Below are 88,642 nucleotides of genomic sequence, written 5' to 3'. Positions count from 1 at the left end.
GCTCGGCGGCGGGGGATTTTTGTGCTCGAAACCGTCAAAACCCTGAAAAGCCACGACCAGGGTAAAACGTTCCGCATCATCATGCAGACGCTGGACGAACTGGGCTATGACGTCGCCGATGCAGAAGATAACGGCCCGGACGATCCGAAAATCATCGATGGCAAACATTTTCTACCGCAGCACCGTGAGCGCATCGTGCTGGTGGGCTTTCGTCGCGATCTTAATCTGAAAGAAGATTTCACCCTGCGTGACATTAGCGATTGTTTCCCGGCGCAGCGAGTGACGCTGGCGCAGTTGCTGGACCCGATGGTCGAAGCGAAATATATCCTGACGCCGGTGCTATGGAAGTATCTCTATCGCTATGCGAAAAAACATCAGGCGCGCGGTAACGGCTTCGGTTATGGGATGGTTTATCCGAACAATCCGCAAAGTGTCACGCGCACGCTTTCTGCCCGTTATTATAAAGACGGCGCGGAAATTTTAATCGATCGTGGCTGGGATATGGCGACAGGTGAGAAAGACTTTGACGATCCGCAGAATCAGCAACATCGCCCACGAAGATTAACGCCTCGCGAATGCGCGCGCCTGATGGGCTTTGAAGCGCCGGGAGAGGCGAAATTCCGTATACCGGTTTCCGATACGCAGGCCTATCGTCAGTTCGGTAATTCGGTGGTCGTACCGGTCTTTGCCGCGGTGGCAAAACTGCTCGAACCAAAAATCCGACAGGCGGTGGCGTTGCGTCAGCGAGAAACACAACATGGCCGACGTTCACGATAAGGCCACGCGCAGCAAAAATATGCGCGCGATTGCCACGCGCGATACGGCAATCGAGAAACGTCTTGCCAGCCTGTTAACTGAGCAGGGGCTGGCGTTTCGTGTTCAGGAGGCCAATCTTCCCGGACGTCCGGATTTTGTCCTTGATGAATATCGCTGTGTGATATTTGCCCACGGTTGCTTCTGGCACCATCACCATTGCTATCTGTTTAAAGTGCCTGCCACGAGAACAGATTTTTGGCTGGAGAAGATAGGTAAAAATGTCGAGCGCGATCGGCGTGATATCAGCCGTTTGCAGGAACTCGGCTGGCGCGTATTGATTGTCTGGGAATGTGCGTTACGCGGACGGGAGAAATTAACGGACGCGGCACTTACCGAGCGTCTGGAAGAGTGGATCTGCGGCGAGGGCGCCAGCGCGCAGATCGACACTCAGGGGATGCATTTACTCGCTTGATGTATCCTGAATGACTGGATTGACAACGGGTTTAGCCGGAAAGAGATATTTCCCCAACGTAACCAGCACCACTGCGAAGACAATCACCCCCAGCGCCAGCCATTCAATCTTCGACAGCGTTTCGCCACCCAGCCCCGTCCCCAGCAATACCGCGACCACGGGATTGACATAAGCGTAGCTGGTGGCCAGAGCCGGACTGACATTGCGGATTAAATACATATAAGCGTTGATGGCGATAATCGAGCCAAACAGCGTCAAATATCCAACAGCCAGAAAACCTGAAAGCGAAGGGACAGCTGTCAGTTTTTCACCCGCAATCATCGACGCGATCATTAACACTACGCCTGCCGCCAGCATCTCAATCGCGCCTGCCATCATCCCCACCGGCAAGGTAATGCGCGAGCCATAAACCGAGCCAAACGCCCAGCTAATTGAGCCGATTAAAATCAGCATTGCACCCCACGGGTTACCGCTTAAATTGCCGCCACTATTGAGCATGATGATTCCGGCAAGCCCGATGGCGATACCTACCCATTCCAGTTTGCGCGTTTTAATACCAAACAGGCGGCTGAAGCACAGGGTAAAGAGGGGCACCGTTGCCACCACCACGGCGGCAATGCCGGAAGGGACGTTTTGATGTTCGGCAACCGTTACCATACCGTTACCGACAGCCAGCAGTAACAGGCCAATCAGCGCGGCGTTGAGCAGGGGACGTAGCGGTGGCAATTTGTGCCCACGCAGCAGTAAAAATGCCATCAATAAAATACCTGCTGCCAAAAATCGCACTCCCGCCATCATTAACGGTGGCCAGCTTTCCACGCCAATCCGAATGACAAAATAGGTCGAGCCCCAAATGATATACAACGCAAACAGCGCGCCAAAAAGCGGTAACAACTGGCGGAAACGCATAATCCCTCACGGTGGAAATAAAAAGGTGGTTCATAGTAAACGTGAAAATCATTCTGCTGGCGAGAGATATAATTGTGCTTAATTGTTAAAAAAATGTTGACCTATCAAGTAAGTATCAGGCAAGCCGATTTTGCTTCATACTTAGCGCGTCAACGAAAAAATGAGAGGGAATGCTTTTGGCCGGGAGTAGTTTACTGACGTTGCTCGATGATATCGCCACTTTGCTGGACGATATCTCCGTGATGGGCAAGCTGGCGGCGAAGAAAACCGCCGGTGTATTAGGAGATGACTTGTCGCTCAATGCGCAACAAGTTTCAGGTGTGCGTGCCAACCGGGAACTTCCTGTGGTCTGGGGCGTGGCGAAGGGATCGCTAATCAACAAAGTGATTCTGGTGCCGCTGGCGCTGATCATCAGTGCATTTATCCCGTGGGCAATTACGCCACTGTTGATGATTGGTGGTGCGTTTCTCTGCTTTGAAGGGGTAGAGAAAGTGCTACATATGCTGGAGGCGCGTAAGCACAAAGATGACCCGGCGCAGAGTCAGCAGCGTCTGGAAAAACTGGCGGCGCAAGACCCGCTCAAGTTTGAAAAGGACAAAATAAAAGGGGCCATTCGCACCGATTTTATTTTGTCTGCGGAAATTGTCGCCATCACGCTGGGCATTGTGGCGGAAGCGCCGCTGATTAATCAGGTGCTGGTGCTCTCAGGGATTGCTCTGGTGGTAACGATTGGCGTGTATGGCCTGGTGGGGATTATCGTTAAGATTGATGACCTGGGCTACTGGCTGGCAGAAAAGTCCAGTACGTTGATGCAGGCGTTGGGTAAGGGGCTGTTGATTATCGCGCCCTGGCTGATGAAAGCGTTATCGGTTGTCGGCACGCTGGCGATGTTCCTGGTTGGTGGCGGCATTGTGGTGCATGGCATCGCGCCGCTGCATCATGCCATTGAACATTTTGCCGAACAGCAGAACGCGCTGGTGGCGATGATATTACCGACTGTTTTAAATCTGATTCTTGGATTTATCATCGGTGGCATCGTGGTGCTGGGAGTGAAAGTGGTAGCGAAAATGCGCGGCCAGGCACATTAAAATTCACATCGGCTGTTATGCAAAATTCGCCATCCTCGACTAAGGTGAACAAGTTTCACTCGAAAAAAGGAGGCGAGTATGAGCTTTATGGTTAGTGAGGAAGTCACGGTAAAAGAGGGCGGCCCGCGGATGATTGTCACCGGGTATTCCAGCGGTATGGTTGAGTGCCGGTGGTATGACGGTTATGGGGTCAAGCGGGAAGCTTTTCATGAAACCGAGCTTGTTCCGGGGGAGGGGAGTAGTTCGTCGGAAGAAGTTTGAAAGTGTGCAATTAACACCAGGCCGGATGTGGCGTTCACGCCGCATCCGGCAGTTGTGCCAGCGTCTGCATGGAATGCCTGATGCGACGCTGTCGCGTCTTATCATGCCTACGTTATAAAAATAACGATGTCTGGCAGTAGAATCAAAAGTAGGCCGGATAAGGCATTCACGCCGCATCCGGCAGTTGCGCCAGCGTCAGTATCGAATGCCTGATGCCTCGTATCATGCCAACATTATAAAATTATCGCTGTTTTGCGGTACGCTATCGCCAGGTTATGCCAGAATCATAAAAAAGCAGGTTGGGAGTCGTTAGGGTGCAGCACGAGACAAAAATGGAAAACCAGAGCTGGCTAAAAAAACTCGCGCGCCGCCTGGGGCCTGGTCATGTCGTTAATCTGTGCTTTATCGTGGTGTTGATCTTCTCCACTTTGCTCACCTGGCGTGAAGTCGTGGTGCTGGAAGACGCCTATATCTCCAGCCAACGTAATCATCTGGAAAACGTTGCCAACGCGCTCGACAAGCAGTTGCAATATAACGTCGATAAACTGATTTTTTTACGTAATGGAATGCGTGAAGCCCTTGTTGCGCCGCTGGATTTCACCTCTATGCGAAACGCTGTTGTCGAGTTTGAACAACATCGCGACGAGCACGCCTGGCAAATCGAACTTAACAGACGACGCACCCTGTCGGTAAACGGTGTCTCGGATGCGTTAGTGAGCAAGGGAAATCAGCTTTCTCGCGAAAATAAATCACTCGACAATGAAATTACTGCCGCACTGGAAGTCGGCTACTTACTGCGACTGGCGCACAACTCTTCTTCGATGGTTGAACAGGCGATGTATGTCTCGCGTGCCGGATTCTACGTTTCGACGCAGCCGACGTTGTTTACCCGAAATGTCCCTACGCGTTACTACGAATTTGTCACGCAACCCTGGTTTATCGGCCAATCAGAACGAGAAAATCGTCAACGTGGCGTACGTTGGTTTACCTCTCAGCATGACCATAACAATGTTACTGAACCGCAGGTCACCGTAAGCGTACCGGTCGACAGTGATAATTACTGGTATGGCGTGTTGGGGATGAGTATCCCTGTGCGCTCGATGCAGCAATTTCTAAAAAACGCTATTGATAAAAAACTGGATGGCGAATATCAACTCTACGACAGTAAACTGAAGTTATTGACCTCCTCTAATCCAGAACATTCGTCGGAGGAGCTATTTGATCCTCGAGAGCTGGCATCTCTGGCGCAGGATATGGAACACGATACGCGCGGTGGCATCAGGATGAACAGTCGCTACATTAGCTGGGAGCGGCTGGACCATTTTGACGGCGCATTGGTGCGTATTCATACACTTAGTGAAGGTGTGCGTGGTGATTTCGGCAGCATCAGCATTGCGTTAACCCTTCTGTGGGCGCTCTTTACGACGATGTTACTTATCTCCTGGTATGTAATTCGCCAGATGGTCAGCAATATGTATGTCCTGCAAAACTCGTTGCAGTGGCAGGCGTGGCATGACACCTTAACGCGCTTGTATAACCGCGGTGCATTGTTCGAAAAAGCGCGTCCGCTTGCCGAATTGTGTCAGGTACACCAACATCCGTTTTCTGTCATACAGGTCGACCTTGACCATTTTAAAGCGATTAATGACCGCTTTGGTCATCAGGCGGGCGATCGTGTGCTGTCGCATGCTGCCGGATTAATCAGTCGTTCATTGCGTTCACAGGACGTTGCGGGACGCGTGGGCGGCGAGGAGTTTTGCGTGATTCTGCCTGGCGCTAACCTGGCGCAGGCAACGGAAGTTGCCGAACGTATTCGCCTGAAGCTGAATGAAAAAGAAATGTTGATCGCCAAAAGCACGACCCTACGCATCAGTGCCTCGCTGGGGGTGAGTAGCAGCGAGGAAACCGGCGATTATGATTTTGAACAATTACAGTCTCTGGCCGACCGGCGGTTGTATCTTGCAAAACAAGCGGGGCGCAATCGGGTCTGCGCGAGCGATAGCCCTTAACCGGCCGTGAAAAAGTGATCCAGCCCTTCGCGCCAGCCTTCTGGACCTTCTTGCTGTGTCCGCCAGACACGGTCCGGGTCCTCATGTTGCAAATGCACGCCTTCCCGGTTTAGCCCTTTTACGATCACCGCGTAATCCATCACTTCCAGTAATGGTGCGTCATTTGGGCCATCGCCTAAGCCGAGCGTGGTCGGACGCTTTCCACTGGATTGTTGATATGCCGCAATGATCCAGTTGGCGGCCTGATCTTTCCCTGCAGAGGCATCCAGCACATGCCAGAAACGCGCGCCATGCACAAACTGCAAGCCCAGTTCATTCAGGCGAGCGGTAAATTGTGCCATTCGCTCGTCACTGTCGCGCCAGATAAGCGTGACCGAAGCCTCATGCAACTGCGTCAGCGCTGCCTGGCTACGGCTTAAGCCAGTCCATTCAGCGATGGTTGTATCATCGACGTCATCAAAGGTGGTGAATTTGAAGTGTTCTTTCTCACGCAGCGTGTTTAATACCTGGCTGATCTCACTATGAGCAATACCCGAGATGATGCGCGGAAAGCCGTCCAAATCCTGCCATTGTTGATCCAGTTGGATCACCGCGCCGTTCTCTGCAATGAGTGACAACCCTTGCAGACCTAACATCTTTTGCAGGTACAGCATCTCAGCCGAGGTTTTACTACTACACAAGATCACGGGGATATCCGCTTCCCGCAGGCGGATTAACCAGGAGGCGGCAGGTTGCCAGTCATAGCTATGACTGTCCAACAGGGTGCCATCAAGATCGGTGAAAATCAGCAGTGGTTGATGAGTTGAAAGCATGATCGTGCAGTACTCCCCTTGCCTGGATGTTTCTTAAAAAGCACGAATAATAAAAAATAGTTTTTCGGGAGCGAGCCCGTGAACGCCTGAGCCCCCAGGGGGTGACGCGGATCACACTTCCATTCATTAGTGGCGCTAATCATTCATATCAAGAATATTTTCTTGTCAGCCTAAAAAATTGCGGATAAGGTGGTCATCGCATCAGATTTCCTGGTGTAACGAATTTTTTAAGTGCTTCTTGCTTAAGCAAGTTTGATCCCGACCCCCACAAGGGCCGGGATTTTTTTATGATGCATTTAGCGATTCACTTCAGAGACACTAAAGTCATGAATATCAAGTTCAAAGGCATCGGCTAATTCACGCCATGTATGATATTCACGGCCATCGACGCTGACGTGTTCCGAATCGTTCTGGCTGCGATGAACTTCGCTTTCGCTAATTTCATTGATCGCCGCCAGCAGGGCATCGACATCGACTCTGACCTCACGTTTTGCGGTATCGCTGTACTCTTTTGCGGTTTTCATCATCTATCCTCGCAACCGTTGCTTATATGTTGCTGCCGACACGTCATGTCAGCCAGGCATTTCTTAAGTATAGACCGTTGAGAAAATCAGCACTCGCACGCGCCCGGCGCTGTCAGAAAAACGAAATTGTTCTAAACTGGCACAAAGCCACAGGAGGAAAACGATGAAGGTGAATGATCGGGTAACAGTCAAAACGGATGGCGGTCCGCGTCGTCCTGGCGTGGTACTGGCAGTTGAGGAGTTTAGTGAAGGCACAATGTACCTGGTTTCGCTGGAAGACTACCCGCTCGGCATCTGGTTCTTTAATGAAGCAGGGCATCAGGATGGTATCTTTGTGGAGAAAGCAAAGTAATTTCTGTCAGCCTGACTGGTGGAATACCACCAGTCAGTATGCCCTAGCGCATGTTGACAAAAATACCATTTGTCACATTATCCGTCAGTCGGACGACATGGTAGATAACCTGCTTATTATGCGTTTTGATCTTACGTTTAATATTGCCTTTATGCGATGAAACGGTCTTGGCTTTAATATTCATTTGATCGGATATTTGAATCGTTCCCTGGCCAGCCATCCACATTCGCAACATACTCGATTCGGTTCGGCTTAATGATAACGTTGGCATATTTAAAATGCTGGCCATCGTTGTCTCTTTTTTCAGAATATCGCCAAGGATATCATCAAGAGATTCCGGCTTAATCGATTTGGAACTGATCAATAAATTTTTTCTGACCAATAGATATTCATCAAAATGAACATTGGCAATTGCCATAAAAACGATAAATAACGTATTGGGATGTTGATTAATGATGTGCTTGATACGTTGACTGTTAGAAGCATCGTGGATAAAACAGTCCTCATTAATAAACACCACTGAAGGGTGCTGTGAATCACAAGCGATGGCAAGGTCATCAACGGCTTCAATGTCGTTGATTTCTCTTCTTTTCACCCCTCTACTCAACAGATACCCGGTCAAACCCAGCCGGGTGTAACTACATAAATCCATAATAATCGTTGACATGGCATACCCTCACTCAATGCGTAACGATAATTCCCCTAACCTGAATATTTCATCATGACTAAACGGAACAACATGGGTCACCTAATGCGCCACTCTCGCGATTTTTCAGGCGGACTTACTATCCCGTAAAGTGTTGTATAATTTGCCTGGAATTGTCTTAAAGTAAAGTAAATGTTGCGATATGTGAGTGAGATTAAAATAAATATATCGCCACGGGAGTATCCTGGAAGATGTTTGCTGGTATTATTTTTCGGATAATCCTTAGGATAACAAGATAAACATTAGGGAATCATATTACAGGCAATTCGCTGATAATATCTGCCAGCAAATTAAAAATTTCACTAAATAAATGTTCGCAAAAAGGAGCAATTAACGGCATTAATGCCGCCATTAATGAGATGCCGACAGTCAGTGTTAATGGAAAACCAATAACAAAAATTGATAATTGCGGAGCCATACGATTCAGTAAACCTAACGCGAGATTCAGCGTCAGCAACAGGGTAATGAGCGGTAACGCCAGCATCAGTCCGTTGAGGAAAATCAAACTCCCTGCTTTGGTGAGTGCCAGAAACGCATTGCTGTTCAACGGTTCACCACCAATTGGCAGAGTGTGAAAGGTATCGATCAGCAGTGAAATCAACCATAAATGACCGTTAAATGTCAGGAACAACAGTAGCGCCAGCATATCGATAATGCGCGCTAAGACGGGCATATTGAGATGGCTGCCAGGATCGACAAACGTCGCAAATGACAGCCCCATTTGCAGACCGATAATTTCGCCAGCGGTTCGCACAGCGGCAAAGGCAAATTGCATGGTAAAACCGAGAGCAATGCCAATCAGGATTTGCTGCACCGCCAGCCATAGGGCATAGAACGAAAAAACGGCAACATCGTTGGCGGGTATTGCCGGAGCAATAGCGAATGTGATCATCATTGCGAGGCCCAGTTTTACCCGTTTCGGCACGCTGCGTTCGCTCAAAATAGGCGCGGTAGAAATGAGCGCCAGCACGCGCAGCAACGGCCAGAAATACAGGCTTAACCAGGAAACCCATTGATCGCTTGTTACCTGCAACATTGCATCGATTACCCAATGATATACGGCAGGTTAGTGAACAAGGTACGAACGTAATCCAGTAACAGATTGAGCATCCACGGTCCGGCAATAATAATGGCGATAAACACGGCGATGATTTTCGGAATAAACGACAGCGTCATTTCGTTAATCTGTGTGGCAGCCTGCAAAATGCTGATGATAAGACCGGTGACCAGTGCCACCAGTAGCAGCGGGGCAGCCAGTGCCAGCGCGACTTTCATCGCTTCTGTCCCCATCATCATGACCGATTCTGGTGTCATTTCGCCTCTCTAGCTGTAAAAGCTTTGCGCCAGCGAACCGACCAGCAATTGCCAGCCATCCACCAGTACAAACAGCATCAGTTTAAACGGCAGCGCAATGGTCGCAGGGGGAACCATCATCATCCCCAATGCCATCAACACGCTGGCAATCACCAGGTCGATAATCAAAAAAGGAATGAAAATCGTGAAGCCTATCTGGAAGGCAGTTTTCAGCTCGCTGGTCACGTAGGCTGGTAACAAAATACGCATCGGTACGGCTTCCGGTCCCTGCAACGGGCCTGTATTCGCCAGTCTGGCAAACAACCCTAAATCCGCCTCGCGGGTCTGACGTAACATAAACTCACGCAGTGGCTGCGCCCCTTTTTCCAGCGCCTCCTGCATTGAGATTTTCTCTTCGCTGAATGGCTGGTACGCATCGACATAAATTTTGTCGATTACCGGAGACATAATAAAAAAGGTCAAAAACAGCGCCAGCCCCAGCAATACCTGGTTGGGCGGCGCAGAGGGCGTTCCCAGTGCGTTACGCAATAAACCAAACACAATGATGATGCGAGTGAAGCTGGTCATCATCAGTAAAATTGCCGGAATAAAAGTCAGCGAGGTGATGAACACCAGCGTCTGCACCGGGAGCGACCAGCTTTGTCCACCGCCAGGCAGCGGCTGGCTGGTGATGCCAGGCAGTTGAGCAAAGGCGAGGGGAGTCAGCAGCCAGAGGAGGACCGGTGCGACAGACAACAGACGACGCATCAGGCTCTCCCGCTACGCTTAAGCAAATTTTTCATTACCGACTGAAAATCGGCCTGAGGTAACTCTTCCGTTGGTGCAGAAGGGGGAAGTTTATGCAGCAGATTAATTTGCCCGGCAGTAACACCGAGCACCAGTCGCGCATCTTCCACATCGACCACCACGACCCGTTCACGCGCCCCCAACGAGGCACTTGCGCTAACTTTCAGCCCGTTCGTACCATTACGTTTGGGAGCAAATCCCAGCCTTTTTACCAGCCAGGCCGCAGCGAGAATCAGAACAATAATGGCAATTAGCGCGCCGCTCACCTGAAGAAGCGGCGCAGCAGAAACTGGCGCGGAAGGTTGTACCGTGGCGTGGTTATTCATCACTAGCGGCTCAGGCGGCGCATCCGCTCGGACGGGGTAATGATATCGGTGATCCGCACGCCATATTTATCGGCGACAACCACAACTTCACCCTGAGCAATTAAATAACCGTTGATCAGAATATCCAACGGTTCGCCTGCCAGACCGTCCAGTGCCACCACTGATCCTTGCGTCAGGCGCAACAGCTCTTTGATGGTCATCCGCGTACGGCCCAGCTCGACGGTCAGCTTGACCGGAATATCCATAATAAGATCGATATCCTGCAACGTTCCGCTGACGTCACCGCCGCCAAGCTGTTGGAACACCGCTTCGGCAGCGCTCTTGCCGCTTACCGATTTTTGTTCGCCTAACGCTTCAGCCCACAGATCGTCCATTGCGCCGTTGTTGTCATCGGCCGGATTATTCAAGTCACTCATTTGGGCTGTTCCTCGTTCAGAGAATTCAAAATCGGGTTAATCAAATGTTCTATCCGTAACGCATACTGGCCGTTGATGGTGCCGTACTGGCTGGTCAGCACCGGAACGCCATCAACATGGGCGATAATGCGATCGGGTTTTTCTATCGGCAGGACGTCGCCAGGTTTCAGCTTTAAAATCTGCGACAGGCGCAGTGAAATATCGGCAAAGTTGGCGACCAGTTCCAGTTGTGAGTGCTGCACCTGGCGTACGAGATTATCGCGCCAGTTCTGATCTTCATTGCGCGAGTTTTCCAGCGGTGGGTTAACCAACAATTCCCGTAGCGGCTCGATCATGCTGAATGGCAGGCAGATATTAAATTCGCCGGTCAGGTTGCCAATCTCGACATGGAATGGCGTGTTAACCACAATGTCGTTCGGAGATGTGGTGATATTGGTAAATTTCACCTGCATTTCAGAACGCACGTACTCCACATCCAGTGGATTAATCGCCTTCCACGCGTCGCTGTAGCCTTCGAGTGCCAGCTTCAACATGCGGTTGATGACGCGCTGTTCAGTATGGGTAAACTCGCGACCTTCTACTTTGGTAGGGAACCGGCCGTCACCACCAAACAGGTTATCCACGGCGATAAATACCAGACTCGGCGAGAACACCACCAGCCCTGTGCCGCGCAGCGGTTTCAGGTGGATAAGGTTAAGATTGGTCGGCACCGGCAGGTTGCGGGCAAATTCATGATACGGCTGAATACGGATCGCTCCGACGGTAATGTCCGGACTACGACGTAACAGGTTAAACAGCCCCATGCGAAAATGACGAGCAAAACGTTCATTGATGATTTCCAGCGCCTGTAAGCGTTCGCGAACAACCCGGCGTTGCGTGTTGGGATCGTATGGACGAATATCACTTTCGCCGGTCCCCCCGGAAGTCGGTTCATCTTTGACTTCGCTGTCACCATTCAACAGTGCATCAATTTCAGCTTGAGAAAGAATACTATCGCCCATGTGGTTATCGCAGAATAAAAGCGGTATACAGCACGTCGGTGACATCCTGTTTCGGTTGCCCGGCAACAAGCGGGAGAGAAAGTGTGGCTTTAATCGCAGCAATCAGTTTTTGCTTGCCTTCTTCCGTTGCCAGCACGGCGGCATCCTGACGCGAAAACAGTAACAGCAAGCGACTACGGACTTCCGGCAAATACTCACTCAGGCGCGAACGGGTGGCTTCATCTTTGAGTCGCAGAGTAATACCGATATACAGCACACGGTCCGCATCACCCAGATTCACCGTGAAAGTGTCCAGCGCATAAAAGACAGGTGAAGGCATGACATGTTGTTGCGCTTTGTCACCAGCGGCCACTTGTTGCGAATGCCAGTAGCTGTAACCCGCGCTGGCGCAGGCCGCGAGAGTGATGAATACCAGAATCGGGAGCCAAAGCGATCGCCTGCTTTTCTTGCTTATCGCGTAATCAGTCATGTGTTGCGGTCTTCCTGTGTCGCTACTGCTTATCGGCTAATTATCCTGCGTCTTAAGTACGGCAAAGCGGGGAAAAGACGCGGATTAAGGTGCTACATCTGACGTTAGGCGAAAATATCGACGCCGCTATGGCCAGATGAAACTCTCTGGAGAGTTGCGGGAACCGGCAATGCATCGTCATCCTCGGTTGTCAGATGTTCATGGCCAGATGTGCGTGGGCTTTGTTGTTGCTGGGAAGCAGGCTGCTGCTGACCGCTAAAACTTTCGCCGCTGATATTGCTCTGTCCCAACTGAATTCCGCTTTCTGCCAGTTGTGTGCGCAGTACCGGCAAAGCCGCTTCCAGAGCGGCGCGCACGTGCTGATGCGGTGAAACCATCTGAATTTGCGCCTGGTTGTCATCCACTTTGAGAGATATTTGTACTTCGCCTAAATCCTGTGGATGCAAACGCAGCTCGGCACTTTGCTGCCCCTGACGAGTAAACAGTGAAATATGTTGGCTTAATGACTGTTGCCATTCGTGAGAACCCAGCGGGGCGCTCAAAACAGGCGCGGCGACGCTGGGCAATGGCTGCGTCTGATGCGCAGTGATTAGCGGGCTGACGACGGTCGTAACAGGTGACGGCGTGCTGATGACTTCCGCTTTACTCTGGGCTTCAGCGACCAGCGGTGTTAATGACTGATCTGGCGCGCCAGGGGCGTCGTCAGGTTGTGCTGTCGCGAGTTGCGCGGTAGTCAGTTTTGTTGAGAGTGTTTGCTTCTGCGTCGGTAATGCTGTTGCAGGCGCATCAGTCACTTTGGGGGTATTGTCAAAACCGGGCAACATAGCAAAAAGGGCGCTCAGGCTGGCGACAGCATCTTCATTAAGGTCATCCGTTTTTTCGTCGGCGACCGTCTCCTTTTCTGGCATGGCGGCCAGCGTATTAATCAGAGCCGTCGCCAGCGGCGTTGTATCGGGTAGTACTGCGGTTATTTCAGTCAGCGTTTCGTCAGTAGCGATGAGTAAATCAGACGGCTGTACCCCGGGCAGAATTTCGTTGACGCGTTCTTTACCTTGCGCGTGTGGGGTATCCACTGCAACCTGAAGCAATGGCGAAGCTTTGCCTGGTGCTGCATCTCCTGCTAATGCTCCACTCAACAACGCAAGAAAATCCTGTGCCGTGTCGGTGGAGCTACTTCCGGACAGTGTGATGGTGTCAACGTCAGCGGTAATCAAGGGCGCTAAACGAATCATTCAGTTTTCCTCATGGCGGCGCGCTGGGCGAACTCGTCCATCTTTTTCTGATCGAGGCGGTTTTCTGCTAACAGGGCCGCCGTGGATTGCCGTTCCTGAAGGGTCTGCCAGGCTTGCAAACGTTGTTTTTTTTCTCGCCAGCTGTTCAGGGCAATGTCAACTTTCTGCGTCCACTGATTAAGCTGCTGGCGGTGCTGGGTAATGGCTTTTTCCAGCGTTTGAATGAACTGCTGATAGTTGATCCAGCGATTACTGGTCATTCCTGCACTCATGTCGTTGCTCAGGTTGCTGCGATATTCGTTTTGATAATCGATCAGCATTTTGAGTTGTTCTTCCGCCTGCTGACATCCGCGACGCATTTCACCCAGCAGGCGGGCCGCATTATCCACCTCTTTTTCTGCCAGATCTTTCAGGGTCGCCAGGGCGCCATGTTCTGCCATCTGTTGCTATCTCCTGCGTAATCACACCGTCGGGAAAATGCGCTCCAGCCCCTGGAGAGAATCTTCCCAGTCTGCGCGTTCGAAAATACCTTGTTGCAAATAGCCTTCCAGCTGTGGCCACAGGGCGATGGCTTTATCGAGCATCGGATCGCTGCCTTTGGCATACGCGCCGACGCTGACCAGATCGCGGTTACGCTGAAAACTCGACAACAGCTGTTTGAACGTACGTACCCGTGTGTAATGTTGCTCGCTGATTAACGCCGTCATTGCACGGCTGATTGAGGCTTCAATATCAATCGCCGGATAATGCCCGGCTTCCGCCAGGCGGCGAGACAGCACGATGTGACCGTCGAGGATTGCACGTGCGGAGTCAGCAATTGGATCTTGCTGGTCATCGCCTTCGGTGAGCACGGTATAAAACGCGGTAATCGAACCGCCGCCGCTAATGCCGTTACCGGCACGCTCGACCAGTGCTGGTAATTTGGCGAATACCGACGGCGGATAGCCTTTGGTGGCAGGCGGTTCGCCAATGGCTAGTGCAATCTCACGCTGGGCCATCGCGTAGCGGGTGAGGGAGTCCATAATCAGCAACACATGCTGGCCACGATCGCGAAAATCCTCGGCAATGCGCGTGGCATAGGCGGCACCTTGCATTCGCAGGAGCGGAGAAACATCAGCCGGAGCGGCTATCACTACTGAGCGCGCACGCCCTTCGGCGCCGAGAATATTTTCAATAAAATCTTTTACTTCTCGCCCACGTTCACCAATCAAACCAACGACAATCACATCGGCACGGGTGTAGCGTGCCATCATCCCCAGCAACACACTTTTACCGACGCCGGAACCGGCAAATAGCCCCATACGCTGCCCGCGCCCAACGGTAAGCAGGGCATTAATCGGACGCACGCCCGTATCCAGCACATGCTCGATCGGTGTACGTTGCAACGGGTTAAACGGCGGGGTAATCAGGGCGCCAGTTTCAGTCGTGTCGGGGGAGGGCAGACCATCGAGCGGTTTACCACTGCCGTCCAGAACACGGCCTAACAGCGCCGGACCGAGCGGTAACTGCTTACCGCTTTGTAGCCCGTCGCCGGAGATATTTTTGGCGTAAACGCGCGCGCCGGGCAGTACGCCTTCCACTTCCTCCAGCGGCATCAAAAACAGCCGTTGACCGTTAAAGCCAACCACTTCGCTTTCTACTTCGTGCGTTTCAGTGCCGTTATGGCGTTCAATGACACAGGTTGCGCCGAGCGGCAGTTGCAATCCGGTGGCTTCCAGCACCAGCCCGGTGGCGCGGGTTAATCGCCCGTAGCGGCGCACCGCGGGCAGTTGCGCCATTTTGGCTTCAAAATTATCCAGCGAGGTTAGCCAACGTGTCAGGCGAGTGGTCATCACACCACTCCTGGTGCTGCCAGACGGCAGAGTTCTTGCCAGCGGGTGGCGACGCTGGCGTCGAGATCACCTTCATCGGCGGAGACTTTACAGCCGCCGGGATGCAGGGTCGGGTCGCCGCGCAAGCGCCAGCCATGCAAACTTAACGTTGCGCCAAGCATCTCATCAACACGTTGTAGATCATCGGGATGCACGCGTAGCTGCGGTTTGCCGCTGAATAACGGTTCTTGCTGCAACAACTGTTGGATCTGTTTAATCAGCGCCGAGTTGTCCACCGTTGGCGTCTGGCCGATCACCTGGCGCGCCGCCTCCAGCGCCATCTGCATCAGGCGTGAAGCAATCACGCTATCCAGCGCGTCAAGGGTGGTCTGAAACTCGCTGACCAGTTGCTGCATCCGGGCATAAATCGGCGCTTGCTGAGATTTTGCCTGTGCCAGTCCTTGTTCCAGTCCCTGGGCCAGACCTTCCTGATAGCCTTGTTCATGGCCTTGCTGGCGACCTTCGGCAATGCCCGCCTGATAACCTTGCTCGTGGGCCTGCATTCGCAATTGCGCCAGTTGTTGCTCAAGGCTGGGTTCGGCCTCTTCAGTGACGGCTTCTTCTGGCTCCATTAGCGGCACAAACTCCGCCTGTGGTGGCGCAAGATCGTCTGGTGTCCAGGTTTTCCACGGCAGATTATCAGACATAGGTATCCTCGCCGCTGCCAATCACCATCTCGCCGGTTTCGGCAAGACGGCGCACAATCAGCAGAATCGCTTTCTGCTCGTTCTCCACCTGCGACAGACGTACCGGACCACGGTTGGCGAGATCGTCGCGCAGAATATCTGCGGCACGTTGCGACATATTGCGCAGGAATTTCTCGCGCAGTGGTTGTTCGGCACCTTTCAGCGCGATCAGCAGCGATTCGGAATCCACTTCCTGCAACAGCCGCTGGATGCTGCGATCGTCGACATCCACCAGATTTTCGAACAGGAACATCTCGTCGATAATTTTCTGCGCCAGCTCGCCGTCAAATTCACGCACGGCGGTAATAACCGCTTCTTCCTGCTGAGTTTTCATCAGGTTGATAATTTCGGCCGCCGTTCTCACGCCGCCCATTTTGCTGCGTTTGAGATTCTGGCCATCAAGCAGTCCATTCAGCACTTCTGTCAGTTCAGCCAGCGCGGCAGGCTGTACGCCGCCAAAGGTAGCGATACGCAACATCACGTCGTGGCGCAGACGTTCATCGAACAACGCCAGAATATCGGCGGCCTGGGCGCGCTTCAGATGCACCAGAATGGTGGCGATAATCTGCGGATGCTCATCGCGAATCAGATCGGCGGCGCTCTGCGGCTCCATAAAGTTGAGCGTTTCAATACCGCTGGCGGTATCGCGGGTTTCGAGAATATCTTCCAGCAGGCTGGCGGCACGCTCTTCGCCCAGCGCTTTGACCAGCACTGAACGCAGATAATCATTGGCGTTGATATTCAGCGCAGCAAACTGTTCGGCTTCTTGTTCAAACTCTGCCAGTACTTCAGTTAACTGCTTGTTGGAGATCTGCGAGACGTTCGCCATTGCCGCGCTCAAGGTTTGCACTTCTCGTTGGGACAGGTGCTTGAATACCTCTGCCGCCCGGTCTTCGCCAATGGTCATCAACAGAATGACGCTTTTATCGGTGCCTGTCAGGTTACTCATGATCGTTATTTATCCACTGGCGAATGACCAGCGCCACTACGCGCGGATCGTTATCAGACATGTCGCGGATGCGCTGGCTCATTACCTCAGCCCCCAGACGTTGGTTAGCGCGACGTTGTTGCAGTTGTTCGTCTTTACTCAGGCGTACTTCCACTGCATCTTCCGTCTCCTGACGAGTTTGTGTCTGTTGCTGAACGGCTTTCACCGCCTCGGCGCGGCGGGTTAATTGCGGACGCACCGCTTTACGCCACAGCAGCCACGCCACCAGTATCACCAGCAACCAGCGCCCGGCAGCCAGTAACTGATCGATAAACGCTTGTTGTTGCCAGAACGGCAGTTCTCCACCGCTTTCATCACCACTAGTAAACGACGAGTTGACGACATTGAGCGAATCACCGCGTTTTTCCGAAAAACCCATTGCCTCGCGGGTCAGATCTTCAATTTGTTTCATCTGTTCGGCGCTCAGTGGCAACGGTTTGCCATCCGGCAGCGTTTTGTAATTCACCACTACCGCGACAGACAGACGTTGCACGTCGCCGACGTTCATTTTGGTATGACGAATGGTGCGATCGACTTCGTAGTTGCTGGTTTCATTACGCTGTGTGCTGCGCGGCCCACTATTGCTGGTGGTGCTCGTCTGTTGTTGGCGGTTGTTTTGATTTGCCGGAGGCGTACTAATCGGCGCGTTGTTTGCTGGCGCGGGCTGATTAGACAATGCGCCCGGCACGCCGCCCGGATAACCGGAACCGTTCTGCTCGCTTTCATTCAGTTGACGGGAACGAAGCGCCGCCTGTGATTCATTGCCATTAGGACGATACTGCTCTTCTGTTTGCTCTTTACTGGCGAAATCCAGCTGCGCCGTGACTTGCGCATGAATATTACCGTTGCCGACAATAGGCGACAGAATTGCTTCAATACGACGCTGAATCCGGCCTTCAACATCGCTGGTATATTTCAACTGAACATCATTGAGATCACGCCCGCTGGTGTTGGACTGGGTTAACAGATGTCCCCCCTGATCCACCAGAGTGACGTTTCCTGGCGGTAGACCGGCAACCGCACTGGAAACCAGATGCACAATGGCGCTAATCTGCCCTTCATCCAGCGCACGTCCTGGCAATAAATTCACTGTCACCGACGCGGAAGGGGATTTTTGTTCACGGACAAATAAAGACGGTTTCGGCATCGCCAGATGCACGCGCGCCCCTTTTACCGGGCCGATGGTTTCGATAGTACGAGAAAGTTCGCCTTCCAGCGCTCGCTGATAATTCACCTGTTCGCTGAACTGGCTGATACCAAACTTTTCCTGATCGAGCAGCTCAAAGCCGACCGCTCCGCCTTTAGGCAAGCCTTGCTGCGCCAGACGCAAACGCAATTCGTGAACCTTATCCGCCGGAACTTCAATCGCGCCACTGGCTTCACTAAAGCGGTAAGGGATATTCATCTGCGTCAGTTGGCTGACGATCGCGCCGCCATCCTGATCGGAAAGGTTGCTGAACAACGTGCGGTAATCGGGGGCTTTTGCCCATAGAATTAACGCGACGAGCACTGCCACCGCAGCGGAACCAGCAACAATCAAAGGGATTCTCGGATTCGCGCGTAGGCGATTAAGCCACTCAAGAGATTTTGTCTGGGCTGCAGTCGTATTCATCGCGCACCTCGCGGCAGATGAAAGACGGCGTTATTGGCAAAGTGGAACAAGACGCACTCCCGGGTCAGCACACTCGAAAAATTAACGGCCTCATTATTTGTGGTTTTGTTTTTTTCTATGCGCCAATTAACCCGGTTTTTTATCGTTATTTAACGCCTTTATCTTATTGACTTGCTGTTAATCTCTGCTACCAGAAATGATCCAGGAGATGAATATGTCAGCCATACAGGGGATTGAAGGGGTTATCAGCCAGTTACAGGCTACGGTGATGAGTGCCCGTGCACAGGAATCACTACCACAACCTGGCATCAGTTTTGCCGGACAACTTCATGCCGCGCTCGATCGTATAAGTGATACGCAAACCGCCGCCCGCACCCAGGCAGAAAAATTCACCCTCGGCGAACCCGGCGTGGCGCTAAACGATGTGATGACCGATATGCAAAAAGCTTCAGTTTCAATGCAAATGGGGATTCAGGTGCGTAATAAGCTGGTGGCGGCGTACCAGGAAATGATGTCCATGCAGGTGTAGGTTTTGTAGCCTGTTGACTATGCTCATTCCGTGACGAACTCCCGTATAAACAGCCAACAACCATTTATTCCTAAACTTCATACACATAGCGAATAAAAATGAAAACCACCGCTAAACGGGTGGTTTTGCTTACGTGAAATTTGACAATTTCAGTGAATGTTTACTCTGCAATAATGCAAATGACAGTGGGCAAAAAAGCTCTAACGACCGAGGGATTCACCGTAGAATGCAACTGCCTGAGCGTTAAGTAAGTGAGTCATAATCTGTACGAATCCAAAATTATCCAGCCAATAATAAAGATTATTTTCTTTATCAAAAGTGTAAATACAACAATCATCGTGGATCGTTGTATTTACTTTCCATCCACCATGACCCACGTTGCCCCATTCCTGGTAAAGCCCTGCGTTAACTTCTCGATTGATAATATGTGTTTCATCAATACAATAAGCGCCACTATCGACATCAAGCGGTGCCGGAAATTCTCCGCCCATGCTTTCAATCCACGGTGAAATGTCTTTAACTGAATTATAAATCTCAGCGCTGTATTTAAAAAAACGTTTCACAATAAAAACATAAATGCCAGCAGGTTTATTCGTTATTATATCAGTGGCGAAAATAACAAAAATTTTCCCAATGCACGTTTCATCTACGTCAGGAAAGGTTACTGTGCCATCTTGACTAATAGCCAGGATATCATCATCTGCATTAGTGCTACAGCTCCATTTCACCTTGTCATTATTTGCTGGGTCATAATCAATGACCATCTTGAAGGTAGCGCCAGGGAACAAGCTGTTAGGAAAGCAGTAACTACTCTCCATGTCATTTTTAATATCGTAGATATGGTCATCAACTAAAACACCTGTAATTTTGCTCATCATTAAATCCTTGTTATTAATTGAATAAATGGTTTTATTCCTGTGCAAATGAATATGAGGATGTTAATGCAATGAATGAATGGTTGTTATTATTTGGGTGTTATATAGTGGCATGAAAATGATTATGTGATATCTCTGAGTAGTGGAACCCAATCATGCGCCAAAACAGCGTTTGAAAGCGTGAAGGCAAAGTTCGTAGGTTAGCGATGGACTAGATAGTAAAAAGAAACGCGGCTGTCGGATTGGAGCCGCGGGACAAGGTCAAAAATTTCCATGATTTGTTGAATTTCCAAGTTTTTTGGAAGCAGATGTATCTTACTAACAACTAAAAAAGGTTTAAACTATAAAATTAATCGTATTTTTAGGTAATTCTTACCGACATATCCTCACGGCATTCACGATTAAAGCAGTACTGACAATCATCTTCAGATACTGGAAAGTAATGACGGGGATAGCCCCGTCGCTCTCTGTTTACTTAATCTGTATGTTGACGCTGTATTTTTTAGCCTTGTTTTTACGAGCGTCATTACGAGTTTGAAGTACTCTTAGCTCATATTTACCGGAAGCGGGAAGGATGTACTGACCATTGTCATCAAGTTCGGGAGAGTATCTGGAGAGATCAACCGAATTGCTGATTCCAGGCCCGAAGAGGACAATATCAGCACCCTCATTGGAGATGCTGACGTGTACTTTCTGGTCTTTTTTGGCATAGAAATTATATGTGTCGTAATCGTATCCCGTTATCTCTCCTGAGTACTGTGCACTACTATGATCCTTCCTGAACTCAACATTAACGTCCTTGCCAGCAGCAGATGCCGTTGAGGTTAGCAGTGCAAAAAGAAAAATGGCTTTACCTATACCATTGATTTTCATGTGTGTTTTCCTCAGTCATGGTAAAACTGTTCGTTGTTATAATATAACAATTTTTGGCAGGCATTTTCCATGAACCTCCCGCAGGAGGCTCATGGAACGGGAGTGGCGTCAGGGAAGAGTAAATCAAGCCAGAGATAATCTGACAGATACCTGTATAAATAACAGATAACTGTCAGATCTAAGATGAGCTAATACATCTAAATTAAGGGCTTATTGTTTTCAACATCTTCAATATATAAGAGTGTGTTATCGATAGAATAGTAACGCCGCTTATTATCACAAACGTCAGTAACCCACCGAAAAACGCCAGCATTTGCAAGCGTTATACAATATTCCCGAAATGTTGACTGTCTTGAAATGTGAGTTCGGGCTGCTTTTTTGACTTGCTCAGGATCCTTGGTGGTACTGACTTTTAATAGACTTCTGCTTCCTCTTATTAACAAAACATTGTCATCGTGTGTGACGATTCTGATGTTATCTGTGGCAAGATAGTAAATATAATGTGCAATATGATGACGTTTTAACTCAGTATAAAACCAGGAAAAATTTAGCTCCGTTCTCACTTGCTCAAACATCTTTTGAAAAATAGCAACCTGATCCATCAGGGAAATAATCTCTCGTCAGTTGTGAGGGATAGTAGTTTGCATGATCGGCGTTATTCCTTCAATCTGGTCCGATCACTTAATGCTGTCTCTGTGTGAATCAATGATAATCCAACTGTGGTACAGAAAATAGACAACGGAGTATTCGTAGCAAGTGACTCCCGCTGCCTGAAACAGCGGGAGAAAAGATTACTTCTGAATTAAATAACGAATGGTCGGCCCGTCTTGTTGAATGTCCAGTACCGTGTAGCCGTGATTACGCGCATCCAGTGGAATATTGTTAATCGACTGTGGACAATCGCTGACCACTTCGAGGATCTCGCCTTTTTTTAACTGAGGCATCGCCTCAAGGGTAGCGACCGCCGGGTAAGGGCAGGGTTCACCCACCATATCAAGGCGGTAATCAGGAACGATATTTTTCATGCGATCTCCTTAACTGTCTGCAGCGCGGCACGGCGGAAGAAGCGTTTCTCCCAGCCGATAATCAACATTAATGCAGCGAACAGCAGCAAATATGTCACCAGCAGCCCGCCCATTGGGCCAAAGGTTTTCAGCAGGTTGATTTTGTCCCAGTCGGTGGCCAGTGCCGGGGCGAAATCATCCCAGTAATACGCCAGAATCGTGGAGCCGATAACATTGCCCAGGCCGACCCACCAGTAGTGTACCTGGCCTTCCACCGCGCGGTACATCCAGCCCGTTTCGCAGCCGCCCGCCAGCACAATACCAAAACCAAACAATAATCCGCCAATTACTGCGTTCGGACCCGCCCACATGATTTTAGGTTCTACGCCCAACTGTACGTAACTGAAAATCCCGATGGCGCTTACCGCCATACCGATAATGATCGCTTTCGCCATGTGAGTACGTCCTGTGATCCACATGTCGCGGAACGCGGAAGTGAAGCAGATTTGCGCGCGTTCAATAAGTAAGCCAAAGCCGACGCCAAATAACATTGCCAGCCCCAGTTTCGGTTGGTTCATCGCCGTCAGCAGCGCCCAGCCCAGCATGCCGAAAAAGACCAGCATCCCGAGACGAAAACGGCGTCGCGCCTGATCCGGTTTTTGCGTCAGCGGTGAGGCGGCAGAGACTTTCTGCATTTTTACGGGGATACGAAAGACAGGCAGCAGGGTAAAGCGCGCGCCAAACCATGAGCCGATGGCGGTGGCGATGGCAAAGAACCAGGCGTGCAGCGAGAACTGAGGAATGCCGGTAAAGAAGGCCGCCAGGTTACAGCCCATCGCCAGACGCGCTCCAAAACCAGCAATAATCCCGCCAATAATGGCCTGCATAATGCGGATACGGCTACGCGGCATGCGCAGTTTGACGTTGTTGGCCCATAATGCTGCGGCAAAACAGCCGCCGAACATACCGAGAATCATCATCCCGTCAATGCGGGTTAATGGCGATCCTTCCAGATGGATAATTTTAAAATACCCCCACTCTTCAGCATGGACGCCAAACAGTTGCAGGAGCTGACCGCCCCAGCGGGTAAATTCACCCGTAACTGCCCAAAAGGTGCCGGTAATGCCAAAATAGTAAGTGGAGAGAATACCCGCCGCGATGACCGCAGGGATTGGCGCCCAGAATTTAATCAACCAGGCTTGTTTGAATTGCTGCCATGACATGTATGTAGCCTCTGAACTCAGAAGGTTTAAACAAGAGTCGCGAATCATACATCAGGAGAATTTAATTGCGTGGCAATAATTCACAAAAATAATAGTTAGATCAAATTTCTCTTTGGGCCTGGAAAGGCTGGCAGCGTCAGGGCTTTAATGCCACAATCCACTTTTCTTCTCATGCAGGACGAATGATGAAAAAACTCGCAATTGCAGGCGCACTCATGTTGCTGGCGGGCTGTGCCGAAGTCGAAAACTATAATAATGTTGTAAAAACCCCTGCGCCAGACTGGCTGGCAGGGTACTGGCAGACCAAAGGGCCGCAACGTGCGCTGGTCAGTCCGGAAGCGATTGGTAGCCTGATAGTCACTAAAGAGGGTGATACCCTGGATTGCCGCCAATGGCAGCGAGTGATTGCGTTGCCGGGTAAGCTGACGCTGATGTCTGACTCTCTCACTAACGTTACTGTGAAACGTGAGTTGTACGAGATTGAACGTGACGGTAACACCATTGAGTATGATGGCATGACGATGGAACGCGTGGCTCGCCCCACGGCAGAGTGTGCAGCTGCGCTGGAAAAAGCGCCGCTACCTACGCCGTTGCCGTAATGAAATCCCCCTGGAGTTGGGGGATTTGTATGTCAAAAAAAGTGCCCGATGCGCACGCTTATCGGGCCTGGAACTGTAACGAACCCGCAATAACGATGAGTGTATTGTCAGCAATCGGTTTTAAATCACCTCTTCGATAACCCAAACGCTGACGCTGCCGCCGTCGCAAAAGAAAGTCGCTTCGCCATTTTCATCGGTCACTACGCTCTCTTGTCGATTACCGAGGAAATCGCGCCAGGTTTTATTGCCGTAGTTCTCCCCCAGATTAATGGTCTTTTCGCCATCGTCGCCGTTCGACATAACCACAACGCAGCCAGGATATTCATCGGTGCCACTGCGACTAAAGGCAATGCAGTTCGGATGATCGAAAAATAACGTCTGTACACCGTGGGCAAAACGCTGGCGGGCGAGGATTAACTCATCAAGCTGTTCGATTATTGGCATATCTATAGGATAGGTTTGTCCGTCACCGCCGACATCTTCGTAATGAGCCCCGTACAGATCAGGGTAAAACACCGAAGGCACGCCATTTTCCCGTAGCAAAATAAGGGCATATGCCAGCGGCTTAAACCACGGCTCCACTGGGGCTTCAAGGGCTTGTAACGGTTGGGTGTCGTGGTTGGCGACCAGCGTCACGGCGTGGAAAGGATCGACTTCAACCAATGTGCCGCTAAAAATCTCAGTCATATCATAATCACGCCCCATACGAGACGCTTCGTGGAATTTCATCTGCAGCGGTGCATCAAACAGCATGGTTTTACCTTCCACCTGATCAATATACGTTTGCAGTTTCTCGACCTCGCGCGACCAGTATTCCGCCACAATAAATAGTGGTTTCGGCGCAACTTCTTGTACATGCTCGATCCACTCTTTGTAAAACCACGCCGGAATATGTTTTACCGCATCGAGACGAAAGCCATCGCACTGAGTTTGTTCCATTACCCAGCGCGCCCAGTATTTGAGTTCTTCGGTGACGGCATGGTTACGAAAATCGATATTTTCGCCCATCAGATAATCGAAATTGCCTAATTCATCATCAACCTGATCATTCCAGCCTTCGCCAGTGTAATCGTTGACGATTTTAAAGATGCCATCTTCATGCGGGTTTTCGATATGGTCGATACCGCTAAAGCATTTGAAATCCCAGATAAACTGCGAGTATTGCCCGGCACGAGCGGGAAAGGTGTAACGCGTCCAGCCTTCGCACTCAATGATTTCATCATCAATTTGCGTACGATCGTCAGCATTGACGCGCTGGACGCGAATGGCTTCTTTTTCATCTGCGCCCATTTTGTGGTTGACGACCACGTCCAGCAGTACCGCAATGTCATTGCGTTTAAGCGCGTCGATGGCCGCCAGCAATTGCGCCTTATCACCATATTTCGTAGCGACAGTGCCTTTTTGATCAAACTCGCCTAAATCAAATAAATCATAGGAGTCGTAGCCGACAGAATACCCGCCCGATGCGCCTTTATAGGCAGGCGGTAGCCAGACCATATTGATACCAATATCATTTAAACCGTCGGCGCGCTCGGCAAGCTCGGGCCAGAGCTTGCCGCCTTCAGGGTAATACCAGTGAAAGCATTGCAATAGCGTGGGATTACGCATTCTTCGACTCCACTCAAGGGGAACATTAGAAGCGTAGCCGTAATCAGGCTATTCGCGAGTAATCCAACCTTTATGCTTTGCCAAAATTCAGATGGGTAGAAAAATTGATGATATTCTCCTGCGGCGCCAGTACGTAGCCGCCCTGGTCACCGTAAGCACTTAATACGGATTTTTGCATCGATGACTGACCAACCAGCTTCGCAAGCTCATCCATCCTGACCTGCAATAACTGCTTAACGTTGCTTTCGTTGTCCAGGATGAGGCGCAGCATCGGTTTGAGTTGTTCCTGCATCCTGGCAGAAGGTGCCATCTCTTCCGTCAGGTGTGCGATTTGTTGCACCGCATTCACATAATCCATTTCGCTGGCGATGAGTTCATCCCATTGTCCTTCTGTCGCCAGGCGTAACATGAGCTGGCTTTTTTCGACAAGTTGTTGCCAGGCAAAATACAAGTGCGGTGCATGGTTCATCAGACAGGGTCCTGAATCAAAGAAGGGGAGAGTAAAGTCTCTTTCCAGGCATCGGCAATATTGCGCATCAATGTTTCCACTTCTTCGACTGCGGAGACATCGTTACGCAAATTCGCTTGCAGCAAACGCCTGACCATATAGCTATAGAGCGCAATTAAATTCTGAGTTAATTCATCCTGGCTTTCTTCTTCGAGGCTCACCTTCAGCCCATTTTCAATAATGTTGATGGCTTTCGATAAAGAAATGCCTTTGCCTTCCAGGTTGTTGTCCTGCATAAACAGGCGTGCTCTTACCAGCGCACTCAACACGCCGTCAAATAGCATGGTAACCAGTTGCTGTTGACTGGCGCTCATCACGGCGCTCTCAACGCCAATTTGTGCATAGGCCTGCGTGCCTTTTGCGCTGTACATAGTCTCTCCTGAAAATTATTTCGAGCTGCTATTTGAGGTGTCGAATTGCTGTGTCAGATAGCTACTGGTGGAGTTAAGCGAGTTCATTAACACATCCAGTTGGGTGAATTGGGCTTTGTAGCGCGCCATTAATGTATCGATACGTTCACTGGCTGCGTTGTACTGATCGGTCAAATTGTTCAGTGTTTTGCTTACGCCATCTTTTGCAGCCTGGATTATCCCGGTGGAGGAGAGCCAACTGGTCAGGTTGCTGCTAATGCTGGTGGTTACGCCAGTGCTTTTACCGTCACCAATAAACATTTCACCTACGCCAGCGGCATCTTTCTTCAGGGCCGTTTGCAGTTTGTCGGTCGCTATTTCCAGTTTTCCGGTACTGGCGTCGGTGGTAATACCGATCTGTGCCAATGTTTTATAGGCCGAACTGCTGTGGGTATTGGCGAGCAAGGTTTTGAGCTGAGTCTGGATGGTACGCAGCGTGGAGTCACCGAGTAATGCGCCGTTGCTGGAGTCCTGACTTTCTGCTCCGGCATCGACTGCTGTGTATTTGGTTAAGCTGCTGAACGTATCCTGTAACGTGTTATAGGCATCCACCCACGCTTTAACCGCATTTTCAGCTTTGGATGTGTCTTTGCTGATGGTGAGGGTCTGATTACCGGTGGTGACGTCATTCAGGTTGAGAGTGATATCTTCCAGCGCGTCACTGATAGTGTTGCTGCTGTTTTCAATCTCAACGTTATTAACCGTAAGTTTGGCGTTCTGCGCGGTGACGCTTTCAATCATGCCATTACTGCTATCACCCGACGTTCCGTTGTAACCCATAAAACTTTGCAGAGCGCTGTCGCCGCTGACGCTTAGTTTCATGGCGTTATCGCTACCGGTATCATTGGCGGTGATAGACAAACGATACTCGCCGTTACCCACATTGATGATACTGGCGCTGACACCGGCTTTGGCGTTGTTAATTGCATCGCGGATGCCAGAGAGTGACGAGTTAGCCGCGCTGATGTCAATCGTGACGGGATCTTTTCCGCCGCCTTGCTGGATGGTCAGTACGCTATCGCTGGTGGCGATGGCGGCTTTGTTGTCTTTTTGGCTGTTTTGGGTAGTAAGCGTTTGAGCCTGTGCCAGTTGGCTGACACTAATGGTGTATTTTCCGGCAATCGCGCTGCCCGTAGTGGTGGCGCTAAAAGCCGAGGAACTACTGGTGGTTGATGTAGCGGTAAATAAGTCGGCTTTATTCAGTGCTGTGTTGGCGGTCTGAAAACTCTCCAGAGCGCTTTTCAGCGTCCCGTAGGCGCTCAGTTTCGCGGTGTACGAGCTTTGCTGTTTTGATATCGGCGTTAGGGTAGATTTTTCTGCCGCCTCAAGACTGTCGAGGATGCTGCTGAGATCCAGCCCCGACCCAACCCCGAGCGTTGAAATACTAGCCATATATATTCCTTAATCATGCGACATGTAGAACGAATACCGGGGTTATCGGCGAAAGCGGGGCAAAGTTTACGATTTATTTTTTTGCTTAATGACAAGAACAGCAACGAGGAAGGGGAGTATTTCGACGGCTAGAAAAAAATTCTAAAGGTTGTGAGTGACCAGACGATAACAGGGTTGACGGCGACGAAGCCGAAGGGTGGAAGCCCAATACTTAAACCGTAGAGCTAAAAAACAGGAATAAAAATTATGGCACAAGTCATTAACACCAACAGCCTCTCGCTGATCACTCAGAACAACATCAACAAAAACCAGTCAGCGCTGTCGACGTCTATCGAACGCCTGTCTTCTGGTCTGCGTATTAACAGCGCGAAAGATGACGCCGCTGGTCAGGCGATTGCTAACCGTTTCACTTCTAACATTAAAGGGCTGACTCAGGCCGCGCGTAACGCCAATGACGGTATTTCTCTGGCGCAGACCGCAGAAGGCGCACTGTCTGAAATCAACAACAACTTGCAGCGTGTGCGTGAGTTGACCGTTCAGGCGACGACCGGGACTAACTCTGATTCTGACCTGTCTTCTATTCAGGACGAAATCAAATCCCGTCTGGATGAAATTGACCGTGTATCCGGTCAGACTCAGTTCAACGGCGTGAATGTGCTGGCGAAAGACGGTTCGATGAAGATTCAGGTTGGCGCGAATGATGGGCAGACCATCTCTATCGATTTGCAGAAAATTGATTCTTCAACGCTGGGGCTGAATGGCTTCTCCGTTTCCAAAAATGCGCTGAATGTCGGTTCTTCAATTACTGAACTGACTGCGGCTAAAGGCGACGTAGTGGTGAATGTTGACCTGAAGACGGCAGCATCCACGCTGTCAGCCTCTCTAGGGACAACAGTTAATGCAGCCGATCTTTCCTTCCATAACGTACTGGATAAGGACGGCGTGCCGACTGCACAGTTCGTTGTTCAGTATGGTAGTGACAGTTATGCGGCATCCATTGACCACTCGAACGGCGAAGTATCGCTGAACAAAACGGATGTAAGCTACACGGATACTGATAATGGGCTGACCACGGCGGCTAAACAGGCTGACCAGTTAATTAAAGTCGCCACCGATGATATGGGTAATCCAGCCGCGTACGTCACCTTCCAGGGCAAGAATTTTGCAGTGACGGCAGCTGGTGCGTTAACGGATGATTCAACGAAAACCGCAGGGGCAAACAACGCGACGACCGTTGCGCTCTCCGGGGGCGCGAAGACCGATGAGTTTGTCGGCGCTTCTACCTCTGACCCACTGGCGCTGCTGGACAAAGCGATTGCTTCTGTCGACAAATTCCGCTCCTCCCTCGGTGCCGTACAAAACCGTCTGGATTCTGCGGTCACTAACCTGAACAACACTACCACCAACTTGTCTGAAGCGCAGTCCCGTATTCAGGACGCCGACTATGCGACCGAAGTGTCCAACATGTCGAAAGCGCAGATCATCCAGCAGGCGGGTAACTCCGTGTTGTCTAAAGCTAACCAGGTGCCGCAGCAAGTTCTGTCTCTGCTGCAGGGGTAATCGCCAAAACTGGACTAACCGATAATGACAGCCAACGCCAAATTGCCTGATGCGCTACGCTTATCAGGCCTACAAGGTGAATCGCAATTAATTAAATTTGCATATTCGTCCAGGCCGGAGAAGGCGTTTACGCCGTATCCGGCAAGATAAAGCGTACGTTGTCAGCTCCCTTAACCCCGCTCCCGCGGGGTTATTCTGCTCGTTATTTACCGATCACCCCAAATAACCACTTATTTCACCCATTAATCGTCCGATTAAAAAACCTGCAGAAACGGATAATTATGCCGATTACTTATATAACGCAGGGTTGTTTATCGTGAAATCACTCTATACCGCTGAAGGTGTAATGGATAAATACTCGCTGTGGCAGCGTTATATCCCGCTGGTGCGTCACGAAGCATTGCGCCTGCAGGTCCGACTGCCCGCGAGTGTAGAACTTGATGATCTGCTACAGGCAGGCGGCATTGGATTACTTAATGCCGTTGAACGTTATGACGCCCTGCAAGGAACGGCATTTACAACTTACGCAGTGCAGCGAATCCGTGGTGCTATGCTGGATGAACTTCGCAGCCGTGACTGGGTGCCACGTAGCGTGCGACGCAATGCGCGTGAAGTGGCGCAGGCAATGGGGCAACTGGAGCAGGAACTTGGCCGTAACGCCACAGAAACTGAAGTGGCAGAACGTTTAGGGATCGAAATCGCCGATTACCGACAAATGTTGCTTGATACTAATAACAGCCAACTCTTTTCCTACGATGAGTGGCGCGAAGAGCACGGCGATAGTATTGAACTGGTAAGTGACGATCATCAGCGGGAAAACCCGTTACAAAAATTACTGGAAAGTAATCTGCGTCAACGGGTGATGGAAGCCATCGAAATGTTGCCGGAGCGTGAACAGTTAGTATTAACGCTCTATTACCAGGAAGAGCTTAATCTCAAAGAGATTGGCGCGGTGCTGGAAGTTGGTGAATCGCGGGTCAGTCAGTTACACAGTCAGGCCATTAAACGGTTACGCACCAAGCTGGGTAAGTTATAACTTAGGTAAATGCCGCACATTAATTTTGAATACCAGGAGTTCTTAATAATGATGCAGCACCAGAAAAGGCGGCCATTGAGTCGCTATCTTAAAGACTTTAAACACAGTCAGACCCATTGCGCATTTTGCCGTAAACTACTTGATCGCATTACGCTGGTTCGCGACGGCAAAATAGTGAATAAAATCGAGATTTCCCGTCTCGACACACTGCTTGATGAAAATGGCTGGCAGGAAGAACAAAAATCATGGTCCGCGTTGTGTCGTTTTTGCGGCGATTTACACTGCAAAACGCAGAGTGATTTTTTTGATATTATCGGCTTTAAGCAGTTTCTCTTTGATCATACTGAAATGAGCCCCGGTACTGTGCGCGAGTATGTGGTACGTCTGCGTCGTTTGGGTAATTATTTAAGCGAGCAAGATATTTCCACCGACCTGCTGCAGGATGGTTTTCTTGATGAAAACCTGGCGCCCTGGCTACCCACCACAAGCACCAATAATTACCGCATCGCATTACGTAAGTATCAGTGTTACCAGACGCAAACCCGCGGTGATATTGCGCAGAATTCCCCCTGCCTGTCAGCTTCTGATATATATTAAATAAGAATAAGATGTAGCAGAGTTGTTTTTGTTTTTACAAACAATGGCTCTACACTGCAAACCAACAAAACAACATTCGGGGTGAATATGAAACTAGCACATCTGGGACATCAGGCGTTGATGGGTGTTATGGCCGTGGCGCTGGTTGCGGGTATGAGCGTGAAAAGTTTTGCCAACGAAGGTCTGCTCAATAAAGTGAAAGAGCGTGGCACGTTGCTGGTGGGACTGGAAGGGACTTACCCGCCGTTCAGCTTTCAGGGCGATGACGGCAAGTTGACTGGTTTTGAAGTGGAATTTGCCCAACAACTGGCAAAACATCTGGGCGTTGATGCCGAATTAAAACCGACCAAATGGGATGGGATGCTGGCGTCACTGGATTCTAAACGCATCGATGTGGTGATTAACCAGGTCACCATTTCTGATGAACGCAAGAAAAAATACGATTTTTCTACCCCTTACACCATTTCCGGTATTCAGGCGCTGGTGAAAAAAGGGAATGAAGGCACAATTAAAACCGCAGACGATCTGAAAGGTAAAAAAGTTGGCGTTGGTTTAGGCACTAACTATGAAGAGTGGCTGCGTCAGAATGTTCAGGGTGTTGATGTGCGCACCTATGATGATGACCCGACCAAGTACCAGGATCTGCGCGTAGGCCGTATTAATGCCATCCTGGTTGACCGTCTGGCGGCGCTGGATTTGGTGAAGAAAACCAATGATACACTGGCAGTAACTGGCGAAGCCTTCTCCCGCCAGGAGTCAGGTGTAGCGCTGCGTAAAGGTAACGAAGACTTGCTGAAAGCAGTCAACGATGCCATTGCGGAAATGCAAAAAGATGGAACCTTGCAAGCCCTTTCGGAAAAATGGTTTGGTGCTGATGTGACCAAATAATCAACGTATTGACGGGGCCTGCTATAAGTTGACAGTTTTCTGTCTGTAAAACGCCTGATGAACTTCATCGGGCGTTTTGTATTTCAGTGCCAGGTGTGGCCGCTCATGGTTATAAATGGCCTCGGTTTTTTTACTATTTCCCGGGCCAGCAGGACGCGAGAGTAAAAGCTCATTTTTCAGGAGCCCGTTTATTCGTTCAGCCAGCGCATTCTGGTCGCAGTCATAACCATCGGTTATTGCACAGTTATCCCGTTTCTCTCATGCACTGACTGATAAAGAGCTGGCTACTCCACTACCCGGTTCAGAATGTATACTTCACACCCAGCATGGCAGAGGCGTCGCTGTATCCCTCGTCACCGATCTGTACACCTACATTGCCCCACAGGTTCAGATGGTCATTTATCTGCCCCTCAACACCGGTTTTTACTTCTCCGATATTGCTGGCGCCGTCCTGATGTACCGTCACACCGTTCATGCGAGTGCCAAAATCACGGGTGTTGTGCAGCCAGTTCACCTCAACGAACGGACGGAACTCATGGGATTTGCCGCCGTTCATTGTGTTGTGTCCCTTAATCCAGGTTTTCACGCCCAGACGGGTACGGACGTTGCCGTCACCGGTGCTTTCAACATGGGTACCATTGCGTTCGCGGTGCTCATCAGCTTTTACGCCCATCCAGATAACCTGAGCCTGAGGCTGGACATACCATTCGTTCAGACTGCCATGGCTGCCGGTAAACTCACCGGCTTTCCAGGCATAACCGGTTTCTAGTGAGGCTGTCAGACCTTTTGATTTCCAGGATTCCCCCGGCAGGCCGTCACCTTTCACATCGTTATCGAACCAACTGTACTGTGCCCAGCTATCCAGATAAGCCCCGCTATGTGTCTCATCATTAGCATACCAGGTGGCATACAGACCTGTGTTGTATCCGTTCACACTGCCTTTTGAACTGTATCCGGTACGTACAGAATCTGTATTGTTATGGTCATTACCGTAACCAGCCATAACACCCAGATGCCAGCGGTCAGAGCTGTTCTGGCTCCACAGAGCCAGGTCACCGCCCATCTGCAGGACGTAACGGTTACCCTGTGTTTTCAGTTGACCTGTACCGTCATGCCAGCGGTTGTGTTCCCCTTCATGGTGCATCCACATGCTGGTTTTTTTCTGCTCGCCGGTAATCACATCGGTGTAATGCATCGGCCCCAGGCGTTCATGAAGACGGGATACGAACATGGTGTTTGCTGCAGCCATGTTCGCCGTATAGGAGCCAGCTTCCGGACGCAAGTCGTTGTCATTACCACCCGGAGCAGGTTCAGGGGCAGGGGGTTGCATTGCTTTCAGAGCGCGCAGCAGGAACGGCGTGTTTTTACCACTGGTCAGATACCAGTTATCACTGTTGCTTCCCCGACCACGTCCCAGCGTGTAGTCATAAGCCCCGGCAGCAATACGCCCGGCCTGAATAAATGCAGCACTGTCAGCATTTCCGTCGACATGAATCAACTCAATACCGTTCAGTGTCTGTGCTCCGGTACCACCTGCATTTATAACAACCACTCGGGTCTGACTGGAAGCATTGCCTTTAATAACCAGTTTGTCTGTTGCGGAGCTGTCATTTCCCAGAGCGGTGTTCATGAGCAGTATGCCATTGTTACCGGTATAGTTACCTCCGATCGTCAGTACGTTACCCGGAGCATCGGCTCTCAGGTCAAGAGTACCGCTGTTGGTTACGTTCCCGGCGACACCACCAGAGCCGGAGAGTGTCCCCTGCTGAGCGATGGTGACCTGGCTGTTAGCAAGCATGACAGGTGCATCAGCCTTGCCCAGAATCAGTGTGCCGACAGTGTTAACCGAGCCTGCTCCCAGTCCGTCAGTATTAAGCACCTTCACCATTGCCTTATCTGCGATAGCAATGGTGGCATTCAGGGCGCGGGTGGCACCAGTAATATCGAACACGCCACCGCTGATGTTCAGGGAGCCAGAGCCGATGAGGGTACCTGCAGACAGGCCTCCACCTGCGAGGGTCAGATTACCGCCATTAATGTTCAGTATGGAACCTGCTGCGCTGTTCAGTTTGCCTGCGGTCTGGCTGTGACCGTTCATATCCAGCATGGTGTCAGCTGCCAGGCGAATCTCGCTGGTCTGCCCCAGAGCACTGTTGCTGTTCATGCGGACATTGCCGCCGCGGATGTCTGTTACACCCGTGTAAGTGTTTTGGGAAGACAGAATCAGTGTTCCTTCGCCGGCTTTGGTCAGCGTTTTTCCATCCCAGCCATGAGATAACTGAGCCGCATTGTTATCTGCAAGTCGTACCTTCAGCTCTAACACCGCGCCATATCTCAGGTCAAACGTGCCATATCCATTTCCTGAAGGGTCATTCCACTTCAGGGAAGAACTAACCTCGTTTACTGTCTGCCCGTTACCACTAAGTGATGTTAAAACATAGTCTTCAGCACCATCACTCAGTAGATTATTATGCTGATAAATATTATTTTCAGAGAGCCCTGTTATGCCCTTGGAGGTCGTCAACAAGCCGTACTCATTTTGCTTCCATATTGTCATGGCAGTATCAACATTAAGCACTGCACCGTTATTGAACTGAATACTGTTGGCAGTTAAATGACTGGAACCTGTGCTCATATTCAGCGATGAATCTGTGTCAAATATCGAAAGTCCGCTAAAGGAAACATCAGCTCCCGAAACGGAAACATGTGTACCTGTACCCGCTCTCAGATTGCCTTTTATTTCAGAGCTGGCGGAGTCTTTATTTGTAATGGACAGAGAATTACCATCAGCATTATTTTCAACATTATTCAAAACAATATCACCTTGAATGGTAGAACCGGCGTAGAGATTCAACGAGTTAGTTCCACCATTCAGAGATATTGCGGTATCACAATCTTGCCCTCTGTTGCCATTTATCCCCCCCGGGAAATTCACCTTGACCTTCATTTCCGCCACTACCAGGCAATATCCTGCCATGATTATTTATCGTAATATCACTCCCGGATATAGCAGTGCCACCAGTGCCGCCAATAATATTTCCATAATTATTTATTTCCATATTATTCCCAGATATGGCAATCCCCCCGGTGCCACCAATACCACCACTACCACCGGTACTCCCATTAATATTTTGATCGGTAGTAAATTCGACACTACCTTCACCACCGCGAGCACCATCCCCCCCCTGGCCACCTGTAATGTGATTATTATTTGTTATCTCCATATTATTTCCGGATATTGCCGTGCCTCCATTCCCTCCGTTGCCGGCAGAAGACCCCCATACCGCCCACCAGGCACCACTACTACCTTGCCCGGCAGTGATATTTCCGTTATTGCTTATTTGAAGATTATTGCCAGATATGGCAGTCCCACCAACAGCAGGAGTCCCAGTTAAACCACTGCTCTCATCGCCATAACCACTGGCTCCAGGCATACCGCCATCGCCACCTGTAATGCTTCCGTTGTTCGTAATGGTAAGATCATCTCCGGAAATAGCGGTACCTGCTTCACCTCCATCGCCCCCGCCATTACCATCACCTCCCCAACCACCCTTACCACCGGAAATATCACCAGAATTAACAAGAGTAAAATTATTTCCAGTAATAGCTGTGCCGCCCTGGCCTCCTGCAGATCCCATCTTCGTATTATCATCATCACCAGCACATCCGCCTTCACCGCCACTAATGCGACTACCGCTGTTAATTGTCAGGATATTTTCATCCTGTAATGAACCTGGTACAACATTAACAATGAGAGCATCTTCACCGGCTTCCCCATCATCATTATTATCTGGCCTGTGATGCGAGGCATCAGCACCAATGATATTTTCAGATATTTCTGCAGGGTTTCCTTCAGAAAGAGTGACTTCCATTTTGGCTCCCAAAGCAGGCTGAATGGTCAGAGTGGCAGATATAAGACTGCAAAGTAATGTAGTCTTCATTCCCTCTTGCGTTACGCCGAATGTTTTTCTGTTGTTTATATATACATTAAACCTTTCTTTTTTATTAATTTTGATTTTCACAAAAGCTCCAATTTTTTTTGTTTAAGAATGGTGAGTTAAATGTTTTGACTGTGTAAATGTCATTGGGAAGTAATATGTATTATCTAATCATCATACAAATGATCGATGCGAGCATTATTGCAAATAAACAGAAAAAATCCATCTCAAGCAATCAGGTTGATTTTTTTTGACGAGTAATTTGAAATTGTAATGTTTTCTGGATGTTAGTTTGTTTATTGATTGGCGTAATTTTAGATAGTGACTGTTTTTCTGCTTTTTTTATAAGAAAAGTGCCTGAAAGTATCGTCATGGAATATAATATTTTTATCCTAAAAACAGACCTGGATATAAATAATAATTAATGCAGAGATAATGATTACCATATTAATGAACGGGTATGGATAACCATGCTTGATCAACCTAAGATGCCAGGAGAAGTTATCCCCGTAACCAGGGGACATCAGATTTTCTGCTTTATGGACATAAGCAGCCTTTACACCGTTACGTTCCTGATGACCCATCGGACATTCAACAGTATCACGCGACCACAAATCTGATTCTATTAACACACTATCTGCTATCGCCCGGTATCCATGGGTACTACAGTTGCCATATGCTCAACGAAAGACTGAGAAAAACGCTAAACTATGAATCATCCGCAGATCGGTTTAACCAGTGTGTTGCATCCCTCGGTTGAACTCACAGCCAGGAACGTGTCAACGCTACTCTGGGCGGGGCAAAATGACAAAAAAGGGCGCTTTAATCGGCGCATTTTTTATTTATACGTTTCCTGCGTGCATAATAACAAGATCACAACAACACACATCGGAGGCTTTTATGCCACTGCATAATTTAACTCGTTTTCCACGGCTGGAGTTTATCGGCGCACCGACACCGCTCGAATATCTGCCACGTTTTTCTGATTATCTCGGGCGGGACATTTTCATCAAACGGGATGACGTCACCCCGTTGGCTATGGGCGGAAATAAGTTACGCAAACTGGAATTTCTCGCAGCAGACGCCTTGCGCGAAGGTGCCGACACACTGATTACAGCCGGAGCGATTCAGTCTAACCATGTGCGCCAGACAGCCGCAGTGGCTGCAAAACTCGGTTTGCATTGCGTGGCGCTGCTGGAAAATCCCATTGGTACTACCGCAGAAAACTATTTAACTAACGGCAACCGCTTGTTGCTGGATCTGTTCAATACCCAGATTGAAATGTGCGATGCGCTGACCGATCCTGATGCCCAACTGGAAGAGTTAGCGACTCGCGTCGAAGCGCAAGGCTTTCGCCCATACGTCATTCCGGTTGGCGGTTCCAATGCTTTAGGCGCGTTGGGCTATGTGGAGAGTGCGCTGGAAATCGCCCAGCAGTGTGAAGGGGCGGTTAACATATCGTCGGTGGTGGTGGCATCAGGCAGTGCCGGAACTCACGCCGGGCTTGCAGTAGGGCTGGAACAACTGATGCCTGAAACAGAACTGATTGGCGTGACTGTTTCACGTTCTGTTGCTGACCAGTTACCGAAAGTGGTTAGCCTACAACAGGCGATCGCGAAAGAACTGGAGCTGACTGCATCAGCGGAAATTTTACTCTGGGATGACTATTTTGCGCCTGGCTACGGTGTGCCGAATGACGAAGGCATGGAGGCGGTGAAACTGCTGGCGCGTCTGGAAGGCATTCTGCTTGATCCCGTGTATACCGGAAAAGCGATGGCGGGGCTGATTGATGGTATAAGTCAGAAACGCTTCAAAGATGAAGGACCGATTCTGTTTATTCATACCGGGGGCGCGCCTGCACTGTTCGCCTATCATCCCCACGTTTAGCGCCGGAAATGCTCATGCAAGAAAGTATACAACTGGTTATTGATTCTCTGCCGTTCCTGTTGAAAGGGGCAGGGTATACGCTGCAACTCAGCATCGGCGGCATGTTTTTTGGCTTACTGCTGGGATTTATTCTCGCGCTGATGCGCTTGTCGCCCGTCTGGCCTGTGCGCTGGCTGGCGCGTTTTTATATCTCCATCTTCCGTGGTACGCCACTCATCGCACAGCTGTTTATGATCTACTACGGTTTACCGCAGTTTGGTATTGAATTAGACCCGATTCCGTCAGCGATGATTGGCCTGTCACTGAACACCGCCGCCTATGCAGCCGAAACGCTGCGGGCAGCGATTTCATCTATTGATAAAGGTCAGTGGGAGGCGGCTGCCAGTATCGGCATGACGCCGTGGCAAACTATGCGTCGTGCTATTTTGCCACAGGCTGCGCGGGTAGCACTGCCGCCGCTGTCGAACAGTTTTATTAGCCTGGTAAAAGATACTTCTCTGGCTGCGACGATTCAGGTGCCAGAGCTGTTCCGTCAGGCGCAGCTGATTACTTCGCGCACACTGGAAGTTTTCACCATGTATCTGGCGGCTTCGCTCATCTACTGGATTATGGCGACGGTGTTATCGACGTTGCAGAACCATTTTGAGAATCAACTTAATCGCCAGGAGAGGGAGCCAAAATGAGTGCCATTGACGTTAAAAACCTGGTGAAAAAATTCCACGGTCAGACGGTGCTGCATGGCATAGATCTGGAGGTTAAAACCGGCGAAGTAGTGGCGATTATAGGCCCAAGCGGCTCCGGGAAAACCACGTTGCTACGCAGTATAAATTTGCTGGAACAACCAGAAGCGGGGACGATTACCGTCGGGGATATCACCATTGATACCGCGCGTTCGTTAAGTCAGCAAAAATCCCTGATTCGTCAGTTGCGCCAGCACGTTGGTTTTGTTTTCCAGAACTTTAATTTGTTTCCGCATCGTACGGTGCTGGAAAACATTATTGAAGGGCCGGTGATTGTCAAAGGTGAACCTAAAGAGGATGCCACGGCGCGCGCACGTGAATTGTTGGCGAAAGTTGGCCTTGCAGGCAAAGAAACCAGCTATCCACGTCGTTTATCTGGCGGTCAACAGCAGCGTGTGGCGATTGCCCGAGCGCTGGCGATGCGCCCCGAGGTGATTTTGTTTGATGAGCCAACGTCGGCCCTGGACCCAGAGTTGGTGGGCGAAGTTCTGAATACTATCCGCCAGCTGGCGCAGGAAAAACGCACAATGGTCATTGTCACGCACGAAATGAGTTTTGCCCGCGACGTTGCTGACCGCGCGATCTTTATGGACCAGGGGCGGATAGTAGAGCAGGGATCGGCGAAAGCGTTATTTGCCAATCCACAGCAGCCCCGCACCCGCCAGTTTCTCGAGAAATTTCTACTGCAATAATAAGAAAAAATCAGCCCCGGTGGGTTAATGACCGGGGCGATCCACTCTTCTGAAGGCTGAATAAACGGTCAATAAATCAGCATAACTCATTAATAACATAAGAGAATGCGATGTCTTGCAAAAGTAATTCATTATCTGAATAATATAAATTATATATAAATCTTATTTATGTGATAGCTTGAGTTTTCAGTATAAATGATACTCACTCTCAGGGGCATTGCGGTTTACTATGCAGGATACGGATTTTTTTAGCTGGCGTCGCACAATGCTGTCACGCTTTCAGAGGATGGAGGCCGCAGAAGAGGTCTACCATGAAATAGAGCTTCAGGCTCACCAACTTGAGTACGATTTCTATTCATTATGTGTGCGTCACCCAGTACCGTTTACTCGGCCAAAAGTGGCGTTTTACACCAACTACCCCGAGTCATGGGTCAGTTATTACCAGGCAAAAAACTTTCTCGCTATTGATCCCGTGCTCAACCCTGAAAACTTCAGTCAGGGCCATTTATTGTGGAATGATGACTTATTCAGTGAAGCCCAGCCATTATGGGAGGCTGCGCGTGCACATGGTTTACGCAGGGGAGTCACTCAGTATTTAATGCTACCGAACCGGGCGTTGGGATTTTTGTCATTTTCTCGTAGCAGCACGCGCGAAATACCCGTTCTTAGTGATGAGTTGCAATTAAAAATGCAGCTACTGGTGCGCGAAAGTTTGATGGCGCTGATGCGTTTAAATGATCAAATAGTGATGACGCCGGAGATGAATTTCAGTAAGCGGGAAAAGGAAATTTTGAAATGGACCGCGGAAGGTAAGACATCGGCAGAGATAGCGATGATCTTGTCAATCTCCGAGAACACGGTTAATTTTCATCAGAAAAACATGCAGAAAAAAATCAACGCGCCGAATAAGACCCAGGTTGCCTGTTACGCTGCCGCAACTGGCTTAATATGATCTCTATTACATTCTGCGTGCCAGATGCAAAACCGGCTGAAAGGGGGGCTTTCAGCCGGTTTTATATTACTGACGATAGGCCTGTTTAATTTGCTTAACCGTTTTGGAAAATACCGCAGCCTGGGTTTCGTCTTCGATCAGCGCAAGCTGTTTTTCCATCTTTAACATCACGCGGCCCGCGTCAGCTTGTCCCATCGCCTGCAGCATCAGCGTCAGCATCGCTTTCAGGCAGGAGACTTCATTTGCCAGTTCTTGATTATTCTCGGCAGTAGAAAAATCAGGCGTACTCATTTATTTTCCTCGTCATGTTGCAATGAAAATTTGCAGTAAAAAATGTTAAGGCGGCGGAGTATACCATAAGCTTTGCTAAAAATAGCAGTGGTTGTTTTTTGGTCGCTGACGCCTCATTGATATTAAATGAGTTAATATAGTGGTTAATAAATATTTATATCATGAATGTTTTTTGTGCGTATTTATTGAGTTAATTAATGTTACATATTCATGCCGATGATTTTTCATTTATGCTGAATAAAGTCAATTTTTGTCACATTTCAGTCTAACAGACAGCTTACAACGCTCCGATAGCTTTTTTGTGACGGACGTGACCATAACTGTGGACAATCGAATTATCAAAAATGAGAGAAAAATCGAATACCCACCATTTTTAACGTTTCAAAGTTGCAATAAAACCCGCTAATATACGGACGACTAACTATCAGTAGCGTTATCCCTATTTCTGGAGATATTCCTTTGATCAACGTTCTACTTGTTGATGACCACGAACTGGTGCGCGCAGGGATACGACGCATTCTGGAAGATATAAAGGGTATTAAAGTCGTTGGTGAGGCTTCCTGTGGTGAGGATGCCGTTAAGTGGTGCCGGGCAAATTCCGTCGACGTGGTGCTAATGGACATGAGTATGCCTGGCATTGGCGGCCTTGAGGCGACGCGTAAAATCGCCCGTTCAACCGCAGATGTCAAAATCATCATGCTTACGGTTCACACCGAAAATCCTTTACCAGCAAAAGTCATGCAGGCCGGCGCTGCGGGCTATCTCAGCAAAGGTGCGGCCCCGCAGGAGGTGGTGAGCGCGATTCGTTCTGTCTATTCTGGGCAGCGTTACATTGCTTCTGACATTGCGCAACAAATGGCGTTAAGTCAGATCGAACCAGAAAAAACAGAAAGCCCATTTGCCAGTTTGTCTGAACGCGAATTGCAGATTATGCTGATGATTACCAAAGGCCAGAAGGTCAATGAGATTTCAGAACAGCTTAATCTCAGCCCGAAAACGGTGAACAGCTATCGCTACCGTATGTTCAGTAAATTAAACATTCATGGCGATGTTGAGCTAACTCACCTGGCAATTCGCCACGGTCTGTGTAATGCGGAGACGTTAACAAGTCAGTGAGTGTTCAGTTTGACGCAAAAGCGTTTTTAAAAACCGTCACCAGCCAGCCAGGCGTTTATCGCATGTATGATGCTGGTGGTACGGTAATTTATGTCGGCAAAGCGAAAGACCTGAAAAAACGGCTTTCCAGCTATTTCCGTAGCAATCTCGCTTCGCGCAAAACGGAAGCGTTGGTCGCCCAGATCCAGCAAATCGATGTCACGGTGACTCATACTGAAACCGAAGCATTATTGCTGGAACACAACTACATCAAACTCTATCAACCGCGTTACAACGTTTTGTTACGCGATGATAAATCTTACCCCTTTATTTTCCTCAGTGGCGATACCCATCCACGTCTGGCGATGCATCGCGGTGCGAAGCACGCTAAGGGTGAGTATTTCGGCCCGTTCCCGAATGGTTATGCGGTGCGTGAAACTCTGGCGTTGCTGCAAAAGATTTTCCCCATTCGCCAGTGCGAAAATAGCGTTTATCGCAACCGCTCGCGTCCGTGTTTGCAATATCAGATAGGGCGCTGCCTTGGGCCGTGCGTGGCCGGGTTGGTTAGCGAAGACGAGTATGCCCAGCAGGTTGAATATGTGCGCCTGTTTTTATCGGGTAAAGACGATCAGGTGCTTAAGCAACTGATTAGCCGCATGGAAACAGCCAGCCAGAATCTGGAGTTTGAAGAAGCGGCACGTATTCGCGACCAAATTCAGGCGGTGCGACGCGTCACCGAAAAACAATTTGTCTCTAACACTGGCGACGACCTTGATGTTATTGGCGTTGCGTTCGATGCGGGCATGGCATGCGTCCACGTTTTGTTTATTCGTCAGGGCAAAGTGCTTGGTAGCCGTAGCTATTTCCCGAAGGTGCCGGGCGGTACGGAACTGGGTGAAGTAGTGGAAACTTTTGTTGGTCAGTTCTATTTACAGGGCAGCCAGATGCGCACTCTCCCGGGTGAGATCCTGCTCGACTTTAACCTTAGCGATAAAACACTGCTCGCCGATTCATTATCAGAACTGGCGGGGCGCAAGATAAACATTCAGACCAAACCGCGTGGCGACAGGGCGCGTTACCTGAAACTGGCGCGGACGAATGCAGCAACAGCGTTAACCACCAAACTTTCGCAGCAATCAACCGTTCATCAGCGACTGACAGCGCTTGCCAGCGTGTTGAAATTGCCGGAAGTGAAGCGGATGGAGTGTTTCGATATCAGCCATACGATGGGCGAACAAACTGTCGCCTCGTGTGTGGTGTTTGATGCTAATGGCCCACTGCGTGCGGAATATCGGCGCTATAACATCAATGGCATTACGCCGGGCGATGATTATGCTGCGATGAATCAGGTGTTGCGTCGGCGTTATGGTAAAGCCATCGATGAAAGTAAGATTCCGGACGTGATCCTGATTGATGGCGGCAAAGGACAACTTGCGCAGGCGAAAAATGTCTTCGCCGAGCTGGACGTCCCATGGGATAAAAACCATCCACTGTTACTTGGCGTTGCCAAAGGGGCCGACCGTAAGGCTGGGCTGGAAACATTGTTCTTCGAGCCGGAAGGAGAGGGCTTTAGCTTACCGCCAGATTCGCCTGCGTTGCACGTCATCCAGCATATTCGCGATGAATCACACGATCATGCGATTGGCGGGCATCGCAAAAAACGGGCGAAGGTCAAAAATACCAGCACTCTGGAAACCATTGAAGGTGTCGGGCCAAAACGTCGGCAAATGTTGTTGAAATATATGGGCGGTTTGCAAGGTTTACGTAACGCCAGCGTCGAAGAAATTGCAAAAGTGCCGGGTATTTCGCAAGGTCTGGCAGAAAAGATCTTCTGGTCGTTGAAACATTGATGTCTCTGTAGCAACATAGGGGTAATCTTACTGACAACAGATAGTTACCCGTCATTATGCAATTTAATATCCCTACGTTGCTCACACTGTTCCGTGTCATCCTTATCCCATTCTTTGTATTGGTTTTTTATCTACCTGTTACCTGGTCACCGTTTGCTGCCGCGCTCATTTTCTGCGTCGCAGCGGTGACTGACTGGTTCGATGGTTTTCTGGCGCGTCGCTGGAATCAGAGTACCCGTTTTGGTGCCTTCCTTGATCCAGTAGCAGATAAAGTGCTGGTTGCCATTGCTATGGTGCTGGTAACTGAGCATTACCATAGCTGGTGGGTCACTTTGCCAGCGGCAACGATGATCGCTCGTGAAATTATTATTTCTGCTCTGCGCGAGTGGATGGCTGAACTCGGTAAACGCAGCAGTGTGGCCGTGTCCTGGATTGGTAAAGTGAAAACGACTGCCCAGATGGTGGCGCTGGCCTGGCTGTTATGGCGTCCGAACATTTGGGTTGAGTACGCCGGTATTGCCCTTTTCTTTGTGGCTGCGGTACTGACTCTGTGGTCTATGTTGCAATATTTGAGCGCAGCTCGCGCAGATTTGCTTGATCAGTGATCGTTTCGGCGCAAAATTCAGCAAACGATCAAAAGTGATGAAAAATATCGTTGACTCATCGCGTCAGGTAAGTAGAATGCAACGCATCGAACGGCGGCACTGATTGCCAGACGATAATAAAATCAAGTGATTAGCTGATTGCTTGATGATTGCGGGAATAGCTCAGTTGGTAGAGCACGACCTTGCCAAGGTCGGGGTCGCGAGTTCGAGTCTCGTTTCCCGCTCCAGTTTAAAAGGCATCGGCGTTAAGCGGGTGTCCGGCTGAAAAGCATGAAGAATTCGGCGCGTTAACAAAGCGGTTATGTAGCGGATTGCAAATCCGTCTAGTCCGGTTCGACTCCGGAACGCGCCTCCAATTTTTCCCGAGCCCGGATGGTGGAATCGGTAGACACAAGGGATTTAAAATCCCTCGGCGTTCGCGCTGTGCGGGTTCAAGTCCCGCTCCGGGTACCATGGGAAAGATAAGAATAAAATCAAAGCAATAAGCAGTGTCGTGAAACCACCTTCGGGTGGTTTTTTTGTATCTTCTTTTTCATTTCCGAAGATGCGTCCGAAGATCTCTGGACGCATCATTATTCATTTTCTCTGGCCACCAACTACGGGCACTACTTTAACTTTTCGGTCATAGGCAGCTGTCTGTCGTGGGTTCTTATGCCCGGAAATTGCTTGCTTCTCTTCCAGGCTGCCTTCCAGATCAGAGATACCTTTTGCTTTCAGATCATGAAATGTGAAGTCTATTTGCAGATGAGGATATTTTTCCTGTGCTGCCGCTTTGACATCACGCCAACGAGAATTAAAACCATCACGGGTGTACTTGCCTCCGGTAGTTTGATGAATCACAAACAGGCTACTGATTCCCGGTTTTAATGGCAGAGAACGAGCCAGAGCTATCGCTTTCTGCAGTCGAGGCGACCAGGCTTTGATTTGCTTAACGCCGGTTTTTCCCTGACGAATGTAGATCCCGGAATCGAACAGCTGGTCTTTCTGCAATGAAAGTACATCACTCTGTCTGGCCACGCATAAGTAGGCAATCTCCATTGCTACGCGAACAACATCAGGAGACACTTCATAAACGGCCTGATATTCTTCATCCGTAATATAACGTTCGCGAGCTTTCTCTTTAAACTGTTTAACTCCCTGACAAGGATTCCTCTGAACATAACCTCGTTCATAACCCCAACGGAATACCCGGGACATAAAGCTTTTTTCCCTGTTTGCCTGAGTTCGGCTTGATAAACCGCGTTGATCCATATAGCGCCGAATATGTTCAGGTTTGATTTTATCCGGGTCGATCTTCCCGAAGACAGGCAGAACTTTTCCGGAATATTTTGTGTAGTCTTTCCTGGTTTCGACTGCCAAATCCATAAAATCAGGGGAGGTCATGAATTGTTCCGTGAGCGCCTGAAAAGTATTTCTTTCTTTTTCGTCACCGACCGCTTTTTCATATGCCAGCCATACGGCTGATCGTGGTGCATCCAATGCGCACAGGCGTATCGCTTTGTTATCTTTATTCCTGAATTCGTAGGCCGCTTTGCCCTGGTAAACACGAGGCGGCATCCAGTTATCTGCTGGGTTCTTTCTCTTTCCGGCCATTAAATATTGCTCCAAAATCAGGTTCATCATCTTTTCGCGTCGTCACCTCCTGTAAATTGCGAAATTTTATTGGGTTCATGAAATGGCCCCAGGTTGTTTTTGGGTGTCCGTCAGCCCTTTCCATGAAGAAAATTCCAGCCCGGCGAAGAACCTCACATTGCTTTGATTTAAGTGGGCTTCCCGTCAGCTCGACCATTTCTTCTCTGGTGATTATGTCGTGATCGCTTTTCATGGTCTTTCCTCATTATGTAGCTTATTGCGTCATCTGCCACATGGCAGGCACGGGCAATATCAGACTCGGTCAAAGTCTGTTTCCTGACGCTGGCCGAGAGTCGGCCAATTTTGATATCAAATGCGGAGAGCAGAGTTGCTCCCGGTTGCCATCGCAGCATTGTGATCCTCCGGTGTCTGGTGAATCGCAATGCTAGCGATGGTGAGTTTTTATTTCTGATTAGGCGTAATCAGTTCTGGTGGGGTGAATGCCGATTTCTCCCGCGTGACCTTAATGTTTTCTGGCAGGTGTAGCCCAAGTTCGCAGCGGCTCCGTGCTTCAATAATGCCATTAGTACCATCGGCAAGTACCAGGTGAACCGCGTCACCACGCTTTAATGTGAGTTTAAGCATTAGCGTATCCTCAGTGACCGTTCGCCGCGTTCCAGATGTGCGCCTGGTACCGGGTTTAATAACTCGGCTGGTGGTGTTTCTCCACGCGCCAGTATTTCGGCGGCAACCGCCTCCGCAGATTCAATCACTTCTTTAATGGCTCGCTTGTTTGGTGTAATAACCGTTTCTACATCAACAAGTGACACACCCTCATACTCGTCCGGGATCTTATCTTTGTTATCAATAATTACCCGGATAGCCCCCTGTGCATCAGTAAATGTGTTTTTTGCGGTTTTCAGTTTATCCAGGCCAGCAGCTTGCAGGCAGGCGAGCATATGCTTTCGAATTGCTTTTTCCTTGCCTTCAAAGGACGTCTTACGGGTAGCCAGGCGAGACATTTCTTCAGCGCAGGTACTGGCATTGCCCTGTAAATTGCGGCAGATGACCATCATGGCGTCCAGTTTGTCTCCCAGTTCTCCTTCCATACCTTCAAGCGTGTCGGCGATCATCTCTGGCGTCAGTTCGTCGGAGGTTTCCAGCAGGTCAATCAGGCTGGCATATTCTTTTGCAATAGCGATAGCGGTGCTCATGCTGTTTGCTCCTGTGCGGCGGTGAGGGCGGCGAGGCGTTCTGTTTTGATGTCGGTGATACGGCGCAGGCGCGATCCCAGATACGATGAATATTCTTTATCGCCTTTGGCCTCCGCTGCTTTCCTGTGTATATCCACTTCGCGGGCGATGAGGCCAAATACCTTGTTTACTTCGTTGGTGGTTACCGCGGCGGCCAGCGTATTGGCAACGTTGATAAGCTTCTCATCCAGTTCCTTACGAAGACGGGTAGCATCTTCCGCATTCTCGCTGGCATTCTTGATATCAAACTCAGCTTTATTCCTCTGGCGGTATTCCGGATTGTCGTACAGGCCCATGAAAATATCAGCGCTGAAGCCGAGAGGGGATAGCGCTTTCTTAACAGCATCCGTCCAGGATTTCTTCGGCGCTTCGCCGTCGCTTGTTGGTCCGTATTTAGTGTCGTAGATATAAGGTGTGCATCCGTAAGCCTCGGATTCACCGCGCACCCCATTCAACATGTACCAGACTCTAACTTTCATGGTGTGGTGCATTTCACATAGGTATCCGCCAACACCGTCTTGAATCAGATCCCATTCTATTTTTTCACCAACCTGTTTTTTGCGAACTATCGGTGCGCCTTTATCAAAACGCTCTTCCACCACCTCTACACCCCAGCCAATACCAAACGGCCCAAATTCGCGAGTCGCTTTCATCGCTATATAAGTGCCGTTGATGGATGTGCCGCCGCCGTTCTGAGAGAAAGCTTTGGTGAAGCGCTCATCGGTTTTGAATACGTTCTTCCACAATGCCAGGTTATCCGTGTCGCCGGAGTCCTTTAACTCCGTTTCGATAGCTGAGATTGCATTCTGCCACTTGTGCTCTTCGGTATGGAGCCGCTCAACCAGCGCGTCAACGTTCTGCATCGGCTCCTTTACCTGCTCGCTAATTTTTTCTTGTGGAGGAGTCTCTTCTGCCAGGGTAATAGCTGCAGGTTCCTGCTGTGGTGAGGCATTATTTTTACAAGTGGGCAAATGGCGAGGCGTGACAAACTGCTCACGCAACTGCTGCAAACTACGTTCTCCAGCATTTGCTGCTTCGCTTTTTTCGCCCTGATTTGAGGGTGTTTCTGACATTATCCCATCAATTGAGAATCGTCCGTCGCCGTGGTTGGTGACTTTTACATCATCCTTCGGTACTGCTTCCTTTGGTTTCTCTTCAACAGCATTTGCATCATGCTTCCCGTTAGCTTGCAGCCAGTTGTCGATGTGACTGCGCAGGGATTGCGGGAAGTGGTACGAGTCTTTTGCGGGGGCGCTCTGAATAACACCGAATACTGATGCGCGGTCATAGGCAAGGATCTGATCCGTTGTGCGCAAGGCCATTGACCAGCGTTTAAAATCCTCCCGATCCTGGCTGATTATTTCGTCTGCCGCTTTCAGGACGCTGGGGGTGATTTTTTCCGGGCCAACAGGTAACAGGGCGCAGGCAATTTCACGATCCAGAGTGGCGTGAGTCTGTTTGTAAGGACGTGCGGATGCCGTTTCTGGTTTTACCTCCGGCAGCATTTCATCGCGTTTACCAGGGTTCTCAACCCATTTTTTTATAAATTTGGAGATAGTCCAACTGGTCGGGTTTTGTTCCTGGGTATCGCAACTTGCCAAAATTGCATGTACCAGATTATTCAATCCAGCAATATGCATGTACTCGATGGGCTTACACGCTACCATGGCATCGAGGACGATGCGGTTAAACGCGTCAACCTCATCCTCACTGTCAGTATCACTGTTGTCGAGCATCTCCAGGTATTCACGCGTCTGTGCAAGCAATTCACTGTCGACTTCATTGGTATCGTGGCTGAACAGCAGGACGGCGGCGAAGCGTTCACGAGCAGGCAGTTTCATCAGGTCGCTAACCTGTGAGATATCTGCTGAACTGCAACCTGAATCAACAGGAGTGTTAACTACCCATCTCTCGCCATCAAAACTGTGTTCTGTGGCAAACGTCTCATCAAACTCACCGACGCCTGGGCGCGGTTGGCCCGGGGCATCTTCCCAGATTTTAGGTTTGAAATAGTTGTCGCCGTGGTCAGGGTAGGCTTCCCACAATTTGCCGATGATGATGTTCTCGGCAACTTTTTTGTTAGGGGCGTCGATGGCGATGGCCAGCGCCGGGATCGCGCCGTTTTTGAGCGCGCCTTTTTTCGCTTCTAACAAGCCGTTAAAAATGGTCATTGGTCTTTCCTCATTACAGGTCAGTGGTCTTTAGTAGGGGATTTCATCAGTATCTGGCGTGTATTCGATGCAAAGTAACTGCTGGATTTTGTCATCGATAGCAGCAATACGCTGTTGGGCGTCGGCGACTGTTTTCTGTTTTTGTTCACGCAGTTGCTCGACCTGTAAACCGATGATGTCGATTGGCTGGGGCTGGTTGACGGTAATTTCAATTTCGCGGCTTTCCAGAAGGATGTACCTGTCTGGAAAATTTTTTGACATATCAACCGTCGCAACAAGCAGCTTTTCGTGGCTGAAAGTTGAAGTTGCATAATTAATAAAGAGTGTTACTGGGATGGTGCGCGCTTCCATAGCGACTCCTTGGTGGGGTATACTCAGAACCGATCAGCGGCTCTGTCGTTGGTCTTTCCTCGGTGTAAGGTTGGTCCCTTGCACCATATCCGAATGGTTTGGTCGCCGTTCGGGGTAACTGGCCCGCCTTGTGCGGGTCTTTTGCCATCTAAAGGGTGCCGTCTTTCCGGCTGTCAGGGCTGGTCATGCCCGGTCTTTCCTCGTTGCGCCTCTCTGCGAGAGGCTCTGGTTTTCACCAGAGGGCCCCAATAATTACGGTGTAGCGCCCGGAATCGAACCGGGTAACGGGCAGGGAGTTCCCGTCAAACACCTGTTCACCACAACCGGGAGCGCACTCCGCCATTTCAAAATTTAACGACAAAGCTCAAAGTTGAGTCGATGAAGTGCGCTCTCGTGTTGTAGCCAGGACTCTTCCCTGGTGGTCACACCGTATCGCCTTGATGGTGAATCAATCGCTCATACCTGGCTGTGGCTTGCACATTCCGGCTACCTGCTATGGAGACAACGCGTTAAGGCTCCGCTTCCATCCAGACCGCTTCGACACATGTGCCATATGCCGGTGAAGTCTTTCCCTCTGTCATCGTGTTGGCGCCGACGCGCAAAATTTGGTGCCGTCTTTCCGGCTGTCAGAACTTGTTTCTGAACAACTGCCGCTGGGTAAGCTTTGTTGATGAAAGAAATATAACTAAAGGTAATTTATCGCGCAAGATCTTTTATAACAAAAGTTAGTGTTTTTGATAAAAATAAAGGCAATGCATTGAAAACATTGCCTTTATTTTATTTTTTGGCGGGGGTTAGTTTCTTTCTGGTAACCAGTAACTCTTCAAATAAACGATTAAAGTTTTCAACTTTATCTTCTAATTCAATTAGTTGCTTTTCTTTTTCTGACTCTGGTAATGAATCAAATAACTCTAACAATCTTTTTTGACGTGAATCCAACTCTGTTGGTAATTCATCTACCGGAGTTGGTGCCTGGTCTTCGTCACCAAAAAGCAGCCATGTGGCAGAACACTTAAGTGCATTGGCCAAAGCCAGCAAGTTCTGACCCTTTGGTTCATTTTGTCCGCTTTCCCATTTAAAAACGCTCACACTCGATCTTCCAACCATATCAGCAAGCTGTTGTTGGGTTAGACCAAGCTGTTTGCGTCTTTGAGATAAACGGTCGCTAAGCATCAAATTCTTCATCCTCATAATATAAGTTAACTTGACATAACTTTCGTTAGTATTTATGTTGCTAACAAAAGTTACGTGGAGGGATTATGAAAACAGAGACGGTTATTAGTTTTTTTGGTTCAAAGACAGCCACAGCAAAGGTGCTGGGTATATCTCAAGTGGCGGTTACTCGTTGGGGGGCAACAGTACCTGAAAAACGAGCAGCTCGACTCGACCGTATCACTAATGGAGCACTGAAATATGACCCGACTTTTTACGATGTTCCAAAACATGAAAAAGCGTAGCAAAGGGCGGCTTATTACATCTGATTAAGCGTAATCAATTTTTAGCGACAGGAGACGCTATGGAAAACCCAGAGGAATTACAAAAAGAGATTTTGACCTGGGCGGCAAGGGCAGGGCAGGAACTCGTCACGATTGAAATCTGCCGGGCCTGGTTCAGTCAGGGACGCAATGATGAGTTGAGACTACATGAATTTGAGGACGCGGACGGCAACGTGGACTGGAGAGCCATCAACAACAACCGGCAGAAAATCTTTCGCTGGTTACGTGGCGAGACAACGGCAGCGCGCCGAAAAACTCAGGTGCTGGCCAGTGTGATGAAAGCAGTGCTACCCGCAGAACGGCGGGCGCGTCTGGAGTCGCCGGGCGATCCCGTTTTGCTGGCAACGCTGGCGGCAAAAGAAGGGGTGGAAGCGATTAACGCTGTGCATCTCCACTTCGCGCCAGAGTTAACTATCCAGGAAATTGACGAAGCAATAGCGGCGCTGGTAGCGACGCGAGGGGCAGTGATACGCACTGCGCAAGACCACCATGCATGAGCGCCTGACCAGCGTTTAACTTATACCGAGGAAAGACCGATGTTAAGACATATTGACCGTATTACCTGGCGTAACGGCTGGCACCTGAATGGGCGCCCGGCACATGTTGCAGAGATCCGCCCCATATTCGATGGCCGCGTCGCAGCTGCACGTTCTGTATGGGAAAAGTACGAAGAAGAAAAAGCGAAACTGCGTGAGCAAAATCTCTCTGGCGCTGCCTATGAGGCTGGCTGCCGCGTTCTCTCAGAGGCTTTGGGCATATGAACATCCTCCCGTTACTTGATAGACCCATAGCCTTCCAGAGAAGTTTTATCCGTCTTGAAATTGGCGTGACTGCCGCATTGTTTCTGTCGCAGTTGACGTACTGGACAAACAGAACAACTGACGACGGCTGGGTATATAAAACCCAGGATGAGTGGGAAGAGGAAACAGGGCTTTCACGATACGAGCAGGAGGGCGCCCGCAAAAAACTACGTGGTCTCGGCGTCTTGCTGGAACGTAAACAGGGCTTGCCTGCCAGGCTGTACTACAAAATCGATAATGATGTGTTGTGCCAGCTACTTACGTCCGCATACAAGGATGCGGAAAAACCACATACAGGTGAGGGGAAAACCACCAGGCCTGTACGTGGAAAACCAACAAACATTCTTACAGAGAATACTACAGAGATTACTACAGAGATTATTACTGATGGTGAATCGGCTGACGCCGACACCCAACAACCTGCCGACCAGAAAATAAATTATCAGGTGATACTCGATACCTATCACGAGATTTTGCCAGAGATGCCACCAGTGAAAATCCTCACTGACGGCAGAAAAAAACACCTTCGCACTTTCTGGAAAAAATTCAATTTCAATGAGTCCCGTTGGCGAGCCTATCTGGAATTTATCGGTGGCAATTGTCGCTGGATGCTGGAGGACAGGCCAAATGGCAGGGGAGGATTCTGGCGGCGTAAAAATCTTGATTATCTGATTACCGAACGCTGCTACGTTTCGGTCAAGGAAGAACGCGCAAATGATAAATAACGCGATTGCGCTGTACAGCGTTGACGCAGAACAGGCTGTTCTGGGCTGTCTGATGCTGAATACCGACCACGACAGAACCAATGCGGTATTTGCGTTACTGAAACCGGAAACGTTTTATATCAATGCGCATCAGGTTATCTACCGGGAGATCAAAGGATTATTTCAGGCCGATAAACCAACTGACCTGATAACACTGACCGAACTGATGGAATCGAAGGGGCTGTATGAGCGCGTGGGGGGATTCGCATACCTGGCTGAAATGAGTAAGGCGGCGATACCGGCCTCAATGGTCAACTACGCGAAAATTGTGCGTGAAAAAGCCATTCTTCGTTACGCCGTGGAAAAGTTGAATTCTTGTCTGGAGATTATGACCCAGCCTGCAGATATGACTGCTACTGACAGGATCAGCACCGTTCAGCAAGTGATTGGACAGGTAGCTGAACATGCCCGTACCGGGCATAAGGGCGGTTTGCGTCCGGCAAGCGAAGTCGTCGATGACTGGATAGATGATCTTGATCGCCGTTTCAATGATCCAGCACATGCAGCCGGACTAACGCTCGGAATCGAAAGCCTTGATCGCTTAATGGCACCAAAGCAGGCGCTAAGAGGTTCGTTGGTCGTTATTGGTGCCCGGCCAAAAATGGGCAAGACAGCCACATTTAATAAAATTGCGGTGCATTTTGCTCTGAATCATCGTTTGCCGACGCTGGTATTTAGCCTGGAAATGACTGACCGAAGTCTCATTGAACGCATGGTTGCGCAGGAAGCAAAGGTCAATTCGGAGATTTTTTATCTTGGCCCTAACGATGAATCCGAATTGAGTCTCGCAATAGCAAAGGCGGGGGAGATTGCCGAATCCAACATGATGATTGACAGCACGGCAGGCGTAACCCTTGCGCATATTGTCGCTGAATGTCGAAAAGTTAAGCGGATGCGTGGCTCGGTTGGTCTGGTGGCAATTGACTATTTGACGCTGATGAAAACCGAAGCGGCAGAACGTCGGGATATTGCGTATGGCGATATCACAACCGGTTTGAAGAACCTGGCAAAAGAGCTGGATTGTGTTGTGGTCCTGCTGACGCAACTCAACCGAAAACTTGAAGAACGAGCAGATAAGCGGCCTAACCCGAGCGACAGTAAAGATACCGGGCAGATCGAACAAGATTGCGATGTCTGGATTGGCCTCTATCGTGATGCTGTTTATAACGAAAATGCCGACCCAAATCTCATGGAAATGTTGCTACGTCTGAACCGCGAAGGACCATCGGGAACAGCCTACGCCCTGATGAAAAATGGCTCAGTTATTGATATCAGCGATGAGGAGGTATATCGCCGTACCAACGACCGCTCAGAAAAAAATAAACGTTATTCCCGTAGCGATAATTCTCGCACAAATGAATTTTAACCACGCCTGACCAGCGTGAAATAACCGAGGAAAGACCAATGACCACCACTTCAGGCAAATTAGAGTACCCGTCGGACAAAGGACACATAGACGACGGTAAAAACTATCTCGACGTCATTTTGTGGAATATGAACGCCGGGCCGCGTGCGCGCACTCGTGCGGTTTTTGTACCAAGACCCAAAGCAGGCAATTTTTCAACACCAGCTCAGCCTGCCCGTCAGGCATCCGTAGCCACAGCGCCAGCAGTGAAACGTAAGGGGAAAACGCACACCGGGATCGCGATCCGCAGAAATGGTGAGCGGCAAGTGAAACTCCACGAAACAGCGACAACCTGGTGTGCTTCACCGCATGAAACTTACGACAAGATAACCGGGCAGCGCATTGGCGCGCCTGGTCGCTGTCGCCTGCTGCTGAGTTCCATCACTCCGATAGCAAAGAAAGGGGCGTGATATGGCCGGGCAATCAGATTACCTGCCGCCCGGCTTACCACTCAACCGCGCCAAATGGCCCCAGGAATACCAGCTTAAAGAGCACTACGACATGCGAGCGGCGGCGCTGATCCGCCAGCTCTTTGAGAAACGTATTCCGAGGGGAAGCGTGATTGAGCAAATCGGTATGACGCCGGATACATACCGGGAATTTTTCAGAGAGCGTCTGAACTACTGGAGAGGGGTGATGGAACAATGAAATACAAACGGTGGGTGCGTGCGGAAGTCGTAATCATCAAACAATGTGCAGGCAGCATGACAGTTGAACGTATAGGGCAGCTTATTGGCAGAACCGGTGCGTCGGTACGTACAAAAGCGCGGGAGCTGAAAATCTGTATGTATCTGCGGGGTAATTATCACCAGTCAGCGAAATACCTCCAGGAAGATGTCGAGCTGGCAAGGGAATTACATCAGTCGGGTATTAATCGCCAGGATATCGCGGAAAAACTCGAAATGCCGATCGGTGCGGTGAATCAGTTTGTTTATTCTGAGCGGAGGATTTCATGAAAGAACTTTTTCTGGCATTTGTGCCCCGGTTTATTAATGACCAGATCGCACTGACTGATAACGGTGAACAATATGAAATTGCCTGCAGCATGGTGGATGTGAATCCGGGTGAACGGTATGACGCGATATGTGACCTGAAAATATTTACCTGGCTGGGTTGGGCCATTCCGTGTGGAGAACCAACAAATATTCGCCCGTTTGAGAGCAGGGAGGCTGTATGAGTGAAATTTTACCCTTTGCTATAGTGCTGATCGCCTTGGTGACATAGGGTTTGTTGGCTAATATGAAAAGAATCTCATAAAAAAGGTATCTAAAATGAGCAATAAAATTATAGATGCAAGAATTGATGATTATTTCACCGTGTTAAAAGAAAAAAGCAGGCCTCCAAGTAAGGGAGGAAATACAAAGGCTCGGCATGTCCACTGCATTAAGATTGATGGAATAATATACAGCTTTTTCGCCTTCGGATCTAAACAATGGGTTTATAAGACAGACCGGGTATCATTTGAATATGAAATGAATGGCCCATACAGGAATATTATTCCCGAATCTATTAGCACAACTGATCGCGATGGGAAGCTTGTAATCAGAGGATTACGAGGCTTTAGCAAGAAGTTACGAACTGCAGATACGCGTTTGCCAGGATCCAGAAGGGAGTGCAGAGACTAAATTTTTACTTATCTTGGATATGAGAGTGCCATATCACGCATTTTGTTGCCCACTGCAGATCATCTCGTAAATTTGAGAGTTTCTATAAGAGACTCTCAAACCGGGCTGTTTGAAGTTGATTGAATTGACTTAGAAAAAGTCCGGGGCTATAGTTTTCGCGCAGCCGCAAAATCGGTTGCCGGGATTGGCGTCCCGGATATCTAAGTGACGCATAGCCGCGTTAGCGGTTTTTTTATGTGTTAGGCACGGCCACATTCGCATTATGGTGGGCTGTGTGGGGGCTTCTGCGGAAGCGCCGGGTTCACTTAGCCGGTTACGCCAACCCTGCACAGTTCACCACCAGATGATTGGCGTCGCTGGTGGTGATGAAAAAAACACTAAGTGAGGCCACTGCGATGACAGTCCAAATATCTGCGGAATCCCTTTATCCGCTACATCATAACCAACTTCCCGTCCTCACCACCGAATTGCTTGCCAGTTTGTATGGCACGGAAGTAAATGGTATCCAGCAAAACTTCAAGCGCAACATCGCCAGATTTGTCGTAGGAAAGCATTTTTTTAAGCTGGAAGGTAATGAATTACGCGACTTCAAAAACAGACTGACAGATAGTCAGTCAGTTGCTAAACATACCCGATCCCTCATTCTCTGGACAGAACGCGGCGCAGCTCGCCATGCCAAAATGCTGGAAACAGAACAGGCCTGGGAAGTTTTCGAAAAGCTGGAAGATTGTTATTTTAGCCAGCGTCCAGAGAGGCGGAGTACAACTACCGATGACCGTACTCCCTTACGTGATGCCGTTAATATGCTGGTCGGTAAGAAAGGCATGATGTATCCCGATGCCTACACCATGATTCATCAACGCTTCGCCGTCTCTCACATAGAACAACTGTCACAGACGCAAATGTTAGAGGCGATTGAATACATCCACTGCCTGCTGCTCGATGAAAATCAGCCAACTATTCCGGATTTTTCTTTTATCACCACTATCAAAAATGGAAAAGTGACCAGGATGCGCCATGTTGCCAAAGGCGAACATCTGATGACTTTTGACGCTTTCAAAGAGATCGCTGAGCGGGCAGGGTATCTGGTGATCCACAGCGACAACCTGCGAAGTATGACGCTGGTTGACATCCTCCGCGCCCTGAAGGACGTGGATTCCTGCTACGTTCAGGCTGTTGTCTGAATCATTTCGGTGGGTTCCTGCTTCAACGAGCGGCCTGACTGCACCATCTCTCCACAGACAAGAACGTCGTGCCCCGCCGCTAAAATGTTACGAGCGCCGTTTTCATCGGCGTTCGCTATATATCCACAGACCAGGCATCTGAATTTACTTTGTGACAGGCGATGCACCATATGTTGATGCCTTTCATTTTAAAGATTATTATCTAATATTGTTCGATTTAACGCATTGTTCCAAAATAAAATGAGAGTACTTTAATGTTCAGAACAATAGCAATACGTAATTTCAAATCGTTGGTTGATGTCTCGATCAACCTACAAAAATTTAATTGTTTTGTAGGCATGAACAGTGCGGGTAAAAGTAGCATATTGCAGGCTATCGACTTCATATCGCAGCAAATGCATGGACACCTCTACCTCTGGTTAGAAGATCGTGGCTGGGAGTCGAAGGATCTGTACTCTCGAACGAGCAATACTAAAGCGTTTTCTCAGCCACTGTTCATAGAAGTTATTTATGATCTGGACGGAAAATGCCTCGTCTGGCAAGGTCATTTCAATCGTAGCCTTATGCGAATGACCCGAGAAAGTATCCATATAGACGGAGAAATGTACCTTGAGGTTATTGATGGGAAGTACAGGACACATGGAAGAAGCTATGACTCAATACCTTTTGAGTATAGTGGTTCAATTTTGGCAACATTAAAAGATAACGTCATTTCTTCTGATGTTATTCATTTTCGTGATGCGCTGAAAAATATCCGCTCTCTCGAGTTACTGTCTCCTCATTTATTGCGAAAGCGCTCCCGTTCGGAAATTAAACCCTCCGGAGTCGGCATTGGTGGAGAAAAACTTTCGGGATACATTGATACGTTAACTCACGATGATAAAAAGATACTTCAACAGATACTCATAAAATTCTACCCACAGATAGTTGGTCTGAGAACGTCGACGTTGAAAGGTGGTTGGAAACGACTGATTATTCAGGAGCGCTTTGTCGATGCAAACGGTGATGAGGCTATTTGCGAGACCGAAGCCGGACAACTCAATGACGGATTGTTGCGTATTTTGGCCGTAATTGCTCAGCTAGAGTCCAAAGACGGGTCATTGCTTCTCTTGGATGAGATCGAAAACGGGATTAATCCGCAAGTTATTGAGCTGCTGGTAGATACTTTGGTTAATGCAAAAACGCAAGTCATTGTGACAACGCATAGCCCAATGATCCTCAATTATCTTGAAGATGATGTTGCGCGTAAGGGCATCCAGTTTGTTTATAAATCGCCACAAGGGCAAACGCGTGTCCGACCTTTCTTTGAAATGCAGCGTATAAATGAAAAACTTCAGGTCATGGGGCCTGGTGAAGCATTCATTGATACCGACCTTCAACGGCTGGCGCGTGAAAATATAGAGCTTGATGACATGCGACAAGACCTTATTAAGGATTGATGATGATTGTTGTATTGAGTGGAGAGGGGCCGTCTGATCTCGGCAGTTGTGTAAACGGGCAGGGAGAATGTCTGATAAATGATTTCAACCATGGCCCGATGACATATTTTATAGATAAAGAGCTGGAAACATTGCTTGGGTTCTCTCTTCTTGAAATAACGCCAGATCGTTACATTTTTGTCTCAAAATCTGAGCTGATCAGACTGACTTCAGCGAAGCGACAAAACCGAGCTAGTATGAGTCTGTTAGGGAAGAAACGGCCTGAAAAAGAGACAGGTTACTTTTATCTCAATGCTTTAATACTGGGGAATAGAGCTGCTGAGCTTGCAATTGAGCATGAAGATCCCGCAGTGATCGCAGTACTTTTTAGGGACTCTGATGGCACACGTTCTGCGAATTTATCGCTATGGCAGGATAAAGTAAACTCGATACGTCATGGATTTGATAATTCAGCTATAGGCGAACGCGGTGTTGCCATGGTTCCTAAGCCTAAGTCTGAGAGTTGGATGCTATGTGTGCTGAGAGATGGTTATGAACACTGCGCAAGGCTGGAAGATTTATCCGGGAATGATAATGTCCCCGACTCAGCTAAAAGGCAGCTGGAAGAGGCTTTAGGAAGTAATGCTTCGACATCTGCACAGATTCATCACCTCAAGCAAAGTGGCATTGATACGGCAAGACTTGCTGCACAGATGCCGAGTTATGAAGCGTTCCAACTAAGTTTGGCTGCTGCATGCCGCTTGGCTGCACAGGTATAGAGTCTGTACATAATTCGGTGCAAATGCCTTTATCTGACGTGACCGCTCAAGCGGTCACAGACCTCGATAATAAGCAACTCATAATCATTCGCCAGCCACACCGTATGCTCTCCTGCAAACGAACCATCTATTTTAAGAAAGTCTCTGGTACTCGAACTTCCGCTTATGGCACAGAGCGGACTGTCATATTAGGTTTGGCTCCACGCCATAGATGTCTCAGTTCATATCTTATCTAATACACACAATAACTTTCTCATTCTTAGAGAATTATTCTTTTAAGGGTAGGTGTTGACGTTAGAGCAAAAGAATGGTGATTTTTTTGATGTGTATTACGTTGGAACTAATGGGAATAACTATCTGTTTTCAACGCACTGCTAATTTATCAAGGCCCTTTGATCAGGACCTTCGAAAGACTGTTGGACCGAGAGAGTTACTTGCGTTTAAAAAGGTATTTAGTCACAACCAGCACGAGGCCGAATACTCTGTCAAAGTACCGCCCATGTAAAACGGTAACGTATGCACTTGATGACTAAGCTGGCACCAGGTTAACACCAGGCGCCAGCTTGAAGGAGGCTTCAGTTATTGGTTTCTGAAGAAAGCGAGCCTTGAAAGGGTCATTTGCGTCTGGCAGTCGACCATTTTCTTGACTTCAGCATCTGTTCCCTGCATTGAAACTTTACCGCACATTGCATCCTTAGTTTTGATCCACTGACGCTGAGAAGGCAGCAAATCTTTTTTCTTCGCCGGGGTTAACTTGCTCCAGACGGTACTCAAATCAGAGTCGGCATTCGCAAATGCCATTCGGGACTGATCAAGGCTGTCAGCTTTTTGTGGCTGAAGTTGTGCCTGTCTCTCTATTTGCTTCTCCGCCTCATACTTAGCCTGTTCCTGCGCCCTGAGTTGCACCTGTTGTTCCGCTTCAATTTGACTCTGTTGGGCATCCTTAGCCTGCTGGATTTTCTGCTGCTCAACGATCGGGGTGATAATGGAAAGCGATGTCAGTAAAGCGGCGCCCACTGATATCGGATTATCAGTAGAGGTTTTTACAAAAACGTTTTTCTGATCGTCGGTCGCCTGCACGGTGTAGGTGATACGTTTTGAAAAGGCGTTTGCGTTGTTCTCCAAAAACAGGTTTTCCATTTGCTTGTCGAGATTACGGTTAAAGTTCTTTCTGTAAGCATCAGAAAGCTGGACGTACTCGTTCGCAGGTAGAGTCATCGTCACGGTCCCTTCACAAGTTTTCATTGTGCTGCCCGTGTCACTTGATGTTGTGGAGATTTCAGAGACGGCTAGTTTGATCTTGTCCAATGTGCTTCGTTTGGTCTGATTGGTGACATCAGGGTATTTATCGACCTGTTCAGAGAGTCCTTCATAAGCAGATTTTTTTAATAAATCCATAAGCGCTGACTGGGTTATTTCCGAAGAACAACCGATCACATCTTTTTTGTTATCACAGCCTGTAATGGCAACGGCGAGTAAGAGTACTGAGTATTTTAATCTCATGAATTCCCTTTAGAGTAAGGATTGGTTTTTAAGACGCGGTCTGTAATCAGTCCCGAGAGCTACAGTAAACAACGCTGAGCACTGAACGCATCACAGGCAAGGTAAAAGGTGTTATCGGCAAAGGCTGTGAAACCTTTAATTCAACGGATGGGAACGGTATGCGCAGGATCCTGTAACGACGCTCCCAAAACCGGAAACCTGTAAGGCATGTTTTCGCTGCTGAACTTAATATACGAACCTGCACTCTCATGAACATACTGTATATCGTTATATCCGAGTGATTGTGTCAGGCAATAGATAGTGTCTAGGAGGAATTATTTCGAATGTAAAAGAAAGATATTTAATTTCGGTGTGGGATTATTCCCTGTTGTTAATAACCATGGCTGTATATGGCACCGAGCGGACTAGTTAACTTGCCTGAAAGCCGCTATGAGTGAGGAGCGAATATTGGCACGAGAGGATACCTGAACCATTTTTTGGACATGCGCTAAAAGCGAATGATTAGTTTTATCGGAATATTTACAGTATACTTACAAGGCAAGCTTGGCGTGCCGTCTTGGGCGAGATTGCTTAAATTATTTTGTGGATATATCATTCAAATAAAAGATAATAAAATGAGGTTGCTATGTCATATATTTGCGTAGAGAAAGATGGCCTTCAGTATGAAGCAGAATACTTCCGTGAAGAGGATATGGTCACAGTCTTTGGGGTTAGAGGAGGGCATTCCAGCGTGGTTCTAAATGGAATGACAGAAGTCGCGGCTGCTCGTACTGCGTTACGAAATCTTATTAGAGAAAATCAGGTTGATCCTCTAACTGATTAAAAATAAGCCATCTTAACTGAGAGCATATTTTGATATAATTTAGATTAAATCTATTTTGAAGGTTAGTTTGGGATGAGAAGATTACATCAAAACCGTTATTACTAGCAATAAGTTGTGTAAATCAAATAATACATAATCAGGTGGTAACATATACTAAGCGTAGTAAAGTTTTTATATATTCCTGTAACTTTGTGAGAAACTTCCATGAAAGCCGACAACTTAAGAATTATAGAGAATGGCAAATATGTTTTCGATATGTTCCTGGATACTGGTGAATTTTACTATACAAGTCATGTCTTTGACACGAGAGAAGATGCAAAAAGCTGGATGGAAGAATGGCAGATTTGGGCAAATAATGTATCGAGTGGGAAAGTAAGTAGTATTTATTATATTTTACAAGTGCCTGATACTTGGGCCGGTTCTTCAGATAAAAATAACCCTTACTCGGGACTTTATGTGAAAATAGGGCGTTCCAATAATGTGCTAAAAAGGTTGTCTAACCTGCAGACAGGTGCATTTGGTCAATTAATATTACACGCTTTGGAACCTGGTGGTTCAGAAAAAGAAAACTATCTTCATGAAAAATTTAGCAACGAAAGACGTCAAGGTGAATGGTTTGTTTGTACTAAGGAACTTACCAAGCATATATTTACAACATGGTTTAAAAACAAAATGCTCCCACCAGAACATCAAATAAAAATAATGCAGCTCGCAGAAAGAATAGGTATTTATTCGCATGTTCATACACTAATGGGGGGGAAGCCAGACTTAGTAAACCCATCTATTAGTGAACCTTGGGAATGCGAAAAATATGTTTTGGTTGATATGATTTATAGCTCTTTAGCAAAGCAAGTTAATCATAAAAAATAAAGTGTTACATTTTAACTATACAATTATTGATTCACTAATGAAGAGGTAATTTAGACGTATGAAGTTTTAATAAGCTCCAAGAATATTTTGTCATACATGGGTTAAAGAGTTATATAATAATATCTGCTTCTGGAACACAGCAGACAAGCACCTGCAGATAAAGGTCTGCTGAGAGCGAGAAGCGGATCATACGTTGGAAGTTGTTTAGGCAAATACGTTATAAACGTATTTGATTAAATTTACTTGGATCATAGTCTTCAATAACGCTTTATTATATTGTTTTTCATGCAGCAAACAGGTTCACAGGTAGGTAATAAGCTATGAGTGGGTGGAAAGAGTCTTTTACATTAGCAGAACAGATACAATTAGCATTAAATTTAGGTTATGAGGCTGTACCAGATGAAGAGGCATATACTGGGGCATACTTCATTAAAGGTGGTAAGAAGTGGATCTTTAACATCATCGGTCTCAAAAAGACATTGAATATATCTTCAGATGATGAACTAAGAGGGCAGGATTATGATGTTGATATGTATTTCGAAATTCGCCAAAATTGGGCACAATACCAAGATATGATCTTTGGAAGCGAAGATATCACTCCTTCACCTAAAAATGAACTTACTTCAATTTACCATGACCTGCAGGTAACGGATGAACCCAGGGAAATGGTGTATCTTTCTGATGGGATGTGGCTGGATCCCAACGGACGAATTGTACAACGATAGCACTCGAACACACTCAGTAATCGTCTATAAGGCCAGCACTTGTTACTTGGTCATTTGGGGTTGCTGGTCTTCTCCATTAAATCGACCAAAGTCTGTTCCATAGAGAGAGTTACTTGCGTTTAAAAAGGTATTTTGTCACGACCAGCACGAGGCCGAATACCTCTGTCAAAGTACCGCCCATGTACAACTGGAGCGTTAAGTCTTTAAATACAAGCCATTCAGCACCAGTGGCAAAAAATACACCATTCATTATCAAAAGCTGGCAAGCAAGGATAATAAGGAACCATTTGCCATAGCGTTTTTTTAGATCGATTTCAGCTTCAAAATCTTTGTTGTTGAGTTGTTTGCGCTCATGCTCAGTATCAAGTGAATTCACCTGTTTCACAGATGTGAACTCGGTCAAGATTTTACTCTCAGTACGGGTGACTTGTTGAGAGGGGGTAGGAATTGGAATTCTTTTGATTGACGCAGCTACAGCCATTTTGCGAGCTTCGGCAGCTCTTTTTCTGGCTATTCCGTGAATACGGGCAGACGGTTTTTTTGGAGCGTGCGAAACCTTTGTCTGAGGTGAAGTTTCGTCAGGAGACTGAACCGGAGTTTCATCCTCCTCCGGCTCAACCTCTTCTGCTAACTGACGGTGTAGGTTGAGGGAATCCTTCAGTCGGCGTGCAACTTCCTGTTTGAAACGGCTGTTAAAATCGTCATCCGATGGCATTCTAAAGCGTTACCCCAACCTCAAGTTCTTTAAACGATAAGTCATCGCATCGTCAGATACGCCAAAATGATGCGCCATTATATAACTTGGTTGGCCGTCAGCGTGCAGTTTTCTGACCTCATCTACCGGCATCAGAAGTTCTGCTGCGAACTTGTTCGCAAAAATTTCATCAGGATGCGTTCCGGCGCTTGCGGTTTCGCCACGTAAATCAACGTACTCATATTCATCGCTATGCGATGCTTGCCGGGCGATGTAATGTCCCAACTCATGCCCACATGAAAAACGTTGACGAACTTTGTTGTCATCACTGTTTAGAAAGATCGCTGGATCTTGATCTTTTTGTTTAATCAGTGCGCCAGAAACTTTCCCAGGAAGATCGGTAATAAAAACATCTAATCCCATGTCGTGAGCAATTTTCGCTGGATCAACAGGGAAACCACGCCCGCACCAGAACGTGTCCAGCACTCGCCGGGCGTGCTCTCTTGGGTTGGTAGCCATAGCTCCTCCAGTTACTGCATTACGATTATTGGTCGAAATATAGACAACATGTTCCGTACCACATTCCTGTAAAAGTGCAAATTCTGCACTTCTGGTACGATATTAACTGTTAGTAGTAAAGTCTTCCAGATAAATCACTTTAAAATCGTGTGAATTGCTTGCTTTTTACGCTGCATTGTGGATGGCTCAATGTTTCCAGTAAAAACATACATGCTAATCATGTGGTTAGTGATTTTTTGGGAGTCCATATGTTTCTGGAAAAATGGAATCCACAAGTGCCCGAATCAGAACGGGAAAGGGAAGGTTATTACATGTGTGGTTTATTACATCTGTGAAAAAATACAGATCTAACCTGATCTTTTCATTGAAGTTTTTCTTAGTCCTGGATAGGATCTGGAGGTTGCGAAGTTTTTAGAGTCGCATCAAAGGGAAAGCCCTGACAGCGCCAACTGTCAGGGCCATACAAAAACATCGGTAAATGCTTTCGTTGAGATCTCGATTTGGGAGATTACCTCAACCGGGATCCCGTGTAAAGCATTCATTGCCGAAAATGATATAGGTCAATGAATGAAACACATCTGTAAAAAGTCACATCGTCACGACAGTATGTTTGATGTTCTTTCTGCAAATCAGGGTAACGTTGGGCGGCACAAATGTTGTGGATGTGCCTATGATAAAGGTATGTGGCACGCATTAATTGGCGTTCCGCGTGCGGTTGATGACTCTGTTTTAGGTGATTTGCCCGAAAGCCAGGCCGGGCATGTACGTCATAAAGATGCTTTTGAAGCATATAACATGGGATATGACCATGGAATGCATAAAAAGGCCTACGGTATGGCCTCATAACCTGGTGTAAGTTATTAACTAACCCGCTTCGGCGGGTTTTCTTTTTTATAGAACCCTGCGTTGTGAAAACGAATAATAAATTGTGCAAATAATGCAGTTTTTATTATTCGAGGTAATTATGAAAACCTTCTATGAGGACTGGCCTGAAACTTTCGTTAGCCGGTTAGATATGTTACGGGCGTTGGATGATCGCGGCTCGACCCGGAGGCTCTATCTTGAGCGGACCGGGGTAATATTGACGCTCTGGCAGAAGAGATACGTACAGTCGTTGCCGGGTATCCTGAAATCGACGCGAGTGAACTTGATATCGGGCCGCTGTATCGCTATTACAAACGTGGAGAAAAGGGGAATCCGCTGGCTGACTTACTTATTGAGTTGGCTCCACCAACTTGTGAACGGGTTCGTATATCTCCTGAAGTGTACACAATCCCGTATCTGTTTTTTGCACTGTTGATAGCGCAAGGCGCTGACAATGATGCCCGAGATTTTTTCAATATGATGATGCGACCGTTGATCATCGCCTACCGTTTCAAACAACTGGCGCGCTACCTTGGCACAAAGGGCGGAGGACGACCACAGCACAGATTAAAAAGCGAAGCCGTTGAACTGGCTGATCGTTTTTATACTGAAAACCCGACAGCGCCATTATCGCGTGGTGTGCAATACATATCCGGTATTTTTGTGGCGAAATACTCTGACCCACCTGCAGCGTCGACGATTAGAAAATGGTTAATTTCAATTTACAGAAGTGATAAATAATGACCATAAACGGTTTAATCCCCTATAAAACCGTTTAATAAAATTCACGGCGTGAATATAATTGTCCATTATTCCCTCATTGTATTTGGCGTTATGACAAATGCCATAAAATACTGTATAAACATACAGGTTATAGCATTGGGGGGAAGACATGAATATTCAAGAATCTATAGGCGAACTACCGGAAACATGCCGGGCTGTTATCAAGCGTAAGGACGGACACATCGTTGGTGTGCGTGTTCTGACCGATGATGAACGGATTGCCAGCCTGATGGCGTTTCTCGAGTTGGCAGAAATAGCTGGATATACTATTACACCCCCTGACGCGTAAAACACGGTATAATATCGGTGCTGGATTGAACACCCGGCACCATTTTCTGAACACTGCCGCGCCACCTGGAGTTAAACATGGCGCAGCATTCATTTATCAGGGTATCCGGCGGTTCGCTAATACCCGCGACACCAGACACGCAACGCTGGTTGACTGAACGAGTCAAACCAGGTGCTGTTGTGTATGCAGATTTCAAACAGGCGCGTAATCCCGCGTTTCATCGTAAATTTTTCTCACTTCTAAACCTGGGCTTTGATTACTGGCATCCGTCCGGAGGGGCTATTTCTCCTGCGGAGCGCGAACTGGTCCATGGCTACGTTAAGTTACTGGCGTATTACGGTGGACACGGTGATGTCATGGCAGAGCTGGCTGATCAGTATCTTCTCGATGAGTCGGAAAAGCGCGCGGGGAATATCAGTGCGGTGAAGTCGTTCGAGGCGTTTCGCGCATGGGCGGTTATGGAAGCTGGGTTTTATGACGTTCATCAGATGCCAGACGGCAGTTTGATGCGCGTACCTCGTTCAATCTCGTTTGCTGCGATGGACGATCTTGAGTTCGGTCAACTGTATTCAGCCGTTTTAGATGTGCTGTGGAATTATATTTTGTTCCGCACGTTTGCCTCTCAGGAGGCCGCTGAAAATGCTGCCGCGCAGCTGCTGGATTACACATCATGAAAAAAATCGACCTGAGAAAAGCTGCACGTGGTCGCGCTTGTACTGTGCGTATCCCCGGTGTGTGCAATCACAATCCTGAAACCAGCGTACTGGCTCATTATCGTCTCGCCGGGACGTGCGGCACAGCCATCAAACCTCATGATATGCAGGGTGCTATCGCCTGTAGTGCGTGTCACGATGCTATCGACGGACGTACAAAAACGGATTACGAGCACGACTCATTGCTGTTGATGCACGCTGAGGGAGTTTTCAGAACACTGGCTATCTGGCGCGATGAGGAGTTTATCTGATGAGTAACGAGTATTTATTGGAATATACCCGCATAAAACTGCGCGCTGCATTGCGGGATTTGTCTGGTGGTTCTAAGGGGCAGCTGGAAGCATTGTGTGAGCACCCACCGGCAGACAAAAACGCATACCCACGCAAACATATTCACCGTGTGCAGCTGGAGGACCGGACCGTTGATGCTCTGGTTACGCCAGTTTACGCTCTGGAAAGTTTTAGCAGACGTCGCCCCGCGCCGCCGATGAATGATTTTGAATTTGCTGATTCATCCTGGCGGCGTTCTGTGAACTCGCTGGATGCAAGTCAGCAAGCGTGGTTGCGTTATTGCTACGGTGGTAACCTGGCGTTCAAACACCAAACAGCTATTTGTGAGGCTGTCTGGAGTCGCTATAAAGGACACATCCCCGCGTCAACTCAGAGAAAAGTAGTTAAGCGCCTGCTTTCGTTGGTGTGGTTGTCCGTGCAGGCGGTTGCAGCAGCAAATAAACGCGAGGATTTTAAGGAGATGGCCGGGTCTGCGCTAGCTGGAATGTTGTCTGTTTCTCGTTCCACCTGGTGCGAAACATACTCCCCGCACTGGGCAGGAATGAAAGAGGCGGTGAGAGCACTTGATGAAATGGCACTTCTTGCAACTTTGCATCATTATCAGAACCATTTAGACGACGTTTACGTATAATGCTTGCAAAACCGAACAAAATAGGCCATATTTAACGCTAATTTGGTATATTGCCAAATTTCTAAGAACCTCGCCACGGCGGGGTTTTGTCGTTTCTGAATCAGGAAAAATCATGTCTGAACCTCTAACCGCTGGCGTTGCTGCTGGCTCGGCGGGGGTGACGTTTGCTGCGTTATTTCCTGAGGCAACACCTGCAGTGATGATCTGTGCGCTGGCAGGCGCAGCTCTCTATGTGTTGTCATCCGGGCAGCATCGATTCTGGAAGCAGGTTATTTTCGCACTCATTGCGTTTGTTGGCGGTGTGTATTGCGCTGAGACAGCGTCAGCAATCATTACCGGTATTCTGAATGCGATGCTGAGTCACCTGAACCCTCCCGTAACAGTAAAAGTCTCTCCCGCCATTGGTGCACTGGTTGCATCAGTAATCAGCGTTACATCACTGTTGCGGATCATGTCACAAGCTCGTTTATGGAAATCAGATAAGGGGATGAAATAATGACCCTGCACTCTGTCCTCATCAATGCCAATGCAATTATCTGTCTGATGCTGGCACTGCGGTTGATGTTTTTTCAAAAAACAGGCCGCTATCGTTTTTTTATCTCACTAACTGCTTACCTGGCGATTCTGTCTGCTGCGTGGATAGCCCTACGAATTTTTTACGGGAAATATACGCAGGTTGATCCCGCAGAGTTTTTTCTCAACCTCACCATCTGTATTGCTGTCTGGCGGGCACGAGGGAATATTTCAAAAATAACAGGAGACAGGTAATGACCGATCCCAAATGGCTAATTGAGGCACGAAAAAATCTCGGCATCCGGGAAATGAAAGGGAAGCAACATGCTGCAGAAATTGTGCAGTACTGGAAAGATATCAAACGCGGCGGCATTAAGGATGACGAAACACCATGGTGCGCTGCCTTCACCGGAGCAATGCTGGAACGTGTTGGTATTCGTTCAACGCGTTTTGAGTCTGCGAATTCTTATCTCGATTGGGGTAATGAACTGAAGGAACCCGCCTATGGATGCATTGCTATTCTTTCTCGGTCTGGCGGTGGCCACGTTGGTTTTGTTGTCGGGAAAAATGCCGCCGGGGATTTAATGATTTTGGGGGGCAACCAGGCAGATGAAGTAAATATCAAAGCTTTTCCTCGTTCCCGTGTAACAGGCTACCGCTGGCCAGCAGGTCAAACGGATGTTCCACAATCACTTCCATTCGTGAATGCTGAGAAATCTATCTCAGAAGCGTAGGTAAAACGTGAAAAAACTCCTCTTAGCTGTCGCGTTCTTCACGCTGGCAGGTTGCACACATTCGACATACACCGAAGCGACTCGTGCTGACGGCAGCAGTATTAAACACGTGATGATCGCGCCGGGTACGAAGATTACCACTGCGGACGGTCGCTGCATTGATTCAACCGGGGCAGTGGCTTCATGCCTTGGTGGAAAATAGGGTAATTTATCTTAATGAATTGATGATTGGTCATTTGGCCCAGGCAACCTGACCACACAAAGGTGCTAAAGACAGAATCATAAATATGACATATTTTTAATGCCGATTTAACTGGTTATTTTTTAATAGGAAATTATATGTCACAGTTTTTGTTCGTTGGTGGGCCTTTTCACGGTCGTGTTGAAGACATTTATTCTAATTCCGCTATTGAACCCGTAGGTAGCACGGAGTTAAGGGTTTCTGTGGGGGATGAGGTAGTAATTTATGAACGCTCCGATTTTAGTCGATGGAATGGACCGCATTATCTCGTTGCAGTTGCAAATGGCGCGAGTGAGTTAATTTCTCAGACTATCGACGAGATGAATTATCACACATCTAAAATTTCTCCTATTTCGAAAGTTACTCGTACTGACTAGTAGCCCGGATAGTGACCTTCAAAGATGTGCACAGGATGTTTTGTACGAGCATATTCAGCAAGGATTTTGTTTGTCAAAGGTGTCTTGAGTGTTGTTGGTTCTTTTAATAGATCGATGGCATCAAGACGCCTTAGTGCATCGCCCTTCAGATAATTTATCGTAATGGTTGTGATTAAAAAATCACCGCAAAAACCACTGCAATGAATTTTCCAGCACGTATCGTGATTTGTCCACGAGGCATCAGAGCCGCATACAGGGCAATTTTTTGATTCCTGCATACCAATAACCATAGAGCATTTCTCTTCATTGAATGTTCGAGTTAAAAGCATAGACGACATCTGGGCACCATGAGAATACAGTAGGATTTAATTACATGAGCAAACCGGGACTGGGCTTGAGCTTCAGAAGCGGTTCCTGTCCGAGTACGTCAAATCATGTGTATCACCGAAAGAATGGTGTGACGCGCAGGGACTGAGCTTCGCAACAGCTCGCCGATGTATAAAAAACAACTGCGCAATGTGTCAAAGAACTGGTGGCTGATGAAAGAGACGCTTTACTTAAACGAGAGGCCGCCTTTTTGTTTTAAGGCGGCACACATTCAACAGGTTAAGGTAACCGATTTGACCATTTAGTTGCGCGCCAGTTGTTCTGAACCATAATCTCCTCAAGTATCTCATCTGAAGGCTCTGCTTCGCCGCTTAACCATTCTCTTAAAGTTGGACAATGTAGGTAAGAGGAGTTCGCACGATAAAAAGATACGATGGCGTCCTCTGATAACTTCTCAGGAAACTTTTTTGGGTCAGCTTCTTTTAATATTACGCTCATTAAGGCTTCAATTTTTTCTCTGTTCATTTTTTGCGTTCTCATGGTTGTTGTTTTTCTGTAAGGATATCAATAAGTTCAAGATATATACATATATGGAAAACTTGTTCGGTAGTCTATCGATACAGCGCAAAAGGATGGCTCGCTGCCAAAGTGAAAGCTTACGCTGATAATCAGATACGCAAAGCTGATGTATGCAAACAAGTACGCCGCGAGGCTACAGTCGAGTTTGATGAACCTGATGCGAGCCCACGATTCCTGTCCTGAAAGGGAGATAGCCCCCCCTGGTCGCGGGTCCTTTCCGAAATCCAAAACACCGAGGGTCGGTAGACGCGCAAAAACTCACTCATTTTTAGTATTTTTTCATTTTGGGTATTTCCGGTTCCGGTGAGGATTTTTAATGGCAAGTCAGGCTGAGGTCGCAGCACATTTACTGCTATCTGATCGTCGTCTGCGCGATCTTGCAAAACTTCCGGGAGCTCCAGTCCCCCAAGGACGTGGCGATTGGGAACTTGACGCATGGCGCCATTTTTATATTCGTTATCTCCGGAGCAATAGACGCGACACAACTAGTAATGACGAACCGGAAGCGGGGGACAATTCTCCCGAAAAAAATCGCGAGCAGTGGTTGAAAAATGAGGAACGGCAGGAGCGAATCCTGATGGCTCGCGTGAAACGCCGCATTCTTGCTAAACGCTACGCGCCAATTGAATTAATCAGCGTAGCTGTATCTCGCGTCGCAGTTGAATTACGTACCCGTGTCGAATCGTGGCCACCACGGTTAAAAAAGGTGTGGCCTGAAATGCCGCAGGAGGCGAGCAGTGTATTACGAGAGGAGCTGGCAATAGCCCTAAATGAACTGGCAGACATACGAATCGACTTCAGCGATTACGATGTCAGCGATATCGAACGCGATCTCGACAGGGTTGAATCCCTTGCGCGTGACGATACCGATGACGGGGGTTGAGTGGGCTGATAAACATTTTTATCTTCCCGAAGGCTCAAGCCATATTGCTGGCCACTGGACGACTCAGCCGGTCCAGGTAGTGATGTTAAATATGATGACTAACGACGCGATAAAAATCGTGTCTGTTCGCAAATCAGCTCGTCTCGGTTATACAAAAATACTCGTCGCGGCGCTGCTCTATTTCGCTGAGCACAAAAAACGTAGTGCCGTGGTCTATCAGCCTATCGATGACGAGTCGGATGGATTCGTTGCCGATGAGGTTGATCCAGCGATCGCCGAAATGCCGATTATTCAGAAAATTTTCCCCGACTGGGATAAAAGCAACGAGCGTAACAATCTCCAGCGTAAAGAAATGAACGGCGCGATTATCGATTTTCGCGGCGCGAGTACGCCAGGAAATTTCCGGCGACTAACGAAACAGGTTGTCGAGGGTGACGAAGTTGACGGCTGGCCGCTGGAAGTTGCCAAAAAAGGCAAAGGCGAGGGCTCGCCCATCGAACTGGCGCTCGTTCGAATTAAAGGGGCAGCGTATCCGAAGGCGATTTTCGGTTCGACACCGACAGTCACCGGCAAAAGTCATATCGAAATGCTTGAAGACGCTGCCGATCTGACGTTTCGTTTTTACCTGAAATGCCCTCACTGTGGTGAAGAGCAGGTCCTGACATTTGGTTTTCACGGTATCGAATACGGCCTCAAATGGGATGACAGCCTGCAAACAAATGAGGCGAAATCGTCGTCCGCGTATTATCAGTGCTGCTACTGCCAGGAGCATTTTTACTATCGCGATCTCGAAAAAATGGCGCTCGCGGGGCGCTGGATAGCTGAGGACTGCACCTGGACCCAGGACGGAATCCATTTTTTTGATCACGACGGTGGCGTCGTTCGCGCGCCGAAACACGCGGCGATCGTGATAAACGCCCTGTATTCACTAAACCTCGACGGCTGGGGCGAGATTGTCAGCGAGTGGCTGAAAGCGAAGGGCGATCCGCTCAAAGAAAAGACGTTTCATAACACGACGCTCGGCGAACTCTGGAGTGACGTAGCCAGCGAGCAGCTGGAGCACGATATTCTCGTTAATCGACGGGAAAAATACGCCAGCCAGGTTCCTGACGATGTTGTTTATATAACCGGCGGCATCGACTCTCAGACGTCCGGGCGCTACGAGTGTTACGTGTGGGGCTGGGGAGCTGAGGAAGAGTGCTGGCTGATTGATAAAACAATCGTCCTCGGTCGCTACGACGAGGAGGACACGCTGCAGCGCGTCGACGGAGTGATTCGCAAACAATACCGGCGCAGCGACGGGACCACAATCGGCGTCAGCCGCTGGGCGTGGGATACCGGCGGTATAGACGCGCAGGTCGTTTATAACCGCTCGCTGAAACTCGGTCCGCTGTGGGTCATTCCAATCAAGGGCGCGAGCTCATACGGCCAGCCGGTCGTAAATATGCCGCGCACCCGTAACGCGAATAAAGTGTATTTGTCGTTGATTGGGACAGATACCGCGAAAGACCTGCTCGCGATGCGTCTGCCGCTGGAACCCGACCCCAAATCGGCGACACCAGGCGCGATTCATTTTCCCAACGACGACGAAATATTCGGCACGACAGAGGCAAAACAGCTCGTCTCCGAAGTTCTGATCCCAAAACTTATTAACGGTCGTGTCGTTTACCGCTGGGACAACCAGGGGCGGCGAAATGAGGCGCTCGACTGCTGGGTATACGGGCTGGCAGCGCTGCGTATCAGTAAAATTCGTTTCCAGCTCAATCTCGAGACGCTCGCTTTTCAACGGAAAAACTCACAAAACAAACAACTGTCTCTCGAGGAGATGGGCAGAATGCTCGGAGGGGGCTCATGACGTCGTGCGAGGTTTTAACAGAACGACTGCTGGAAGCAGAAATCGCGCTGCATAAATTATTAACAGGTAAAGCGACCGTGTCGCTGTCTCACGGCGATTCAGCAGGAAATAACCGGAGCTATCAGTACTCCCAGGCGAGTATTGAGCAGCTCCGAACGTACATCATCGAGCTTAAATCACAGCTTGGTCTGAGTACGGGACGCCGCCGTCCCGTGGGAGTTCGATTATGACTGCTCTGCAGCTGCTCGGACCTGACGGTAAAACGCCACTACGCCGTTACGCGGGGTATAACGGCGGCGGTCCCGGTTTCGGTGGCCAGCTGATTGACTGGAACGCACCGCAGCAGAGCGCCGACGCAGCACTGCTGCCGAATTTTTATCGCGGTAACGCGCGAGCAGATGATCTCGTTCGTAATAACGGCGTCGCGTCGAACGCCGTGCAGCTGCACCAGGATCATATCGTCGGCAATCTTTTTAAGTTGAGTTATCGCCCTAACTGGCGTTACCTCGGGATATCTCGCGAGGACGCCAGGGCGCTGGCGCGTGACGTCGAGGTTGCGTGGACTGAATACGCCGAGGACCCTCACTGCACGATTGATATCGAGCGGAAGCGGACGTTCACAATGATGATTCGCGAGGGCGTGGCTACTCACGCGTTTAATGGTGAAACCTGCGTACAACCAGTCTGGGAGAGTAGTGCCGGCAGCGTTTTTCGGACGCGATTCAAAATGATCTCACCAAAACGGATTCGAAACCCTGGTTACTCAGTTGACACTCAATTTTGCCGCGCCGGTGTTGATATCGATAAAAACGGGGCCGCGGTTGGGTACTGGATAGCCGAGGATACCTACCCCCTCGGCGGCGTCGGTAAATGCAGGCGCATCCCAGCACAGCTCAGTAGCGGAAGACACGCATTCATTCACATATTCGAGCCGCTAGAGGATGGGCAAACCCGAGGTGACAACATTTTCTACAGCGTCATGGAACGCCTGAAAATGCTCGACACATTGCAGCAAACACAACTGCAGAGCGCCATCGTGAAAGCGATGTACGCCGCGACAATCGAATCAGAGCTCGACAGCCAGCAGGCGTTTGAATATATCGCCGGCGCGGGTACTGATACCGACTCGAACCCGCTGAATTCGTTTATTCAGAGTTACGTGACGTACTACAACGGCGCAAATATCAAGTTAGGCGGCGTAAAAGTTCCTCACCTTCACCCCGGCGACAAACTTAGTCTGCAGACTGCACAGAACGCTGACGCTGGTTTCAGTTCGCTGGAAAAATCACTCCTGCGTTACGTTGCCGCTGGCGTCGGTGCGTCATATGAGGAACTGAGCCGGGACTACAGCCAGGTCAGTTACTCCAGCGCCCGGGCCAGCGCAAACGTGAGCTGGCGGTTTTTTATGGGGCGTCGACGTTTTATCGCTGCGCGGCAGGCGTCGCTGATGTTCTGCTGCTGGTTTGAAGAGGCGCTGGCGCGAGGAATTATCACTCTGCCTCGCTCAGCGGTCCGGTCGTTTTATGAGGCGCGGAACTCCTGGACGAACGCGCTCTGGATCGGTGCAGGCCGCATGGCCATCGACGGACTGAAAGAGGTACAGGAGAGCGCCATGCGCATCACGACTGGCCTTAGCACGTATCAGAACGAACTGGCACTGCAGGGGCAGGACTACGAGGAGGTCATGGAACAACAGGAATACGAAATTCAGCGTCGGCGCGAAATGGGACTGAGCGAGCCGTCCTGGTCTGTATCTCACACTTCAAATACCGACGATAACGGCTGGGGAGGTAACTGATGCCGTGGAACAATTTTCCGCATCTCGCCGCCAGGGCGTTCAATCAACCTCTTTTGCTGGAGCCCGCCTACGCGCGGGTATTTTTTTCGGCACTGAGCGACCGGTTCGGTACCGGGCGACTGATTGATACAGCGTCCGGAGAGGTAATGAGCAACGACGAAATGAACGCGCTCGCGATGAGCTGGGACAGCAGTGAGCGACCGCGCCAGAAAACGTACCGCGTGGAGCGTGGTATAGCCGTATTGCCCGTTACGGGGACGCTGGTTCATAAATTGGGATATATAAATCCGGTCAGCGGGATGAGCGGTTACGACGGAATCGCAAAACGCCTGCAGCAGGCGATTTCTGATCCCGATGTTAAGGGGATCCTGCTGGATATTGACTCTCCGGGCGGTGAGGTTGCCGGCGCGTTTGATACCGCTGATCTCATCGTCCGGGCGCGAGAGCAAAAACCAGTCTGGGCGCTGGCCAGCGATACGGCCTGCAGCGCTGCCTATTTGCTGGCGTCAGCGTGTTCGCGCCGGCTGATAACGCAGACAGGCACAGTTGGTTCAATCGGTGTCCTGATGGCTCACCGCTGCGTCGAAAAAGCGCTGGAGATTGCTGGCGTCGACGTGACGCTGATTTACGCCGGCGCGCACAAGGTCGACGGGAACCCGTATTCCCAGCTGCCCGACGACGTTCGCGACGAATTCCAGCTGAGTATTAACAGCACACGCGAGCAGTTCGCGCAAAAAGTCGCGGATTATACCGGGCTGAAAAAATCCAGGGTACTGGCCACAGAGGCCGCAACCTTTATCGGTACGGACGCGATTAAATCGGGTCTTGCTGATCAACTCGTGAATTACGCTGACGCTATCGCAGTGATGGCCGAGGCACTGAAACCAAAAATGGAGCGATTTATGTCTGGTACAGAAACCACGGCGGAAACCACGACCACAGAACAAACCGCGACCACGACTACGGTCGCGCCGGTTGAGTTCAACACGGAGCAGATTCGCGCGGACGCGGCGTCGAACGAACTGGCGCGTGTGATGGCTATTATCAACTGTCCCGAGGCCGTCGGGCGCGAGGAGCAGGCAAAAGCGCTCGCCGGAGTACCAGGGATGACGCTCGAGCAGGCGCGTGTGGTCCTCGCGGCAGCACCGCAAACTGCGCAGGCGCGGACAGAAACGGCGCTCGATACACTCATGAGCACTGAATCACCGGCGACTATTCAGGATGCAGGCAGCACAACGGCAACAGGAACAACCGCAAACGTCTCAATGCTGGTAGCAGCAGGGCGTTCAATTTTAGGGGATGAATGATGACCACAGAAACGTATAGCCCGGACGATTTTATCCTCGGGCCCGATCTCGTTGTTACAGCCGTTGGCCATTTTGCGGCCAGCATTGATGTTCCGCGGTTAACGCCAATTATGGTCGACTCATCAATCGGCACATTTAAAGTGTGGGACGGCTCTGTTGGTAAGGCTGTAGGTTTGACAGCAACCCCCGTCAAAACTGGTGCGAGTACAGCCGATTTGTCGTATTACAAAGCCGGTTCGTTTCGTTATACAGCGATTAACTGGGGAACTGTAACTGATAGTAGCAAGCGGAAATCAGCGTTCGCCGGTACACCAATCAGCGTCGGCTGATAGCCCAAAAACTCAAAATAAGCCGCCTCCGGGCGGTTTTTTTATACAGGATATATAAATGAGCGATTCGTTTACTACGTCAGAACTGATTACCGCAACGCAGCAGGTATTTAAGTTCAATCCGTTGTTTTTAAGATTGTTTTTCCGTGAGACTTACACGTTTACGAGCGAAGAAGTTTTTCTGGATAAAATCCCGGGTAAGGTCAATATGGCGGTGTATTGTGCACCAATGATCACCGGTAGAGTCGATCGCACCCGCGGCTACTCAACTAACCATTTCAAACCGGGTTACACGAAGCCGAAACACACGATCAATCCGAATATGAGCATCAAGCGCGCCGCCGGTGAGCAGATTGGCCAGCCGGAAACGCCGGTCGAACGTCGTGCAAAAATCATCATGCAGAACCTGCTTGATGAGGAGCTCAGTATCAGTCAGCTCGAAGAATTCCAGGCAGTACAGTCCGTTCTGTACGGTAAATACACAGTCTCCGGCAGCAATATCGAAACCTATGAAATCGACATGAGCCGCAGCGCGACGAATAACGTCACTCAGTCTGGTTCGACAGCATGGTCAACACAGGACGCGGAAACGTATGACCCGAGCGACGATATCGAATCCTATGCTGACCTTGCCTCTGGTGCGGTTAACGTCATCATCATGGACGGTAAAGCCTGGAAGCAGTTGAAGCGCTTTAAAAAATTCTGGACGGCACTGGATACGCGCCGTGGATCAAATAGCCAGCTCGAAGTCGCGCTGAAAAACCTGGGCGACGTTGTCAGCTTTAAGGGGTATTACGGAGACACAGCACTATTTGTCTACAAGGGGCAGTACATCGACCCGGTAACAGGCACTGAAACGCGTTATATGCCTGATAACACGATGATTTTGGGCAACACAAAAAATCGCGGGCTCCGCACATATGGCGCAATTCAGGACGAAGACGCGCTGAGAGAGGGGATCTGCGAGGCCACTCGCTATCCAAAAGTGTGGACCACTACCGGCGATCCGGCAGTGACGCAAACAATGACCCAATCCGCGCCAGCAATGGTCCTCACGGACGCCGACGCGTTCGTCGTCGTAAAAATCGCGTAAGAGCCGAAAGGCTCTTTTTTTGTTAAGGAATTGGCATGAGCACAAAAACACAATTGCTGGCGCGTATTGACGATCTGAGCGCCCAGCTCGGTCGCGAATTACCGCGCAGCGGGAATATTGCGGAACTGGAATCAATCGTCTCCGGCGCTGAGTCAGAGCTCGATATTCTGAACGAGCAATCTGGTGACGCGGGAGGCATCGAGATCACGGTGAATACTGCGCCCGGGACTGATAGCGATCTCGCTCAATCAATCGCGAGCGCTATCGTCTCACAGTCACAAGAACCGGAGCTCGCACCGGCTACGCGCCGCGTTAAGCTGCGTAACACGCTGGACGTTTATCACTACGTGAATGGGCGTCGCGTTCGCGAGATTGTTGTCGCTGGCCGTGAAATTGTTGTTGATTCACAGGAGGTCGCAGACCTTATCGCAGCTGATCACGTTTACGCGCTATGAGCTACTACGACGACCTCCGGGCCGGCGACGAGGAGATGATTCGGGAGTGGGGGCGGCCAGTTCAGCTGCGTGGTAAAGCCGATCCCATTATCGCTATTTTCAACGAGCCTTATACGCGTGTTGACATTCCTCACGCAGGTTTTATTACCGGTACAGTAACGAGCCTGACGGCGCTCTCGGACGATGTCGCTGGCGTTGTTGCGCGTGACGTCGTCCAGGTCCCAAAGCAGCGCAGCATCGGACCTGACGGCTCTGTTATCTGGTCTGACTGGACCGATTACGTGGTTAAGGAGCCTCAGCCAGACGGCGTCGGGCTCACGAATATTTTTTTAGAGCCTCACACGTCCAGCGAAAACAGCGAGTATTCAAAATACTAAGAGGGAGCCGTGGCCGATTTACGTAGTAACGCGCAGATGTTTGATATCAATGTTTCGGCTCTGGAGCAGCTCAGAGTCGAAATCAGTGCTACGCAACATCAAATGTTAATGGCATACAACCGGGCGCTGAACCGAACTGCAAAGCATATGCATCGTATCTCTGTGGGAATGATTATCGAATCGCTGGCGGTTAAAGGGCGTAAAGCGGCGGAGAGACGCATAAAGCCGTTCGTCAAACGTCGAACCCCATCAAAAGAAAGCATAGGCGATCTGAGCAGTGTGAAGTTGTGGTACGGGTTGAATGATTTTCGGGTTCATAACCTGAAAGGGAGAATGCAGAATCCGCGAAAACAGAAACAGCCTCGCGATCCAGAAACTGGCCTGTTTTTGAAAACAAAAAAAGGCGCTCGAGGAGCAACTTTTATACCAAAAAGCACAGGGCTGGCGATGATGAGCTGGCCCGATTCATTCGTCGCTAAGCGTTACGGAGAGAAAAGCATCTGGCTACGTCGTGACAGAGGAGGTATCGAAGAGGCTCGCGTACCGGTGCATGAAGCGCTGGAGGATGTTATCGACGATTATATTTTTGAAAACATTGGCCCCGTATTCATGGGATTTTTTGAACAGGACTTGCGTGGTCGCGTGAAAGGCAACGTTCACGTAGATCCAAAAACAGGTAAACGATCATGAGCGGACTGGATGCATTTGACGAATATCTGGATTGCGTTAAAGGCGCTGTTTTACAAATACCGTTCATCAAAACGTTCGGTATTTATCCGGAAATTCCGGCTGGATTTGAAACGCCAGCTCTGTTCCTGGAAATCAGCAACTGGTCACAGAGTGACGAAGCGGTTGCAGGCTCAATTCAGTCAGTCGAGCTGTCGTGTAATTTGTATTTGCTGCGTGAGTTTGCGGCTGATCAGTACGGACTGAAATCGCAGAATGCAGCGCTCTATATGACGAGCTGGATTAATGGGCGAATGTTCGGTCCCGGAACTAAACCGGCAAAATTCAGCGACGCGGAACCGTGTGACTGGATTAAAAACGGGCAGTCAGTCGGTTCGCATTCAGTTCAGTGCGTGTCGTTCACGCAGGTTGTAGGCGTTGGTCCCGATATTTTCGATTATCCCTCACGGGGAACCCTGAAAAATATATACGTCGGAATAGCGCCGGATATCGGAGCAGAACACGAGAGCGACTACTATGGCCCAATCGGACGATGATGAGTATGCGGCAGCGGAGAACGCTCGCCGGCTGCGTGACGCAGTTAAACGCGGCACTATAGCTGCAGTTAAAATGAATCCTCCTCGCTGCCGCGTCTCATTTGGCGGCGAGCACCAGTCAGGCTGGCTGCAGTGGTTTACTCACGCCACCTCAGAACGCGTCGACTGGAGCGCACCATCAGTGGGCGATCCCGTTACTGTTGTTTCTGAGGGTGGGGACACGCGGAACGGCGTAGTTATGCTCGGGCTGCACATTGACAACAAAGCTCCGCCCAGTGATGACCCCCATGATCATGTCACTGCATACTGTGACGGGGCTACGATGACGTATAACACAAAAAACCACACTCTGACATGGCAGGGCGTACCGGACGGCGTGGTAAAAATACTCGGTGAGTCTGAAATAGAAATATTCGGACGTGCAGACGTTACTATTAATAGCGAAAATGTAGTTAATATCCATGGTGGGAAATTAATTAACGCGGACGCTAATATTATTAATGTCACAGCGACAGATACAATTAACGCACATGCTGATTTAGTGAACGTTATAGCAACGAGTTCTGTTAGTGTTACTGCTGCGAACAGAATATCGCTGACAGCTCAAACAATCAGTGCGTGGGCTCCGGGTGGGATAACACTAGCTGGTCCAACGCATATCACCGAGACATTAATTGTAGATAAATTAGCGACATTCCGTAACGATATTTCTGTCACAGGTGATAATGGTGGAACAGGTAATATCACAACCCGCGGTAGTGTGTTAGCAGGGCAAGAGGTGCAGGACCGACAAGGCACAGTAACTGAGATTCGCACAACGTACAACGGACACACTCATACATGTCCGGACGGGGAAACACAACAACCGAACCAACCAATGGCGTAAATATGCTTGGAATGGACCGTAACACCGGTAAGCCTTTATCGGGGACTGATCACATTTGCCAGTCTATCGTCGATATTTTAACGACCCCACTGGGGACCCGTGTAATGTTGCCGGAATATGGCAGTAAATTATTTGACCTCGTTGATAACCCCACTGATCCGTCACTTGCTATGAGAATAATAATGGAAAGTGCAGGAGCAATAGCACGCTGGGAACCACGCGTCAGAATTGACAGAATAAATGTGTTAGCAGTGGATATCGGGAAAATAACAATATTAATTATTGCAACAGATATCGAAACACAACAGCGATTAGAGTTTAATAATATGGAGCTGATATTTTGATAACATCAACAGTTCAGAACTCGATAGTAAAAACTATTGATATGAGCCTGCTGCCACCACCGACGTTCGTTAAAACCCCGTTATTTTCAGATATTAAATCCAGTCTACTGTCAGAATTGCAGATATTATATCCACAATTTAACGCACTCCTGGAGTCAGACCCGGCAGTTAAACTGCTGGAAATAGTTGCATACAGAGAAATTATCATTACAGCCCGGGTAAATCAGGGGATGCTCGCGGTATTACTCGCGTTTGCAAAAGGCAGCGACCTCGATCAGATTGGCGCTAATTTTGACTGTCTGCGACTGCTGATAACGCCAGCTAACCCTGATGCAATTCCCCCGACTGATGCTGTTTACGAGAGTGACGACGAGTATCGTCATCGCATACAACTATCATGGTACGCGCGGAATACTGCCGGCAGTACAAACGCGTATAACTATTTCGCGCTATCGAGTGATCCTGACGTTCTGTCAGCGCAGGCATACGGCCCGCCGGTGACTCAGCCAGGGTACGTCGATATGTATGTTTTGTCCCGGACAGGCGACGGTGTACCCCCGCAATCACTACTGAATACAGTGAATGCAGCTCTGTCGCCTGACGATACTCGACCGCTGACTGATTTTGTGACCGTAAAACCCGCGTCGAACCTGAATTACCGGGTTGAGGCCGTTATCGTAGCTGGGCTTGGCCCCGACCAGAACGTTTTACTCAACGGTGCGCAGAGCGATTTGGCGATATACGTGGCTACGCAGCATAAAATCGGAGCAACAGCAGCTCTGTCAGGAATTTACGACGCGATACACCGTGACGGCACTGAGCGTGTGATTCTGATATCGCCAACCGAGGACGTGATCGCTGGCGTCGGACAGGCTCCGTACTGCACAGAAATCAAACTCAGCGTGCAAATGGGGTAGCCATGACAAGTCAAAGTGTACTGCCTCCGAGCGCAATAACCCCTGAGAGAGCGCTGGAAGCTGTTTTATCTCACGTCGGCGATCTGCCGGGCGATATTCGAATTATTAAAAATCCCGATTTGTGTCCTGCAAATCTGTTGCCGTGGCTAGCGTGGGAATATGCGGTAACGTACTGGAATCCAGACTGGAGCGAGCAGCAAAAACGCGAAATTATCAAAGCGGCGGCATGGCAAAACAAACACCGTGGAACGCGTGGAGCTGTCGAACGGGCGTTATTAACTGTTGGGTTTGAGAGCAAAATGAGAGAGTGGTTTGAAGCCACGCCCAGGGATGAACCGTATACATTCGCAATTAAAATATACTTGCTAAAAAGCATGGGGTTAGATGTTGAATTACTGAACACATTTATAGCGCAAATATTTGATGCAAAAAACTGTCGTTCCTTATTAAAAGAAATAAATTTCGAAACAGATGTGGAAGGGGAATTCTATATCGCCGGAACTCCTTATGCGAAAATAGGCGTAAATATACCGGCAGATGGTGATGGTGGCGTGAAATTAAATGGCGGATTATATATATCAGGCTCACCAATCGTGAATCTGTTAGTGGAGATTGGACCTAATGGCTAAATTAAAATCAAATCTGAAAGCGAGCGCGAGCCAGGTTTATGCGGTGCTGACAGACCGGGGGGCGCAACTTGAAGCCGCTGCGCTGGCATCGGGTGTACCCGTGGTGCTGAATAAATTCGTTATTGGTGACGCAAACGGAAACGACGACGTGACGCCAGACCCGGCCCGAACAGCATTAATTCACGAGACGTATCGCGGAGATATTAAATCGTCAGAAAATAGCGGCAATCAGGTTATTTTTACACTGTACGTACCACCGGAAACCGGCGGTTATACTATCCGCGAAGTGGGGATATTAACAGATAAAGGCGAATTATATTCAGTTGCGCGTTCGCCGGATATTTTAAAACCTACGGATAGCAACGGCGCACTGATTTCAATCACGTATAAATACACTCTCGCAGTGTCCAGCACATCTACAGTTAATGTTGTTATTGATAACAGTAGCGGTATGAGCCAGGCTGATTCTGATAAACGATATTTGCAGATAAGTAAAAATTTATCTGAAATTAAAGATAAAGGAGTGGTAGCTCAAAAAGACGCACGTGAAAACATTGGTATCAATCTCGACGATTATTATAATAAGGAGGAAATAGACGACAAAATAACTGATATTAATAATAATGTAAACAATCTGCACCCCGTTTTATCAGTCAATAATGTTGCCCCAGATTCATCGGGTAATGTGAATGTGGATTCCGGTTTTGCTAAATTAAATGGAGACGGCGCGTTTAATCTCGTCGCTTTGTTTTCGCAGCAATCTGAACCTGATACGACAATTTCACGAATTCCAGGTTATCGATTAGCTGGCGTGCTATTTAACGCTAACCCAGGCCTGGAAGTGTTGGGTGCGGGGTATTTGTCTGGAATATGGATGCTTCCATTCAGCCCGTTAATAACGACAGATTCAGGGCATGGTTTGACCGGGTCTGTTTCTGGCGCAGTAATAGCCCAGCGAATTCCAGTTGGTAATGTTAATAAATTTACCAATATAAGAAACCCTCATTACCCAAGAGCGCGTGGAGCAGTGGGTGTTTATGTGGAATATCACATAAATATTGAGTGCGATATAGACGGTGTTGGAACTGGAATTATATTTACAGCGAGTAAGGATGATATTGAGGAATACGGTCGCCAATTATATCAAAACGCAAAAAACGGCATGTACGGCACAGTAACAAACGGTTATCAAGGTTGATAGAGGTAATAAATGAGCACTAATTTTTTACATGGCCCGCGCACGCTCGAATACGACGACGGCACAAAAGAAATTTCTACTGTTGACGTTTCAGTAATCGGCATTGTCGGCACAGCACCCGACGCCAGCAACGCCGCCACGGCGTTTCTATTATGGGGATCAGAACTCGCAGATAATCTTGTTGAGTTTTCAACGGTAATGCCAGGAGCCGACGGAAACAACTGGATTGTTGAAATCGTCAATGTCGGTATTAACGGGAATGTAGCCACTCCAGGATATAGCACACTGCCTGACGGCTCGAGAAAATTGACAATGCTTACAGACGGCGCGATGACTCCGTCAAAAATGTACGATCAGAACCAGCAGTATAAAGAAGGGCTACAAATCGGGGAATATATTAATGTTACATTCGGTGGCGATCATGCAGGAACGGGTACTGTATTCGCGCTTCCGCCAACGAATTTATCAGGTGGTAAAGATAACTCTTTCCAATATAATATTCCGACGGTAATCGCAGGAAGTAAGAAAAAAGCTGAGTTGCTAGGTGGGCATGGTACCCTTCCTCCAGCCGTATCTGAAATACTAAATCAGGAGGATGCAATTATTGTTGTTGTCCGCGTTGAAGAAGACAGTGATGAAACAAAAATGAGGCAGAACGTCGTTAACGGGATTAACGCATTGTTGACGTCTGTACAAATAAATCAAGTGACTCCAAGAATTTTAATTGCTCCAGATTATAGTGCTAACGATTATATCGCTGAACAACTTGAAGTGGTGACAAATAAATTACGAGGTGTTGGGTATATCGATTCACCGCGAGGCGCTACGCCTGCTGACGTTGTGAATCGTCGTCAGAGATATGGCGCCAGGATGGAAATTTTACGCCCTCGCGTTTATTCTACGAGTGATGTCAGTGGGTTATCTCGTCCGTATTCAGCTATCGCTGCTGGTTTGCGAGCCAGAATTGATAATAAAAAAGGATTCTGGTGGAGTAAATCGAACCAGAATATCTACGGAGTTACAGGGCTTGAACAAGTCGACGATTTTATTATTGGTGAGACAAACTGCACAGCGAACCTGCTGAACGCTAGTCAGGTCAGCACCATCATTCGCTATGACGGATTCCGACATTGGGGTAACTATCTGTGCAGCATGGATCCACAATGGTCGTTTGAATGCGTTCGTCGGACAGCTGACGTAATTGAAGATTCTATAGCCCGGGCAATGATGACAGATTTTATTGATCGCCCGATAGACCTGCATCTCGGGACAGATGTCGTAGAGTCGATAAACGCATATCTGCATAAATTAGAGGAGCAGGGCGCGATTAACGGAGGACGGGCGTGGTTAGACGGTGAGCTGAATACAAAAGAAAGCCTGGCTGCGGGTAACCTTTATATTAATGTTGACTTTGGACCGAAATCCCCGGCACAAACAATTACGCTAATGTACCGCATTAATAATGATTACACAGTTGAAGCTCTGGCTCCCCTTTTTAAAGAAACACTCTGATAATCCGGAGAATTGATATGTCAGATAGTAACGCTTACCGCGCTTTTGCTCTATACGTACAGGGTGAACGGGTTTTAAATTGTACTGAGTATACTCCTGTCGATATGAAAATAATCGAAGACGAATTTAAAACAGGCGCGATGGATACAGCCATCACCCTGGATGGTGGTATGGAGAAAATGTCAGCCAGTTTTAAAGTTTCAGGTTCTGATTCTGGTGTTATGAGCTATTTCGGGTTAATACCGGGAGTCAGGACACGGTTTGAAATTCGTAGTGCGTACACAGACTCCTATGGAATAAATTTTGAGCGCATTGATACCTACGAGGGACTTATTACGGCAATCACTGATGACGCTCAGGGGACTGATTCAAAATCGTCAGTGGGGCAATCAGTAACGATTGCGCCGAGCTATTATAAAAGAGTTCAAAATGGACGAATTATTTACGAAATTCATCCTGCAAAAATGAAGCGCGTTATTAACGGTGTTGATGTTCTTGCAGGCGTCGCTCGAATCCTTCATGTATATTAAAAGGTAAGTAAAATGGAATCCTTATTAGACAGTATGACTATTACGCTCTCTCGCCCGTTTATTATTAAGGGCGAGAGTTGCGATACAATTACTATTCGCGAACCAAAATTACGCGACCGCATTATGTTCAGTAACGATAAAAGTGGTCTTGAAGAGCGGACAGCGACAATGCTGGCGCGCCTCGCAAATCTGGAGCGAGAGGATTTATATGCACTGCCTGCGTGCGATTACGATCAAATGGAGGCCGCGTTTAACGAACTGGTAAAGCCCCCGAAAGACCGACATCAGATATAGTTATTCTGATTCCGTTTATTGCGAAAAAACTTGCCATCCCGCCCGACACGCAAATGGACCTGCCGTATCGGGTTTTTAATTTCTATGTAAACGAGGTCATGAAAACCGATGGCTATTTCTCAAAACTTTAAAACTCAGGTTGTATTCGGGGGGCGAATAGACCCGTCGTTTCGGCGCGGTACAACAGAACTCAACGATGCAATTCGGCAGACGTCGTCTACTGTCGGGAAATTAACGAAAAGCCAGGATAAATTAAAAGACAAAATCGCAGCAATGAAACTGGCTGGTAAAGACGTTTCTGATTTATCTGCTCAGTATCAAAAGCTGGACCGTCGGATAAAAGCAACAACACAGGACCAGGAAGCTCTGAATACTCAGCTCGCTAAAAAACAGCGGCTGGAGAACTGGACGGGGCGCGCAAAAGGGGCTGCAAAATGGGGAGGGCGAGCGGCTGCAAGAACGATAAAGGCAACAGGAAAAGGCATCAAATGGGGGACGCTTGGCGCGGCTGGGCTCATTGGCGGTGCAGCTGCTGGTGCGCTGGCAATGAATGCAGAGACGTCAGAAAAACTCGGTCTGGCGAAGTCCTACGGCGTTGGCGTCGAAAAATACGCCGCGTGGGACAATATTGGTAAAGCAGCCGGGCTTAACGGCGAAAATATCGGAGATTTGTCTGAAGAACTTACAAATAAAATCGGCGAAATCGGAAACGAAAAAAACCTGAACCCCATGTTGTTTCAAATTGGTCTGACGAAAAAACGAATGGCTGGCTGGGACCGGGAAAAACAGTTTAATGAAGTTATGCGTCGCATCTCTGAAATGAAAGATGAGAAGCAAGCGGCGAGTCTTGCTGACCAGCTAATGGGGGGCGAGGCTAATAAAATAATGACATATATGCGGGCGACAGGTAAAAGTTGGGAACAGACAATGTCAGACGCTCAAAAATCGAATCTGCTAACGAAAGAAGGAGCCGAGGGCGCAGCGCGCGCGCATGTATCTGTGACAAATCTGTGGGGATCTATTACGTCGGGACTTGCAGATACGCTTGGTAAAATCGGGGGGGAACTCGCACCGACGTTTGACTCACTTCGCGAAACATTTACAGCATGGTTTAAGGACAATCAGGGCGGATTTGTCAGCACAATTACTGAGTGGGTAAAGCCCGAAAGCATGAAAAAAATGTGGGAGGGGATAGTCAGTTTTGGCGAAGCTTGCGTTAAATTCGGAAAAATAATTTGGGCAGTAGCAAAAAAACTTGAGTGGTTAATTCCGGATGAGAAAACAGACGAGGAGCAGCGCGTATATAACGAAGAATACAATAAAGCATATCAGGAATTTATGGACGGAGGCGGTAAATATTCACCGAACCCTGGAATAGCAGCAGATAATGTCGCTAAAGCTAAAGCTGACGAAGCCGTAGATAATCTGCGACATCCTGAACGTCTTGCGCGTGCAAAATCACAGGCTGAATCAATGCTCGCGTTTACTAACCCGTTTGCCGGATTAATAAATAAAAGCTCAACGCCTGAATCACAAAACTCAGCAACGTTGAATATTGATGCGTTGAGACAGGCAGTCGCAACTCCCGCACCAGAGCAAAACAATAAAATTGAAATCAATATTGTCGGAGCAACAGATCCGCAATCAACACAGCAGGCGGCGGCATCGGGTGTGCTCGAAGGATTAAGAAAGGTAGCTAATTCGTATAACCGGGGGGCTATGTTTGATAAGCCAGCGGCGGCGGGGTGACAATGAGTGATGCAATAAACGGCGCTGAGGATATCATGCTCGGCCTGGGTGATTTTATTTTTGCTATATCAACAGTAGCGTACAACAAGTTACAACGTAGTGATGCGTGGCGCTGGGCTCAGCAAACACGATTCGGGAAAAACGACGCATTGCAGATGACCGGACGACCAAACCCCACAATCACAATTGACGGAAAAATAAACGCGTTGTTTCTTGATGGGTGTGGCATCGGCTTGTTGACAGATTTGCGAGCACTGGGGAACACGGGAGAACCCCAGCAGTTAGTGCTGGGGACCGGGGAAGTGAAGGGGTACTGGGTTATCAAAGAGTTAACAGAAACGCAAAACAGTTTTCTGAAAGGCGGAACTCCTAAAACACAAGATTTTTCACTCACGATCGAATATTACGGCGCTTCGCTGGATTGAATTTCTTTCGGTTTTTTATCGCCAAATGCAGCCCACAACAGCAAAATGATCCACATCAGGAATATCCATCCAAATAATATATTCAGAATAACGACCATTGTGCAGCTTTTATGCCCCCTTATTAGAGCAATTACTAACGGCATTACGTATAAAATGATGGATATTAATGGGTTCGCCATTAACCATATATACAGAGCGATAATCCACGCAAATAATTCCATTTGAGGCCTCATAATCATGATTACATATACGACGCGGGACGGTGATCGTCTCGATCAGATCTGTCTTGCAGTCTACGGAAGGACAGTAAAAACGACAGAAACTGTTTTATATCAGGTTTCAAATTATGGCGTAACAGATATGTGCGCAGTGTTTCGCGCGGGTGAAGTGATCGTTTTACCCGACATTGAGCCGGAACCGGTTAAAAAAGAAACTCAATTATGGGACTGATGAATGACTAATTACGTAGATACTGGTGTTGAGGCGTGGAAGCCCAATTTTTATATTTCTGCTGATAATAAAAACATTACAGATAAAATAAGAAAAGGTTTGATCAATATCACGCTCACAGATTATGGCGGTTCGAGTAAACAGACAGACGAACTACGCGTAGCAATAGTTTCTGAAACTCTGAAAATTCCGGCCCGTGGCGTGAAGATCAGTGTCGGACTCGGTTTCGGTAATCAGATAATTGATAAGGGTATATACATCGTCGACGGTGCGAGCAGTGGCGGTGAACCTCGGGTAGTTGATTTCACAGCAAAAGCGGCTCCGATGAACGCGTCAAAAGGCTCTCCGACAG

At 48.7% G+C, this 88,642-nt stretch carries 110 protein-coding genes, 3 tRNA genes and 3 pseudogenes (1 of these 116 cut by a window edge); 70 read left to right on the top strand and 46 right to left on the bottom strand.

The genetic code is table 11. The features are described from left to right. Together dcm and vsr are read left to right on the top strand one after the other, a co-directional pair. Positions 1 to 777: DNA (cytosine-5-)-methyltransferase (gene dcm, locus H9644_RS21540; protein ID WP_225221271.1), on the top strand; the 777-nt coding region annotated here is incomplete at its 5' end. Beyond that, positions 758 to 1,228, top strand: a complete 471-nt coding sequence (gene vsr / locus H9644_RS05295; protein WP_064529352.1) for a VSPR family DNA mismatch endonuclease — start codon at positions 758 to 760, stop codon at positions 1,226 to 1,228. The genes dcm and vsr, both read left to right, overlap by 20 nt. Here vsr and yedA read toward each other — a convergent pair. Beyond that, complete coding sequence (gene yedA / locus H9644_RS05290) at positions 1,217 to 2,137, bottom strand: drug/metabolite exporter YedA (protein ID WP_191773600.1); 921 nt, start codon at positions 2,135 to 2,137, stop codon at positions 1,217 to 1,219. The genes vsr and yedA overlap by 12 nt on opposite strands. Positions 2,138 to 2,307: 170 nt before the next feature. On the opposite strand from yedA, the gene H9644_RS05285 reads away from it, so the two are divergent. The 3 genes from H9644_RS05285 to dgcQ all read left to right on the top strand — a co-directional run bounded on the left by H9644_RS05285 (position 2,308) and on the right by dgcQ (position 5,495). Next, positions 2,308 to 3,225: a DUF808 domain-containing protein gene (locus H9644_RS05285; RefSeq protein ID WP_191773598.1), complete on the top strand. Its 918-nt coding sequence runs from the start codon at positions 2,308 to 2,310 to the stop codon at positions 3,223 to 3,225. 78 nt (positions 3,226 to 3,303) lie between these two features. Then, positions 3,304 to 3,486: a YodC family protein gene (locus H9644_RS05280; RefSeq protein WP_064529349.1), complete on the top strand. Its 183-nt coding sequence runs from the start codon at positions 3,304 to 3,306 to the stop codon at positions 3,484 to 3,486. A 314-nt stretch (positions 3,487 to 3,800) separates the two neighbouring features. Further along, positions 3,801 to 5,495 carry a cellulose biosynthesis regulator diguanylate cyclase DgcQ gene (dgcQ, locus tag H9644_RS05275; RefSeq protein WP_191773596.1) on the top strand — a complete coding sequence of 565 codons (1,695 nt, stop codon included), beginning with the start codon at positions 3,801 to 3,803 and terminating at the stop codon, positions 5,493 to 5,495. Here dgcQ and H9644_RS05270 read toward each other — a convergent pair. Together H9644_RS05270 and yodD are read right to left on the bottom strand one after the other, a co-directional pair. Beyond that, a complete protein-coding gene (locus H9644_RS05270) occupies positions 5,492 to 6,307 on the bottom strand; it encodes a mannosyl-3-phosphoglycerate phosphatase-related protein (RefSeq protein ID WP_064529347.1) in 816 nt (271 codons plus the stop codon). The genes dgcQ and H9644_RS05270 overlap by 4 nt on opposite strands. Before the next feature lie 296 nt (positions 6,308 to 6,603). Beyond that, positions 6,604 to 6,831: a peroxide/acid resistance protein YodD gene (gene yodD / locus H9644_RS05265; RefSeq protein WP_001743856.1), complete on the bottom strand. Its 228-nt coding sequence runs from the start codon at positions 6,829 to 6,831 to the stop codon at positions 6,604 to 6,606. A 163-nt stretch (positions 6,832 to 6,994) separates the two neighbouring features. Here yodD and dsrB point away from each other — a divergent pair, with 163 nt between their 5' ends. Next, the gene (gene dsrB / locus H9644_RS05260; protein ID WP_170988935.1) at positions 6,995 to 7,183 is read left to right on the top strand and encodes a protein DsrB; all 189 of its coding nucleotides are present in this window, start codon (positions 6,995 to 6,997) and stop codon (positions 7,181 to 7,183) included. A 43-nt stretch (positions 7,184 to 7,226) separates the two neighbouring features. Here the strand turns inward: dsrB and rcsA are convergent, their stop codons facing one another. From rcsA to fliF, 14 genes are all read right to left on the bottom strand, one after another. Beyond that, positions 7,227 to 7,850 carry a transcriptional regulator RcsA gene (gene rcsA / locus H9644_RS05255; RefSeq protein WP_064529346.1) on the bottom strand — a complete coding sequence of 208 codons (624 nt, stop codon included), beginning with the start codon at positions 7,848 to 7,850 and terminating at the stop codon, positions 7,227 to 7,229. 289 nt (positions 7,851 to 8,139) lie between these two features. Beyond that, positions 8,140 to 8,925, bottom strand: coding sequence for a flagellar biosynthetic protein FliR (gene fliR / locus H9644_RS05250; RefSeq protein WP_191773594.1), 786 nt, complete (start codon positions 8,923 to 8,925; stop codon positions 8,140 to 8,142). 8 nt (positions 8,926 to 8,933) lie between these two features. Then, on the bottom strand, positions 8,934 to 9,203 hold the full coding sequence (fliQ, locus tag H9644_RS05245; protein WP_000187358.1) for a flagellar biosynthesis protein FliQ: 270 nt from the start codon (positions 9,201 to 9,203) through the stop codon (positions 8,934 to 8,936). A 9-nt stretch (positions 9,204 to 9,212) separates the two neighbouring features. Next, positions 9,213 to 9,950, bottom strand: coding sequence for a flagellar type III secretion system pore protein FliP (gene fliP, locus H9644_RS05240; RefSeq protein ID WP_064529344.1), 738 nt, complete (start codon positions 9,948 to 9,950; stop codon positions 9,213 to 9,215). After that, positions 9,950 to 10,315: a flagellar biosynthetic protein FliO gene (fliO, locus tag H9644_RS05235; RefSeq protein ID WP_191773700.1), complete on the bottom strand. Its 366-nt coding sequence runs from the start codon at positions 10,313 to 10,315 to the stop codon at positions 9,950 to 9,952. Before fliO ends, fliP begins: the two co-directional genes overlap by 1 nt. Before the next feature lie 2 nt (positions 10,316 to 10,317). Beyond that, positions 10,318 to 10,731 carry a flagellar motor switch protein FliN gene (gene fliN, locus H9644_RS05230; RefSeq protein WP_191773592.1) on the bottom strand — a complete coding sequence of 138 codons (414 nt, stop codon included), beginning with the start codon at positions 10,729 to 10,731 and terminating at the stop codon, positions 10,318 to 10,320. Continuing rightward, a complete protein-coding gene (gene fliM, locus H9644_RS05225; RefSeq protein WP_064529341.1) occupies positions 10,728 to 11,732 on the bottom strand; it encodes a flagellar motor switch protein FliM in 1,005 nt (334 codons plus the stop codon). Before fliM ends, fliN begins: the two co-directional genes overlap by 4 nt. 4 nt (positions 11,733 to 11,736) lie before the next feature. Beyond that, positions 11,737 to 12,201 (bottom strand): flagellar basal body-associated protein FliL, encoded by a 465-nt coding sequence (fliL, locus tag H9644_RS05220; RefSeq protein ID WP_064529340.1) that lies wholly within the window; start codon positions 12,199 to 12,201, stop codon positions 11,737 to 11,739. Between the two features lie 104 nt (positions 12,202 to 12,305). Continuing rightward, positions 12,306 to 13,433 carry a flagellar hook-length control protein FliK gene (locus H9644_RS05215; RefSeq protein WP_191773589.1) on the bottom strand — a complete coding sequence of 376 codons (1,128 nt, stop codon included), beginning with the start codon at positions 13,431 to 13,433 and terminating at the stop codon, positions 12,306 to 12,308. After that, entirely contained in the window at positions 13,430 to 13,873 is a 444-nt protein-coding gene (fliJ, locus tag H9644_RS05210; protein WP_191773587.1) for a flagellar export protein FliJ, read from the bottom strand. Before fliJ ends, H9644_RS05215 begins: the two co-directional genes overlap by 4 nt. Before the next feature lie 21 nt (positions 13,874 to 13,894). After that, positions 13,895 to 15,265 (bottom strand): flagellar protein export ATPase FliI, encoded by a 1,371-nt coding sequence (fliI, locus tag H9644_RS05205; RefSeq protein WP_191773585.1) that lies wholly within the window; start codon positions 15,263 to 15,265, stop codon positions 13,895 to 13,897. Next, on the bottom strand, positions 15,265 to 15,951 hold the full coding sequence (fliH, locus tag H9644_RS05200; protein ID WP_105289032.1) for a flagellar assembly protein FliH: 687 nt from the start codon (positions 15,949 to 15,951) through the stop codon (positions 15,265 to 15,267). Before fliH ends, fliI begins: the two co-directional genes overlap by 1 nt. Next, complete coding sequence (gene fliG, locus H9644_RS05195; protein ID WP_032184453.1) at positions 15,944 to 16,939, bottom strand: flagellar motor switch protein FliG; 996 nt, start codon at positions 16,937 to 16,939, stop codon at positions 15,944 to 15,946. The genes fliH and fliG overlap by 8 nt, the downstream gene beginning before the upstream one ends. Beyond that, positions 16,932 to 18,590 carry a flagellar basal-body MS-ring/collar protein FliF gene (gene fliF, locus H9644_RS05190; protein WP_064529335.1) on the bottom strand — a complete coding sequence of 553 codons (1,659 nt, stop codon included), beginning with the start codon at positions 18,588 to 18,590 and terminating at the stop codon, positions 16,932 to 16,934. The genes fliG and fliF overlap by 8 nt, the downstream gene beginning before the upstream one ends. Before the next feature lie 214 nt (positions 18,591 to 18,804). Between fliF and fliE the strand changes: the two genes are divergently transcribed. After that, positions 18,805 to 19,119, top strand: a complete 315-nt coding sequence (gene fliE, locus H9644_RS05185) for a flagellar hook-basal body complex protein FliE (RefSeq protein ID WP_064529334.1) — start codon at positions 18,805 to 18,807, stop codon at positions 19,117 to 19,119. A 200-nt stretch (positions 19,120 to 19,319) separates the two neighbouring features. Here fliE and H9644_RS05180 read toward each other — a convergent pair whose 3' ends face one another. The 5 genes from H9644_RS05180 to yedE form a co-directional block, all read right to left on the bottom strand. After that, entirely contained in the window at positions 19,320 to 19,994 is a 675-nt protein-coding gene (locus H9644_RS05180) for a hypothetical protein (RefSeq protein ID WP_225221269.1), read from the bottom strand. Between the two features lie 471 nt (positions 19,995 to 20,465). After that, positions 20,466 to 20,867 (bottom strand): g-type lysoyme inhibitor PliG, encoded by a 402-nt coding sequence (gene pliG, locus H9644_RS05175; RefSeq protein WP_191773581.1) that lies wholly within the window; start codon positions 20,865 to 20,867, stop codon positions 20,466 to 20,468. A 197-nt stretch (positions 20,868 to 21,064) separates the two neighbouring features. Further along, positions 21,065 to 21,469, bottom strand: coding sequence for a DUF1398 domain-containing protein (locus H9644_RS05170; protein WP_064529331.1), 405 nt, complete (start codon positions 21,467 to 21,469; stop codon positions 21,065 to 21,067). A gap of 189 nt (positions 21,470 to 21,658) precedes the next feature. Next, positions 21,659 to 21,892, bottom strand: a complete 234-nt coding sequence (gene yedF, locus H9644_RS05165) for a sulfurtransferase-like selenium metabolism protein YedF (RefSeq protein ID WP_000790504.1) — start codon at positions 21,890 to 21,892, stop codon at positions 21,659 to 21,661. Further along, positions 21,889 to 23,094, bottom strand: coding sequence for a selenium metabolism membrane protein YedE/FdhT (yedE, locus tag H9644_RS05160; RefSeq protein ID WP_064529330.1), 1,206 nt, complete (start codon positions 23,092 to 23,094; stop codon positions 21,889 to 21,891). The genes yedF and yedE overlap by 4 nt, the downstream gene beginning before the upstream one ends. 185 nt (positions 23,095 to 23,279) lie before the next feature. Between yedE and yedD the strand changes: the two genes are divergently transcribed. After that, entirely contained in the window at positions 23,280 to 23,693 is a 414-nt protein-coding gene (gene yedD / locus H9644_RS05155; RefSeq protein WP_064529329.1) for a lipoprotein YedD, read from the top strand. Between the two features lie 120 nt (positions 23,694 to 23,813). On the opposite strand, the gene amyA is transcribed toward yedD, so the two are convergent. The 4 genes from amyA to fliD all read right to left on the bottom strand — a co-directional run bounded on the left by amyA (position 23,814) and on the right by fliD (position 27,611). Next, positions 23,814 to 25,301 (bottom strand): alpha-amylase, encoded by a 1,488-nt coding sequence (amyA, locus tag H9644_RS05150; RefSeq protein WP_064529328.1) that lies wholly within the window; start codon positions 25,299 to 25,301, stop codon positions 23,814 to 23,816. 70 nt (positions 25,302 to 25,371) lie between these two features. Then, positions 25,372 to 25,770, bottom strand: coding sequence for a flagella biosynthesis regulatory protein FliT (fliT, locus tag H9644_RS05145; protein ID WP_064529327.1), 399 nt, complete (start codon positions 25,768 to 25,770; stop codon positions 25,372 to 25,374). After that, the gene (gene fliS / locus H9644_RS05140; RefSeq protein ID WP_064529326.1) at positions 25,770 to 26,180 is read right to left on the bottom strand and encodes a flagellar export chaperone FliS; all 411 of its coding nucleotides are present in this window, start codon (positions 26,178 to 26,180) and stop codon (positions 25,770 to 25,772) included. The genes fliT and fliS overlap by 1 nt, the downstream gene beginning before the upstream one ends. A 15-nt stretch (positions 26,181 to 26,195) precedes the next feature. After that, the gene (gene fliD / locus H9644_RS05135) at positions 26,196 to 27,611 is read right to left on the bottom strand and encodes a flagellar filament capping protein FliD (RefSeq protein ID WP_064529325.1); all 1,416 of its coding nucleotides are present in this window, start codon (positions 27,609 to 27,611) and stop codon (positions 26,196 to 26,198) included. A gap of 246 nt (positions 27,612 to 27,857) precedes the next feature. Between fliD and H9644_RS05130 the strand changes: the two genes are divergently transcribed. The 4 genes from H9644_RS05130 to tcyJ all read left to right on the top strand — a co-directional run bounded on the left by H9644_RS05130 (position 27,858) and on the right by tcyJ (position 31,692). Next, the gene (locus tag H9644_RS05130) at positions 27,858 to 29,171 is read left to right on the top strand and encodes a FliC/FljB family flagellin (RefSeq protein ID WP_064529324.1); all 1,314 of its coding nucleotides are present in this window, start codon (positions 27,858 to 27,860) and stop codon (positions 29,169 to 29,171) included. 316 nt (positions 29,172 to 29,487) lie between these two features. Then, positions 29,488 to 30,207, top strand: a complete 720-nt coding sequence (gene fliA / locus H9644_RS05125; RefSeq protein ID WP_064529323.1) for an RNA polymerase sigma factor FliA — start codon at positions 29,488 to 29,490, stop codon at positions 30,205 to 30,207. 45 nt (positions 30,208 to 30,252) lie between these two features. Further along, positions 30,253 to 30,804 (top strand): flagella biosynthesis regulatory protein FliZ, encoded by a 552-nt coding sequence (fliZ, locus tag H9644_RS05120; RefSeq protein WP_191773698.1) that lies wholly within the window; start codon positions 30,253 to 30,255, stop codon positions 30,802 to 30,804. Positions 30,805 to 30,891: 87 nt separating this feature from the next. Next, entirely contained in the window at positions 30,892 to 31,692 is an 801-nt protein-coding gene (gene tcyJ, locus H9644_RS05115; protein WP_064529322.1) for a cystine ABC transporter substrate-binding protein, read from the top strand. A gap of 21 nt (positions 31,693 to 31,713) precedes the next feature. On the opposite strand, the pseudogene H9644_RS05110 reads toward tcyJ, so the two are convergent. From H9644_RS05110 to H9644_RS21525, 4 genes and pseudogenes are all read right to left on the bottom strand, one after another. Further along, positions 31,714 to 31,970: pseudogene (locus tag H9644_RS05110) on the bottom strand (integrase core domain-containing protein); the annotation flags it as partial. 23 nt (positions 31,971 to 31,993) lie between these two features. Continuing rightward, complete coding sequence (locus tag H9644_RS21535; RefSeq protein ID WP_225221267.1) at positions 31,994 to 34,249, bottom strand: autotransporter outer membrane beta-barrel domain-containing protein; 2,256 nt, start codon at positions 34,247 to 34,249, stop codon at positions 31,994 to 31,996. Positions 34,250 to 34,580: 331 nt separating this feature from the next. Then, entirely contained in the window at positions 34,581 to 35,714 is a 1,134-nt protein-coding gene (locus H9644_RS21530; RefSeq protein ID WP_064529321.1) for a hypothetical protein, read from the bottom strand. A gap of 440 nt (positions 35,715 to 36,154) precedes the next feature. Next, positions 36,155 to 36,289 (bottom strand): annotated as a pseudogene (locus H9644_RS21525) (integrase); the annotation flags it as partial. Positions 36,290 to 36,530: 241 nt separating this feature from the next. On the opposite strand from H9644_RS21525, the gene dcyD reads away from it, so the two are divergent. From dcyD to sdiA, 4 genes are all read left to right on the top strand, one after another. Next, entirely contained in the window at positions 36,531 to 37,517 is a 987-nt protein-coding gene (gene dcyD / locus H9644_RS05100; protein WP_130208561.1) for a D-cysteine desulfhydrase, read from the top strand. 14 nt (positions 37,518 to 37,531) lie between these two features. After that, a complete protein-coding gene (tcyL, locus tag H9644_RS05095) occupies positions 37,532 to 38,200 on the top strand; it encodes a cystine ABC transporter permease (RefSeq protein ID WP_001158230.1) in 669 nt (222 codons plus the stop codon). After that, positions 38,197 to 38,949 carry an L-cystine ABC transporter ATP-binding protein TcyN gene (tcyN, locus tag H9644_RS05090; protein WP_064529318.1) on the top strand — a complete coding sequence of 251 codons (753 nt, stop codon included), beginning with the start codon at positions 38,197 to 38,199 and terminating at the stop codon, positions 38,947 to 38,949. Before tcyL ends, tcyN begins: the two co-directional genes overlap by 4 nt. Positions 38,950 to 39,178: 229 nt before the next feature. Continuing rightward, complete coding sequence (sdiA, locus tag H9644_RS05085; protein ID WP_064529317.1) at positions 39,179 to 39,901, top strand: transcriptional regulator SdiA; 723 nt, start codon at positions 39,179 to 39,181, stop codon at positions 39,899 to 39,901. A 66-nt stretch (positions 39,902 to 39,967) separates the two neighbouring features. On the opposite strand, the gene yecF is transcribed toward sdiA, so the two are convergent. Beyond that, positions 39,968 to 40,192, bottom strand: a complete 225-nt coding sequence (gene yecF, locus H9644_RS05080; protein WP_000106474.1) for a DUF2594 family protein YecF — start codon at positions 40,190 to 40,192, stop codon at positions 39,968 to 39,970. After that, positions 40,179 to 40,346, bottom strand: a complete 168-nt coding sequence (locus H9644_RS05075) for a hypothetical protein (protein WP_225567257.1) — start codon at positions 40,344 to 40,346, stop codon at positions 40,179 to 40,181. Before H9644_RS05075 ends, yecF begins: the two co-directional genes overlap by 14 nt. Before the next feature lie 305 nt (positions 40,347 to 40,651). On the opposite strand from H9644_RS05075, the gene uvrY reads away from it, so the two are divergent. The 6 genes from uvrY (at position 40,652) to H9644_RS05045 (ending at position 44,195) form a co-directional block, all read left to right on the top strand. Continuing rightward, positions 40,652 to 41,308 (top strand): UvrY/SirA/GacA family response regulator transcription factor, encoded by a 657-nt coding sequence (gene uvrY, locus H9644_RS05070; RefSeq protein ID WP_064529316.1) that lies wholly within the window; start codon positions 40,652 to 40,654, stop codon positions 41,306 to 41,308. Then, a complete protein-coding gene (gene uvrC / locus H9644_RS05065; protein WP_064529315.1) occupies positions 41,305 to 43,137 on the top strand; it encodes an excinuclease ABC subunit UvrC in 1,833 nt (610 codons plus the stop codon). The genes uvrY and uvrC overlap by 4 nt, the downstream gene beginning before the upstream one ends. 56 nt (positions 43,138 to 43,193) lie before the next feature. After that, positions 43,194 to 43,742, top strand: a complete 549-nt coding sequence (gene pgsA / locus H9644_RS05060) for a CDP-diacylglycerol--glycerol-3-phosphate 3-phosphatidyltransferase (RefSeq protein ID WP_001160187.1) — start codon at positions 43,194 to 43,196, stop codon at positions 43,740 to 43,742. 151 nt (positions 43,743 to 43,893) lie between these two features. Continuing rightward, a tRNA-Gly gene (locus H9644_RS05055) sits at positions 43,894 to 43,969 on the top strand. 54 nt (positions 43,970 to 44,023) lie between these two features. Then, a tRNA-Cys gene (locus H9644_RS05050) sits at positions 44,024 to 44,097 on the top strand. 11 nt (positions 44,098 to 44,108) lie between these two features. Then, positions 44,109 to 44,195 (top strand) — tRNA-Leu (locus tag H9644_RS05045). A 123-nt stretch (positions 44,196 to 44,318) separates the two neighbouring features. Here the strand turns inward: H9644_RS05045 and H9644_RS05040 are convergent. From H9644_RS05040 to H9644_RS05010, 7 genes are all read right to left on the bottom strand, one after another. Next, on the bottom strand, positions 44,319 to 45,335 hold the full coding sequence (locus H9644_RS05040) for a tyrosine-type recombinase/integrase (protein ID WP_104274773.1): 1,017 nt from the start codon (positions 45,333 to 45,335) through the stop codon (positions 44,319 to 44,321). Further along, positions 45,304 to 45,567: a DUF4224 domain-containing protein gene (locus H9644_RS05035; protein ID WP_191773579.1), complete on the bottom strand. Its 264-nt coding sequence runs from the start codon at positions 45,565 to 45,567 to the stop codon at positions 45,304 to 45,306. The genes H9644_RS05040 and H9644_RS05035 overlap by 32 nt, the downstream gene beginning before the upstream one ends. A 209-nt stretch (positions 45,568 to 45,776) precedes the next feature. Then, positions 45,777 to 45,959, bottom strand: coding sequence for a hypothetical protein (locus tag H9644_RS05030; protein WP_096839898.1), 183 nt, complete (start codon positions 45,957 to 45,959; stop codon positions 45,777 to 45,779). Beyond that, positions 45,959 to 46,528 carry a siphovirus Gp157 family protein gene (locus H9644_RS05025; protein ID WP_191773576.1) on the bottom strand — a complete coding sequence of 190 codons (570 nt, stop codon included), beginning with the start codon at positions 46,526 to 46,528 and terminating at the stop codon, positions 45,959 to 45,961. The genes H9644_RS05030 and H9644_RS05025 overlap by 1 nt, the downstream gene beginning before the upstream one ends. Further along, complete coding sequence (locus H9644_RS05020) at positions 46,525 to 48,738, bottom strand: exonuclease family protein (RefSeq protein ID WP_191773574.1); 2,214 nt, start codon at positions 48,736 to 48,738, stop codon at positions 46,525 to 46,527. Before H9644_RS05020 ends, H9644_RS05025 begins: the two co-directional genes overlap by 4 nt. A 30-nt stretch (positions 48,739 to 48,768) precedes the next feature. Then, positions 48,769 to 49,089 carry a hypothetical protein gene (locus H9644_RS05015; RefSeq protein ID WP_191773572.1) on the bottom strand — a complete coding sequence of 107 codons (321 nt, stop codon included), beginning with the start codon at positions 49,087 to 49,089 and terminating at the stop codon, positions 48,769 to 48,771. A 777-nt stretch (positions 49,090 to 49,866) separates the two neighbouring features. Further along, positions 49,867 to 50,262 carry a helix-turn-helix domain-containing protein gene (locus H9644_RS05010; protein WP_318240973.1) on the bottom strand — a complete coding sequence of 132 codons (396 nt, stop codon included), beginning with the start codon at positions 50,260 to 50,262 and terminating at the stop codon, positions 49,867 to 49,869. An 86-nt stretch (positions 50,263 to 50,348) separates the two neighbouring features. Between H9644_RS05010 and H9644_RS05005 the strand changes: the two genes are divergently transcribed. The 11 genes from H9644_RS05005 to H9644_RS04955 all read left to right on the top strand — a co-directional run bounded on the left by H9644_RS05005 (position 50,349) and on the right by H9644_RS04955 (position 56,363). Then, on the top strand, positions 50,349 to 50,546 hold the full coding sequence (locus tag H9644_RS05005) for a Cro/CI family transcriptional regulator (protein ID WP_191773567.1): 198 nt from the start codon (positions 50,349 to 50,351) through the stop codon (positions 50,544 to 50,546). A gap of 59 nt (positions 50,547 to 50,605) precedes the next feature. Next, on the top strand, positions 50,606 to 51,082 hold the full coding sequence (locus tag H9644_RS05000; RefSeq protein WP_000431150.1) for a toxin YdaT family protein: 477 nt from the start codon (positions 50,606 to 50,608) through the stop codon (positions 51,080 to 51,082). Between the two features lie 39 nt (positions 51,083 to 51,121). Further along, positions 51,122 to 51,346 carry a hypothetical protein gene (locus H9644_RS04995; protein ID WP_000943914.1) on the top strand — a complete coding sequence of 75 codons (225 nt, stop codon included), beginning with the start codon at positions 51,122 to 51,124 and terminating at the stop codon, positions 51,344 to 51,346. Continuing rightward, positions 51,343 to 52,110 (top strand): replication protein, encoded by a 768-nt coding sequence (locus H9644_RS04990; RefSeq protein ID WP_191773565.1) that lies wholly within the window; start codon positions 51,343 to 51,345, stop codon positions 52,108 to 52,110. The genes H9644_RS04995 and H9644_RS04990 overlap by 4 nt, the downstream gene beginning before the upstream one ends. Continuing rightward, complete coding sequence (locus H9644_RS04985; protein ID WP_191773563.1) at positions 52,100 to 53,515, top strand: replicative DNA helicase; 1,416 nt, start codon at positions 52,100 to 52,102, stop codon at positions 53,513 to 53,515. The genes H9644_RS04990 and H9644_RS04985 overlap by 11 nt, the downstream gene beginning before the upstream one ends. Positions 53,516 to 53,553: 38 nt before the next feature. Next, on the top strand, positions 53,554 to 53,964 hold the full coding sequence (locus H9644_RS04980) for a hypothetical protein (RefSeq protein WP_191773561.1): 411 nt from the start codon (positions 53,554 to 53,556) through the stop codon (positions 53,962 to 53,964). A gap of 1 nt (position 53,965) precedes the next feature. Beyond that, a complete protein-coding gene (locus tag H9644_RS04975) occupies positions 53,966 to 54,202 on the top strand; it encodes a hypothetical protein (RefSeq protein ID WP_191773559.1) in 237 nt (78 codons plus the stop codon). Beyond that, the gene (locus tag H9644_RS04970) at positions 54,199 to 54,510 is read left to right on the top strand and encodes a DNA-binding protein (protein WP_191773557.1); all 312 of its coding nucleotides are present in this window, start codon (positions 54,199 to 54,201) and stop codon (positions 54,508 to 54,510) included. Before H9644_RS04975 ends, H9644_RS04970 begins: the two co-directional genes overlap by 4 nt. Next, on the top strand, positions 54,507 to 54,731 hold the full coding sequence (locus H9644_RS04965; protein WP_191773555.1) for a hypothetical protein: 225 nt from the start codon (positions 54,507 to 54,509) through the stop codon (positions 54,729 to 54,731). The genes H9644_RS04970 and H9644_RS04965 overlap by 4 nt, the downstream gene beginning before the upstream one ends. Positions 54,732 to 54,825: 94 nt before the next feature. After that, positions 54,826 to 55,179 carry a hypothetical protein gene (locus H9644_RS04960; protein WP_191773553.1) on the top strand — a complete coding sequence of 118 codons (354 nt, stop codon included), beginning with the start codon at positions 54,826 to 54,828 and terminating at the stop codon, positions 55,177 to 55,179. Positions 55,180 to 55,574: 395 nt separating this feature from the next. Next, entirely contained in the window at positions 55,575 to 56,363 is a 789-nt protein-coding gene (locus H9644_RS04955; protein ID WP_191773551.1) for an ORF6N domain-containing protein, read from the top strand. On the opposite strand, the pseudogene H9644_RS04950 reads toward H9644_RS04955, so the two are convergent. Beyond that, positions 56,348 to 56,527 (bottom strand): annotated as a pseudogene (locus H9644_RS04950) (RNA-guided endonuclease InsQ/TnpB family protein); the annotation flags it as partial. The gene H9644_RS04955 and the pseudogene H9644_RS04950 sit on opposite strands and share 16 nt — an antisense overlap. Positions 56,528 to 56,617: 90 nt before the next feature. Here H9644_RS04950 and H9644_RS04945 point away from each other — a divergent pair. Further along, entirely contained in the window at positions 56,618 to 57,802 is a 1,185-nt protein-coding gene (locus H9644_RS04945; RefSeq protein WP_191773549.1) for an AAA family ATPase, read from the top strand. Further along, positions 57,802 to 58,560, top strand: coding sequence for a hypothetical protein (locus H9644_RS04940; protein WP_191773547.1), 759 nt, complete (start codon positions 57,802 to 57,804; stop codon positions 58,558 to 58,560). Before H9644_RS04945 ends, H9644_RS04940 begins: the two co-directional genes overlap by 1 nt. Positions 58,561 to 59,139: 579 nt before the next feature. Here the strand turns inward: H9644_RS04940 and H9644_RS04935 are convergent. Then, on the bottom strand, positions 59,140 to 60,063 hold the full coding sequence (locus H9644_RS04935) for a lysozyme inhibitor LprI family protein (protein WP_191773544.1): 924 nt from the start codon (positions 60,061 to 60,063) through the stop codon (positions 59,140 to 59,142). 1,027 nt (positions 60,064 to 61,090) lie between these two features. On the opposite strand from H9644_RS04935, the gene H9644_RS04930 reads away from it, so the two are divergent. Further along, on the top strand, positions 61,091 to 61,756 hold the full coding sequence (locus tag H9644_RS04930) for a GIY-YIG nuclease family protein (protein WP_191773542.1): 666 nt from the start codon (positions 61,091 to 61,093) through the stop codon (positions 61,754 to 61,756). A gap of 320 nt (positions 61,757 to 62,076) precedes the next feature. Next, positions 62,077 to 62,481: a hypothetical protein gene (locus H9644_RS04925; RefSeq protein ID WP_021560856.1), complete on the top strand. Its 405-nt coding sequence runs from the start codon at positions 62,077 to 62,079 to the stop codon at positions 62,479 to 62,481. Positions 62,482 to 62,590: 109 nt separating this feature from the next. Here H9644_RS04925 and H9644_RS04920 read toward each other — a convergent pair whose 3' ends face one another. Together H9644_RS04920 and H9644_RS04915 are read right to left on the bottom strand one after the other, a co-directional pair. Further along, a complete protein-coding gene (locus H9644_RS04920) occupies positions 62,591 to 63,196 on the bottom strand; it encodes a hypothetical protein (RefSeq protein WP_088170509.1) in 606 nt (201 codons plus the stop codon). A gap of 9 nt (positions 63,197 to 63,205) precedes the next feature. After that, positions 63,206 to 63,694, bottom strand: a complete 489-nt coding sequence (locus H9644_RS04915) for an ImmA/IrrE family metallo-endopeptidase (RefSeq protein WP_021560854.1) — start codon at positions 63,692 to 63,694, stop codon at positions 63,206 to 63,208. Positions 63,695 to 64,261: 567 nt separating this feature from the next. On the opposite strand from H9644_RS04915, the gene H9644_RS04910 reads away from it, so the two are divergent. The 10 genes from H9644_RS04910 (at position 64,262) to H9644_RS04865 (ending at position 68,714) form a co-directional block, all read left to right on the top strand. Next, positions 64,262 to 64,540 carry a hypothetical protein gene (locus H9644_RS04910; protein WP_001559328.1) on the top strand — a complete coding sequence of 93 codons (279 nt, stop codon included), beginning with the start codon at positions 64,262 to 64,264 and terminating at the stop codon, positions 64,538 to 64,540. A gap of 495 nt (positions 64,541 to 65,035) precedes the next feature. Further along, entirely contained in the window at positions 65,036 to 65,299 is a 264-nt protein-coding gene (locus H9644_RS21520) for a hypothetical protein (RefSeq protein WP_225221266.1), read from the top strand. Between the two features lie 151 nt (positions 65,300 to 65,450). Next, positions 65,451 to 65,630 (top strand): hypothetical protein, encoded by a 180-nt coding sequence (locus H9644_RS04900; RefSeq protein ID WP_001025459.1) that lies wholly within the window; start codon positions 65,451 to 65,453, stop codon positions 65,628 to 65,630. A 77-nt stretch (positions 65,631 to 65,707) separates the two neighbouring features. Next, positions 65,708 to 66,304: a DUF1367 family protein gene (locus H9644_RS04895; RefSeq protein ID WP_191773540.1), complete on the top strand. Its 597-nt coding sequence runs from the start codon at positions 65,708 to 65,710 to the stop codon at positions 66,302 to 66,304. Then, on the top strand, positions 66,301 to 66,594 hold the full coding sequence (locus H9644_RS04890) for a DUF1364 domain-containing protein (RefSeq protein ID WP_000717782.1): 294 nt from the start codon (positions 66,301 to 66,303) through the stop codon (positions 66,592 to 66,594). The genes H9644_RS04895 and H9644_RS04890 overlap by 4 nt, the downstream gene beginning before the upstream one ends. Further along, complete coding sequence (locus H9644_RS04885) at positions 66,594 to 67,265, top strand: bacteriophage antitermination protein Q (RefSeq protein WP_059245274.1); 672 nt, start codon at positions 66,594 to 66,596, stop codon at positions 67,263 to 67,265. The genes H9644_RS04890 and H9644_RS04885 overlap by 1 nt, the downstream gene beginning before the upstream one ends. Before the next feature lie 112 nt (positions 67,266 to 67,377). Further along, entirely contained in the window at positions 67,378 to 67,761 is a 384-nt protein-coding gene (locus H9644_RS04880) for a putative holin (protein WP_191773538.1), read from the top strand. Then, a complete protein-coding gene (locus H9644_RS04875) occupies positions 67,761 to 68,033 on the top strand; it encodes a phage holin family protein (protein ID WP_000172496.1) in 273 nt (90 codons plus the stop codon). The genes H9644_RS04880 and H9644_RS04875 overlap by 1 nt, the downstream gene beginning before the upstream one ends. Then, a complete protein-coding gene (locus H9644_RS04870) occupies positions 68,033 to 68,512 on the top strand; it encodes a TIGR02594 family protein (RefSeq protein ID WP_000131874.1) in 480 nt (159 codons plus the stop codon). The genes H9644_RS04875 and H9644_RS04870 overlap by 1 nt, the downstream gene beginning before the upstream one ends. Before the next feature lie 7 nt (positions 68,513 to 68,519). After that, a complete protein-coding gene (locus tag H9644_RS04865) occupies positions 68,520 to 68,714 on the top strand; it encodes a hypothetical protein (protein ID WP_191773537.1) in 195 nt (64 codons plus the stop codon). Between the two features lie 412 nt (positions 68,715 to 69,126). Here H9644_RS04865 and H9644_RS04860 read toward each other — a convergent pair whose 3' ends face one another. Both H9644_RS04860 and H9644_RS04855 read right to left on the bottom strand, forming a co-directional pair. After that, a complete protein-coding gene (locus tag H9644_RS04860) occupies positions 69,127 to 69,420 on the bottom strand; it encodes a hypothetical protein (protein WP_191773534.1) in 294 nt (97 codons plus the stop codon). A gap of 316 nt (positions 69,421 to 69,736) precedes the next feature. Then, on the bottom strand, positions 69,737 to 69,982 hold the full coding sequence (locus H9644_RS04855) for a hypothetical protein (RefSeq protein WP_191773532.1): 246 nt from the start codon (positions 69,980 to 69,982) through the stop codon (positions 69,737 to 69,739). 370 nt (positions 69,983 to 70,352) lie between these two features. On the opposite strand from H9644_RS04855, the gene H9644_RS04850 reads away from it, so the two are divergent. The 21 genes from H9644_RS04850 (at position 70,353) to H9644_RS04750 (ending at position 87,840) form a co-directional block, all read left to right on the top strand. Beyond that, the gene (locus tag H9644_RS04850; RefSeq protein WP_001559318.1) at positions 70,353 to 70,919 is read left to right on the top strand and encodes a hypothetical protein; all 567 of its coding nucleotides are present in this window, start codon (positions 70,353 to 70,355) and stop codon (positions 70,917 to 70,919) included. Next, positions 70,894 to 72,774, top strand: a complete 1,881-nt coding sequence (locus tag H9644_RS04845; RefSeq protein WP_225567267.1) for a phage terminase large subunit family protein — start codon at positions 70,894 to 70,896, stop codon at positions 72,772 to 72,774. Before H9644_RS04850 ends, H9644_RS04845 begins: the two co-directional genes overlap by 26 nt. After that, the gene (gene gpW / locus H9644_RS04840) at positions 72,771 to 73,004 is read left to right on the top strand and encodes a gpW family head-tail joining protein (protein WP_191773530.1); all 234 of its coding nucleotides are present in this window, start codon (positions 72,771 to 72,773) and stop codon (positions 73,002 to 73,004) included. The genes H9644_RS04845 and gpW overlap by 4 nt, the downstream gene beginning before the upstream one ends. Continuing rightward, positions 73,001 to 74,572, top strand: coding sequence for a phage portal protein (locus H9644_RS04835; protein WP_191773528.1), 1,572 nt, complete (start codon positions 73,001 to 73,003; stop codon positions 74,570 to 74,572). Before gpW ends, H9644_RS04835 begins: the two co-directional genes overlap by 4 nt. Next, positions 74,572 to 75,879 carry a S49 family peptidase gene (locus tag H9644_RS04830; RefSeq protein WP_191773526.1) on the top strand — a complete coding sequence of 436 codons (1,308 nt, stop codon included), beginning with the start codon at positions 74,572 to 74,574 and terminating at the stop codon, positions 75,877 to 75,879. The genes H9644_RS04835 and H9644_RS04830 overlap by 1 nt, the downstream gene beginning before the upstream one ends. Then, positions 75,876 to 76,208, top strand: coding sequence for a head decoration protein (locus H9644_RS04825; protein WP_225221264.1), 333 nt, complete (start codon positions 75,876 to 75,878; stop codon positions 76,206 to 76,208). Before H9644_RS04830 ends, H9644_RS04825 begins: the two co-directional genes overlap by 4 nt. 58 nt (positions 76,209 to 76,266) lie before the next feature. Beyond that, on the top strand, positions 76,267 to 77,301 hold the full coding sequence (locus H9644_RS04820) for a major capsid protein (RefSeq protein ID WP_191773524.1): 1,035 nt from the start codon (positions 76,267 to 76,269) through the stop codon (positions 77,299 to 77,301). Between the two features lie 35 nt (positions 77,302 to 77,336). Continuing rightward, the gene (gene gpFI / locus H9644_RS04815; RefSeq protein WP_191773522.1) at positions 77,337 to 77,756 is read left to right on the top strand and encodes a DNA-packaging protein FI; all 420 of its coding nucleotides are present in this window, start codon (positions 77,337 to 77,339) and stop codon (positions 77,754 to 77,756) included. Beyond that, positions 77,753 to 78,133 carry a head-tail joining protein gene (locus H9644_RS04810; RefSeq protein ID WP_191773520.1) on the top strand — a complete coding sequence of 127 codons (381 nt, stop codon included), beginning with the start codon at positions 77,753 to 77,755 and terminating at the stop codon, positions 78,131 to 78,133. The genes gpFI and H9644_RS04810 overlap by 4 nt, the downstream gene beginning before the upstream one ends. 9 nt (positions 78,134 to 78,142) lie before the next feature. Beyond that, positions 78,143 to 78,823, top strand: a complete 681-nt coding sequence (locus H9644_RS04805; RefSeq protein WP_191773518.1) for a hypothetical protein — start codon at positions 78,143 to 78,145, stop codon at positions 78,821 to 78,823. After that, the gene (locus H9644_RS04800) at positions 78,820 to 79,356 is read left to right on the top strand and encodes a hypothetical protein (RefSeq protein WP_191773516.1); all 537 of its coding nucleotides are present in this window, start codon (positions 78,820 to 78,822) and stop codon (positions 79,354 to 79,356) included. The genes H9644_RS04805 and H9644_RS04800 overlap by 4 nt, the downstream gene beginning before the upstream one ends. Then, a complete protein-coding gene (locus tag H9644_RS04795) occupies positions 79,337 to 80,242 on the top strand; it encodes a phage baseplate assembly protein V (protein ID WP_191773514.1) in 906 nt (301 codons plus the stop codon). The genes H9644_RS04800 and H9644_RS04795 overlap by 20 nt, the downstream gene beginning before the upstream one ends. A gap of 2 nt (positions 80,243 to 80,244) precedes the next feature. Next, on the top strand, positions 80,245 to 80,586 hold the full coding sequence (locus H9644_RS04790; RefSeq protein ID WP_024230605.1) for a GPW/gp25 family protein: 342 nt from the start codon (positions 80,245 to 80,247) through the stop codon (positions 80,584 to 80,586). Further along, positions 80,583 to 81,503: a baseplate assembly protein gene (locus H9644_RS04785; RefSeq protein WP_191773511.1), complete on the top strand. Its 921-nt coding sequence runs from the start codon at positions 80,583 to 80,585 to the stop codon at positions 81,501 to 81,503. The genes H9644_RS04790 and H9644_RS04785 overlap by 4 nt, the downstream gene beginning before the upstream one ends. A gap of 2 nt (positions 81,504 to 81,505) precedes the next feature. Beyond that, a complete protein-coding gene (locus H9644_RS04780; protein ID WP_191773509.1) occupies positions 81,506 to 82,132 on the top strand; it encodes a phage tail protein I in 627 nt (208 codons plus the stop codon). Then, positions 82,125 to 83,330: a phage tail protein gene (locus H9644_RS04775; RefSeq protein ID WP_191773507.1), complete on the top strand. Its 1,206-nt coding sequence runs from the start codon at positions 82,125 to 82,127 to the stop codon at positions 83,328 to 83,330. The genes H9644_RS04780 and H9644_RS04775 overlap by 8 nt, the downstream gene beginning before the upstream one ends. A 12-nt stretch (positions 83,331 to 83,342) precedes the next feature. Continuing rightward, positions 83,343 to 84,842 (top strand): phage tail sheath C-terminal domain-containing protein, encoded by a 1,500-nt coding sequence (locus H9644_RS04770; RefSeq protein WP_191773505.1) that lies wholly within the window; start codon positions 83,343 to 83,345, stop codon positions 84,840 to 84,842. A gap of 17 nt (positions 84,843 to 84,859) precedes the next feature. Then, positions 84,860 to 85,372 carry a phage major tail tube protein gene (locus H9644_RS04765; protein ID WP_191773503.1) on the top strand — a complete coding sequence of 171 codons (513 nt, stop codon included), beginning with the start codon at positions 84,860 to 84,862 and terminating at the stop codon, positions 85,370 to 85,372. 12 nt (positions 85,373 to 85,384) lie between these two features. Beyond that, positions 85,385 to 85,666 (top strand): phage tail assembly protein, encoded by a 282-nt coding sequence (locus H9644_RS04760; RefSeq protein WP_033814644.1) that lies wholly within the window; start codon positions 85,385 to 85,387, stop codon positions 85,664 to 85,666. A gap of 108 nt (positions 85,667 to 85,774) precedes the next feature. Then, positions 85,775 to 87,415 carry a hypothetical protein gene (locus tag H9644_RS04755; RefSeq protein WP_191773492.1) on the top strand — a complete coding sequence of 547 codons (1,641 nt, stop codon included), beginning with the start codon at positions 85,775 to 85,777 and terminating at the stop codon, positions 87,413 to 87,415. Between the two features lie 2 nt (positions 87,416 to 87,417). Continuing rightward, complete coding sequence (locus tag H9644_RS04750; RefSeq protein ID WP_225221262.1) at positions 87,418 to 87,840, top strand: phage tail protein; 423 nt, start codon at positions 87,418 to 87,420, stop codon at positions 87,838 to 87,840. Here H9644_RS04750 and H9644_RS21900 read toward each other — a convergent pair. After that, entirely contained in the window at positions 87,819 to 87,983 is a 165-nt protein-coding gene (locus H9644_RS21900; protein WP_225221298.1) for a superinfection immunity protein, read from the bottom strand. The genes H9644_RS04750 and H9644_RS21900 overlap by 22 nt on opposite strands. Before the next feature lie 94 nt (positions 87,984 to 88,077). Here H9644_RS21900 and H9644_RS04740 point away from each other — a divergent pair, with 94 nt between their 5' ends. Together H9644_RS04740 and H9644_RS04735 are read left to right on the top strand one after the other, a co-directional pair. Further along, on the top strand, positions 88,078 to 88,290 hold the full coding sequence (locus H9644_RS04740; protein ID WP_191773488.1) for a tail protein X: 213 nt from the start codon (positions 88,078 to 88,080) through the stop codon (positions 88,288 to 88,290). Between the two features lie 3 nt (positions 88,291 to 88,293). Beyond that, positions 88,294 to 88,642, top strand: partial view of a late control protein gene (locus H9644_RS04735; protein WP_191773486.1) — the beginning only. Its footprint extends 695 nt past the window's final position; the window shows 349 of its 1,044 coding nt (coding positions 1–349); the start codon lies at positions 88,294 to 88,296; its stop codon lies off the right edge, out of view.

Source organism: Escherichia whittamii (assembly GCF_014836715.1).
In the GTDB taxonomy this organism is placed as follows: Bacteria; Pseudomonadota; Gammaproteobacteria; order Enterobacterales; family Enterobacteriaceae; genus Escherichia; species Escherichia whittamii.
The sequence above is the reverse complement of the archived record's forward strand: the minus strand, read 5'-3'. Positions and strand labels throughout refer to the sequence as shown.

Coding starts and splice junctions, on each gene's coding strand:
- vsr (WP_064529352.1), top strand. CDS start 758: ATGGCCGACGTTCACGATAAGGCCACGCGCAGCAAAAATATGCGCGCG.
- yedA (WP_191773600.1), bottom strand. CDS start 2,137: ATGCGTTTCCGCCAGTTGTTACCGCTTTTTGGCGCGCTGTTTGCGTTG.
- H9644_RS05285 (WP_191773598.1), top strand. CDS start 2,308: ATGCTTTTGGCCGGGAGTAGTTTACTGACGTTGCTCGATGATATCGCC.
- H9644_RS05280 (WP_064529349.1), top strand. CDS start 3,304: ATGAGCTTTATGGTTAGTGAGGAAGTCACGGTAAAAGAGGGCGGCCCG.
- H9644_RS05270 (WP_064529347.1), bottom strand. CDS start 6,307: ATGCTTTCAACTCATCAACCACTGCTGATTTTCACCGATCTTGATGGC.
- yodD (WP_001743856.1), bottom strand. CDS start 6,831: ATGAAAACCGCAAAAGAGTACAGCGATACCGCAAAACGTGAGGTCAGA.
- dsrB (WP_170988935.1), top strand. CDS start 6,995: ATGAAGGTGAATGATCGGGTAACAGTCAAAACGGATGGCGGTCCGCGT.
- rcsA (WP_064529346.1), bottom strand. CDS start 7,850: ATGTCAACGATTATTATGGATTTATGTAGTTACACCCGGCTGGGTTTG.
- fliR (WP_191773594.1), bottom strand. CDS start 8,925: ATGTTGCAGGTAACAAGCGATCAATGGGTTTCCTGGTTAAGCCTGTAT.
- fliQ (WP_000187358.1), bottom strand. CDS start 9,203: ATGACACCAGAATCGGTCATGATGATGGGGACAGAAGCGATGAAAGTC.
- fliP (WP_064529344.1), bottom strand. CDS start 9,950: ATGCGTCGTCTGTTGTCTGTCGCACCGGTCCTCCTCTGGCTGCTGACT.
- fliO (WP_191773700.1), bottom strand. CDS start 10,315: ATGAATAACCACGCCACGGTACAACCTTCCGCGCCAGTTTCTGCTGCG.
- fliN (WP_191773592.1), bottom strand. CDS start 10,731: ATGAGTGACTTGAATAATCCGGCCGATGACAACAACGGCGCAATGGAC.
- fliM (WP_064529341.1), bottom strand. CDS start 11,732: ATGGGCGATAGTATTCTTTCTCAAGCTGAAATTGATGCACTGTTGAAT.
- fliL (WP_064529340.1), bottom strand. CDS start 12,201: ATGACTGATTACGCGATAAGCAAGAAAAGCAGGCGATCGCTTTGGCTC.
- H9644_RS05215 (WP_191773589.1), bottom strand. CDS start 13,433: ATGATTCGTTTAGCGCCCTTGATTACCGCTGACGTTGACACCATCACA.
- fliJ (WP_191773587.1), bottom strand. CDS start 13,873: ATGGCAGAACATGGCGCCCTGGCGACCCTGAAAGATCTGGCAGAAAAA.
- fliI (WP_191773585.1), bottom strand. CDS start 15,265: ATGACCACTCGCCTGACACGTTGGCTAACCTCGCTGGATAATTTTGAA.
- fliH (WP_105289032.1), bottom strand. CDS start 15,951: ATGTCTGATAATCTGCCGTGGAAAACCTGGACACCAGACGATCTTGCG.
- fliG (WP_032184453.1), bottom strand. CDS start 16,939: ATGAGTAACCTGACAGGCACCGATAAAAGCGTCATTCTGTTGATGACC.
- fliF (WP_064529335.1), bottom strand. CDS start 18,590: ATGAATACGACTGCAGCCCAGACAAAATCTCTTGAGTGGCTTAATCGC.
- fliE (WP_064529334.1), top strand. CDS start 18,805: ATGTCAGCCATACAGGGGATTGAAGGGGTTATCAGCCAGTTACAGGCT.
- H9644_RS05180 (WP_225221269.1), bottom strand. CDS start 19,994: ATGAGCAAAATTACAGGTGTTTTAGTTGATGACCATATCTACGATATT.
- pliG (WP_191773581.1), bottom strand. CDS start 20,867: ATGAAAATCAATGGTATAGGTAAAGCCATTTTTCTTTTTGCACTGCTA.
- H9644_RS05170 (WP_064529331.1), bottom strand. CDS start 21,469: ATGGATCAGGTTGCTATTTTTCAAAAGATGTTTGAGCAAGTGAGAACG.
- yedF (WP_000790504.1), bottom strand. CDS start 21,892: ATGAAAAATATCGTTCCTGATTACCGCCTTGATATGGTGGGTGAACCC.
- yedE (WP_064529330.1), bottom strand. CDS start 23,094: ATGTCATGGCAGCAATTCAAACAAGCCTGGTTGATTAAATTCTGGGCG.
- yedD (WP_064529329.1), top strand. CDS start 23,280: ATGAAAAAACTCGCAATTGCAGGCGCACTCATGTTGCTGGCGGGCTGT.
- amyA (WP_064529328.1), bottom strand. CDS start 25,301: ATGCGTAATCCCACGCTATTGCAATGCTTTCACTGGTATTACCCTGAA.
- fliT (WP_064529327.1), bottom strand. CDS start 25,770: ATGAACCATGCACCGCACTTGTATTTTGCCTGGCAACAACTTGTCGAA.
- fliS (WP_064529326.1), bottom strand. CDS start 26,180: ATGTACAGCGCAAAAGGCACGCAGGCCTATGCACAAATTGGCGTTGAG.
- fliD (WP_064529325.1), bottom strand. CDS start 27,611: ATGGCTAGTATTTCAACGCTCGGGGTTGGGTCGGGGCTGGATCTCAGC.
- H9644_RS05130 (WP_064529324.1), top strand. CDS start 27,858: ATGGCACAAGTCATTAACACCAACAGCCTCTCGCTGATCACTCAGAAC.
- tcyJ (WP_064529322.1), top strand. CDS start 30,892: ATGAAACTAGCACATCTGGGACATCAGGCGTTGATGGGTGTTATGGCC.
- H9644_RS21535 (WP_225221267.1), bottom strand. CDS start 34,249: ATGACAATATGGAAGCAAAATGAGTACGGCTTGTTGACGACCTCCAAG.
- dcyD (WP_130208561.1), top strand. CDS start 36,531: ATGCCACTGCATAATTTAACTCGTTTTCCACGGCTGGAGTTTATCGGC.
- tcyL (WP_001158230.1), top strand. CDS start 37,532: ATGCAAGAAAGTATACAACTGGTTATTGATTCTCTGCCGTTCCTGTTG.
- tcyN (WP_064529318.1), top strand. CDS start 38,197: ATGAGTGCCATTGACGTTAAAAACCTGGTGAAAAAATTCCACGGTCAG.
- sdiA (WP_064529317.1), top strand. CDS start 39,179: ATGCAGGATACGGATTTTTTTAGCTGGCGTCGCACAATGCTGTCACGC.
- yecF (WP_000106474.1), bottom strand. CDS start 40,192: ATGAGTACGCCTGATTTTTCTACTGCCGAGAATAATCAAGAACTGGCA.
- pgsA (WP_001160187.1), top strand. CDS start 43,194: ATGCAATTTAATATCCCTACGTTGCTCACACTGTTCCGTGTCATCCTT.
- H9644_RS05040 (WP_104274773.1), bottom strand. CDS start 45,335: ATGGCCGGAAAGAGAAAGAACCCAGCAGATAACTGGATGCCGCCTCGT.
- H9644_RS05035 (WP_191773579.1), bottom strand. CDS start 45,567: ATGAAAAGCGATCACGACATAATCACCAGAGAAGAAATGGTCGAGCTG.
- H9644_RS05030 (WP_096839898.1), bottom strand. CDS start 45,959: ATGCTTAAACTCACATTAAAGCGTGGTGACGCGGTTCACCTGGTACTT.
- H9644_RS05025 (WP_191773576.1), bottom strand. CDS start 46,528: ATGAGCACCGCTATCGCTATTGCAAAAGAATATGCCAGCCTGATTGAC.
- H9644_RS05020 (WP_191773574.1), bottom strand. CDS start 48,738: ATGACCATTTTTAACGGCTTGTTAGAAGCGAAAAAAGGCGCGCTCAAA.
- H9644_RS05015 (WP_191773572.1), bottom strand. CDS start 49,089: ATGGAAGCGCGCACCATCCCAGTAACACTCTTTATTAATTATGCAACT.
- H9644_RS05010 (WP_318240973.1), bottom strand. CDS start 50,262: ATGCTTAGCGACCGTTTATCTCAAAGACGCAAACAGCTTGGTCTAACC.
- H9644_RS05005 (WP_191773567.1), top strand. CDS start 50,349: ATGAAAACAGAGACGGTTATTAGTTTTTTTGGTTCAAAGACAGCCACA.
- H9644_RS05000 (WP_000431150.1), top strand. CDS start 50,606: ATGGAAAACCCAGAGGAATTACAAAAAGAGATTTTGACCTGGGCGGCA.
- H9644_RS04995 (WP_000943914.1), top strand. CDS start 51,122: ATGTTAAGACATATTGACCGTATTACCTGGCGTAACGGCTGGCACCTG.
- H9644_RS04990 (WP_191773565.1), top strand. CDS start 51,343: ATGAACATCCTCCCGTTACTTGATAGACCCATAGCCTTCCAGAGAAGT.
- H9644_RS04985 (WP_191773563.1), top strand. CDS start 52,100: ATGATAAATAACGCGATTGCGCTGTACAGCGTTGACGCAGAACAGGCT.
- H9644_RS04980 (WP_191773561.1), top strand. CDS start 53,554: ATGACCACCACTTCAGGCAAATTAGAGTACCCGTCGGACAAAGGACAC.
- H9644_RS04975 (WP_191773559.1), top strand. CDS start 53,966: ATGGCCGGGCAATCAGATTACCTGCCGCCCGGCTTACCACTCAACCGC.
- H9644_RS04970 (WP_191773557.1), top strand. CDS start 54,199: ATGAAATACAAACGGTGGGTGCGTGCGGAAGTCGTAATCATCAAACAA.
- H9644_RS04965 (WP_191773555.1), top strand. CDS start 54,507: ATGAAAGAACTTTTTCTGGCATTTGTGCCCCGGTTTATTAATGACCAG.
- H9644_RS04960 (WP_191773553.1), top strand. CDS start 54,826: ATGAGCAATAAAATTATAGATGCAAGAATTGATGATTATTTCACCGTG.
- H9644_RS04955 (WP_191773551.1), top strand. CDS start 55,575: ATGACAGTCCAAATATCTGCGGAATCCCTTTATCCGCTACATCATAAC.
- H9644_RS04945 (WP_191773549.1), top strand. CDS start 56,618: ATGTTCAGAACAATAGCAATACGTAATTTCAAATCGTTGGTTGATGTC.
- H9644_RS04940 (WP_191773547.1), top strand. CDS start 57,802: ATGATGATTGTTGTATTGAGTGGAGAGGGGCCGTCTGATCTCGGCAGT.
- H9644_RS04935 (WP_191773544.1), bottom strand. CDS start 60,063: ATGAGATTAAAATACTCAGTACTCTTACTCGCCGTTGCCATTACAGGC.
- H9644_RS04930 (WP_191773542.1), top strand. CDS start 61,091: ATGAAAGCCGACAACTTAAGAATTATAGAGAATGGCAAATATGTTTTC.
- H9644_RS04925 (WP_021560856.1), top strand. CDS start 62,077: ATGAGTGGGTGGAAAGAGTCTTTTACATTAGCAGAACAGATACAATTA.
- H9644_RS04920 (WP_088170509.1), bottom strand. CDS start 63,196: ATGCCATCGGATGACGATTTTAACAGCCGTTTCAAACAGGAAGTTGCA.
- H9644_RS04915 (WP_021560854.1), bottom strand. CDS start 63,694: ATGGCTACCAACCCAAGAGAGCACGCCCGGCGAGTGCTGGACACGTTC.
- H9644_RS04910 (WP_001559328.1), top strand. CDS start 64,262: ATGAAACACATCTGTAAAAAGTCACATCGTCACGACAGTATGTTTGAT.
- H9644_RS21520 (WP_225221266.1), top strand. CDS start 65,036: ATGATGATGCGACCGTTGATCATCGCCTACCGTTTCAAACAACTGGCG.
- H9644_RS04900 (WP_001025459.1), top strand. CDS start 65,451: ATGAATATTCAAGAATCTATAGGCGAACTACCGGAAACATGCCGGGCT.
- H9644_RS04895 (WP_191773540.1), top strand. CDS start 65,708: ATGGCGCAGCATTCATTTATCAGGGTATCCGGCGGTTCGCTAATACCC.
- H9644_RS04890 (WP_000717782.1), top strand. CDS start 66,301: ATGAAAAAAATCGACCTGAGAAAAGCTGCACGTGGTCGCGCTTGTACT.
- H9644_RS04885 (WP_059245274.1), top strand. CDS start 66,594: ATGAGTAACGAGTATTTATTGGAATATACCCGCATAAAACTGCGCGCT.
- H9644_RS04880 (WP_191773538.1), top strand. CDS start 67,378: ATGTCTGAACCTCTAACCGCTGGCGTTGCTGCTGGCTCGGCGGGGGTG.
- H9644_RS04875 (WP_000172496.1), top strand. CDS start 67,761: ATGACCCTGCACTCTGTCCTCATCAATGCCAATGCAATTATCTGTCTG.
- H9644_RS04870 (WP_000131874.1), top strand. CDS start 68,033: ATGACCGATCCCAAATGGCTAATTGAGGCACGAAAAAATCTCGGCATC.
- H9644_RS04860 (WP_191773534.1), bottom strand. CDS start 69,420: ATGGTTATTGGTATGCAGGAATCAAAAAATTGCCCTGTATGCGGCTCT.
- H9644_RS04855 (WP_191773532.1), bottom strand. CDS start 69,982: ATGAACAGAGAAAAAATTGAAGCCTTAATGAGCGTAATATTAAAAGAA.
- H9644_RS04850 (WP_001559318.1), top strand. CDS start 70,353: ATGGCAAGTCAGGCTGAGGTCGCAGCACATTTACTGCTATCTGATCGT.
- gpW (WP_191773530.1), top strand. CDS start 72,771: ATGACGTCGTGCGAGGTTTTAACAGAACGACTGCTGGAAGCAGAAATC.
- H9644_RS04835 (WP_191773528.1), top strand. CDS start 73,001: ATGACTGCTCTGCAGCTGCTCGGACCTGACGGTAAAACGCCACTACGC.
- H9644_RS04830 (WP_191773526.1), top strand. CDS start 74,572: ATGCCGTGGAACAATTTTCCGCATCTCGCCGCCAGGGCGTTCAATCAA.
- H9644_RS04825 (WP_225221264.1), top strand. CDS start 75,876: ATGATGACCACAGAAACGTATAGCCCGGACGATTTTATCCTCGGGCCC.
- H9644_RS04820 (WP_191773524.1), top strand. CDS start 76,267: ATGAGCGATTCGTTTACTACGTCAGAACTGATTACCGCAACGCAGCAG.
- gpFI (WP_191773522.1), top strand. CDS start 77,337: ATGAGCACAAAAACACAATTGCTGGCGCGTATTGACGATCTGAGCGCC.
- H9644_RS04810 (WP_191773520.1), top strand. CDS start 77,753: ATGAGCTACTACGACGACCTCCGGGCCGGCGACGAGGAGATGATTCGG.
- H9644_RS04800 (WP_191773516.1), top strand. CDS start 78,820: ATGAGCGGACTGGATGCATTTGACGAATATCTGGATTGCGTTAAAGGC.
- H9644_RS04795 (WP_191773514.1), top strand. CDS start 79,337: ATGGCCCAATCGGACGATGATGAGTATGCGGCAGCGGAGAACGCTCGC.
- H9644_RS04790 (WP_024230605.1), top strand. CDS start 80,245: ATGCTTGGAATGGACCGTAACACCGGTAAGCCTTTATCGGGGACTGAT.
- H9644_RS04780 (WP_191773509.1), top strand. CDS start 81,506: ATGACAAGTCAAAGTGTACTGCCTCCGAGCGCAATAACCCCTGAGAGA.
- H9644_RS04775 (WP_191773507.1), top strand. CDS start 82,125: ATGGCTAAATTAAAATCAAATCTGAAAGCGAGCGCGAGCCAGGTTTAT.
- H9644_RS04770 (WP_191773505.1), top strand. CDS start 83,343: ATGAGCACTAATTTTTTACATGGCCCGCGCACGCTCGAATACGACGAC.
- H9644_RS04765 (WP_191773503.1), top strand. CDS start 84,860: ATGTCAGATAGTAACGCTTACCGCGCTTTTGCTCTATACGTACAGGGT.
- H9644_RS04760 (WP_033814644.1), top strand. CDS start 85,385: ATGGAATCCTTATTAGACAGTATGACTATTACGCTCTCTCGCCCGTTT.
- H9644_RS04755 (WP_191773492.1), top strand. CDS start 85,775: ATGGCTATTTCTCAAAACTTTAAAACTCAGGTTGTATTCGGGGGGCGA.
- H9644_RS04750 (WP_225221262.1), top strand. CDS start 87,418: ATGAGTGATGCAATAAACGGCGCTGAGGATATCATGCTCGGCCTGGGT.
- H9644_RS21900 (WP_225221298.1), bottom strand. CDS start 87,983: ATGCCGTTAGTAATTGCTCTAATAAGGGGGCATAAAAGCTGCACAATG.
- H9644_RS04740 (WP_191773488.1), top strand. CDS start 88,078: ATGATTACATATACGACGCGGGACGGTGATCGTCTCGATCAGATCTGT.